The sequence below is a fragment of the Tenacibaculum sp. 190524A05c genome (assembly GCF_964036595.1).
Lineage (GTDB): Bacteria > Bacteroidota > Bacteroidia > Flavobacteriales > Flavobacteriaceae > Polaribacter > Polaribacter platacis.
The window spans coordinates 1742501-1857843 of sequence record NZ_OZ038523.1; the positions used below are offsets into that span (position 1 = coordinate 1742501).

120 protein-coding genes and 3 tRNA genes (2 of these 123 running past the window's edge) are annotated in these 115343 nt (G+C 31.3%); 75 read left to right on the top strand and 48 right to left on the bottom strand.

Annotated elements, in window-relative coordinates:
- From thrS to ABNT61_RS07505, 5 genes are all read left to right on the top strand, one after another.
- A protein-coding gene (thrS, locus tag ABNT61_RS07485; protein ID WP_348745446.1) for a threonine--tRNA ligase crosses the window boundary here: on the top strand, positions 1 to 1598 show its 3' portion. It extends 355 nt beyond the left edge of the window; only the last 1598 of its 1953 coding nucleotides appear in the window; its start codon lies beyond the left edge, outside the window; its stop codon occupies positions 1596 to 1598.
- Between the two features lie 92 nt (positions 1599 to 1690).
- Positions 1691 to 2188, top strand: a complete 498-nt coding sequence (gene infC / locus ABNT61_RS07490; protein ID WP_412766941.1) for a translation initiation factor IF-3 — start codon at positions 1691 to 1693, stop codon at positions 2186 to 2188.
- Between the two features lie 55 nt (positions 2189 to 2243).
- Positions 2244 to 2441: a 50S ribosomal protein L35 gene (gene rpmI, locus ABNT61_RS07495; protein WP_348712397.1), complete on the top strand. Its 198-nt coding sequence runs from the start codon at positions 2244 to 2246 to the stop codon at positions 2439 to 2441.
- Between the two features lie 92 nt (positions 2442 to 2533).
- Positions 2534 to 2878 carry a 50S ribosomal protein L20 gene (rplT, locus tag ABNT61_RS07500; RefSeq protein ID WP_075341032.1) on the top strand — a complete coding sequence of 115 codons (345 nt, stop codon included), beginning with the start codon at positions 2534 to 2536 and terminating at the stop codon, positions 2876 to 2878.
- Between the two features lie 83 nt (positions 2879 to 2961).
- Positions 2962 to 3561 carry a hypothetical protein gene (locus ABNT61_RS07505; RefSeq protein ID WP_348745447.1) on the top strand — a complete coding sequence of 200 codons (600 nt, stop codon included), beginning with the start codon at positions 2962 to 2964 and terminating at the stop codon, positions 3559 to 3561.
- Between the two features lie 58 nt (positions 3562 to 3619).
- Here ABNT61_RS07505 and ABNT61_RS07510 read toward each other — a convergent pair whose 3' ends face one another.
- Entirely contained in the window at positions 3620 to 4051 is a 432-nt protein-coding gene (locus ABNT61_RS07510; RefSeq protein ID WP_348745448.1) for an SRPBCC domain-containing protein, read from the bottom strand.
- 154 nt (positions 4052 to 4205) lie between these two features.
- Between ABNT61_RS07510 and secDF the strand changes: the two genes are divergently transcribed.
- The 3 genes from secDF to obgE all read left to right on the top strand — a co-directional run bounded on the left by secDF (position 4206) and on the right by obgE (position 9447).
- Complete coding sequence (gene secDF / locus ABNT61_RS07515) at positions 4206 to 7193, top strand: protein translocase subunit SecDF (protein WP_348745449.1); 2988 nt, start codon at positions 4206 to 4208, stop codon at positions 7191 to 7193.
- A 95-nt stretch (positions 7194 to 7288) separates the two neighbouring features.
- Positions 7289 to 8410, top strand: a complete 1122-nt coding sequence (locus ABNT61_RS07520) for an adenylate kinase (RefSeq protein ID WP_348745450.1) — start codon at positions 7289 to 7291, stop codon at positions 8408 to 8410.
- Positions 8411 to 8454: 44 nt separating this feature from the next.
- Positions 8455 to 9447: a GTPase ObgE gene (obgE, locus tag ABNT61_RS07525; protein WP_348712402.1), complete on the top strand. Its 993-nt coding sequence runs from the start codon at positions 8455 to 8457 to the stop codon at positions 9445 to 9447.
- Here the strand turns inward: obgE and ABNT61_RS07530 are convergent.
- Genes ABNT61_RS07530 through surE form a run of 5 tightly spaced genes read right to left on the bottom strand, consistent with a single transcriptional unit; the run spans position 9437 to position 12599 of the window.
- Entirely contained in the window at positions 9437 to 9910 is a 474-nt protein-coding gene (locus ABNT61_RS07530; protein ID WP_348745451.1) for a C40 family peptidase, read from the bottom strand. The genes obgE and ABNT61_RS07530 overlap by 11 nt on opposite strands.
- Complete coding sequence (locus ABNT61_RS07535; RefSeq protein WP_348745452.1) at positions 9903 to 10433, bottom strand: C40 family peptidase; 531 nt, start codon at positions 10431 to 10433, stop codon at positions 9903 to 9905. The genes ABNT61_RS07530 and ABNT61_RS07535 overlap by 8 nt, the downstream gene beginning before the upstream one ends.
- A gap of 3 nt (positions 10434 to 10436) precedes the next feature.
- Positions 10437 to 11549: a lipid-A-disaccharide synthase gene (gene lpxB, locus ABNT61_RS07540; protein ID WP_348745453.1), complete on the bottom strand. Its 1113-nt coding sequence runs from the start codon at positions 11547 to 11549 to the stop codon at positions 10437 to 10439.
- Positions 11550 to 11553: 4 nt separating this feature from the next.
- Positions 11554 to 11841 (bottom strand): hypothetical protein, encoded by a 288-nt coding sequence (locus tag ABNT61_RS07545; protein ID WP_348745454.1) that lies wholly within the window; start codon positions 11839 to 11841, stop codon positions 11554 to 11556.
- Complete coding sequence (gene surE / locus ABNT61_RS07550) at positions 11829 to 12599, bottom strand: 5'/3'-nucleotidase SurE (protein ID WP_348712407.1); 771 nt, start codon at positions 12597 to 12599, stop codon at positions 11829 to 11831. Before surE ends, ABNT61_RS07545 begins: the two co-directional genes overlap by 13 nt.
- Positions 12600 to 12719: 120 nt before the next feature.
- On the opposite strand from surE, the gene ABNT61_RS07555 reads away from it, so the two are divergent.
- Together ABNT61_RS07555 and ABNT61_RS07560 are read left to right on the top strand one after the other, a co-directional pair.
- Positions 12720 to 13241 carry a hypothetical protein gene (locus tag ABNT61_RS07555; protein ID WP_348745455.1) on the top strand — a complete coding sequence of 174 codons (522 nt, stop codon included), beginning with the start codon at positions 12720 to 12722 and terminating at the stop codon, positions 13239 to 13241.
- 75 nt (positions 13242 to 13316) lie between these two features.
- Positions 13317 to 15434: a carboxy terminal-processing peptidase gene (locus ABNT61_RS07560; RefSeq protein ID WP_348745456.1), complete on the top strand. Its 2118-nt coding sequence runs from the start codon at positions 13317 to 13319 to the stop codon at positions 15432 to 15434.
- Between the two features lie 71 nt (positions 15435 to 15505).
- Here the strand turns inward: ABNT61_RS07560 and ABNT61_RS07565 are convergent, their stop codons facing one another.
- On the bottom strand, positions 15506 to 16303 hold the full coding sequence (locus ABNT61_RS07565) for a DUF2797 domain-containing protein (protein ID WP_348723468.1): 798 nt from the start codon (positions 16301 to 16303) through the stop codon (positions 15506 to 15508).
- A gap of 55 nt (positions 16304 to 16358) precedes the next feature.
- Between ABNT61_RS07565 and ABNT61_RS07570 the strand changes: the two genes are divergently transcribed.
- The 3 genes from ABNT61_RS07570 to ABNT61_RS07580 all read left to right on the top strand — a co-directional run bounded on the left by ABNT61_RS07570 (position 16359) and on the right by ABNT61_RS07580 (position 19039).
- On the top strand, positions 16359 to 17870 hold the full coding sequence (locus tag ABNT61_RS07570; protein WP_348712411.1) for a GH3 auxin-responsive promoter family protein: 1512 nt from the start codon (positions 16359 to 16361) through the stop codon (positions 17868 to 17870).
- Between the two features lie 4 nt (positions 17871 to 17874).
- On the top strand, positions 17875 to 18435 hold the full coding sequence (locus tag ABNT61_RS07575) for a Crp/Fnr family transcriptional regulator (protein WP_348745457.1): 561 nt from the start codon (positions 17875 to 17877) through the stop codon (positions 18433 to 18435).
- 67 nt (positions 18436 to 18502) lie between these two features.
- Positions 18503 to 19039, top strand: a complete 537-nt coding sequence (locus tag ABNT61_RS07580; protein WP_348745458.1) for a hypothetical protein — start codon at positions 18503 to 18505, stop codon at positions 19037 to 19039.
- Here ABNT61_RS07580 and ABNT61_RS07585 read toward each other — a convergent pair.
- From ABNT61_RS07585 to ABNT61_RS07610, 6 genes are all read right to left on the bottom strand, one after another.
- Positions 19014 to 19487 (bottom strand): hypothetical protein, encoded by a 474-nt coding sequence (locus tag ABNT61_RS07585; RefSeq protein ID WP_348745459.1) that lies wholly within the window; start codon positions 19485 to 19487, stop codon positions 19014 to 19016. The genes ABNT61_RS07580 and ABNT61_RS07585 overlap by 26 nt on opposite strands.
- Before the next feature lie 39 nt (positions 19488 to 19526).
- Positions 19527 to 20777: a tetratricopeptide repeat protein gene (locus ABNT61_RS07590; RefSeq protein WP_348745460.1), complete on the bottom strand. Its 1251-nt coding sequence runs from the start codon at positions 20775 to 20777 to the stop codon at positions 19527 to 19529.
- 2 nt (positions 20778 to 20779) lie between these two features.
- Positions 20780 to 21667, bottom strand: a complete 888-nt coding sequence (locus ABNT61_RS07595; protein ID WP_348745461.1) for a hypothetical protein — start codon at positions 21665 to 21667, stop codon at positions 20780 to 20782.
- A gap of 103 nt (positions 21668 to 21770) precedes the next feature.
- Entirely contained in the window at positions 21771 to 23273 is a 1503-nt protein-coding gene (locus ABNT61_RS07600; protein WP_348745462.1) for a M56 family metallopeptidase, read from the bottom strand.
- A 5-nt stretch (positions 23274 to 23278) separates the two neighbouring features.
- Entirely contained in the window at positions 23279 to 23647 is a 369-nt protein-coding gene (locus tag ABNT61_RS07605; RefSeq protein WP_348712417.1) for a BlaI/MecI/CopY family transcriptional regulator, read from the bottom strand.
- On the bottom strand, positions 23640 to 24119 hold the full coding sequence (locus ABNT61_RS07610; protein ID WP_348745463.1) for a hypothetical protein: 480 nt from the start codon (positions 24117 to 24119) through the stop codon (positions 23640 to 23642). Before ABNT61_RS07610 ends, ABNT61_RS07605 begins: the two co-directional genes overlap by 8 nt.
- A gap of 144 nt (positions 24120 to 24263) precedes the next feature.
- Between ABNT61_RS07610 and ABNT61_RS07615 the strand changes: the two genes are divergently transcribed.
- The 3 genes from ABNT61_RS07615 to ABNT61_RS07625 all read left to right on the top strand — a co-directional run bounded on the left by ABNT61_RS07615 (position 24264) and on the right by ABNT61_RS07625 (position 28005).
- Positions 24264 to 24764: a DUF456 domain-containing protein gene (locus ABNT61_RS07615; protein ID WP_348712419.1), complete on the top strand. Its 501-nt coding sequence runs from the start codon at positions 24264 to 24266 to the stop codon at positions 24762 to 24764.
- Positions 24765 to 25025: 261 nt separating this feature from the next.
- Entirely contained in the window at positions 25026 to 26720 is a 1695-nt protein-coding gene (gene lysS / locus ABNT61_RS07620; RefSeq protein WP_348742532.1) for a lysine--tRNA ligase, read from the top strand.
- Positions 26721 to 26919: 199 nt separating this feature from the next.
- The gene (locus ABNT61_RS07625) at positions 26920 to 28005 is read left to right on the top strand and encodes an energy transducer TonB (RefSeq protein WP_348745464.1); all 1086 of its coding nucleotides are present in this window, start codon (positions 26920 to 26922) and stop codon (positions 28003 to 28005) included.
- Positions 28006 to 28088: 83 nt separating this feature from the next.
- Here the strand turns inward: ABNT61_RS07625 and ABNT61_RS07630 are convergent, their stop codons facing one another.
- The gene (locus ABNT61_RS07630) at positions 28089 to 29807 is read right to left on the bottom strand and encodes a polysaccharide lyase family 7 protein (protein WP_348745465.1); all 1719 of its coding nucleotides are present in this window, start codon (positions 29805 to 29807) and stop codon (positions 28089 to 28091) included.
- 226 nt (positions 29808 to 30033) lie between these two features.
- Between ABNT61_RS07630 and ABNT61_RS07635 the strand changes: the two genes are divergently transcribed.
- Positions 30034 to 32055 (top strand): ComEC/Rec2 family competence protein, encoded by a 2022-nt coding sequence (locus tag ABNT61_RS07635; protein WP_348745466.1) that lies wholly within the window; start codon positions 30034 to 30036, stop codon positions 32053 to 32055.
- A 5-nt stretch (positions 32056 to 32060) separates the two neighbouring features.
- On the opposite strand, the gene ABNT61_RS07640 is transcribed toward ABNT61_RS07635, so the two are convergent.
- The 4 genes from ABNT61_RS07640 to ABNT61_RS07655 form a co-directional block, all read right to left on the bottom strand.
- Complete coding sequence (locus ABNT61_RS07640; protein WP_348723483.1) at positions 32061 to 32576, bottom strand: thioredoxin family protein; 516 nt, start codon at positions 32574 to 32576, stop codon at positions 32061 to 32063.
- A gap of 93 nt (positions 32577 to 32669) precedes the next feature.
- A complete protein-coding gene (locus ABNT61_RS07645) occupies positions 32670 to 34244 on the bottom strand; it encodes a peptide MFS transporter (RefSeq protein ID WP_348745467.1) in 1575 nt (524 codons plus the stop codon).
- A 43-nt stretch (positions 34245 to 34287) separates the two neighbouring features.
- The gene (locus ABNT61_RS07650; RefSeq protein WP_348742526.1) at positions 34288 to 35649 is read right to left on the bottom strand and encodes a peptide MFS transporter; all 1362 of its coding nucleotides are present in this window, start codon (positions 35647 to 35649) and stop codon (positions 34288 to 34290) included.
- A gap of 22 nt (positions 35650 to 35671) precedes the next feature.
- On the bottom strand, positions 35672 to 37849 hold the full coding sequence (locus ABNT61_RS07655) for a S9 family peptidase (RefSeq protein ID WP_348745468.1): 2178 nt from the start codon (positions 37847 to 37849) through the stop codon (positions 35672 to 35674).
- Between the two features lie 149 nt (positions 37850 to 37998).
- Between ABNT61_RS07655 and ABNT61_RS07660 the strand changes: the two genes are divergently transcribed.
- Positions 37999 to 39732, top strand: coding sequence for a hydroxymethylglutaryl-CoA reductase, degradative (locus ABNT61_RS07660; RefSeq protein ID WP_348745469.1), 1734 nt, complete (start codon positions 37999 to 38001; stop codon positions 39730 to 39732).
- A gap of 140 nt (positions 39733 to 39872) precedes the next feature.
- Here the strand turns inward: ABNT61_RS07660 and ABNT61_RS07665 are convergent, their stop codons facing one another.
- Positions 39873 to 40055, bottom strand: a complete 183-nt coding sequence (locus tag ABNT61_RS07665) for a hypothetical protein (protein WP_348745470.1) — start codon at positions 40053 to 40055, stop codon at positions 39873 to 39875.
- 268 nt (positions 40056 to 40323) lie between these two features.
- On the opposite strand from ABNT61_RS07665, the gene ABNT61_RS07670 reads away from it, so the two are divergent.
- Genes ABNT61_RS07670 through ABNT61_RS07680 form a run of 3 tightly spaced genes read left to right on the top strand, consistent with a single transcriptional unit; the run spans position 40324 to position 43132 of the window.
- Positions 40324 to 41253: a GYDIA family GHMP kinase gene (locus tag ABNT61_RS07670; RefSeq protein WP_348745471.1), complete on the top strand. Its 930-nt coding sequence runs from the start codon at positions 40324 to 40326 to the stop codon at positions 41251 to 41253.
- Positions 41250 to 42461: an NAD(P)/FAD-dependent oxidoreductase gene (locus ABNT61_RS07675; RefSeq protein ID WP_348745472.1), complete on the top strand. Its 1212-nt coding sequence runs from the start codon at positions 41250 to 41252 to the stop codon at positions 42459 to 42461. Before ABNT61_RS07670 ends, ABNT61_RS07675 begins: the two co-directional genes overlap by 4 nt.
- 14 nt (positions 42462 to 42475) lie before the next feature.
- Entirely contained in the window at positions 42476 to 43132 is a 657-nt protein-coding gene (locus ABNT61_RS07680) for a hypothetical protein (protein ID WP_348745473.1), read from the top strand.
- Positions 43133 to 43157: 25 nt separating this feature from the next.
- Here the strand turns inward: ABNT61_RS07680 and ABNT61_RS07685 are convergent, their stop codons facing one another.
- Both ABNT61_RS07685 and ABNT61_RS07690 read right to left on the bottom strand, forming a co-directional pair.
- Positions 43158 to 43451, bottom strand: a complete 294-nt coding sequence (locus ABNT61_RS07685) for a hypothetical protein (RefSeq protein ID WP_348745474.1) — start codon at positions 43449 to 43451, stop codon at positions 43158 to 43160.
- Positions 43452 to 43469: 18 nt separating this feature from the next.
- Positions 43470 to 44087 carry a hypothetical protein gene (locus tag ABNT61_RS07690; RefSeq protein ID WP_348745475.1) on the bottom strand — a complete coding sequence of 206 codons (618 nt, stop codon included), beginning with the start codon at positions 44085 to 44087 and terminating at the stop codon, positions 43470 to 43472.
- A 133-nt stretch (positions 44088 to 44220) separates the two neighbouring features.
- On the opposite strand from ABNT61_RS07690, the gene ABNT61_RS07695 reads away from it, so the two are divergent.
- On the top strand, positions 44221 to 44988 hold the full coding sequence (locus tag ABNT61_RS07695) for a sterol desaturase family protein (protein WP_348745476.1): 768 nt from the start codon (positions 44221 to 44223) through the stop codon (positions 44986 to 44988).
- 1 nt (position 44989) lies between these two features.
- Here the strand turns inward: ABNT61_RS07695 and ABNT61_RS07700 are convergent, their stop codons facing one another.
- The 3 genes from ABNT61_RS07700 to ABNT61_RS07710 all read right to left on the bottom strand — a co-directional run bounded on the left by ABNT61_RS07700 (position 44990) and on the right by ABNT61_RS07710 (position 46708).
- Complete coding sequence (locus ABNT61_RS07700) at positions 44990 to 45226, bottom strand: hypothetical protein (protein WP_348745477.1); 237 nt, start codon at positions 45224 to 45226, stop codon at positions 44990 to 44992.
- A 48-nt stretch (positions 45227 to 45274) separates the two neighbouring features.
- Positions 45275 to 46225 (bottom strand): serine hydrolase domain-containing protein, encoded by a 951-nt coding sequence (locus tag ABNT61_RS07705; protein WP_348745478.1) that lies wholly within the window; start codon positions 46223 to 46225, stop codon positions 45275 to 45277.
- A 108-nt stretch (positions 46226 to 46333) separates the two neighbouring features.
- Positions 46334 to 46708: a MotA/TolQ/ExbB proton channel family protein gene (locus ABNT61_RS07710; RefSeq protein ID WP_348745479.1), complete on the bottom strand. Its 375-nt coding sequence runs from the start codon at positions 46706 to 46708 to the stop codon at positions 46334 to 46336.
- Between the two features lie 199 nt (positions 46709 to 46907).
- On the opposite strand from ABNT61_RS07710, the gene ABNT61_RS07715 reads away from it, so the two are divergent.
- From ABNT61_RS07715 to rodA, 13 genes are all read left to right on the top strand, one after another.
- Positions 46908 to 47969, top strand: a complete 1062-nt coding sequence (locus tag ABNT61_RS07715) for a sensor histidine kinase (RefSeq protein WP_348745480.1) — start codon at positions 46908 to 46910, stop codon at positions 47967 to 47969.
- Positions 47962 to 48669 carry a LytTR family DNA-binding domain-containing protein gene (locus ABNT61_RS07720; RefSeq protein WP_348745481.1) on the top strand — a complete coding sequence of 236 codons (708 nt, stop codon included), beginning with the start codon at positions 47962 to 47964 and terminating at the stop codon, positions 48667 to 48669. The genes ABNT61_RS07715 and ABNT61_RS07720 overlap by 8 nt, the downstream gene beginning before the upstream one ends.
- 33 nt (positions 48670 to 48702) lie before the next feature.
- A complete protein-coding gene (locus ABNT61_RS07725; protein WP_348745482.1) occupies positions 48703 to 49782 on the top strand; it encodes a diphosphomevalonate decarboxylase in 1080 nt (359 codons plus the stop codon).
- A 21-nt stretch (positions 49783 to 49803) separates the two neighbouring features.
- A complete protein-coding gene (locus ABNT61_RS07730) occupies positions 49804 to 50301 on the top strand; it encodes a hypothetical protein (RefSeq protein WP_348712438.1) in 498 nt (165 codons plus the stop codon).
- A gap of 47 nt (positions 50302 to 50348) precedes the next feature.
- The gene (locus ABNT61_RS07735) at positions 50349 to 51275 is read left to right on the top strand and encodes a mevalonate kinase (RefSeq protein ID WP_348712439.1); all 927 of its coding nucleotides are present in this window, start codon (positions 50349 to 50351) and stop codon (positions 51273 to 51275) included.
- Between the two features lie 3 nt (positions 51276 to 51278).
- Complete coding sequence (locus ABNT61_RS07740) at positions 51279 to 52199, top strand: geranylgeranylglycerol-phosphate geranylgeranyltransferase (protein WP_348723508.1); 921 nt, start codon at positions 51279 to 51281, stop codon at positions 52197 to 52199.
- Between the two features lie 87 nt (positions 52200 to 52286).
- A complete protein-coding gene (locus ABNT61_RS07745; RefSeq protein ID WP_348745483.1) occupies positions 52287 to 53117 on the top strand; it encodes a pseudouridine synthase in 831 nt (276 codons plus the stop codon).
- A 2-nt stretch (positions 53118 to 53119) separates the two neighbouring features.
- On the top strand, positions 53120 to 53572 hold the full coding sequence (locus ABNT61_RS07750) for a GAF domain-containing protein (protein WP_348723512.1): 453 nt from the start codon (positions 53120 to 53122) through the stop codon (positions 53570 to 53572).
- Positions 53573 to 53921: 349 nt separating this feature from the next.
- The gene (gene purH / locus ABNT61_RS07755) at positions 53922 to 55448 is read left to right on the top strand and encodes a bifunctional phosphoribosylaminoimidazolecarboxamide formyltransferase/IMP cyclohydrolase (RefSeq protein WP_348745484.1); all 1527 of its coding nucleotides are present in this window, start codon (positions 53922 to 53924) and stop codon (positions 55446 to 55448) included.
- Between the two features lie 79 nt (positions 55449 to 55527).
- On the top strand, positions 55528 to 56556 hold the full coding sequence (locus tag ABNT61_RS07760; protein WP_348712445.1) for a rod shape-determining protein: 1029 nt from the start codon (positions 55528 to 55530) through the stop codon (positions 56554 to 56556).
- A 13-nt stretch (positions 56557 to 56569) separates the two neighbouring features.
- Positions 56570 to 57412: a rod shape-determining protein MreC gene (gene mreC / locus ABNT61_RS07765; RefSeq protein WP_348745485.1), complete on the top strand. Its 843-nt coding sequence runs from the start codon at positions 56570 to 56572 to the stop codon at positions 57410 to 57412.
- Between the two features lie 501 nt (positions 57413 to 57913).
- On the top strand, positions 57914 to 59794 hold the full coding sequence (mrdA, locus tag ABNT61_RS07770; RefSeq protein WP_348745486.1) for a penicillin-binding protein 2: 1881 nt from the start codon (positions 57914 to 57916) through the stop codon (positions 59792 to 59794).
- Positions 59775 to 61052: a rod shape-determining protein RodA gene (gene rodA, locus ABNT61_RS07775; protein ID WP_348745487.1), complete on the top strand. Its 1278-nt coding sequence runs from the start codon at positions 59775 to 59777 to the stop codon at positions 61050 to 61052. The genes mrdA and rodA overlap by 20 nt, the downstream gene beginning before the upstream one ends.
- A 118-nt stretch (positions 61053 to 61170) precedes the next feature.
- Here rodA and rpsT read toward each other — a convergent pair whose 3' ends face one another.
- The 4 genes from rpsT to proS form a co-directional block, all read right to left on the bottom strand.
- Positions 61171 to 61422, bottom strand: coding sequence for a 30S ribosomal protein S20 (gene rpsT, locus ABNT61_RS07780; RefSeq protein ID WP_348712449.1), 252 nt, complete (start codon positions 61420 to 61422; stop codon positions 61171 to 61173).
- Between the two features lie 33 nt (positions 61423 to 61455).
- A tRNA-Glu gene (locus tag ABNT61_RS07785) sits at positions 61456 to 61527 on the bottom strand.
- A gap of 114 nt (positions 61528 to 61641) precedes the next feature.
- A tRNA-Glu gene (locus ABNT61_RS07790) sits at positions 61642 to 61713 on the bottom strand.
- A gap of 73 nt (positions 61714 to 61786) precedes the next feature.
- Positions 61787 to 63265 (bottom strand): proline--tRNA ligase, encoded by a 1479-nt coding sequence (proS, locus tag ABNT61_RS07795; protein WP_348745488.1) that lies wholly within the window; start codon positions 63263 to 63265, stop codon positions 61787 to 61789.
- 147 nt (positions 63266 to 63412) lie between these two features.
- Between proS and ABNT61_RS07800 the strand changes: the two genes are divergently transcribed.
- The 5 genes from ABNT61_RS07800 to ABNT61_RS07820 all read left to right on the top strand — a co-directional run bounded on the left by ABNT61_RS07800 (position 63413) and on the right by ABNT61_RS07820 (position 68369).
- Entirely contained in the window at positions 63413 to 64531 is a 1119-nt protein-coding gene (locus ABNT61_RS07800) for a hypothetical protein (protein WP_348745489.1), read from the top strand.
- 43 nt (positions 64532 to 64574) lie between these two features.
- Positions 64575 to 65936 carry an OmpP1/FadL family transporter gene (locus ABNT61_RS07805; RefSeq protein WP_348742505.1) on the top strand — a complete coding sequence of 454 codons (1362 nt, stop codon included), beginning with the start codon at positions 64575 to 64577 and terminating at the stop codon, positions 65934 to 65936.
- A 118-nt stretch (positions 65937 to 66054) separates the two neighbouring features.
- Positions 66055 to 66951 (top strand): NifU family protein, encoded by an 897-nt coding sequence (locus tag ABNT61_RS07810; RefSeq protein ID WP_348745490.1) that lies wholly within the window; start codon positions 66055 to 66057, stop codon positions 66949 to 66951.
- A complete protein-coding gene (gene ubiE / locus ABNT61_RS07815; RefSeq protein ID WP_348745491.1) occupies positions 66944 to 67672 on the top strand; it encodes a bifunctional demethylmenaquinone methyltransferase/2-methoxy-6-polyprenyl-1,4-benzoquinol methylase UbiE in 729 nt (242 codons plus the stop codon). The genes ABNT61_RS07810 and ubiE overlap by 8 nt, the downstream gene beginning before the upstream one ends.
- A gap of 1 nt (position 67673) precedes the next feature.
- Positions 67674 to 68369 (top strand): porin family protein, encoded by a 696-nt coding sequence (locus tag ABNT61_RS07820; RefSeq protein ID WP_348745492.1) that lies wholly within the window; start codon positions 67674 to 67676, stop codon positions 68367 to 68369.
- A gap of 356 nt (positions 68370 to 68725) precedes the next feature.
- On the opposite strand, the gene ABNT61_RS07825 is transcribed toward ABNT61_RS07820, so the two are convergent.
- Genes ABNT61_RS07825 through ABNT61_RS07835 form a run of 3 tightly spaced genes read right to left on the bottom strand, consistent with a single transcriptional unit; the run spans position 68726 to position 70367 of the window.
- Positions 68726 to 69532 (bottom strand): mechanosensitive ion channel family protein, encoded by an 807-nt coding sequence (locus tag ABNT61_RS07825; RefSeq protein WP_348745493.1) that lies wholly within the window; start codon positions 69530 to 69532, stop codon positions 68726 to 68728.
- 28 nt (positions 69533 to 69560) lie between these two features.
- Positions 69561 to 69749, bottom strand: coding sequence for a hypothetical protein (locus ABNT61_RS07830; protein ID WP_348745494.1), 189 nt, complete (start codon positions 69747 to 69749; stop codon positions 69561 to 69563).
- Between the two features lie 45 nt (positions 69750 to 69794).
- On the bottom strand, positions 69795 to 70367 hold the full coding sequence (locus ABNT61_RS07835) for a sigma-70 family RNA polymerase sigma factor (RefSeq protein ID WP_348712458.1): 573 nt from the start codon (positions 70365 to 70367) through the stop codon (positions 69795 to 69797).
- Between the two features lie 212 nt (positions 70368 to 70579).
- Between ABNT61_RS07835 and ABNT61_RS07840 the strand changes: the two genes are divergently transcribed.
- Positions 70580 to 71443 (top strand): RNA polymerase sigma factor RpoD/SigA, encoded by an 864-nt coding sequence (locus ABNT61_RS07840; protein ID WP_075341103.1) that lies wholly within the window; start codon positions 70580 to 70582, stop codon positions 71441 to 71443.
- Positions 71444 to 71537: 94 nt separating this feature from the next.
- Entirely contained in the window at positions 71538 to 72197 is a 660-nt protein-coding gene (gene rpe / locus ABNT61_RS07845) for a ribulose-phosphate 3-epimerase (protein ID WP_348745675.1), read from the top strand.
- Here rpe and ABNT61_RS07850 read toward each other — a convergent pair.
- From ABNT61_RS07850 to mraZ, 17 genes are all read right to left on the bottom strand, one after another.
- Entirely contained in the window at positions 72157 to 72978 is an 822-nt protein-coding gene (locus tag ABNT61_RS07850) for a zinc-dependent peptidase (RefSeq protein WP_348745495.1), read from the bottom strand. The two genes, rpe and ABNT61_RS07850, sit on opposite strands and share 41 nt — an antisense overlap.
- A 21-nt stretch (positions 72979 to 72999) precedes the next feature.
- Positions 73000 to 75489, bottom strand: a complete 2490-nt coding sequence (locus tag ABNT61_RS07855) for an O-antigen ligase family protein (RefSeq protein ID WP_348745496.1) — start codon at positions 75487 to 75489, stop codon at positions 73000 to 73002.
- 13 nt (positions 75490 to 75502) lie between these two features.
- Positions 75503 to 75576, bottom strand: a tRNA-Arg gene (locus ABNT61_RS07860).
- 13 nt (positions 75577 to 75589) lie between these two features.
- Entirely contained in the window at positions 75590 to 76036 is a 447-nt protein-coding gene (locus ABNT61_RS07865; RefSeq protein WP_348745497.1) for a GatB/YqeY domain-containing protein, read from the bottom strand.
- Positions 76037 to 76117: 81 nt separating this feature from the next.
- Positions 76118 to 78025 carry a cell division protein FtsZ gene (gene ftsZ / locus ABNT61_RS07870; protein WP_348745498.1) on the bottom strand — a complete coding sequence of 636 codons (1908 nt, stop codon included), beginning with the start codon at positions 78023 to 78025 and terminating at the stop codon, positions 76118 to 76120.
- Positions 78026 to 78070: 45 nt separating this feature from the next.
- Positions 78071 to 79417, bottom strand: coding sequence for a cell division protein FtsA (gene ftsA / locus ABNT61_RS07875; RefSeq protein ID WP_348712464.1), 1347 nt, complete (start codon positions 79415 to 79417; stop codon positions 78071 to 78073).
- Entirely contained in the window at positions 79404 to 80147 is a 744-nt protein-coding gene (locus ABNT61_RS07880; protein ID WP_348745499.1) for a cell division protein FtsQ, read from the bottom strand. Before ABNT61_RS07880 ends, ftsA begins: the two co-directional genes overlap by 14 nt.
- Positions 80148 to 80156: 9 nt before the next feature.
- Entirely contained in the window at positions 80157 to 81494 is a 1338-nt protein-coding gene (gene murC, locus ABNT61_RS07885; RefSeq protein ID WP_348745500.1) for a UDP-N-acetylmuramate--L-alanine ligase, read from the bottom strand.
- Entirely contained in the window at positions 81485 to 82585 is a 1101-nt protein-coding gene (gene murG, locus ABNT61_RS07890; RefSeq protein ID WP_348745501.1) for an undecaprenyldiphospho-muramoylpentapeptide beta-N-acetylglucosaminyltransferase, read from the bottom strand. The genes murC and murG overlap by 10 nt, the downstream gene beginning before the upstream one ends.
- A 10-nt stretch (positions 82586 to 82595) precedes the next feature.
- Complete coding sequence (locus ABNT61_RS07895) at positions 82596 to 83783, bottom strand: FtsW/RodA/SpoVE family cell cycle protein (protein WP_348712467.1); 1188 nt, start codon at positions 83781 to 83783, stop codon at positions 82596 to 82598.
- A 6-nt stretch (positions 83784 to 83789) separates the two neighbouring features.
- Entirely contained in the window at positions 83790 to 85124 is a 1335-nt protein-coding gene (gene murD, locus ABNT61_RS07900) for a UDP-N-acetylmuramoyl-L-alanine--D-glutamate ligase (RefSeq protein ID WP_348745502.1), read from the bottom strand.
- The gene (mraY, locus tag ABNT61_RS07905; RefSeq protein ID WP_348742494.1) at positions 85124 to 86350 is read right to left on the bottom strand and encodes a phospho-N-acetylmuramoyl-pentapeptide-transferase; all 1227 of its coding nucleotides are present in this window, start codon (positions 86348 to 86350) and stop codon (positions 85124 to 85126) included. Before mraY ends, murD begins: the two co-directional genes overlap by 1 nt.
- Positions 86351 to 86365: 15 nt before the next feature.
- Positions 86366 to 87817, bottom strand: coding sequence for a UDP-N-acetylmuramoyl-L-alanyl-D-glutamate--2,6-diaminopimelate ligase (locus ABNT61_RS07910; protein ID WP_348745503.1), 1452 nt, complete (start codon positions 87815 to 87817; stop codon positions 86366 to 86368).
- Positions 87818 to 89779, bottom strand: a complete 1962-nt coding sequence (locus ABNT61_RS07915) for a penicillin-binding protein (protein WP_348745676.1) — start codon at positions 89777 to 89779, stop codon at positions 87818 to 87820.
- Between the two features lie 58 nt (positions 89780 to 89837).
- Positions 89838 to 90164, bottom strand: coding sequence for an FtsL-like putative cell division protein (locus ABNT61_RS07920; protein ID WP_348742492.1), 327 nt, complete (start codon positions 90162 to 90164; stop codon positions 89838 to 89840).
- Between the two features lies 1 nt (position 90165).
- Positions 90166 to 91065, bottom strand: a complete 900-nt coding sequence (gene rsmH / locus ABNT61_RS07925; RefSeq protein ID WP_348745504.1) for a 16S rRNA (cytosine(1402)-N(4))-methyltransferase RsmH — start codon at positions 91063 to 91065, stop codon at positions 90166 to 90168.
- Positions 91058 to 91519, bottom strand: a complete 462-nt coding sequence (gene mraZ, locus ABNT61_RS07930; protein WP_348712929.1) for a division/cell wall cluster transcriptional repressor MraZ — start codon at positions 91517 to 91519, stop codon at positions 91058 to 91060. Before mraZ ends, rsmH begins: the two co-directional genes overlap by 8 nt.
- 196 nt (positions 91520 to 91715) lie before the next feature.
- Between mraZ and ABNT61_RS07935 the strand changes: the two genes are divergently transcribed.
- The 33 genes from ABNT61_RS07935 to ABNT61_RS08095 all read left to right on the top strand — a co-directional run.
- Positions 91716 to 92480, top strand: a complete 765-nt coding sequence (locus ABNT61_RS07935) for an alpha/beta hydrolase (protein ID WP_348723560.1) — start codon at positions 91716 to 91718, stop codon at positions 92478 to 92480.
- Positions 92481 to 92508: 28 nt separating this feature from the next.
- A complete protein-coding gene (gene yihA / locus ABNT61_RS07940) occupies positions 92509 to 93120 on the top strand; it encodes a ribosome biogenesis GTP-binding protein YihA/YsxC (RefSeq protein WP_348745505.1) in 612 nt (203 codons plus the stop codon).
- Between the two features lie 6 nt (positions 93121 to 93126).
- Positions 93127 to 93816 carry an RluA family pseudouridine synthase gene (locus tag ABNT61_RS07945; RefSeq protein ID WP_348745506.1) on the top strand — a complete coding sequence of 230 codons (690 nt, stop codon included), beginning with the start codon at positions 93127 to 93129 and terminating at the stop codon, positions 93814 to 93816.
- Between the two features lie 33 nt (positions 93817 to 93849).
- A complete protein-coding gene (locus ABNT61_RS07950) occupies positions 93850 to 94878 on the top strand; it encodes an alkane 1-monooxygenase (protein WP_348745507.1) in 1029 nt (342 codons plus the stop codon).
- A 3-nt stretch (positions 94879 to 94881) separates the two neighbouring features.
- Complete coding sequence (locus tag ABNT61_RS07955) at positions 94882 to 96255, top strand: aldehyde dehydrogenase (protein WP_348745508.1); 1374 nt, start codon at positions 94882 to 94884, stop codon at positions 96253 to 96255.
- Positions 96256 to 96257: 2 nt separating this feature from the next.
- The gene (locus ABNT61_RS07960; RefSeq protein ID WP_348745509.1) at positions 96258 to 96989 is read left to right on the top strand and encodes a nitroreductase family protein; all 732 of its coding nucleotides are present in this window, start codon (positions 96258 to 96260) and stop codon (positions 96987 to 96989) included.
- A gap of 71 nt (positions 96990 to 97060) precedes the next feature.
- Positions 97061 to 97447 carry a hypothetical protein gene (locus ABNT61_RS07965; RefSeq protein WP_348745510.1) on the top strand — a complete coding sequence of 129 codons (387 nt, stop codon included), beginning with the start codon at positions 97061 to 97063 and terminating at the stop codon, positions 97445 to 97447.
- A gap of 218 nt (positions 97448 to 97665) precedes the next feature.
- A complete protein-coding gene (locus ABNT61_RS07970) occupies positions 97666 to 98778 on the top strand; it encodes a DUF6985 domain-containing protein (protein ID WP_348745511.1) in 1113 nt (370 codons plus the stop codon).
- A 129-nt stretch (positions 98779 to 98907) separates the two neighbouring features.
- The gene (locus ABNT61_RS07975; RefSeq protein WP_348745512.1) at positions 98908 to 99468 is read left to right on the top strand and encodes a Crp/Fnr family transcriptional regulator; all 561 of its coding nucleotides are present in this window, start codon (positions 98908 to 98910) and stop codon (positions 99466 to 99468) included.
- A 71-nt stretch (positions 99469 to 99539) separates the two neighbouring features.
- Entirely contained in the window at positions 99540 to 99992 is a 453-nt protein-coding gene (locus ABNT61_RS07980) for a nuclear transport factor 2 family protein (protein ID WP_348745513.1), read from the top strand.
- A gap of 164 nt (positions 99993 to 100156) precedes the next feature.
- Positions 100157 to 100717 (top strand): hypothetical protein, encoded by a 561-nt coding sequence (locus tag ABNT61_RS07985; RefSeq protein ID WP_348745514.1) that lies wholly within the window; start codon positions 100157 to 100159, stop codon positions 100715 to 100717.
- Positions 100718 to 101175: 458 nt separating this feature from the next.
- The gene (locus ABNT61_RS07990; RefSeq protein WP_348745515.1) at positions 101176 to 101439 is read left to right on the top strand and encodes a hypothetical protein; all 264 of its coding nucleotides are present in this window, start codon (positions 101176 to 101178) and stop codon (positions 101437 to 101439) included.
- A 25-nt stretch (positions 101440 to 101464) separates the two neighbouring features.
- On the top strand, positions 101465 to 101776 hold the full coding sequence (locus tag ABNT61_RS07995) for a hypothetical protein (RefSeq protein WP_348745516.1): 312 nt from the start codon (positions 101465 to 101467) through the stop codon (positions 101774 to 101776).
- A gap of 146 nt (positions 101777 to 101922) precedes the next feature.
- Entirely contained in the window at positions 101923 to 102303 is a 381-nt protein-coding gene (locus tag ABNT61_RS08000; RefSeq protein ID WP_348745517.1) for a hypothetical protein, read from the top strand.
- 138 nt (positions 102304 to 102441) lie between these two features.
- A complete protein-coding gene (locus ABNT61_RS08005) occupies positions 102442 to 103770 on the top strand; it encodes a hypothetical protein (RefSeq protein ID WP_348745518.1) in 1329 nt (442 codons plus the stop codon).
- Positions 103771 to 103978: 208 nt separating this feature from the next.
- Entirely contained in the window at positions 103979 to 104881 is a 903-nt protein-coding gene (locus ABNT61_RS08010; RefSeq protein WP_348745519.1) for a hypothetical protein, read from the top strand.
- Positions 104882 to 105016: 135 nt separating this feature from the next.
- Positions 105017 to 105484: a GNAT family N-acetyltransferase gene (locus tag ABNT61_RS08015; RefSeq protein ID WP_348745520.1), complete on the top strand. Its 468-nt coding sequence runs from the start codon at positions 105017 to 105019 to the stop codon at positions 105482 to 105484.
- Between the two features lie 148 nt (positions 105485 to 105632).
- Positions 105633 to 105974 carry a hypothetical protein gene (locus tag ABNT61_RS08020; protein ID WP_348745521.1) on the top strand — a complete coding sequence of 114 codons (342 nt, stop codon included), beginning with the start codon at positions 105633 to 105635 and terminating at the stop codon, positions 105972 to 105974.
- A gap of 4 nt (positions 105975 to 105978) precedes the next feature.
- Positions 105979 to 106392 carry a hypothetical protein gene (locus tag ABNT61_RS08025; RefSeq protein ID WP_348745522.1) on the top strand — a complete coding sequence of 138 codons (414 nt, stop codon included), beginning with the start codon at positions 105979 to 105981 and terminating at the stop codon, positions 106390 to 106392.
- A 112-nt stretch (positions 106393 to 106504) separates the two neighbouring features.
- Positions 106505 to 106885, top strand: coding sequence for a hypothetical protein (locus tag ABNT61_RS08030; protein ID WP_348745523.1), 381 nt, complete (start codon positions 106505 to 106507; stop codon positions 106883 to 106885).
- A 110-nt stretch (positions 106886 to 106995) separates the two neighbouring features.
- Complete coding sequence (locus tag ABNT61_RS08035; RefSeq protein WP_348745524.1) at positions 106996 to 107565, top strand: hypothetical protein; 570 nt, start codon at positions 106996 to 106998, stop codon at positions 107563 to 107565.
- A 39-nt stretch (positions 107566 to 107604) separates the two neighbouring features.
- The gene (locus ABNT61_RS08040; protein WP_348745525.1) at positions 107605 to 108375 is read left to right on the top strand and encodes a hypothetical protein; all 771 of its coding nucleotides are present in this window, start codon (positions 107605 to 107607) and stop codon (positions 108373 to 108375) included.
- Between the two features lie 109 nt (positions 108376 to 108484).
- Complete coding sequence (locus ABNT61_RS08045; protein WP_348745526.1) at positions 108485 to 109117, top strand: hypothetical protein; 633 nt, start codon at positions 108485 to 108487, stop codon at positions 109115 to 109117.
- 28 nt (positions 109118 to 109145) lie between these two features.
- Positions 109146 to 109661: a hypothetical protein gene (locus ABNT61_RS08050; protein WP_348745527.1), complete on the top strand. Its 516-nt coding sequence runs from the start codon at positions 109146 to 109148 to the stop codon at positions 109659 to 109661.
- Positions 109662 to 109671: 10 nt separating this feature from the next.
- Positions 109672 to 110235, top strand: coding sequence for a Crp/Fnr family transcriptional regulator (locus ABNT61_RS08055; protein WP_348745528.1), 564 nt, complete (start codon positions 109672 to 109674; stop codon positions 110233 to 110235).
- Positions 110236 to 110300: 65 nt separating this feature from the next.
- A complete protein-coding gene (locus tag ABNT61_RS08060) occupies positions 110301 to 110681 on the top strand; it encodes a hypothetical protein (RefSeq protein ID WP_348745529.1) in 381 nt (126 codons plus the stop codon).
- A gap of 128 nt (positions 110682 to 110809) precedes the next feature.
- Positions 110810 to 111547, top strand: a complete 738-nt coding sequence (locus ABNT61_RS08065; protein WP_348745530.1) for a DUF6733 family protein — start codon at positions 110810 to 110812, stop codon at positions 111545 to 111547.
- A gap of 225 nt (positions 111548 to 111772) precedes the next feature.
- Entirely contained in the window at positions 111773 to 112279 is a 507-nt protein-coding gene (locus ABNT61_RS08070; RefSeq protein WP_348745531.1) for a hypothetical protein, read from the top strand.
- A gap of 323 nt (positions 112280 to 112602) precedes the next feature.
- The gene (locus tag ABNT61_RS08075) at positions 112603 to 113166 is read left to right on the top strand and encodes a Crp/Fnr family transcriptional regulator (protein ID WP_348745532.1); all 564 of its coding nucleotides are present in this window, start codon (positions 112603 to 112605) and stop codon (positions 113164 to 113166) included.
- 121 nt (positions 113167 to 113287) lie between these two features.
- Positions 113288 to 113686: a DoxX family protein gene (locus ABNT61_RS08080; RefSeq protein WP_348745533.1), complete on the top strand. Its 399-nt coding sequence runs from the start codon at positions 113288 to 113290 to the stop codon at positions 113684 to 113686.
- Between the two features lie 13 nt (positions 113687 to 113699).
- Positions 113700 to 114563 carry a hypothetical protein gene (locus ABNT61_RS08085; RefSeq protein ID WP_348745534.1) on the top strand — a complete coding sequence of 288 codons (864 nt, stop codon included), beginning with the start codon at positions 113700 to 113702 and terminating at the stop codon, positions 114561 to 114563.
- Between the two features lie 92 nt (positions 114564 to 114655).
- On the top strand, positions 114656 to 114856 hold the full coding sequence (locus ABNT61_RS08090) for a 4-oxalocrotonate tautomerase family protein (protein WP_348712496.1): 201 nt from the start codon (positions 114656 to 114658) through the stop codon (positions 114854 to 114856).
- Positions 114856 to 115343 carry the 5' portion of an SDR family NAD(P)-dependent oxidoreductase gene (locus tag ABNT61_RS08095; RefSeq protein ID WP_348745535.1) on the top strand. It continues 256 nt past the right edge of the window, so the window shows 488 of its 744 coding nt (coding positions 1–488); the start codon lies at positions 114856 to 114858; its stop codon lies beyond the right edge, outside the window. The genes ABNT61_RS08090 and ABNT61_RS08095 overlap by 1 nt, the downstream gene beginning before the upstream one ends.

Below are 115343 nucleotides of genomic sequence, written 5' to 3' on the forward strand. Positions count from 1 at the left end.
CTAAAATTGAAAAGCAATTTTTAGAAAGAGCAAGAGAAAAAGCAGAATTCAAAATGCGATCTGTAACAAAAGATGAAGCATTAACATATTATAAAGATCAAGACAATATATATAAGGTAGAACTTATAGAAGGACTTGAAGATGGAGATATCACATTTTGTGACCACAGTAACTTCACAGATCTTTGTCGTGGAGGACATATTCCAAACACTGGAATTATCAAGGCTATTAAAATAATGAATGTAGCTGGTGCGTATTGGAGAGGAGATGAAAAGAACAATCAGCTTACACGTATATATGGTATCTCTTTCCCTAAGCAAAAAATGCTAACAGAATATTTAGATCTTTTAGAAGAAGCTAAAAAAAGAGATCATAGAAAATTAGGAAGAGAACTTGAGTTATTTACATTTTCCCAAACTGTAGGTCAAGGCCTTCCTTTATGGTTACCAAAAGGAGCTGCTTTAAGAGGTAGATTAGAAGACTTTTTGAAAGCTGCTCAAAAGAAAGCAGGATATGAAATGGTAATGACACCTCATATTGGACAGAAAGAACTTTATGTTACTTCAGGACATTATGCTAAATATGGTGAAGACAGTTTCCAACCAATCACTACACCAAAAGATGATGAAGAGTTTTTACTAAAACCTATGAACTGTCCTCATCACTGTGAAGTTTATAATTTCAAACCATATTCATATAAAGACTTGCCAAAACGTTTTGCTGAATTTGGTACTGTATATAGATACGAACAAAGTGGAGAACTTCATGGATTAACAAGAGTAAGAGGTTTCACTCAGGATGATGCGCATATTTTTTGTACTCCTGATCAATTAGATTCTGAATTTAAAAATGTAATCGATCTAGTATTATATGTATTCACATCATTAGGTTTTGAAAATTTCACAGCACAGGTATCTGTTCGAGATCCAGAAACTCCTGAAAAATATATTGGTAATACCGATAATTGGGAAAAAGCAGAACAGGCAATTATAAATGCTGCAAAGGATAAAGGGCTTAACTATGTAATTGAACCAGGTGAAGCTGCTTTCTACGGACCAAAGTTAGACTTTATGGTGAAAGATGCTTTAGGTAGAAGTTGGCAATTAGGCACAATTCAGGTTGATTATAATTTACCTGAAAGATTTGACCTAACATATAAAGGTAGTGACAACCAACTTCACAGACCTATTATGATTCACCGTGCTCCTTTTGGATCAATGGAAAGATTTATAGCAATTCTATTAGAGCACACTGGAGGTAATTTCCCTCTATGGTTAACACCAGAACAAGTTATTGTACTGCCAATCAGCGAGAAATACGAAAAATATACCGAAAAAGTTTTACATTTGTTAGAAAATTCCGAAATTCGCGCCCTCGTAGACAATAGAAATGAAAAAACTGGTCGTAAGATTAGAGATGCTGAAGTAAGCAAAATCCCTTTCATGATTATTGTTGGAGAGAAAGAAGAGCAAGATGGCACAGTATCTGTAAGAAAGCATGGTGAAGGTGACATTGGAACTTTTACCATTGAGGAATTTGTTGTGTTAATTCAGAAAGAAATTCAAAAAACGTTAGTAACGTTTAACACAAATAATTAAATTAGATAATAATTTTAAATTAATAAGCCATAGCAATAAGAAGAAAAGGCGGTAGAAGACCCGCAAGAATTATTAAAGAAGATCAACATAGAATTAATGATAAGATTAGATATGTTGATGAAGTTCGTCTGGTAGGCGACAACGTAGAAGTAGGTGTTTATCCACTAGCGAAAGCTAAAGAAATAGCTCGTGAGTTAGAGTTAGACTTAGTTGAAATTTCACCAAAAGCTGTTCCCCCAGTCTGTAAAGTAATAGACTACAAGAAATTCTTATACGAACAGAAGAAACGTGAAAAAGCACTAAAAGCTAAAGCTACAAAAGTAGTGGTTAAAGAAATTCGTTTTGGTCCTCAAACTGATGATCATGATTATGAATTTAAAAAGAAGCACGCTATTAAGTTTTTACAAGATGGAGCTAAATTAAAAGCATACGTGTTTTTTAAAGGACGCTCGATTGTATTTAAAGAACAAGGTCAGATTTTATTATTGAAGCTAGCTCAAGAATTAGAAGACTATGGTAAAGTAGAGCAAATGCCGAAATTAGAAGGTAAAAGAATGATTATGTTCATAGCACCTAAAAAGGTAAAATAAATAGATAGTTTCTATCTAAGACAATAATATAAGCAAGATAAAACGACAGCAAAAGATGCCTAAAATGAAAACTAAATCTAGTGCCAAGAAACGTTTTAAGTTGACTGGTTCTGGAAAGATCAAAAGAAAGCACGCGTTTAAGAGTCATATCTTAACTAAGAAGTCTAAGAAACGTAAGCTTGCATTAACACACTCTACGTTAGTACACAAATCTGACGAGGGTAACATTAAGCAACAATTATTATTAAAATAATTGTTAGCTAGGTAGTAAATTAATTATTAACCATGGAGTTGGGCTCATCAAGTGCTATTTAATTAGCCGCCTACTACAAAAAACAAAGAATTATGCCAAGATCAGTAAATTCAGTAGCTTCAAGAAATAGAAGAAAGAAAATCTTGAAGCAAGCAAAAGGTTACTTTGGACGTAGAAAAAACGTTTATACAGTAGCAAAGAACGCGGTTGAAAAAGGGTTACAATACGCTTACCGTGATCGTAAAAACAAAAAGAGAAACTTCCGTTCTTTATGGATCCAACGTATTAACGCTGGAGCTCGTCAGTACGGAATGTCTTATTCACAGTTTATGGGTAAAGTAAAAGCTAATGATATCGAGTTAAACCGTAAGGTTTTAGCTGATTTAGCTATGAACAATCCAGAAGCTTTTAAGGCAATTGTAGATAAAGTAAAATAAGTTTAATAATCTTGCTTATACTAAAAACCCAAACTTTTCCGTTTGGGTTTTTTTAAATTAATTCGAAATCTTATAACTAATCAATGAAAATCGTTAACCTAATCATAGTAACTTTATTTTGTTCAAGTGTTTTTGCTCAAACACAATTAACCAAGAAACAGCAGCTAGATGCTTTGCCTAATACTGTAGAAAATCAGTTTATCAAAGCCTATGGAAAAGCTAGTAATTGGAGAGAGTACAAAATGATTACTAGACCAGATTTTCAAACTCTTCAAAAAAACATTCTTGACAGTGTAATTTCTTTGAAGAAAAATATTACTACAAAACAACTAAAGATAAACGAACAAGAAAAAAGTATTCTTGCCCTAAATGAGAAAATAGAAACTTTGAGTAATAATTTAAATTCTTCTATTGATAAAGAAAATAAAATCAACTTTATCGGTATTGGAATGACTAAAAACTCATACAATTTATTATTGTGGTCAATTATAACAGTGTTAGCTATTACTACTGTATTTTTCATCTTACGTTTTAAAAACAGTAATAGTTTAACTAAAGCCGCTAAGACTAATTTGGCAGAAATTGAAGAGGAATTTGAATTACATCGAAAAAAATCATTAGAAAAAGAACAAAAACTAAGAAGACAATTACAAGACGAAATCAACAAACAACGAGGAGTGTAACATCTTGTATCAATATATTTGTAAACCGAGTACAGCTTATGTATTCGGTTTTTTTATTTTAATTAATAGCTTGAGAGTATTCTTTTAATCTTCTGATAAAATATGTCCAACCAGCCTTGCAACTTTCATAGGTAAATTCAGGAATCTCAGACGGGAAATTACTAATACCTTCTGCTATAATTCTCAACTCTGTATTACCTTCAAATGTTTTATCTAACACAAAGCTCACACTAGAATCTTTTTCACTATATTCTGGATATCTCCATTTATAAGTTATCAACCTTCCTTTAATCACTTCCACAATTTCCCAAGAATGCAAAAAAGATCTTGAATCTGAAACAACAGTAAATTCAGTTTTAAAACCAACCTCTGGTTTAAAATCTGGGATATTATCAAAAAACCAACGTTTCATATGGCCTAATTCAGTAATTAACTTCCATATCACATCGGTAGACTTATTCATCTGTTCTTTCACAATAACTTTATCCATAATTTAAAGGTAACTCAAAAAAACAAATCGAACTTTACGCTTTATTAAAAAAGTTCGCTAATATAATGGTATAAAAGCAACAAAAAATTGGGTTTTCCTAATTGTTATACTATATTTGCACGTTTTTAAAAAGAAGTCATTTAAATTATTGAAGATGCAAAACAAAGGTCTAATTAGATTATTTGCAATCCTTTTCGGATTAGTAAGTTTATACCAATTATCATTTACTTTTTTTGCTAACAAAGTAGAGAAAGCAGCTAATGCTTATGCTACTAGTAAAGTTAGCGATCAGAATGATGGTAGAGAACTTGCAAGATTTGAAAAGAAATACCGTGATAGTGTTGCAAATAAAGAAGTAATTGCAGGATTCACCTATGACGAAATCAGAGACAAAGAAATGAATCTTGGTCTTGATTTAAAAGGTGGTATCAATGCAATTTTACAAGTATCTGTAAAGGATATTTTACAAGGTTTATCAAATGAATCTCAGAATCCTGTTTTTACACAAGCGTTAAAAAATGCGGATGAAACTCAAAAAAACAGTCAAGACAATTATCTTGATATTTTCTACGACGAGTTCGAAAAAGCAAGTAACGGTTCTGTAAAACTAAGTGATCCAACTATATTCGGAAATAAATTACTTCGTGATAAAATTGACTTCAACAAAACTAACGAAGAAGTAAAACCAATTTTACAAGAAGAAATCAACACTTCTATTAATACTGCTTTTGAAGTATTACGTAGTCGTATTGATAAATTCGGGGTTGTTCAACCAAACATTCAAAGAATTGGAACTTCTGGAAGAATTCAAGTTGAATTACCAGGAGCAAAAGATATTGACAGAGTTAGTAAATTATTAGAAAGTACTGCTAAATTACAATTCTGGGAAGTATATTCTAATGCAGAAGTTCAAAACTTTTTCTTTGCTGCAAATGCAAAGGCTGCTGAACTTTTAAAAGAAAATACTGAAACTACTCAAGCAAAAGATACTACAAAAACTTCTGATAGTATTGAAGATTTAATCGCAGAAACAAGCGATTCTACAGAAGTTGCGAATCAAAAAAGCTTATTTACTTATTTATTCCCTAACGTAGCTCAAAACCAAAATCAGGTTAGCTCGTTAATCGCTCAAGCTAAAGTAATTGATACAGCTAAAGTAAATAGCTTATTAAAGAATAAAGAAATTAGAGCATTATTACCAGACAACTTACGTTATGCTAAATTCTTATGGGATTATAAAGCTCAACCAAGTGCTGATAAAACAACTGAAGTTATCGGTTTATATGCTGTAAAAGGTAACAGAAATGATGAAGCTCCAATTGAAGGAGACGTTATTGCTGATGCTAAACAAGATTACGATCAATTAAGTAAGCCAGTAGTTTCTATGTTAATGAATGGTGTAGGAACTAAGAAATGGGCTAAAATGACAGGTGAAAACGTAGGTAAATTCGTTGCTGTTGTATTAGATGATTATGTATACACTGCACCTGTTGTAAATGGAGCTATTACTGGAGGAAGTACTCAGATCTCTGGTGGTTCTATGACAGTAGAGGAAGCTCAAGATATTTCTACAGTATTAAAGGCTGGTAAATTACCTGCTCCTGCTAGAATTATTGAAGCAGAAGTTGTTGGGCCGTCTTTAGGTAAAGAAGCAATTACTGCAAGTATGTGGTCTTTCGCTTTAGCTATCTTATTAGTATTAGCTTGGATGGTTGTATACTATGGAAAAGCTGGTCTATATGCGAACATCGCATTAGTAGTTAACATCTTATTTATATTTGGAATTTTAGCTTCATTCAATTCTGTATTAACATTACCAGGTATTGCGGGTATCATTTTAACAATTGGTATGTCTGTGGATGCGAACGTAATTATTTTCGAAAGAATTAAAGAAGCCTTAAACTCAGGAAAAGGTTTATTAACTGCTGTTGAGGAAGGATTTAGTATTAAAGGAGCTTTATCAGCAATTATTGATGCAAACATTACTACCTTATTAACAGGTATCATTTTATATGTTTTTGGAACTGGACCAATTAAAGGTTTCGCTTTAACATTAATGATTGGTATTGCTACGTCTTTATTTACTGCAATTTTCATTACTCGTTTATTAGTTGATAGCGCAGTTGCTAAAGGAACAGATTTAACATTCAATACGAATATTTCTAAGAACTGGTTCAAAAACATCAATATTGAATTCTTACGAAAGCGTAAGTTAGCTTACGTTATTTCTGGAGGAATAATATTAGCTGGTTTAGTTTCTATCTTCACAGTAGGATTAAAACAAGGTGTTGATTTCAAAGGAGGTCGTTCTTATGTTGTACGTTTTAACCAACCAATGAAAGCTAACGAAGTTGCTTCTTCTTTAAAAGATGCATTCGGAACTGCTCCTGAGGTTAAAACTTATGGTTCAACTAACCAATTAAAGATTACAACTGTTTTCAAAATTGAGGACAAGAGTAAAGAAGTAGATGAATTAGTTCAAACTACTTTATATAATGGTTTAAAACCTTACTTAGGAGAATTAAGTTACGAGAACTTTAAGCCTGGTTTTGAAAAGTTAGGTAATCCACAAGGAATTATGAGCTACATGAAAGTAGATCCAACAATTGCCGATGATATTAAGCAAGCAGCTATTTGGGCAGTATTAGGATCATTAATTGTAGTATTCTTATATATCTTATTACGATTCAGAAAAGTATCTTTCTCTATTGGTGCAGTTGCCGCTGTATTCCATGATGTATTAATCGTATTAGGTATCTTCTCTATTTTATATAAGTTTATGCCATTTGATATGGAAATCGGACAATCATTTATCGCAGCAATTCTTACCGTAGTTGGATACTCGTTGAATGATACCGTGGTTATCTTTGATAGAATTAGAGAATACGCAGCAGGAAGTAAAACATTTACTGCTAGCTTAGTTGATAAAGCATTAAGTAGTACATTAGGTAGAACAATCAATACATCATTAACAACTATGTTAGTAATGTTAGCTATTTTCTTCTTCGGAGGAGATAGTATTAAAGGGTTTATGTTTGCTCTTATTATTGGTGTTCTTGTAGGTACGTACTCTTCTTTATTCGTTGCAACTCCAATTATGTTTGATGCAACTAAAAACAAAGAAAAAGAGACTAAAAAATAACTCGATATTCTAAAAATAAATTAACCGTTTTGTACCCACTGATTTATCAGTAGATCAAGACGGTTTTTTTATTTAATCCTTATATTTACAAGTATATGAGAATTAAAAAACTTCACGATTTATATTTCAAGCAACTTCTTGGTCAAGAAGAGATAACTTCAATAGTTAAATCGCTTGCTAAGCAAGTAAAAAAGGACTTACCACAAGGTGAGGTTCCTTTATTTGTAGGAATTTTAAACGGATGTTTTATGTTCGCCGCAGACTTTATTCGTGAGTATAAAGGTGACTGTGAAATTTCATTTGTAAAACTTGCATCATACGAAGGTGAATCTTCAACGGGAGATGTTAAACGTTTAATAGGAATAAATGAAGATTTAACAGGAAGAACAGTAATAATTCTTGAGGATATTATTGATACTGGAACAACGCTACATGAGATTTATGAAATCTTTAGAAGTACAAGTATCAAAGAACTGAAAATAGTAAGTCTTTTCTTTAAACCCGATGTATATAGAAAAGAATTACACATCAATTACATAGGAAAAAGCATTGAAGATAAATTTATAGTTGGGTATGGTCTAGACTACGATGGTTTAGGAAGAAACTTACCTGCTATATATCAATTAACAACAACACAACCCAAAATGAAAAACATAGTTTTATTCGGACCTCCAGGTGCCGGAAAAGGAACGCAGGCTGAATTATTAAAAGAAAAGTATCAATTAGTACATATTTCTACAGGTGATGTTTTTAGATTTAATATCAAAAACGAAACTGAATTAGGTGTATTAGCTAAGAAATTTATCGATGCTGGTGATCTAGTTCCTGATGAAGTAACTATTAACATGCTTAAAGCTGAAGTTAATAAGAATGAGGATGCCAATGGTTTTATTTTCGATGGTTTTCCAAGAACAGAATCTCAAGCAAAAGCTCTAGATGAATTCCTAGCAGAAAAAAATGAGAGAATTAACGGAATGGTTGCTTTAGAAGTACCAGAAGATTTATTAGTTGCTAGAATCTTAGAGAGAGGTAAAACTAGTGGAAGATCTGATGATACGGATGAATCTAAAATTCGTAATCGATTTAACGAATACAATACTAAAACTGCTGTCTTAAAAGATTTTTATGAAGCTCAAGGTAACTTCTATGGAGTTGATGGAGTTGGAAGTATTGATGAAATAACTCAACGTTTGTCTGAAGTGTTTGACAAACTATAAAAAAACTTATTCCCGCTTCAGGCGGGAATACTAATTTTAAGAAAATGACGGAAGGAAATTTTGTTGACTATATAAAAATATATGCTTCATCTGGTAAAGGAGGACGTGGTTCTGCGCATTTACATAGAGAAAAATATATTGCAAAAGGTGGACCTGATGGTGGTGATGGTGGTCGCGGTGGACACGTAATTTTTCGTGGTGACAAAAATATGTGGACGTTATTTCACTTAAAATTCAAACGCCACTTTAGAGCTGATCATGGTGGTGATGGAGGATCTAGCCGTAGTACTGGAAAAGATGGAGCAGATGTTATTATTCCAGTTCCATTAGGTACCATTATTAGAGATGCGGATACTGATGAAATCCTTTTTGAAATTACAGAAGAAGGGAAAGAAGTAATCGTATTAGAAGGTGGTAAAGGTGGTAGAGGAAACTGGCACTTTAAATCTCCAACCAATCAAACTCCAAGATACGCACAACCTGGAATTGAAGGTAAAGAAGCTTGGTACAGAGTTGAATTAAAAGTTTTAGCAGATGTTGGTTTAGTTGGATTTCCTAATGCAGGAAAATCTACTTTATTATCTGTGTTAACAGCGGCTAAACCTAAAATTGCAGATTACGCTTTTACAACACTTAAGCCTAATTTAGGTATTGTGGAATATAGAAACCATCAAAGTTTTGTGATGGCAGATATTCCTGGAATAATTGAAGGTGCTGCCGAAGGTAAAGGTTTAGGTCACTATTTTCTTCGTCATATTGAGCGTAACTCTCTCCTACTCTTTTTAATTCCTGCAGATAGCGATGATATCAAAAAAGAGTATGACATTTTAGTGAATGAATTACGCCAACATAATCCTGAGTTATTAGATAAACAACGCTTGCTTGCTATTTCTAAATCTGATATGTTAGATGATGAATTAAAGCAGGAAATTGCAAATGATTTACCTGAAGGCGTGGAAGCTCTTTTCATTTCATCTGTTGCACAAATGGGATTAACGGAGCTAAAAGATAAACTTTGGAAATATCTTAACGAGTAATCACTCGTTTTGCTATCACAAAACTATTTTTCCAATAATTCTCTTCCATTGAAGAATAAATAACTCCTTTGGAAGTCGTAGAATGTATAAAAAGGATTTCTGGTTTCACAGCAGTAACAAGGCCTACGTGATTTATTTTTCCTTTAAGCCTATCAATATTAAAGAACAGTAAATCACCTTTTTCTACTTTGCTTAGCGTAATTTTATCACCAATAGCACTCATTCCTTGTGAAGATCTAGGAAGTGAAATATCAATACTCTTAAAACAAACAGTAACAAGTCCAGAACAATCCATTCCTTTTTTAGTTGTTCCACCTGCTTTGTAGGTTACACCGTTGAAACTATCTGCTAACTTCAATACTTTTTCTATTGATTCTTGTTTGGAACTTTCATCCTTTGAATTAAAACACCTATAAATAACAACTAAACAGACTACAATTAAAAGAAGTACTCTTCTATTCATCTCTTAGAACTCGTTTAGCTGTTAAAAAAGCCTTTCTCCAGTACGATTGATTCAACGAACTTACAATTACTCCTTTCGAACTTGTAGAGTGTATAAAACGGATATCATTATTTGTAACTGAAGTTACAAGACCAACATGATTGACTCTATTTTTCCTCTTAGCAGTAATAAAAAAGAGTAAATCTCCACGTTTTACTTCCCTTAGTGGTATTTTATAACCTTCTCCATACATGGCTAAGGAAGTTCTTGGCAAATCTATATTTCTTACTTTGAATGAAGTATGAATTAATCCCGAACAATCCATACCTTTTCTTGTAGTTCCACCATACTTATATGGCACACCTTTATAAGTAACAGCTGTCCAAACAACTTTATCCGCTAAGGAAACATCCTTTGTAGTAGATGGTCTTTTTTTCTTCTTATAGGTAGTTCTCCTTTTTTTACTCGTAGATACATTTCTCGATGATCCACATGAGACCATGAAACTTGACAATACAATTAAAACGAGTATTTTTTTTATCATAAACTATCCTTTCAATTCTTCTATAATTAACGAAGCCGTTTTTGCTGAAGCTCCTTTACCTCCTAATTTTTGTTCTAAATCAAAATAATCAGAAAATAATTGTTCTCTTTTCTCTCCTTTTACAATTGATTGCAATTCTTGTTCCAATCTCTTTTCAGTAAAATCATTTTGAATCAATTCAGTAACAACCTCCTTATCCATAATGAGATTTACTAAAGAAATATATTCCAGCGTAATAATGCGTTTTGCAATCTGATAAGACAACCAACTTCCTTTATAACAAACAACCTGTGGAACTTTGAATAAGGCTGTTTCTAACGTTGCTGTTCCTGACGTTACCAGGGCAGTATTGGCAATACTTAATAAATCATAAGTTTTATTATTAATGAATTTCACATTTTTATTTTTTATGAATTCATCGTAAAAACTCTCAGTTTGACTTGGTGCACCAGCAATTACAAATTGGTAATCAGGAAATTTATCTACCATTAGCAACATCGTGGATAACATTTTTGTGATCTCTTGTTTTCTACTTCCTGGTAATAATGCAATGATTTCTTTTTCTCCTAAATCATGCTCTTTTCTAAAACTCTTCTCATCTATTTGAGTGCGATCTGCAATTCCATCTATTAAAGGATGGCCAACAAACTCAACTTGATAATTATACTTGTTGTAAAACTCTTTCTCAAATGGGAGAATTACAAACATTTTATCTACATCTCTCTTTATCGCCTCTACTCTACCGGCTCTGCTTGCCCAAACTTGTGGTGATATATAATAATTAGTTCTAAAGCCTTTTTCTTTCGCCCATTTCGCGATTCTTAAATTGAAACCTGAATTGTCAATAAAAATTATGACATCAGGATTAAAAGAAGCAATATCATTCTTACAGAATTTTATAAATCCAAAGATTTTACGAAGATTCATAATTACCTCAACAAATCCCATAAAAGCTCTTTCCTTATAATGACTTACCAAAGTTCCACCCGCTTCTTTCATGAGATCTCCACCCCAAAAACGAATATCAGCATCAGAGTCTTGCTTGATAATTTCCTTCATCAAGTTAGATCCGTGTAAATCTCCAGAAGCCTCTCCTGCCACGATATAGTACTTCATACTACTAGAAAAATTTAAGAATAAAAGTTAAAATTGCTGTGAATAAAGTTGCAATTAAAACTCCTTTTGCTCTATGATCTTGTTTCTTTTTTAAGAAAATAAAAAAAACAAATAAATTCGGTAATGCTGCTAATGCTATTACTGGACCTAAAACATCATTTTGCTGAATCATTTCTATGGTCTCATAGAAACCAAATCTAGACACATATTGTAGATATATAAACAATCCACAAAACGTCGCAAAAAGCGATACTAAAATTCCAATAGCAACTTCTTTTCTTATAGATCCCATGAATGTAAATTTTTGATTGCATGATGTGCAGTCATATCAAACTGTACTGGAACTACAGAAATATATCCATTTTCTAAAGCCCAAATATCCGTGTCTTGTCCTTTGTCATTATTAATAAACTCGCCAGACAACCAGTAATATTCTTTACCCATAGGGCTTTTTCTTTTATCAAAATCTTCCTTCCAATATCCATTGGCTTGTCTACAAACTTTAATTCCTTGAATCTCGTCTTTTTTCAACTTCGGAATATTAACGTTTAAAACTACACCATCTGGTAATCCATTTAGTAGAACATTAAGTGCAATCTTCTTAATAAATTCTTTAGACGATCTAAAATCAGCATGGAAACTAAAATCTAACAAAGAAAAACCAATCGCTGGAATTCCTTCAATTCCTGCTTCAACAGCCGCACTCATTGTTCCTGAATAAATCACATTAATCGATGAATTTGATCCATGATTAATTCCAGAAACACATAAATCAGGTTTTCTATTTAAAATTTCATTTTTTGCCATTTTAACACAATCTGCTGGTGTACCAGAACAACTGTATTCAATTTGCGGACCTTCATCTATCGAAATCGGATTACAATGCAAAACATTATTCACTGTTATGGCATGTCCCATTCCACTTTGTGGACTATCAGGAGCAACAACAATTACCTCTCCAATTTCATTCATTATTTCTATAAGCATTCTTAGTCCCGGAGCCGTAATTCCGTCATCATTAGTTACTAAGATCAAAGGTTTATCTTGCATATGTTTTTGTTTTCTTTTAAACAAATATACATTAAAATTCTAGGTAGATTTTTAACATTTTGTAAAGATAATCCCGCCGAATTAATCAGTAAACTTGTAGTAAACTAATCAGTTACAATTATGGTAAGAGTTATTACAGTATTGGTCATGTTAGTTCTTTCTTATTTTTTCGGCAAGTTAGACGCACAAAATAGCAACACTACTCCTTGTTCTTCTCCAGAATACCAACAATTCAATTTTTGGGTTGGAAATTGGAACGTCTACGACACAAAAGATCAATTGATCGGTAAGAATAAAATTGTTCATATGCCAAATGCTTGCACTATCCAAGAAAACTGGACTTCTCAAAACGGAAAATCTTTAGGTACGAGTTATAGTTATTATAACACTTCAGATAAAAAATGGCATCAATTATGGATAGACAATAAAGGATTTGTTTTGGAAACTGAAGGAAACTTTCAAGAAAATAAAATGATTCTAACAAGTAAACTCATAGAATCACCAAAAGGCAAATATTACAACAGAATTACATGGGTTAATAACTCAGACGGAACAGTAACACAAATTTGGGATTATTTGAATACAGATGGTAAAATAATCCAACAAGCTTTTAAAGGCATTTACAAAAAAAACAACAGCTAGTAAAATTGGCATTATTTTAGTAGCTTAGCAATTAACAACACATAGATTCATTTTAAAGAAAGCAGATTTATGAAGATGAAATTAATAATCCCATTATTATCACTTTTCCTAGTTAGTACTTCACTACAAGCAAACACTAATAATGAAATCCCTAAAGATCCTGAAAAAGATAAAGTAATTTTATATGTACTTAAAAATATACTTACAAGAGGACACTTTGTACAGAAAGATTTAAACGATGATTTCTCTGAACATGTTTATAACGAATTTATAAATAGTTTAGATCCTAGTAAACGATACTTTACTCAAGAAGACTTAAAAGAGTTTTCTCAATATAAATTTGAAATTGATGATCAACTAAGAAATTCAAATTTAGATTTCTATAAACTTGTTTATGGTCGATTTCTAGAAAAAGTAAAAGCTGCGAAACTTACCTATGCAGCTTTATTACAACAGCCTTTCAACTACAATAAAAAAGAAAATATTGATATTGATTATGAAAAGGTTCCTTTCGCTAAAAATGAAAATGAATTAGTTGATCACTGGAGAAAGCAATTAAAACTTCAAGTAGTTAGCTTAATTCAAGAAGCGGAGCAACAACAAGTTGAAAAGCTTAAAAAAGATCCTAAATCAGGTAAAAAATCTTTCGCTGACATGGAAGCTGATTCTCGTCAGAAGGTTTTAAAAAACATGAAAGATTTATACATTAGAATTGATGAATTACAAAATGCTGACTGGTATTCTACTTTTTTAAATAGTGTAGTTAGCGGATTCGATCCTCATACAAGTTACATGTCACCAAGAATTAAATCACGATTTGATCAAGATATGTCTGGAAAGTTAGAAGGAATCGGAGCTCGTCTTCAAAAGGATGGAATCTACACTAAAATTGTAGAATTAATTTCTGGTGGACCGGCCTGGAAACAAGGTGATTTAGAACCTGGAGATATAATTTTAAAAGTAGCTCAGGCTGATGGTGAACCTCTGGATATTGTGGGAATGCGTTTAGATGATGCAATTACTTTTATCAAAGGTAAAAAAGGAACAGAAGTTCGTTTAACAGTAAAGAAGAAAATGGACGGATCAACGAAAGTAATTCCTATCATTAGAGATATTGTTGAGTTGCAAGAAACTTTTGTAAAATCGAGTGTAGTTGAAAAAAATGGTAGAAAATACGGAGTTATAAACTTACCTAAATTCTATATTGATTTTGATGATGCTAAGCAACGTAATGCTGCTGGAGACATGAAGTTGGAGATTGAGCGTTTAAAGAAAGAAGGTGTTGAAGGACTAATAGTTGATTTAAGAGATAATGGTGGTGGTTCTTTAAAGACTGTTATAGAAATTGGTGGTTTATTTATTAATGAAGGACCAATTGTTCAGGTGAAATATAGAGGTGAGCCTGCAATTATTAAAAATGATACAGACTCTAAAATTCATTGGAATGGTCCATTAGTTGTAATGGTAAATGAAATGTCGGCATCTGCTTCTGAAATTTTCGCAGCAGCAATGCAAGATTATGGACGCGGAGTTGTTATGGGTGGAAAACAAACTTATGGAAAAGGAACTGTTCAAAATGTGTTGCCTTTAAACTATTATGTTAGTAAATATCCAGATGACTTAGGAGCATTAAAAATGACGATTCAAAAATTTTATAGAATCAATGGTGGATCTACTCAAATCGAAGGAGTGTATTCAGATATCGCAATGCCAGATCGATATAGTTATATGGAATTTGGTGAGCGTGATTTAGATGGAGCTTTACCTTGGGATAGTGTTAAAAAAGCTTCTTACAGAAAAACAGATTCATATACTAACTTTAATGAAGTTGTTAGTAATAGCAAACAAAGAATTAATAGCGATCCTAAATTTTTATCGATTAACGAATATGCTAAGTGGTTAAAGAAAAATCAGGATGACAATACGTATTCTTTAAACTATAAAACGTACAAAAAAGACGTTGAGGATAGATTAGAAGAAAGCAAGAAATTTAAAGACATTTTTAAGTACGAATCTAACTTGACGTTTAATTCTCCGCAATATGAATTACCTTATTTTAAAACAGATACTGTGTTAAAAGATAAGCGTAAGACTTGGCACAAAAGTTTACAAAAAGACATTTATTTAAATGAAGCTTTAAATGTTCTTAGCGAACTAAAAATGACTAAAAACTTAGAACTAGTTAAGAAATAATAAGCTGGTAAGAAGATAAAAAAAAAGGGATGTTTAAAACATCCCTTTTTTATTTCTATGAACTACATTTTTTAGCTTTTAACTTTAATATTCACCACCAATCCTTCATTAGCACGAACATTAAAAACTGTATTATCTTCAAAAATAAAATACTGACCTTTTATTCCTACTAGCTTTCCAGTATAACTTCCCTCCTTTTTAATGTTTAAGCTCTTTGGCTTCTCCGGATACTGTTCTACCGGGAATTTAATTTCAGTCTCTTTGTTATTCTCTATAAAGTACTCCTTTGCTTCCTCAGGAATAAACGATTTTAATCGTTCTTGCCATTTCGTAAGATCTTCATCTTCGATATCATTTTTAAGCATCTTACGCCAATTTGTTTTATCAGCAACGTGCTCCTTTAAGGCAACTTCCGTTATTCCAGCTAAATATCTATTCGGAACCTCAACTATTTCAATTGCTTCATGCGCTCCTTGATCAATCCAACGCGTAGGAACTTGAGTTTTACGAGTTACTCCAACTTTTACATTACTAGAATTGGCTAAGTACACAATATGTGGTTGCAATTGCACTTTTTTCTCATACTCCAAATCACGATCCTCTTCACCCAAATGAGCTTTACTTAATTCTGGTCTCATAATCCAATCTCCAGCGGAAGGAGTCTCAAAAAAGCATGATCTACAAAATCCTTGACGGTAAATTTCCTTTTCCAATCCACAACTTAAACATTCATACGTAACAAAACTCATTTCGATAGTTTTATTAAGCAACTGATTTACATTGATGAAATCAGTTTTCATGTCTAAATAATATTGAACAGTATCTAAAAGTTCAGTATTCATTTTTTTTAAAACGCCTGTGTATTGCATGTTGTAAAATTTACTATTTTTAGCCAAGAACAAACTTACAAATTAGCTATTAAAAATGCCGTTTCAGTTTATAAATTCTATCATTTCTTGGTTCTTAAAGAAAAGAAAGCATCAAATAGAGCTATTTTTAAAGTATCCTATTGATGTTCAAGAAGAATTACTATTGAATTTAGTGGTTGCTGCAGATCACACAGAATTCGGTAAACAGCATAAGTTTTCTAAAATTAAAAACTATAATGATTTTAGAGCTAACGTTCCTATTCAAAAATATGAAACTATTGAACCTTTAATTGAACGCTGCAGAAAAGGTGAACAAAATTTATTTTGGCCTACAAAGATTAAATGGTTTGCAAAATCAAGCGGAACTACAAATGCTAAGAGTAAGTTTATTCCTGTAAGTGATGAAGCCTTAGAAGATTGTCATTTTAAAGCAGGTAAAGACATGCTTTGCCTGTATATTAATAATAATCAAGACGCACAGTTATTCACTGGAAAAAGTCTTCGATTAGGTGGAAGTTCTGCTATTTATGAAGATAATGAAACGTATTTCGGAGATCTTTCTGCGATTATCATAGAGAATATGCCGTTTTGGGCTGATTATAGTTCTGCTCCTAGACAAGAAGTTGCTTTAATGAGCGAGTGGGAAACCAAAATGGAAGCGATTATAGATGCCACTATACATGAAAACATAACTAGTTTAGTTGGTGTTCCTTCATGGATGTTAGTTTTATTGAATAAAGTTTTAGAAAAAACAGGTAAGAATAATATTCTTGAAGTTTGGCCGAATTTAGAGGTTTACTTTCATGGAGGTGTAAACTTCAGTCCATACAGAGAACAGTATGAAAAATTAATTCCACGAAAGGATTTTAAATATTACGAAACGTATAATGCATCTGAAGGATTCTTTGCAATTCAAGATCGAAATGATTCTAACGAATTACTCTTAATGTTGGATTATGGAATTTTCTATGAATTTATTCCAATGAGCGAATACGAAGGCGAGAATTCTAAAGCAATTCCTCTTTCTGAAGTAAAAACGGATGTGAATTATGCGGTTGTAATTTCTACAAATGGCGGATTATGGAGATACTTAATTGGTGATACTATTAAATTCACCTCAACCGATCCTTATCGCGTAAAAATTACAGGTAGAACAAAACATCACATTAATGTTTTTGGAGAGGAATTAATTATTGAAAATGCAGAAGAAGCATTAAAATCTGCTTGTGAAAAAACAGATTCTACCATAAAAGAATATACCGTTGCTCCTATTTTTATGAATGGTAAAGACAAAGGTGCACATGAGTGGATTATTGAGTTTGATAATCAACCTCAAGATTTACATTTCTTTACTGAAATTTTAGATAATGCATTAAAGAATTGCAACTCTGATTATGAAGCGAAACGCTATAATAATATGACTTTAAATATGCCGAAAGTTCAACAAGCAAGAGAAGGATTGTTTTATGATTGGTTAAAGCAGAAAGGTAAATTAGGAGGACAACATAAAGTTCCTAGGCTTTCAAACAAGCGAGAATTTATTGAGGAATTACATCAACTAGCATAATTACATGGATTCTTTTTTCTTAAATAATGCCCATCTTTTACTCGAGAATGACGAAATTGCTAGTGCTTTACAAAAAATAGCTATTCCAAAATCATTTAAAAAAGGAGAATTACTGCACACCTCTAATTCTATTTGCAAGCATTTCTTTTTATTATTTACAGGAGTTGCACGAGTATTTTATTTTAGAGACGGAAGAGATGTTACCGTTCATATTGCGCAAGAACAAGAAAGTATTACTGCAATAGATAGTTTTATTCAAAGAATAAAAAGTAAATATAGCATTGAAGCTCTTGAGGATATTGAATGTCTTGCTATATCTAGAACTGACATTGAACGGCTTTCAGAAAAAAGCCATCAGTTCGAACATTTTGGCAGATTATTCTTAGAGAAAATTTATATCGATTTGGCCGAACGCGTTGATAGTTTATTATTACATACTTCTCAAGAACGATACGAAGAACTACTAGAACGAAAACCTGACTTATTTAATCGAATTCCTGCAAAACACCTAGCTTCCTTTCTAGGTATGACTCCAGAAACCTTTAGTAGAATTAGAAGTAAATAAATTTATTGATAATTGTCAATCTCTAATAATATTACCTGAAATACCTTTACTTAAAATTAAGTTTACTATGGTTATTTCACAAAAGTTAGATCAATTTTATACACAAAACAACCTCGATAAAAATGGTGGAGAAGACAACAATTATTTTATGATGAAGTTTCGTTTTTTCTCTTTAAAACTTCCAAATTCAGAATTCAGAAAAAAGGTTGTTTATATACACGATATAGAACATGTTTTATTCGATTGTGATGTTTCTTGGAAAGGTGAGGCTTATATTGCAGGTTGGGAAATTGCAACTGGAATGTGGAAACATTTCCCTATTGGGATAATGAGTTTATGGGCAATGGGATTTGGTTTATTCACCCATCCTAAAGACGTTTTAAATGGATATAAAAAGGGTTTGAATTATACGGGTTTGATAGATCGTAAAATCCCGAAAAATGAAATAATGAATTTAACCTTGGAAGAAGTAGATCATTTATTACTAAAAAATGAAACTCAAACCTTTAATTCATTAACCTTCGGAGTTTGGAGTTTAGTATCAATTATCATTATGACTTTCCCTTTATTGCTTTTGGCTATTCTTGGGTTTGTATTTCTATAGGTAATTGATATTCTGTTGTAACGGGAATTCCTCTTTTAGTTGCAGGAAATAAATCTGGAATGTCTCTAACAATTTGATTTAACAATGATTTTAACTCTGGAAATCTTTGTTGAATATCATCTGAAGCTTTAATTTGTTTCAGAGTCATTTTACCTTCATCACTAATGCGTAAAACAAGAACAATAGTTTCTTTGATGTCTTCATCACTAGATAATTCATTTTGATGCAGTCCATCGGTAAAATGCTGCCTAATAGTAGTTCGAAAACATTCTGTTTTCTCGTCATCAAGAAGTTGTTCACACTCTTTAAATCCTGGTGAAACATCTACCGTTGTAAAATCTACAACGGTATCAAGTTTTGGTTTTGAGTTTTTTCCATCATCAGAAAAGTAACTACACGAGAGGCAGCAACTTATAATTAAAATGAATAAAAATACTCTATAGACCAACTTTCTTAGATTTATAAAGTGAAAATATAAAAAATAGATTTATTCTAATATTTCTCCTTTTAAGAAATGCTGTTTTTTAATCTCTTTTATTCTACTTTTAACAAACTCATCGGTTTCTGTGCTTCTTCCTTCAAATCTTTCCAGATATTTCTGATATAACTTATAGCCTATTTTTTTATCCTTGTAATAGTCGTCAGAAGTTTTTGCTAATAAATATGAAGCTTTAATATTTTTGTGATTCTCTGCAACTGCAAGTTTAAATTCATCTATTGCTCTTTTAGGTAATTTCATTTCCATATATACTTTTGCTAATCCTAAATGAGCTTCATCTCTGGATTCCTTTCCTACAAAAGTTGCCATGCCATAACTAAACATTGCTTCTTTAATTTCGTTTCGCTCCAAATGAATTTTCCCTTTGTACACATAGGCCATGAAATCTTGAGCATTTATTTTTGTTGCTTTATTAAAATGCTCTAATGCTTTAGGGTAATTTCTAAGTTTATAATAACTCTTCCCTAGCATTTTATGAGTATAATGTTCTCCTGGTGACAAACTATCAATATGATTCAAATAAACTATACTTTCATTATACCCTTTTTTTATGTACAGACTATTGATTTTAAGTTTATTCAAATCCAAATGATTCGGGTTTAACTCTAACCCTTTCTCTATAAAAATTGCTGACGAATCTTTGTCTTTGAGTTTAGTAAAACCTTTAGCTAACTTTTCAATAGCATTAAAGTGTTGGTTATCTATCCTATAAGCATCTAAAAAGTTATCTATTTTCTTAAACTTTTCACCCAACAACGCATTTGCTATTCCAAGTTGATAGTGATAGTTGGCGTTTTTAGAATCTTCGGCTATTAATTCTTTGAGTAGTTTTTTTGACATTTTAGGTTGTTTCAACTGCAAATACAACTTACTTAAATCATATTTTGCCAATAGGTTTTTTGAATCTGCATTTACTATTTCTTGATAAACCTTCAGTGCTTCTCTAAACTTCTTAGCTTTCTTAAGAGATTTTGCCAGTTTAAATTTAGTACGATAATCGTCTCTAAAACTTATAGCCTTTCTATAATAATGTACAGATTTACTATGATTATCTAATGCATCATAAATTGTCGCAATCTTGTAATTAGATTTAAAGGACGACTCTATTTTATTAAGCTCCTGCAATGCTATTTGATACCTACCTGTTTCTATAAGGTTATCAATAGCTTTAAACTCTTGTTGTGCTTTTACACAAAAAGATAAAAGTGTAAAAACCAAAAGTGTAATTTTTCTTTTCATAATTAATTCTCTTCTTTTTGTAACCAAGCAATTATATTTAGTAATAGTTTATAATTTTCTTTCGCATCTTCAGAATTCATTCCTACTTTAAACCTATTTCTTCCAGCCAACTGAGCGGTAAACATAGCAGCCTCACCAAAAACCGCAATTTTACCTTTCTTATAATTGAGAACTGCTCCTTGTGATAGATTTTTTGCTGGGAATCGTTTCGTTTTTTCAGAAAAACGCCACATCGTATCTGGTAAATACACCGTAAGTTTTTCTGTAGTTTTTAAGATTGAAGTTGCTTTATCTGGAATTTCAAAAGCTTGTCCTGTAAATGTTCTAATCTTTGAAATTTTACTTTTAGAAACAACTTCATGTTCTCCCAAAGTTTTATCGGCTAAAGTAAAATCAAAAATTCCTCTTCTATTTTCATCAAACAAAAAACTATCATAAAATTTGAAACCAAAAGCCTTTCCTAAATCTTTACTCGCACCAGCAAAAGGCATATGATCTGCAATTATAAATAAGGCTCCTCCTTTAGCAACCCATTCTTTTACAATTTTAATTTCTTCTTTTGTAAAAGCACTTTCTGTAGGTGTAATGAATGGTGATCTAGCATTAGAAGATAATGCATTTGAGATCACTAATATTTTAACATTGCGTAAATTCTTTTCTGTAAATTTATTTTCGAACCCTTTTAAAGAATAACCAGCAGTCCTTAGAACATTCGCGAATGGTTTAAACCTATTATCAATTCTATGAAAATTATTATGTGCATGATCTACATATATTATCCCTGAATACTTTTGAATAATATTCGGTTTGTAAATCGTATCTGGAACCTGTTGCGCTAGCATTTGAGTAAAAGTGTAAAATATCAACAGAATACAAATTAACTTTTTCATGGTATCTAAACTTTACTTCATGATTGCCGTAAAAGCTGAAGTACAAACTCCAGCTTAAACAAAACATCATAGTAATATTTATAAAAATTCTCTTTTTCGTTTATTATTTAATTTCAAATGTAATAGGTAACGTATATCCTACCTTAACAACTTTCCCATCTTTTTCTCCAGGTATCATTAAAGGAAGCTTCTCAATCATTTTCCTAGTATATTCTTTTAATTCAGGATGAGGAGCTCTAACTTTAACATCAATAACTTTCCCTTCTTCATTTATTTTAAACTGAGCAAAAATTCTTTTCTTCCCAGGTTCCAATCCTAAGCTACTCGCATACTTAACATCAAAGTTATTCTGAACAAAGTTGGCCATGTTCTTATTGAATTTTTCTTTACTAGTTCCCTGATTAACAAATGCAGGAACTTTATCCACCATTGAGAAAGGTACATTTTCAAAATCACCGGAATATTTAACTTTAGATTTCCCAACCTGTACGGATACAACAATTAGTTTTCTATTATTAAGTCCTTCGAATATCTTAAAACTTATATACGATATACTTTCTTTAAATTCTTTTTGGAATTCAATAAATTCTTTTTTCTCTTCAGCCGTTAATTCACCAATGCTATACTCTTTTGTCTTTGGAAGTTCATTTCCAATGTAAATATCAAAATAAGTTTCTTTCTCTGAAATATGAGGTTCCTTATTCAGGTCAGAAAATACTTTTTGGGTTCCTTTAACTGGACTCGTAGTTGGCTCCTCATTATCAGTACATGCAGTATAAAACAACATACTTAGTAATACTGGCACTAACAATAAATATTTTAATTGTTTAACTCTTTTTGATCTCTCTTTTGTCATCATAATGATTCTCTTTTTTATTAGCGAACTTTTATAAAACTGGTTTACAAATGATATTTTCTCAACTTGAAATACTTGCTCAAGTAAACTGTTGATATAATTTTTTGTTTCTACGGTTTTGCTAGCAATTTCGTCAGATAAATACTCATGAACAGATGAAATTCTTTTTTGGAATATCCAAAGTATAGGATTAAACCACATACTAATTTTCAAAAGTTCGAAGAACAATAAATCTAACGTGTGTTTTTGTTTTGCATGCACTAATTCATGCTGAATAATTTTTTTACGACGTTCTTGAGGAATTAATTCCCCGATGAATATGTAATTAAAAAATGAAAATGCCTTAGTCGAATTAGATAAGAAAATCAATTTATACCCATCTTTCTTCTGGATTTTATTTGAATATAAAAGTTGTATAATCTTGAATAACTTCAGCACAAAGAACATTGAAAACACGACTACACCAACCCAAAACAAAACATCTAAATAATTAATAGATTGATACCATTGCTGCTGTTCTATTACAGACTGAGGAGACAAAACAACTTCAGGCAATAAAATCGTGTATTCTTGAGGGACACTTTTTTGGATTGAACGTAGTTTAATCAGTGGTAAAACAAAAGAAATAAGTACTGAAAAAATGAGGTAAAATCTGTTTTTAGTAAAAAAGGTTTCTTTACTTAAAAATAAATCATAAACAGCTAAAAACAAAGTTTGAAACAGTATGACTTGAATTATATAAGATAGCATAACGTTTATTTTTTATTACTTTTTTCAACTTCTTTTAAAATTGTTTCCAATTCTTTGATATCAAGTTTGTTTTCCTTCATAAAAAATGAAACCATACTTTTAAACGATCCTCCAAAGTATCCGTTCATAAGTTTATGTAAACTTTGGTTACTGTAATCTGTTTTTTGAATCAAAGGAAAATACACATAACCTCTTCCTTTAGGTTGATGTCCAACAAACTCTTTCGTTTCCAATATTCGAATAATAGTAGACACTGTATTATAAGCTGGTTTAGGATCTGGTAATTCTGCAATAACTTCCTTTACTGAAGCTTCTCCCAAATCCCATAACACTTGCATTATTTGCTCCTCTGCTTTTGTTAACTGTTTACTCATAATTTTGATATTTTACTTTGCCACATTGTGCAAATTGTTCTTCTCTTTTAAGGTCGATTGACAGCTCTTTTAAATTGTCCGTTAATAATTGGACATAAAGATCTTTAGTTTCTTTATTAATATTTTCATTTCTAATATTCACAAAAAAGTGATTCACTTCTCCATTGGCATTGAAATATATTTTATTTACCACTGTAATTGTAGAATCAGGAACATTCCATGAAAATCGATTATCCTTTAATATTGCATTCACTTTACCATGAAAATTTTTCCATGAATTAATTATTGTAGGATACTCCTCTTTATTGGAAACATTAGGATTCAATAAATTTTTATGTGTTTCATCTAATAGTAGATTTTTAAAATCATTAAAAGCTATTTTGTCATGAAATCCTACTACACTACCCTTTTCATTATTTGTACATGAAAGTATACATAGAAATACAGGAATTAAAAGAACATACTTTTTCATATAATAAAGGATTTACATTTTTCTGCTTCACAAATATAACTAAAAAATTAGTTTAAACTAATTTTTTAGTTAATAAAAGATGATTCCTTACTGTAACATATACTTGTAGCGCTCGTCATATCTATACAAATTGTGATGTTTTCTATGGATATTTTATTGACTTTACTTGGACTTTTATTTGTTTGTTTGGGAATAATTGGATCTTTTCTACCTGTTTTACCCGGACCAATAACAAGTTGGATAGGATTATTATTATTACATCTCACAAAAGCTATACCTCAAAACTGGACCTTTTTAGGAATAACACTATTCATTGCTATTCTCATCTTTATCCTTGATTATTTTATTCCTGCAATGGGAGCAAAAAAATTCGGGGGTTCAAAATATGGAGCATATGGAACAACCATAGGACTAATTATTGGTTTACTCTCCCCTATTCCTTTCGGAATATTAATTGGAGCCTTCTCAGGAGCCTTTGTTGGTGAGTTATTATATGATGGAAAAGACACAAATCGCGCGTTAAAAGCATCTACTGGAGCTTTTCTTGGATTCTTAGCTTCTACCACAATAAAATTCTCTATTGCAAGTATTTATTTTGTTTTATTTTTGGTGAAAGTTTGGGAATATAGAATTGAATTATTCTAGATGAAATAGGTATAAAATAAAAAAGCAACCCATTTCAGGGAAGCTTTCCATTGGTTAACAAAACCTAGGCGATTCCTCGCCTCACAACACAACTAAATGCTGTTTTTAAAATTAAACAGCCTGCAAATATATAAACTTTTTAATTACCTTCAAAAAAAAAGTTTATTTTTTTTAAATCATCAGAAATAAAGAAGATTGGTTTATTCTTCAATTGATTGTATCTTTGCGCCTTTAATTTAAATCACTTAAACAATAATAGTAATGCAATTATCAGAACAAGAAATTGTACGTAGAGAAAAGCTTGCGAAATTACGTGAGCTTGGAATCAATCCTTATCCAGCAAATTTATATCCGTTAGATTCGAACTCGAAACAGATTAAGGAAAAATTTGAAGAGGGAAAAAAGGTGATTATTGCAGGACGTTTAATGTCGAGACGTATACAAGGTAAAGCCTCTTTCGCTGAGCTACAAGACAGCGAAGGAAGAATTCAGGTATACTTTAATCGTGATGAAATTTGTACAGGAGAAGACAAAACTCTTTACAATGAAGTGTATAAGAAATTATTAGACATTGGAGATTTTGTAGGAATTGAAGGTGAACTTTTTAAAACACAAGTAGGAGAATCAACTGTAATGGTTAAGAATTTTACTTTATTAAGTAAATCTTTAAAACCTCTTCCATTACCTAAGGTTGACGCCGAAGGAAATACTTATGATGGATTTACAGATCCTGAAATGCGTTACAGACAACGTTATGCAGATTTAGCGGTAAATCCACATGTAAAAGAAGTTTTCGTTAAGAGAACAAAGTTATTTAACGCAATGCGTCAGTTTTTTAATGATGCAGGATATTTTGAAGTAGAAACTCCAATTTTACAACCTATTCCAGGTGGAGCGGCAGCAAGACCATTTATCACACACCATAACTCTTTAGATATTCCATTATATATGAGAATTGCTAATGAGCTTTATTTGAAAAGATTAATCGTTGGTGGTTTTGATGGTGTTTATGAATTCTCTAAAAACTTCCGTAACGAAGGAATGGACAGAACTCATAATCCGGAATTTACAGCAATGGAAATTTACGTTGCTTATAAAGATTACAACTGGATGATGGAGTTCACAGAAAAGTTATTAGAGCATTGTGCTATTGCTGTAAACGGAACTACAAAAGCTACATTTGGTGAACACGAAGTAGATTTTAAAGCTCCTTACGCTAGAGTTACCATGGCAGATTCTATTAAGCATTTTACTGGTTTCGATATCAACGGTAAATCTGAAGAAGAATTATTCGAAGCTGCCAAAGGTATGGGAATAGAAGTTGATAAAACTATGGGAAAAGGAAAGTTAATTGATGAGATTTTCGGAGAGAAATGTGAAGGAAATTATATTCAACCAACTTTTATTACAGATTACCCAAAGGAAATGTCTCCATTATGTAAAGAACATAGAGACAACCCAGAATTAACAGAGCGTTTTGAATTAATGGTTTGTGGAAAAGAAATTGCAAATGCATATTCTGAATTAAACGACCCTATTGATCAGCGTGAAAGATTTGAAGCTCAGTTAAAATTAGCTGATCGTGGAGATGACGAAGCAATGTTTATCGATCAAGACTTTTTACGTGCGTTAGAATATGGAATGCCTCCTACTTCTGGGTTAGGAATTGGAATGGATCGTTTAATCATGTATTTAACTAACAATCCTTCTATTCAAGAAGTTTTATTCTTCCCACAAATGAAGCCTGAACGTAAAGCTCCTTCTGTGGAATTAAATGATGATGAAAAAGCGGTATTGGCTTTACTAGAGAAAGCAGAAAAATTAGAATTAAGTGAATTAAAATCACAGTCTGGTTTAAGCAATAAGAAATGGGATAAAACAATTAAAGGATTAACTAAAAATAATCTAGCAAAAGTTTCTAAAACTGATGACGGTTTATTTGTTGAGATCGTATAAATCAGCTTTATTTAGCATAAAATAAGAAAACAACCATGCCATTAGGTCTGGTTGTTTTTTTGTGATTAGAATTTAATATTAAGGTTATATTATGTTCAATAATCGGTTCTTTAAGTAATCATTAATTCTAAAAACTTAACATTAGGCAATCAAAAAATAGTTTACATTTGCCGCCCCAACCCCCTAATACAATATAGTTTTGAAAACTAAATTTATAATCCCTATCGCATTAATTGCATTGTCTTTTGGTGCACATGCTCAACAAGCAGAAACCTGTGAAACTCCAACTAACGAACCTGTTCTTGATTTAAACAGCATTACAAAATGTACTGTTGAAAAAGATGATAAAAAGAATACTAAAAAGGTTTCTTTTGAAGTATCTACAAGAAAACGAGTAAAGAGAAAAAGAAATATGGCAACAAATGCCGTTTCGAGTGGATATCAACAAACCGTTTCTGAAGTAAAGAAAAAGACCAACTTTATTACCGACTTATCTTTAAAAGAGGATAGCAAAAATGGAATTATCTCTTTTCATGAAGTAGATCAAATCCCTTTATTTGATAAGTGTGAAGATACTCCGTTTTTAAACCAAGAACAGTGTTTTAGAAAACAAATGTCTCATCACATTCAAGTTCACTTTAATTATCCTAAAAAAGCCTACAAAAAAGGAGTACAAGGTAGAGTTATGGTCAACTTTGTTATTAACAAGGAAGGAAATGCCGTAATTAACAATATTCTTTATCCGTATCAAGGAGAATTATTAAAAGCAGAAGTTGAACGTATTATTAGAAAATTACCAAAGTTTATTCCAGGAAAACATCTTGGAAAACCTATGAACGTTCAATATACACAACAGATTAAATTTAAAATCCCAGGTGTTAAAAGAACTAATATCAGACCGAAGAAAGTTAATGAAATTGATAAGGACAAATACTACACCTTTGAAGAATTAAAAAACGTTCCTCAATTTGAAGAATGTGCTAAGAATGGAGATAGTAGCTCCGACTGTTTTATTGGTGAATTACAGAAACACGTTCAAGATAATTTCGCTTATCCAATAGACGCAATTAATGCAGATATAGAAGGAATCGTAAATATTAGCTTTATCATAAGTAACAAAGGAAGGATTGTAAACATCAGAACTAAAGGTCCAGACAATGCTAGAATTTTAGAAGTTGCTGCAGAGCAATTAATTAAAAAGCTTCCGAAATTCAAACCTGCGACGAAAGATGACATTCCTGTTCATACAAAATATCAATTCCCAATTAGTTTCAAGTTAAACTAGATACTTTGATGACCCTTACAAGTGTAAATTAAAAGAAGAACTATTGATTTCTCAATACGTTCTTCTTTTTATTTACAAAAATATTAATGGAATACTTTTAATTCTTTAATCCCAACTAAACCAAAATCATTTGATCCAGTTGCTTTCTTCCCTTTTACAGATTGCAGATAACATCCTGCTTTAAAATAATTTTCTTTTGCTGGTGCAGCCTTAGAAGTATAAATTGTTTTCACTCTATTTCCACTAGCGTTCAATTCATATAATTTTACAATGCTATTTTGGTATGTAAGTTCATAATACAACTCTTCTCCTAAAGTTATGGTTCCAACTGTTTTTCCTCCACCTTCTAACACTTCAGTTACATAACCATTAATTCTCAATTTAATATCTCCTGAGCTTTGATAAGGATCTCCTTGACATTGTACTCTAATAACATCATCAAACGTATCTGTTTTATCATGAATTTGTCCGAAACATACTTTACCTGATTGTGGTAAATGATCGACTCTCACTTTCCAAATCATTCGATGTTCTTTACTTGTGGTTCCATCCCAATAGATATTATCGTTTCCATTAGCAGTTAACTCTCTTAATTCTGAGCGTGGATTTCCTGAACCACTGGAAGTTGGATTACCTGTATATGCCTTAAAGAAAGTCCAAGTTCCATCCGTATAAAACCAATTAGGATTACTGAAAGATTGGAGATTAGGGGTTTTATCTACATAAGTTAATCCATTATTACTTGCTCCTAGATTGAAGTTTCCTGAATATCCATTTAATTTCCAATTTACTAATCCTCCCAAAACTCCTGCAGGTGTTCCACTATTTCCTGGATTTGGATTTGAAATTGCTTCTTTAACTTCTAACCAATTGATATTCCAACCTCCGTCAGTTGCTAATAATTTTAAGGTTTGTCTTCCTTGATTTAATCGAATTGTTTTTTTTGTAGTAATCCAATTTTGCCATCCAAAAGTAGGTTCTTTACTAATACTACTTAAAGTATTTCCGTTACTTAAAACATCAAAACGAATAGTTTTATTTAAAGAAGCTACTCTAAATTCGAAATTATAATCTTTAGTTTCTGGAACATCAATTTCGTATTCTAAATAATCACCAGCATCAATATATCCTACGTTAATTCCTCCTCCCGTATCTGAAGTATTCTCAGTTCTTGTTCCTTGTTGATTTGTATAATTTTCTGCTTCGATTTTTGCAGGTACAGCTACTACATTTCCTGAAGGTGGTGGTACTTGCTCAGTAGTTATGATTTGAACTTCAGTTATACTATTCCAATCATTAGAGCTATTTCCAAAACCTCTAATGCGTACATACCTTCCTTCCGTATCTGGAAGTTCATATTTCTCAAGATTTACAGTACTTCCTGATGAACCCGTAGTTTTTCGATTCAATACAGTTTGAAAAGATGAAGTTGAATTTCCAATTGCTACTTGAAAATAAGAAACACGTTCATTTCCTTTGAACCAAGCAATTTTAATTTCATCAACCTTTCTAGTTTCACCTAAGTCGTAAGTGATATACTTACCTGTTCTTCCTTTGGAAGACCATCTGGTGTTTAAATCTCCGTCTAAAGTATTTATGGGTTTATTCCCATCATCTCCGTTGGCCGTAACGCTAATTTCATTAGCATGTAACACTCTTTGTGATATCACAAAATTAATTTCTTGTTCAGGGGTAACATCCTCTAAATTTTCTAACTCTTTAGAGCATGACACATTTAAAATTAAGTTGATAACGACAAAGAAATGAAAAAATGAAATCGACTTAATACATCTGTTTTTCATGATTAGTTTTTGTTAAGTTAATATTAGGTTTATTTGGTAAACCAATTTGGTTATCCAAACTGGTTTACCAATTTACAAAATTTTAAGATAAAAATTACAAAAGCTTTAAAAAATTGCATCAAGAAATAAAAACATGACAATTCAGTAGTAGATTAAAGAAAGAAAACATCAATAAATAGTTAAGAACAACTACTTCTTTGCTACTTTATTTTACCTGGTAAAAGCTATGAAGGAATTAAGGTATTTACCCTTACATATTCTTGTATGTGTAATAATAGGGATTTTTGCACAGCATTATTTTATCATTTGGAAGTTTGGATTTTATAAACTTTACTCTTTATTATCCATACTACTTATTTGTCTATTTATTTTTCACAGATTAAAAAGAAAATGGATTTTCATTTTGATCTCCAGTTTTACCTATACACTGGTTGGTATATCATCATTATATATTTCAAACAAAAACAACTATACTACCTCTTTTACTAATTATATAGAACCCAATTCAAAACTAATTTTAGAACTAAAAGAGGAATTAAAAGCTAATTCCTATAACTACCGTTTCATAGGTTCTGTTATATCTATTGATAATCAAAAAACACTAGGAAAAGTCCTCATAAATATCTCTAAAGATTCATCTCATCAAAATTTAGGTGTTGGTAATAGACTTTATACAATAAGTGAGCTTATTGAAATACAACCTCCTAAAAATCCGTATGATTTTAATTATAAGAGATACATGAGCCTGAAGGGAATAGAATATCAATTATTTCTTAATACTAAAACATATAGAGTAATTAAAACCGAAACTCACTCTTTGCTCGCTACAATAGCAAAACTCAAAAAAGACATTCAGCTTTCACTGCAACCTTATTTTTCGCATAATGTATTCGGTATTATTAACTCTCTTCTTTTAGGTGAACGAAAAGTTGTTTCCAAAAAATTATTAACCGACTACTCGCATGCCGGAGCCATTCATATTTTAGCGATTTCTGGTTTGCACGTGGGTATTCTTGTTCTATTACTAAACTACTTATCTTATCCATTACTCTTTATAAAGCATGGAAAATCATTACGATTTATTCTTCTAATCCTAACGCTATGGTTATTTGCTATTCTTACAGGATTATCAGCTTCTGTTGTGCGAGCAACCACAATGTTTTCTTTTATAGTTTTAGGTAAATATCTAAACCAAAAACAACCCATAGAAAATGCATTAATTTCCTCAATGCTCTTACTTTTACTTTGTAAGCCTACCTTTTTATTTGATGTGGGATTTCAATTAAGTTATATTGCTGTTTTGAGTATTGTAAAACTTCAACCTCTACTTTATACTATTTATACTCCAAAATATAGCATTGTCGATAAAATCTGGCAACTCACTACAGTTTCCATAACAGCTCAAATTGGAGTTCTTCCTCTAAGCTTATATTATTTTCACCAATTCCCTAGCTTATTCCTACTTTCTAATTTAATCATAGTTCCATGCTTAGGAATGATATTACTCTTTGGAATTCTTATCGTTATTCTTGCCTTGCTAAAATCTTTACCTCAATTCTTAATTTATTTCTACGAGAATATAATTCACCTTATGAATTCAGTAGTTAGTTGGATATCATCTCAAGAAAACTTTATCCTAAAAGAAATCAGCATTTCTTTTCCTGAAGTTATTTTGTATTATCTCATTATAATATTCCTCTTTCAATTTATTCGAAATAAATCAGTTAAAACTTTACTCTTCCCACTCTCTTTCATTATTTGTATTCAAACATTATACATAGTTGATAAAAACAGATACAACTCCAAAAGAGAGTTTATTATATTTCATAAGAATAACGAATCCATTATTGGTAACAGAACAAGGAATACTTTAGAAGTGTATCATACAAAAACTCATAGTGAAATTATGAAGGTCACAAGTTTAGTTAACTACACTTTAAATGAAAACATTGATTCTTCAAATGTCAACTCTTCGAAAAATATAATTGAAATAAAAGATAAGTTAGTTCTAGTAATTGATAGTTTAGGAATACATCCAAAAGCATTTCCCAAAAACTCAATTATCCTTCTTCAGTACTCTCCTAAACTTAATTTAAATCGATTGATTCAGACCTTACAGCCTCAAAAGATCATAGCAGATGGCTCAAACTATAAAAGTTATATTGAACAATGGAAACATACCTGTAAAAAACGAAAAACGCCATTTCACTCAACTAAGCAAAATGGCGCGTATATTATAAGGTATTAAAAATACTACAGAGCACTTTTAAAATTCTTCTCAAAATCTTTCCAAGGTGTATTCTTATAAGCTTCTCCGCTAAAATAAGCTAAGATCTTCTCGAATTTCTCCTTTGCTTGATACCCAGGAACAGATTGAATTAATTGCTCCTCTTGATTAAAGAAAGCAGTAGACGGATAACTCATTTTACCATTTAGAATAGCAGCAGCTAACTCGTGATACTTACTTCTTCCGTTTTGAACAAACTTAAACGTTCTTCCTTTAAAAGTAATATCTTTTTTCCCTTCACCGTCCATTTTTACAGCGTAATAATTATCGTTAATAAACTTAACTATTACCTCATTCTTATACGTCGTAGCATCCATACGTTTACACCATCCACACCAATCTGTATATAGATCAACCATAATAGGTTTAGGGTTCTTTTTATTTAATTCTAATGCCTCTTCAAATGACACCCAATTAACTTCCTGTGCATTTGCTGTAAACGCCGAAATAACAAAAACAGCTACTAAAAAAATATTTCTCATAATTTGTATGTCTCAATAAGTATTCCAAATTTACAAAAAAACCTGTCAAATTTGACTTTGACAGGTTGTAATATATTCTTAAAGTAAAAGTTACTACTTTACTCCGTGCATTAATTTCTTCATTAATGGACTCATTCCTGCGATAATTAATCCAGCAACAATTGGAATTGCCGTAAAAATTAAGAAGAATCCAGAAATCGAATATGCTTTTTCGATTTCTTCAATATAACTACCAACTGTTCCTGCTAATTTATTACCCATTGCAATAAATAAATAGTAAACTCCGAACATTAATCCAATCCATTTTGCTGGAACTAACTTACTGATATATGATAAACTCACTGGTGAAATACATAATTCTCCCATAGTATGGAACAAATAAGCTGCGATTAACCAGAACATGCTTACCTTAACTATTGGTTCACCAGCAACAATTCCTTGAGAACCCATTGCTAGGAATCCAAATCCTAAACCAAGTAAAAGTAATCCTAAACCATATTTCATAGTTCCTGAAAGATTATACTTGCTCTCCCACCATTTTGAAAAGAATGGTGCTAGTGTAATAATAAATAGCGAATTTAAAATTCCGAACCATGTTGCAGGTACTTCTACACTCTCTTTTGAAAAATCAACACTAACTTTCCACCCTACAATACCCCAGATGACAATAAAACTTATTGAAAGGATAATATTACCAATTGCAAATTTTGCAAACGTCTTTTTAAATAAAAGATATAATACATATGTAATAATTCCTAACGGTAAAATAGTAAGAAGTGCATCTACATATTTAAAAACAGTACCGTAAATTCCTGATAAGTTTCTTTGTGTATATTCTTCTGCAAAAATCGTCATGGAACCTCCAGCTTGCTCAAAAGCAGCCCAAAAGAATACCGTAAAAATACAGAATACACCAACAGCAATTAACCTATCAATTACCACTTTTTGAGAAACCTCTTCTTCTTGTGGTTTCTCCACAAAATCTTGATCACCATCTTTACCAATTGCCTCTAAATTTAACTCCTTAAGTTTACTTGGAGGTAATCCTATATCACCAAAAATATTTTGAGTAAAATAAAACTGTAACATTCCAATAAACATGAAAATTCCAGCTAAACCAAATCCCCAAGACCAAGAATAATTTTCTCCAATGTATCCACATAGCATAATTCCTAAGAATGCTCCTGCATTTACCCCCATATAGAAAATAGAATAGGCTCCATCCTTTTTCTCTTCATGGTTTTTATACATGTAAGAAATAATTGATGTCATGTTCGGCTTAAATAATCCGTTACCTAACATTAAACATCCAATCCCAATATAAAAAAATAAAGGTGTTTCTACAGCCATCGCAGCATGACCTAAAGTCATAATTAAAGCTCCAATAATAACGGCCCATCGGTAACCTAATAATTTATCAGCGATTAAACCACCAAATACAGGTGTTAAGTATACACCCATGGTGTACGTTCCATAAAGTGAAAGCGCATCTGCCTTTGCCCATCCGAATCCTCCGTCTGTTACAGAACTAATTAAAAATAAAACAAAAAGCGCACGCATTCCGTAATACGAAAAACGTTCCCACATTTCTGTAAAGAAAAGTACAAATAATCCTGCTGGATGCCCTAATACTGTATCTTTAAATAGATTATCGATATCTTTATTCATATATTATAGTTATTTGTTGATTATATGTTATTAGTAATTATTACTAAGCTTCTTCATTTTTTAAATCTCTTTCATTATCCTCTGCTCCATGAGTTAAAGCTTCTAATTTCTTTCTGAATAATAAAACCAATAAGCCAAAAACAACACAAAAGATTGCAATTCCGGTAAAAATTGTAAACTCTCCAAACTTCGATGCAGATTCACCTAACAATCCTGCTAGTTTATTTCCAAAACCAGTCATAGCAAAATAAACTCCCATCATTATAGAAGCATATTTTACAGGCGCTAGTTTTGTGATATATGATAATGCCACTGGAGAAATACATAACTCTCCTACAGTATGGAATAAGTAAGCTAATACTAACCAGAACATTGCTGATGATCCTGAACTATCATACTCACCTGCAGCTGCAGACATAAAGAAAAATCCAGATCCCATAATTACAAGACCGATTATCATTTTAAACAATGAAGTTGAGACTTGACCTTTTATTTTTCTATTGGCCCAATATGCTGCAACAGCAGTACCTAAGAAAATAATAAACATTGCATTTAAAGACTGGAACCAAGATGCTGGCACTTCCCATCCCATTAACATTCTATTTGTTTTCTCCTTCGCATAAATATTCATTAAACCTCCTGCTTGTTCAAAAGCTCCCCAGAATATAATTACTAATAAGAATGAAATTAATAAAACTACAATTCTATCTTTTTCAATTTTTGTCAATGGCTTCTTCATTAATTCTTTGTCTTCTTCATTCTCTGAAGTTCCTAAGAAATCACCAACTCCTTTTAAATGCTTTTGACCAGCAACATATTGAATTAACCCTAAAGCCATTCCAATACCAGCTAATCCAAATCCATAATGCCATCCGTATGTTTCACCAACATAACCAACAATTAATGCTGATAAAAAAGCTCCTACATTGATACCGATGTAGAAAATTGTAAACCCTTTATCACGTCGAATATCTCCTTGCTTATACAATCCTCCAACCATAGTTGAAATATTTGGTTTTAACATTCCAACTCCGGCAATAATTAAACCTAAACCTGAATAAAACGCCCACATTTGCTCAATTGCTAAAACACTATGACCCGCAACAAGAAGAATCCCTCCATATAATACAGACTTCTTCTGACCTAAAATTTTATCAGCAATCCAACCTCCAGGAATTGAAGCAACATAAACTAACATGGTATACCACCCATATAATGCTAATGCTTCTTGATTAGTCCATCCTAAACCTGCATTATCTCCAGTAGTTTTTGCTACTAAATACAATACTAATATTGCTCTCATTCCATAATACGAAAAACGCTCCCACATTTCCGTAAAAAACAAGACAAACAAACCGACTGGATGCCCTAAAATTTCCTTTTGTTTAGTTACTGAATCTCTCATTAATTGTAAGTTTTAGTTTTTACTAGTTTTTCAGATTGTTAAGTACAAAGTTGGTTAGCTTTGTAAATAAATGCAATCTTGTATTTTTTCCTTTATAAATTCCATGAGCTCTGTCTGGATAGATAAATAAGTCGAATTGTTTGTTATTCTCTACTAAAGCGTTTACCATTCTCATTGTATTTTGAACATGAACATTATCATCTCCAGAACCGTGAACTAATAAATACTTTCCTTTTAATTTATCTGCATGAGTAATTGGTGAATTTTCATCATATCCAGATGCATTTTCTTGAGGCGTCGTCATATAACGCTCAGTATACACAGTATCATAAAATCTCCAAGAAGTAACTGGAGCTACAGCAATTGCCATAGAGAAGACGTCGTTTCCTTTTAAGATACAATTCGTACTCATAAATCCTCCGTAAGACCATCCCCAAATTCCAATTTTATTAGCATCGATATATGGTTCAGTTGAGAAAAACTTAGCAGCTGCTATTTGATCTTCTACTTCATATTTACCTAATTCTTTCTGAGTAACCTTCTTAAAATCTCTTCCTTTTAATCCAGTTCCTCTTCCGTCAACACACGCAATAACTATACCTTTTTGTGCTAACATTTGATGCCAATAATCATTACTAGAGTTCCAACGGTTCGAAACTTGTTGAGATCCAGGACCAGAGTATTGGAACATTAATAATGGATATTTTTTATTTGGATCAAAATCTGCTGGTTTAATTACCCACATATTTAAATCATTTCCATTAATCTTATAGGTAAAGAATTCCTTCTTACTCATTTTATAAGATCTCATTTTTACCTGAAGCTCTAAATTATCCTTTAAGGTTTTAATCTTCTTTCCCTCTCCATCATATAATGTATATGTTGGAACTTGAGTTGCAGAAGAATGTGTATTGATAAAATACTTCATGTTTTTGCTGAATGAAGCATTGCTTTGTCCAGTTTTCGGAGTTAACAATTTCTTACCTGTACCATCAATTCCTACACTATAAACTCCTCTATTGATAGATCCGTTTTCTACTGACTGATAGAATACTTTCTTTGAAGTTGTATCAAATCCGTAATAGTTAGTTACTTCCCAGTTTCCTTTCGTAACTTGATTCTTTAAAGTACCCGTTTTATCATAGTGATAAATATGATTATATCCATCTTTCTCACTAGTCCAAATAAAACTATTATCATCTAAGAACGTTAAGTTATCTTGAACATCTACATATGCCGAATCTTTTTCATTTAATATAACTTTCGCTGCATTTGTTTTTGCATCGTAGAAATATAAGTTTAAATCATTCTGATGACGATTTAATGTAGTTACAGATAAAACTGTAGGTTCTTTCGTCCATTGAATTCTTGGAATGTATTCGTAGTCTGAAAGTTCAATTTTCTTTACACTCTTATCACTAACTGTAAATAGGTTTAAAGTTACCTTAGCATTCTTCTCTCCAGCTTTTGGATATTTAAATGTATTCATCGAAGGATATAATTCTCCTCCCGTTACATTCATAGAAAACTGAGCAACTTCACTTTCATCAAAACGTAAAAAAGCAACATAATTACTATCAGCACTCCAATCGAAGGCTTTTACAAAAGCGAATTCCTCTTCATAAACCCAATCTGTAGTACCATTAATAATGGAATTGAACTTTCCGTCATTGGTTACTTTAATCTCTCTATTCTCTTCTAAGTTTCTTACATAAAGATTGTTCTCTTTAGCATAAGCTACTTTTTTACTATCAGGTGAAAAAGTAGGTTCTTGAATTTCTTTTCCTAAAAGTGTTAATTCTTTTGTCTTCACATCATACACATAATATGTACCTTTTTGTGAATGACGATATACTTGTTTAAAATCAGTTCCTAATAACAATTTCGTTTCATCGTTATTAAAAGAATAAGAAGTAAAATAAGATAGATCATATAAATCTTTGCTATCTACTATTGTCTCAACTTTTTGTTGAGTCGCATAACTGAACTTTTCAACAGCTGTACTTCTAGTTTCTCTATTAAAATTTAAAACTGAATAAAAATCTCCATTCATGGAGTTTAATGCATTCATTCGATCGGCTCTAAAAGCACCAGACCAAATTTCTTCTAAAGTTATTTCCTTGTTTCCTTGTGAAGTAATTGTAATACTGTTTCCTATGAACAATACTACTAAGATTGCTAATAAGCGTGATTTTCCCATCAAAAAAAAGATTTATTTGATAATTTGATAAAACGACTGCCAAGTTTACGAAAAAATAATAAACTTTACAGCAATTTAACAGAAAACTACAATAACTAAACCTCTTTTAGTTGAAAGATTTATCTTTGTTGTTCTTTAAAACAAGATGAATGTCGAAGATAATTTCTGGTTTTTCAAAACTAAGTAAAGAAGAGAAAATTGATTGGTTAGCTGAGAACTATTTTAATAGCCAACCTGAAATCATTCAAACCATAAAACAATATTGGAATGTTGATGAAAAATTACAACAACTTCATGATGATTTCATAGAAAACACTATTTCAAACTTTTACATGCCTTACGGTATTGCTCCTAACTTTGTTATTAACGGAAGGGAATATGTTGTTCCTATGGTTGTTGAAGAAAGTTCTGTAGTAGCCGCAGCTTCTAAAGTTGCAAAATACTGGAGTACCAGAGGTGGTTTTAAAACTAGAGTAATATCGACTACAAAAATAGGACAAGTTCATTTTATTTATGCTGGAGATAAATCTGATTTAGAGAAATACTTTCAAGCTAATAAAACAGAATTATATGCCGCTACAGCTTCTATCACCAAAAATATGGAGAAACGTGGTGGTGGAATATTAGATATTGAATTGGTAGATAAAACTGATAAATTATCTGATTACTATCAGCTTCATGTAACTTTCGAAACGAAAGATAGCATGGGAGCTAATTTCATTAATTCTTGTTTAGAAGCAATTGCAAAAAGATTTCAAAATGAAGAAATCGAAGTGATTATGAGTATTCTTTCCAACTATGTTCCAGAATGCATAGTTCAGGCAGAAGTTAGTTGTCCTATAGAAGATTTGGGCGGAGAAAACCCTGAAAAGTTTGCTTATAAATTTGAACAAGCTGTTAAAATTGCTGAAATAGAACCTTATAGAGCAGTTACTCATAATAAAGGTATTATGAATGGAATTGACGCTGTTGTTTTGGCTACTGGAAATGATTTTAGAGCAATCGAATCTGGAGCTCATGCATATGCAGCTCGAAATGGAGAATACTCTAGTTTGACGCATTGTGAAGTGAAGGATGGTATTTTTAGGTTCTGGATTGAAATTCCATTAGCATTAGGAACAGTTGGTGGTTTAACTGCTTTACATCCGATGGCCAAGCTATCATTAGATATGATGCAAAAGCCTTCTGCGAGAACTTTAATGCAAATTATTGCTGCTGCTGGATTGGCACAAAACTTTGCGGCGTTAAGAGCTTTAACTACAAAAGGGATTCAGCACGGACATATGAAAATGCATTTGATGAATATCTTAAATCAACATAATGCTACTGCTACTGAGAAAGATCAGGTGGTTACTTATTTTGAAAACAGAACCGTTTCACATAGTGCTGTTGTTGAAAAACTAAATGCATTAAGAAAACCTAGTATACATTGGGTGGATTTTTCAAATGAAGATGAAGTGAGATCTCAACTACAAAAGTTAAATAGTGACTCTAAACCTTCATTCGGAAATATGAATGCACAACAAATGATAGAACATTTAAGTGCAGTAACTCAAATACCTAATGGAAATTGGAATGTAGATATTTTTGTGGAAGATGAAAAAGCTGCTCGAAGAAAGCCGTTTTTGAATACTGATAATGAAATTCAAGTTGGATTTAAAGCTTCATTCTTATCTGAAAATCCTGTTCCTTTAAAATTCAATTCCATTGATGAAGCAATTGATGATTTAATCTCTCAAGTAAACCTATTTTTTGAGGTTTTTGAAAAGGATAAATCTAGAAAAGTAACACATCCTTTCTTTGGAGAATTAGATTTTGAATACTGGAAGAAGTTTCAAGTAAAGCATTTTACGCATCACTTTAAACAATTTAACTTAATTTAAACCTGCTCTCTTTTTTTCCTTTTATCACAGATTATCTTCAACGTTTGAAGTTTACGTTATAAAAAACCTCTGATGATTATTCAGAGGTTATAATATAATTCAAAGAAAATATAAAAATTACTTTCTAAATTTTCATTGATCTATTGGTGTTCGCAAGCATCCGGTTGGACGCAACAAATATTTTCTGGTTCTTTTGCACAGTCTAAATTTAAATCAGACTGTGGTGTTCCTCCTCCTATAATTATAAAACCTCCACTAATTTTCTTTTGCTGGTTTTTAGACATTTCTGTTACGTTTTCTAAATTCAAAATGTTTGTTAACATAATTCTTTGTTTTTAATTAATAAATATGAATTTGAACACATTATTTACTAGTATTCATACTTATGTTCCTTTACATCCAAAAATGTTAATACCTAAAAAGTATAAGTTGAGTCCAAGAATAATTCAGCCACTCTTTTAAACCTTTCAACTTTATTTACTAATGATTAGTAGAGTATTGACTTAAGTTATCAATAAGAAATAAATCATTAGACGAAATAACTATTTTAATTTTTTAATTTTGCCAACCTAAGCCAGCAGATAATTCATTTTGAAAAAACATTATAGCAACGGAAAATTATTACTTACAGGAGAATATGTTGTTTTAGATGGAGCAACTTCATTAGCGGTTCCCACAAAATATGGACAAGATTTAGTTATAGAATCTATTAAAGAACCTATTTTAGTTTGGGGAAGTTTTACCAACGAAGGTGTTTGTTGGTTTGAAGCTCAGTTTAGCTTACCAAAATTAAGATTAACCTCAGCTACATTCAATTCCGACAAAGAAGGAAGTTCTGAAACTGTAGCCGAAACACTACAAAACATACTTCAAGAAGCAAGAAAATTAAATCCTGATTTCTTACAAACAGAAAAAGGTTTTATTGTAAAAACTAACTTAACCTTTCCACAGAATTGGGGATTAGGAAGTTCATCAACATTAATAAACAACATTGCTTCTTGGGCAAACGTAAATGCTTTTGACTTACTATGGAATGCATTTTCTGGAAGTGGATATGATATTGCCTGTGCTCAAAACGACTCAGCTATTTTTTATGAATTACAGAATAAAAAACCAAGTATTACTGAAGTCAACTTCTCTCCTACTTTTACAGATGATTTGTTTTTTGTGTATTTGAATCAGAAACAAAATAGTAGAGAAGGAATTAAAAGATACCGAGAGAAAAAACAACATATTGATAAAGAAATTCAATTGATTTCTGAAATCTCTAAGAATATGAGTACTGTGAATAATTTATCAGATTTTGAACAGCTCATCTTGGAACATGAAAATATAATTTCTTCAATTGTTGAATTACCAAAAGTAAGAGACAGATTATTTTCTGATTATTCTGGAGAGATTAAAAGTTTAGGTGCTTGGGGTGGCGATTTTGTGCTTGCTACAGGAAATAATGAATCGGTAGATTATTTTAATACAAAAGGATATTCAACTGTAATTCCTTACAAAGAGATGGTTTTATGAGCAAAGTGATTATTATTGGTGGTGGTGCAGCTGGATTTTTCACTGCTATAAATGCAAAAGAGTTAAATCCGAATTTGGATATTACCATTCTTGAAAAAGGAAAAGATGTATTACAAAAAGTAAAAATATCTGGTGGTGGAAGATGTAATGTAACTCATGCTTGTTTTGAACCTAAAGAACTCACGAAGTTTTATCCTAGAGGACAAAAAGAATTATTAGGTCCATTTCACCAGTTTATGACAAGTGATACTTTTGAATGGTTCGAAAACAAAGGTGTTCCTTTAAAAATTGAAGGAGATAATAGAGTTTTCCCTGAAGCAAATACTTCACAAGCTATTATTGATTGTTTTCAAAAAGAGATTAATAGACTAAACATTAAAGTTCTTACTAGTAAAGGTGTTACAACTTTTTATCAGGAAGAAGATAAATGGGTAATAAAAACTAAAGAAGAAGAATTCATCGCCGATAAATTAGTAATCGCCGCAGGTAGTAGTAAAAAGATCTGGGACATTTCAAAAGAATTAAATCACTCAATTATCCCTACTGTTCCTTCACTGTTTACCTTTAATATAAAAGATGATCGTATTACAGATTTAGGTGGAGTTTCTGTGCCAAATGCAACGGTAAAAATAAACGGAACGAAACTAGAAAATTACGGTCCACTTTTGATTACGCACTGGGGAATGAGTGGCCCTGCCGTTCTTAAACTTTCTGCATTTGGAGCGAGAATCTTAGCTGATAAAAATTACAAATACACCGTAACTGTAAATTGGCTTTCGAAATCTGAAGACGAAATTTTAGAAGAACTTACTGAACTTAAAAAAGTAAATGCTCGAAAACAAATAGGTTTAAAATCTCCTTTTCAGGAAATACCAAGACGTTTATGGGAAAGATTAATTGTAGCTAGTAAAATTAGACTACAACAAAACTGGGCAGATCTAAATAAAAATCAAATCACTGCACTTGCGCAACAAATTACAAAGGCAACTTTTAATGCAGATGGAAAATCTACTTTTAAAGAAGAATTTGTAACCGCTGGTGGAATTGATTTGAAGGAAATAAACTTTAAACGTTTTGAAAGTAAACTCCACAAGAACTTATTCTTTGTAGGAGAAATTTTAAATATTGATGCAGTAACCGGAGGATTCAACTTTCAAAACGCATGGACTGGTGGCTGGATTTGTGCCAATGCACTAGCCGAAGATTAAAGAACTATATCATAATGGCATTACAAACATTTAAATTACTCTTCTCTTTTATCACTGTATTTTTATTTACTAACTTTTGTTCGGCACAAAAAAAGAAACAACACACAACTGAAGTCAGTACAATTCAACAGAAACAGGAAATGACCTTTAGTGATTTTCTAACACGATTATACGAAACAATTCCTCATATAGGTGAATACACGAACTCATCAGAAGAATATTTTAGACAATTATTATTCCAAGTTGAATTACATAGTAATCATAAAGTTACAGGAGCTTTACTTATAAAAATATTTAAGAATTCATTCTTTTCAGAATCAGTTCCGTTTAATGAGAAATGGAACGATTTAAAAGAACCCAATTTTCCTGACTCTCAAAAAATGTCGAACCACATTCAATTAGAGCATTTAAAAAATACAATAAGGTTTTTTATTGCTGACCTAAGAAGAATGGGACACAAAACTTTAAAAAACCCTTACCGAGGATATGGTGTAACATCTCCTTCTGGAGCAACTTGGTACAGTTTTAATATAGGAAGCATTGTAAGTCAGTTCATAAGTTTCATAAACGATTCCTCAGCAAATACCGCTAACACTGAAGAAAGTAAGGTTGTCGTCTTTTATTGGACTGATATTTCAGAAATCTTATTAATAGGTAAAGGCTATGAATAAACACATCTAAGCAAATGTTATAATACTATTCTTCTTCGTCAGATTCATAACAATTAAATACCATTGTATAACCGTATTCTTTTGCCTCGTCGTAAAATTCACGGTTTTCTTTGTCTAATTCTTTTTCATCTTCAATTTCAAAGAACTCATCATCAACATTATTAACTTTCCATCCTTCTTCTTCTGTATAATACGTAGCTAATTGAATCGCTCCTTCAGCGTCTAGATAATCAATATAAACACTTACAAAAGCACCAACTACTTTTTCATAATACTCTGAACCTTTTTTAGGTTCTGCTTGTAAATTAATTAAAAACATGTTTGTTTGGTTTTAAAATTAGTAACTCATTATTGTTCCATAGTACAATAATTGAAAGGTCTTGACATCTAACAACAAATAGTTCATCGACATCATAATACCGTAGTTTGATTTATCGTAAAATAGTTGTTCAAAATATGAGATTTGATTACCATCATGATCATAATACTCGCCATTTGTTTTAAAATGATCTTGAGAAAAATTCTCTAATTGTGATAATCGATGCACATTTACTTGAACAGAAATATTGTACAAACTATCAATTTTAATTTTTAAGCGCTTTCCTTTTTTCGTTAAGCTTCCGTTATGTTTAAATAAAATTTTCTTGTAGAAATCCTCATCAAGTAAATCGTATAAAACTCTTTCAGAATTTACTTCTTTCTGTGTTTTAATAATGAACTTAGATAAGTTATTCGCTAGTCGATTTAATTCTCCTAATCGAACTCTTGTTTTTTGAAACATCAACGGTTTTTCATCTGCTTGTTTTTCGAAGAAAGCTGTTCTACCTTCAATAACATCCTCAGAAACTTGAATTGACCTTACTAATGATTTATGTGCACCGTAAGTAGAAAAATCATGCTGAGCATAATTAGTTAGGCAACTAAAGATAAGAAACAATGTTAATTTATAGAACATACACTACGATATAAAGTACAAAATACAATAATTTAATTTTAAAACTAATCTTCTACAAAGATGTAGAACATACATTAACTATCTTCCTAACGTAGAATTTTGAAAAAAATTTAATTAACCTTACTTTTAATACATGATTAAAAGTGATAATTTTTTAGACTACTGGTTAAATGGAGGCTTTGTTATTCTTAGTAGATATTTACTAACTGCAAGTATTGCTTTTTTATTGTTTTACATTCTTTTTAAAAAACAATTTTGGTTTCGAAAAATACAGAAGAAACTTCCTAAACTTAAAGATTACCAAAGAGATATAGGATATTCATTGATTTCTATTTCAATCTTTGCTACAGTATCTTTAATTATCTTTTTTTACTTAATATCTTATACTAACATTTATTTTGATTTCAACAAATACAGTATTGGTTACTACGTGTTCAGCTGGATTTGGATGTTATTTATACACGATACTTATTTTTATTGGATGCACCGAATGATGCATCACCCAAAACTGTATAGAAAAGTGCATTTAATTCATCATAAATCAACAAACCCATCACCTTGGACAGCGTATGCTTTTCATCCACTAGAAGGATTTCTTGAAGCTTTAATTGCTCCTATTATAGCCTTCTCCTTACCAGTGCATATTTCAGCTTTTGGATTCTTCTTTCTATTTCAAATCATTTATAATGTCTACGGACATTTAGGATTTGAACTGTACCCAAAAGGATTTCACAAAACTATTGTAGGTAAATGGATAAACACATCGGTATCCCATAATTTACATCATAAGAGATTCAATGGAAATTACGGATTATACTTTCTTTTTTGGGATAGAATAATGGGAACAATCAGAGAAGATTACGATACTACCTTTGAAAAAACTACGGCTTCAGAAAATTAATTTAGTCAGCCAACTCACCACGATGTGGTTTTAAAGCATCTCTAAAAATTTTCATATTAGATTCATCTACAGTAATGAAAGCAATGGTATACATTTCATTTAATTGATTATGATCAACCTCATGATAACTTAAATTCTCTAGTTGAGAAAATTCTTTTAAGTGAATGCAATGGTGTTTTGCAGTTTCTAGTGCATCAGGACCTTTAAAGTCCCAGATTAATTTAATCCTTCTTTCCATAACACAAAAATACCCAATTCATTTTTGAATTGAGTATTTTTCTAACATCTACTTAAAGGTATAACGATACGCATTTAAGACTCGTTTCATTTTCTTTACCATAGAACCTTTCCCACAATTAAAGGTTAACGCTATTGATAACTTTTCCTCAGGAAAATAGGCAGCCATAGATCTAAAACCATCAATTCTGCCGGTATGCCCATATATATCTGATCCTTTCATAGTACTAACAGCTATTCCCATTCCTAAATCGTCTCCAACTGGAGTTGTCATTGTTTTTAATGTTTGGTCTGAAAGAAATTCTCCACTAAACAAATCATTGTAGAATATATTAACCTCTCTTGCGGTAGAAATAATTCCTCCCGCTCCCATAGTTCCAGTTAAATTCGTTTGATAGGTTATTGGAGACCAATCTCCGTTTTCAGGAAAATAATCCATCGCTTCATTATTAGCAAGATTTAGTGTATCATTAAATGAAGTTCTTTTTAAATTAAGCCTTTTGAAAATTCGGCGTTCTAAAATTTCTTCAAAGGATTTGTCTTCAATTTTCTCTGCTATGTAGGACAATAAAACATAATTGGTATTTGAATACTCAGTCATTTTGTTCGGTTTAAAAACTGGCTTAAATTTCTTTATCCTAGCAATCATTTCTTTTCTACTTCTAGGCTCAGCAATCCAAACTTCAAATGAAGGATCATTTGTTACATTATGTAAACCAGATCTATGAAGCAACAAATCTTTAATTGTTATTTCCTTTGCATTTACAATTCCAGGGAAAAACTCACCTAACTTTCTATTGAATGATATTTTTCCTTCATCTATTAATTGAAGAATAATTGTAGCTGTATACGTTTTTGAGATCGAACCAATCCAATATCGAGTATTCTCGTTTGCCCTTTCCTTACTTTCCATTTTCTTATAACCGAAAGAGGAATTATAAATCTCTGCTCCTTGTTTAAAGATGGAGATTGTTCCCATGGCTTCCTTATTGGTTTCCATTTCTAACAGAAGTTCATCTAATGTTTGCTTTTTTGAGCAACTTGCAAAAAAACTAAATAAAACAAATAGAAATAGAAACCTTAGAATTCTACTAAGGTTCATATGTAATTATTTATTTCTATTCTTTATAGCTAAAGCTATCAAAATAAATCTCCCCACTAAAAACACAAACATTCCAAATGTTGGGGACAGTAATCCAATTTTCAGTCCACCAGCCAAAACAGAAGTACTAACGCTAGTAGCTATAGCTATCATATCGAATGCCTCAATTAATCCAATCATCATTCCGAAAAACCCCCATACTAAGGCAAATAAACTTAAATGGCTTAAAATTTCACTAAGTTTACCTTTCTCATCTTTCCCCATAAACATAAGCACCCCAATTCCAATACAAACAAAAAACAAAATCAAAATAGGATACATAAAAACTGGACCACCCTCTTGCATTCTTTTTGAAACTTCACCGATAATTAAAAAATTCATAGTTATAATTTTTAAAGTTAATATGACCCAAAAGTATCCTAAGAGCGAACTCTATTTTACTTAATTCGATGCTCTACAAATCTATCATTAATTTCTACCGATTTTTAACTGTTTTTTGACAAACTGTCGAAAACCATTCTATTTTTGCATTCTATCGCAACAATTTTATTTTTAATTTTAAAAAGATGATATTGCAGAGATGAATAAAACTCAAAGGTTTTTAGTAAAACTTGTTTTTAAAATTATAGCTCACTCATCATTTTGGATTGGAGTATATTTTTTCTTTACTTTTTATTTAGGATATGGTAGTAGTAATACCGATTACATAAATCATTTTGCGAAATTTCTTTTACCCGTAACAATAGGATTAGGCTACTTTTTTTTATACTTTTTATTACCTAAATATCTTTATTCAAAAAAATACTTACTTTTTTTACTTTATTCGACATATACATTTATCATTTCATTCTTCTTTATCATTTTATCCATTTTATATGGAATGGTATTTTCACATCAATTTACAAACGATGAGCCATCACCTCTTACTAAAACTGTACCATATATAGTATTTGGTATTTATTTTATCATTGTAATAATAATAGCAATTGGACTCATAATTAATAATTATAAATCCACACTAAAAAGTGAAGATTTAAAGAATAAATTTTTAGCAACCCAACTACAACTTAAAGAACAGGAGTTAAAGTATTTAAAAATGCAAATACACCCTCATTTCTTGTTTAATACGCTAAACACGCTTTATGGATTTGCTTTAAAAAAATCAGATAAAACTCCAGAAGTTATATTGAAATTATCAGGTTTACTCGACTATATTTTATACCAAGTAAATAAACCAAATGTACTTTTAGAAGATGAAATACAACACATTAAAAATTATATTTCCTTAGAGAAAATTCGGTTTCAAGATAACTTGATGATTGATTTCAATTACGACAATAATCGCAAAGATATTTTGATTCCTCCAATGCTACTCTTACCTTTTGTGGAAAATGCCTTTAAACATGGAATTCAAATAAACGGTATTCTATCCATACAATTAAATATTGTTTTAGATACTGAAAACTTAATTTTTGAGTGTCAAAATTCAATGAAATCAAATCAAGTAAAAAATGGTGGGATTGGACTAACCAACATAAAAGAAAGATTACAAATGCTTTTTAATAACAACTATAAACTTTTAATTTCTGAAGATCAAAATCAGTTTAAAGTCTATCTAAAAATTCCTATTAAAAATGAGTAATAAATTTAAATGTGTTGTAGTAGACGATGAACCAATTGCTAGAGAAATTATTGAAAGTTTTATTCATAAAACACCTAATTTGGAATTAATAGGTAGTTTTCAAAATGCCGTTGAAACCCTTAATTTTTCAGACAAAGACAATGTTGATGTTTACTTTTTAGATATAAATATGCCCGAAATCAACGGATTGAGTTTAGCTAAAATCATCAATAAAAAAGCACATATCATTTTTACCACTGCTTACCGAGATTACGCAATTGACGGTTTTGATTTGAATGTCATCGATTATTTACTGAAACCAATTGCTTTTGACCGGTTTTTACAAGCCATAGAAAAAATCCCGTCACCGAATAAAATCAAAACTGCTGTATCGAACTCTGACTTACATAATGATTTTATATTCGTTCGTTCTGAAAGGAAAATGATTAAAGTTTTTTATCACGATATAACATACGTAGAAAGCTTAAGTGATTATTTAAAAATCCATTTATCCGATCAAGTTTTAATTACAAGAGAAACAATTACCAATATTTCAAATAAATTACCTGAGAAATTATTTCTAAGAATTCATAGATCATATATCATTTCAATTCAAAAAATTCACTCTTACACTAATGAATTTATTGAAGTTTCTAACAAAGCATTGCCTATTAGCAGAAGCTTCAAAGAAAGTGTACTTCAAAAATTAGCTGAAATGTAAGCTAAGCTATATCTTTACAAAAAATTTGAAATTTTGAATACTACGGACTTTACTTTTAAAGGAAACACAAAAAACATAGAAAAAGCAACTTACACTTGGCAAACTCCAAGTAATATCGCATTAGTAAAATACTGGGGAAAAAGTGAACCTCAATTACCTAAGAATGCTTCTATTAGTTTTACTTTAAATAATTGTCATACTACTACAAAAATCGAGTTTACTAAAATCAAAAAAAGTAACAATCCTCAATTCGAACTGTATTTTGAAGGTAAAAAGAAGGATGATTTTAAACCTAAAATTTCTAAATTTTTTGATCGAATTAAAGAATATTGTTCTTACATATTCGAATATAAAATGGTTATAAGCTCAGAGAATTCTTTTCCACACAGTAGTGGAATTGCATCTTCTGCTAGTGGAATGAGCGCTATTGCAATGTGCTTACTAAACTTAGAAAAAGAACTTAACCCAGATATGTCCGATGATTATTTCAATCAAAAAGCGTCATTCTTGGCTAGGCTTGGTTCTGGAAGCGCAAGCAGAAGTATTGAAGGTCCTCTTGTAGTTTGGGGAGAACACCCAGAAATCGAAGGTAGCTCTGATTTATTCGGAGTAAGATTCCCTTATCATGTGCATAAAGTTTTTCAAAATTATCAAGACACTATTTTGTTAGTAGATAAAGGAGAGAAACAAGTTTCGAGTACAGTTGGACACAATTTAATGCATAATCATCCGTATGCAGAAAATCGTTTTAAACAAGCAAACGACAACCTAAGTAAGCTTTCCAAAATTTTACAAGCTGGAGACATTAAGGAGTTTATAAATTTAGTTGAAAGTGAAGCATTAACTCTACATGCGATGATGCTTACAAGTAATCCTTATTTCATTTTAATGAAACCCAACACTTTAAACATTATTAATGAAATATGGAAATATCGCGAGGAAACAAACAGCAATGTATGTTTTACTCTTGATGCTGGAGCTAATGTACACATGTTATATCCTGAAAACGAGAAAGATAAAATTAAAAACCTAATAGACAGCAAGTTAAAAGGTTTTTGCCAAAAAAATCATTATATTTGTGATAGTACCGGTTTAGGTGCAAAAAATATATAATCTTTATAACTCCCCTTACATATGAAAAAAGTTACTCAATTTTTAACCTTTTTCTTCATAGGGTTTATTGTTTTATCTAGTTATGGCCAAAAAACAGTTTGGTTTGATGAAAATTGGCAAGAAACTTCTGAAGATAAAAGTGTTTACTACAGACCACAGCCAAAAAAAGTAAAAAGCGGATATTGGATTGTTGACTACTATAAAAATGGTCAAATTCAAATGGAAGGTTTCAGTTCGGTAAACGAACCTAACAAAGAACAATTCGACGGACTAGTTACCTACTATCATCAAAATGGCAAGCCTTTTCATAAAGCCAATTATAAAAACGGAAAACTTCAAGGTGTTCGAAAAGTGTTTTATGAGTCTGGTGAGCTAAAAGAACAAGGTCGTTACAAGAATGGAAAACGACAAGGAATTTGGAAAACTTTCTACAAAAACGGAAAAATCAAAATAAAAGGAAAATACAAAGACAACGAAAAGGTTGGTGTTTGGAAAACCTTTTATAAAAATGAATATTAAGTATATATAAAAATATACTTATCTTTGTATGTAAAACTTAGAAATAGATGAAAGGACCTCTTTTTTATGCCAAAATCTTACTTTTTGGTGAATACGGAATCATAAAAGATTCTAAAGGTTTAGCAATTCCTTTTAATTCATATAAAGGAGCTTTAAAAATGGCTCAGAATTTAACTGGAGAAGCAAAAAAATCTAATCAAAATCTGAATTCATTTTATGAATACTTGAAAGGACTAGATATTAATTTAGTTTCTTTTAATTTAGATAACTTGAAAGAAGACATTTCTTCAGGAATGTATTTTGATTCATCTATTCCTCAAGGATACGGAATTGGTAGTTCTGGTGCTTTAGTCGCTTCTATTTACGACAAATATGCAAACGATAAAATCACAGTTTTAGAGAATTTAACTAGAGATAAACTGATCAAATTGAAAGAAATTTTTTCAATGATGGAATCTTTTTTCCACGGAAAAAGTTCAGGATTAGATCCTTTAAATTCTTATCTAAGTTTACCTATCCTTATCAATTCAAAAGAAAACATCGAAGCAACTGGAATTCCTTCTCAAAAAGAAGGTAAAGGAGCTGTTTTCTTATTAGACTCTGAACAAGTTGGAGAAACTGAACCAATGGTTAACATTTTCATGAATAAAATGAAAAATGAAGGTTTCCGTAAAATGCTTAACGAAGAGTTTGTCACTTACACAGATGCTTGTATTGAAGATTTCCTTAAAGGAAATGTTTCTTCACTTTTCGGAAATGTAAAGAAACTATCTAAAGTTGTTTTAGCTAATTTCAAACCTATGATTCCGAATGCTTTTCACAAAGTTTGGGAAAAAGGAATCCAAACTAACGACTACTATTTAAAACTTTGCGGTTCTGGTGGTGGTGGATATATTTTAGGATTCACTGAAGATTTTGAAAAAGCCAAGCAAAGTTTAAAAAACTACAAATTAGAAATTGTATATAGATTTTAATCTATGCCTACATCCTCAAACAGTAATAGATTAGGACTAAAATTCTTAAGTCTTTTTTCTGTTGTACGAGGTTACAACATATTGGTTTTAATTGCCGCTCAATACCTAGCTGCAATATTTATATTCTCCGAACACAAAACGGTATTTCCTGTTTTGTTAGATTGGCATTTACTGTATTTAGTATTAGCCACTGTATCTGTGGTTGCCGCTGGATATATCATCAACAACTTTTATGATGTTAAAGCAGACAGAATCAATCGTCCATTAAAATCTGGACTTGACGCACAAATCAAACAGGAAACAAAACTATCTCTTTACTTTTTATTGAATTTCATCGGTTTTGCCTTTGGATGGTTAGTTTCATGGAGAGCTGCTTTGTTCTTTGCCATGTACATATTCGGTATATGGTTTTATTCACATAAATTAAAGAAGTATCCACTTGTTGGATTAATATCCGCAACGGTCCTTACCATTCTACCTTTCTTTGTGGTATTTGTTCACTTTAAAAATTTCTCTAACGTAATTTTTATACATGCTATTTTCCTATTCCTTGTAATTATGGTAAGAGAATTAATAAAGGATTTAGAAAATATAAAAGGTGCATTAGTCAATAACTATAAAACGTTTCCTGTTTCCTACGGAGAACAAAAAACTAAACAGTTTATTGCTTTTCTAATTTCTTTAGCCTTTGCTCCTACTATTCTTTTATTTAGTTATCCAGGAATCTCATATATGAAATATTACTTCTATTTCGCCTGTGCGATTCTAGTATTTATTGCATTTTATATTTTTAAAGCTAGTAATAAGAAGCAATATCAACTACTACATAACATATTAAAAATCTTATTATTAGTTGGAGTTTTTAGTTTATTATTAATTGACAAATCATTACTTTTAGATAAAGTAATTGACAAACTGAGTTGATCAATAATTTTAGTGAATTTTTCACAACTTTGGTAACTGAAAACCAAATATTTGAATTACATTTGCGCCCTCAAAAATTTCATTATAATGAATAAAAATAACTCGTCGAGAGGACGACAAGCTGGAAGAAACAGCAATCCTCGCAATAAAAAACAGTTCAATACAAGAAATAAGAAATCTTCAAACACTTCAAATAAAAGTAGCGAAGACAAAGGAATTCGTTTAAACAAGTACATTTCAAATTCAGGAATTTGCTCAAGAAGAGAAGCTGATACGTATATCGAACACGGAAGTATTACGGTAAATGGTCAATTAATGACTGAAATGGGTTATAAAGTACAACCTGGTGATGAAGTTCGTTTTGATGGAACCTTAATCTCTATGGAACAGAAAAGATATATTCTTTTGAATAAACCAAAGAACTATATCACTACTATGGAAGATGATCGAGGAAGAAAGACTGTAATGGAACTAGTGGGTAATGCGACAAAGGAACGTATATATCCTGTAGGTAGATTAGATAGGAACACAACTGGTTTGTTATTATTTACAAACGATGGTGAATTAGCTAAAAAACTTACGCATCCAAAACATAATGTGAGAAAATTATATCACGCATCATTAGATAAAAAACTTGCCTTATCAGACCTAGAAAAACTAAGAGGTGATGTTGTAATTGAAGGGAAAAGGGTTTTTATCGATGCCGTTTCTTATGTTGAAGGTGAAAAGAAAACAGAAGTAGGAATTGAAATTCACTCTGGAAGAAATAGAATTGTAAGAAAGATTTTTGACCATGTTGGTTACCACGTTACAAAACTTGATAGAGTAATTTTTGCCGGTTTAACAAAAAAGAATTTACCTAGAGGAAGATATAGAGAGTTAACACAACAAGAAATTAATAATCTAAAAATGCTTTAAAATTGGTTATAGAAAACTTAAAATCTAAAATTGACAGCATAGTTGCTTCACAAAGCACTAAAGAAGAAAAATTACAAGAAATCTGTGATTACCTTAAAGGTGAGATTTCTTATTACGATTGGGTAGGTTTTTATTTCAGAAACGGAGATAAAGAAGAACTAAAATTAGCTCAATACGCAGGTGAAGAAACAGAACATACAATTATACCTTTCGGAAAAGGAATTTGTGGTCAAGTTGCCGTAAGTAATGAAAATTTTGTAGTACAAGATGTATCAGAACAAGACAATTACATTTCTTGCGGATGGAAAGTGAAATCAGAAATCGTAATTCCTATTTTCATTGATGGAGAAAACATTGGACAAATCGATATTGATTCACATACAATAAACCCTTTTTCAAAAGAAGACGAAGAACTTTTAGAATACATATGTAAAGAAATCACCGTTTTTTTGTAAAAAAAAATGTAAATGCTTGGAAATTAAGTTTTTTTCCATATTTTCGTAAAAGTTATTAACAATTTTACTAATCATTAATTCCCCTAAAGATGAGTAAACACATCCCTAATTATGAAAGTCTGGGTACGAAAACGCAGGCGGACAAATTGACTTTACTGGAAAAATTAGCTCTTTGGGTTCGTGATTTCCTTGAAAATGCAGAATAGAAAGTCAATAAAAAAACAACTAATCGGAAAAACTTAAAGTTATCAACAAGTTTTTCCGATTTTTTTATGACTAAACCTCACGAAAATCGTCGAACACATTTATACTTTTAGTATTTTTGCACGCTCAATAACAACACAACACAATGAGCAACACTAAAAAAATTCAATCTGCACTTATTTCAGTTTTTCACAAAGATGGTTTAGAGCCAATTGTAAGAAAATTGAACGATTTAAATGTTACAATTTACTCAACTGGAGGTACAGAAAAATTCATCAAAGACTTAGGTATTGATGTAGTTCCTGTAGAATCTGTAACAGATTATCCTTCTATTTTAGGTGGAAGAGTAAAAACGTTACACCCAAAAGTTTTTGGAGGAATTTTAAATCGCCAAGAAAACGAAAGTGATGTTGCTCAATTAGAAGAGTATAAAATTCCACAAATTGATTTAGTAATTGTTGATTTATATCCTTTTGAAAAAACTGTGGCTTCAGGAGCTCCAGAACAAGACATTATTGAAAAAATTGATATCGGTGGAATCTCTTTAATTAGAGCAGCAGCTAAGAATTTTAAAGACACTTGCATTGTTTCTTCAATGGAGCAATATGACGAGTTTCTATCAATGATTTCTGAAAACAACGGAGAAACTTCAATTTCTGAGAGAAAAAAACTTGCTGCAAAAGCATTTAATATTTCTTCTCACTATGATACTGCGATTTTCAACTACTTTAATGAAGAAGAAGTTGTTTATAAAGCAAGTGAAACAACTTCAAAAACACTTAGATATGGAGAAAATCCACATCAGAAAGGATATTTCTTTGGAGATTTAGACGCAATGTTTGATAAACTTCATGGTAAGGAGTTAAGCTACAACAACCTATTAGATGTTGATGCTGCTGTAAACTTGATAAATGAATTTCAAGGGGAAGATCCAACTTTCGCTATTTTAAAACACAACAATGCTTGTGGTTTTGCTCAAAGAGATACAGTTTATAACGCATATGTTGATGCTTTAGCTGGAGACCCGGTATCTGCATTTGGAGGAATTTTAATAACGAATACAACTATCGACAAGGCGACAGCAGAGGAAATTCACAAATTATTCTGTGAAGTTGTTATTGCGCCAGCTTTTAATGATGATGCTTTAGAAGTTTTAAAAGGAAAAAAGAATAGAATTTTACTAGTACAAAAAGAAGTGAGTTTGCCAGTGCAAACTGTGAGAACTGCTTTAAATGGAGTATTAGTTCAAGATAAAGATAATAAGACTGATGTAGAAGCTGATTTATCTTATCCAACAACGGAAAAGCCAAGCAAAGAACAAATCGAAGATTTACTTTTTGCTTCTAAAATATGTAAACACACAAAGTCAAACACAATTGTTTTAGCGAAAAACAAGCAATTATGTGCAAGCGGAACAGGACAAACAAGTCGTGTAGATGCCTTGAGACAAGCTATTGAAAAAGCTAAAAACTTTAATTTTGATTTAGATGGAGCGGTTATGGCTAGTGATGCTTTCTTCCCTTTCCCTGACTGTGTTGAAATTGCTGATAACGCTGGAATTAAGAGTGTTATCCAGCCAGGAGGTTCAATAAAAGACGAGTTAAGTATTGATTACTGTAACAACAATAACATATCAATGGTATTCACAGGAACAAGACACTTTAAACATTAAAGTTTAAGGTGTTTTTTCTTGGATTTTTTTTGTTAGATTTGTGAGAATACATAAGTCAATCACATTTTAAATATTTTTTATGGGTTTTTTTGATTTCTTGACGGAGGAAATCGCAATCGATTTAGGAACTGCGAACACATTGATTATACATGACGGTAAAGTTGTAATCGATAGCCCTTCCATAGTAGCCAGAGATAGAATGTCTGGTAAAATTATTGCTACCGGAAAGGAAGCTCGTAAAATGCAAGGTAAAACTCATGAAAATATCAAAACAATTAGACCATTAAAAGATGGTGTAATTGCAGACTTCCAAGCTTCGGAAGAAATGATAAAGGAATTTGTAAAGAAAATTCCTTCTATCAGAAAAAAACTTTTCCCACCTTCTTTAAGAATGGTAATTTGTATTCCTTCAGGGATTACAGAAGTTGAAAAAAGAGCGGTTATCGATTCTGCTCGTCACATGAATGCAAAAGATATTTTCCTTATTTATGAACCAATGGCAGCTGCAATTGGAGTTGGTGTTGACATTATGGAACCAAAAGGAAATATGATTATCGATATAGGTGGAGGAACAACAGAAATCGCAGTGATTGCTTTAGCTGGTATTGTTTGTGATCAATCTGTAAAAGTTGCTGGAGATCTATTTACAAGTGACATCATGTATTACATGAGAACTCAACACAACTTATACGTAGGTGAGACAACAGCAGAAAAAATGAAAATTCAAATTGGTGCAGCTACAGAAGACTTAGAAGATGCACCAGATGATATGATGGTTCAAGGTAGAGACTTATTAAGTGGTAAACCTAAACAAGTTCAAGTTTCTTATAGAGAAATTGCTAAAGCTTTAGACAAATCTATCTTAAGAATTGAAGATGCTGTTATGGAAACTTTATCGAAAACCCCACCAGAACTAGCGGCCGATATTTACAATACTGGAATTTATTTAGCCGGAGGTGGATCAATGCTTAGAGGTTTAGATAAAAGACTTTCTAGAAAAACAGACTTACCAGTTTACGTAGCAGAAGATCCATTAAGAGCTGTTGTACGAGGAACTGGAATAGCCTTAAAAAACCTTGACAAATTCAAGAGCGTTTTAGTAAGTTAATTGATTACATAGTATGCAACAGCTAATTTATTTTATTCAGAAATATAAATATGTTCTGTACTTCTTGCTGCTGCAATTCATTTCGCTATTTCTCATAATTAATAATCATAGTTACCATAGAAGCAAATTCATTAGTTCTGCTAATAATATTACTGGTGGTATTTACGAAAAAAGAAAATCTGTTTCGGACTATCTAGATTTAAACATCCAGAACAAATCTTTAGCGGAAGAAAACGTTAAACTGAAAAACGAAATAGCTATTTTAAGATCACGACTCGATTCAACGAAGCAATATACTATCATCGACACTTCTTTGTACCATCAACAATATAAATACATAGATGGTATTATTACTAAGAATGAATATCACAAGTCATACAACTATCTTACAATAAATCGCGGAAAAAAAGATGGTGTATCTTCAGAGATGGCCGTTGTTAATCATACTGGAATTGTAGGTGTAACAGACGCCGTAAGTAATTCTTACGCTAGAGTGAGATCTATATTAAATAGAAGTAATGAAATTAATGTTCGTTTAAAAAAGAGTAATGCCAGTGGTAATTACTATTATGGTTCTTTAAGTTGGGACACAAAGAGTTATCAAATCGTTCAATTAAGTGATATTCCAAGGCAAGCTACAATCAGCATTGGAGACACTATTGTTACTAGTGGTCGTTCTGCTATTTTCCCGGAAGGCATTTTAGTTGGAACGGTAAACAATGTTGATTTTAGAGAATCATCAAATAGCATAGCAATTAAACTGTTCAATGATATGAGCAGCTTACGAAATGTTTATATAATTAATAACTTCGATAAAAAGGAAATAAGAGATTTAGAGCAAGGAATCAATGAGTAGAAGGTCATATTATTTAGTGTTTGTATTTATTAGCTTAATACTTCTTCAAGTATTGGTACTAAACAATGTACTATTATTCGACAGAGTGAATCCTTACATTTATATAGCCTTTATCTTTATATATCCATTTAGAAAAAATAGATTCCCTATATTAAGTTTAGCTTTTTTATTAGGTCTTTTTATTGATTTATTTTCAGATTCCGGAGGAGCACATGCATTCGCAACTACTTTTATTGCATATGTAAGACCATATTTCTTTAAAACTATATTCCAAAAAACTGAACTGGATTATGAGTTTTTTACACTAAAACAAGAATCATTTGGTAAGGTTTTCAACTTTATTGTCATTTTAACTTTCTTGCATCATTTTTTATTATTTACTTTACTTAACTTTAGTTTCTCAAACTTTTTTTATGTATTAACTAATACACTTCTATCAGGAATATTTTCGTTACTTATATATTTCCTAGGTAGTTTTATATTAAGAAGCAAACAGTAAACGTGAAAAGAAGCTCTTTATTAATAATTCTTATTTTACTATTTGGTATAGTATACATTGGTCGACTATTTCAATTACAGGTTATTGAAGGCGGAACATCTAGTGCCATTAATACAGCAACAGTAAAAATTGAGTATGATTATCCACAACGAGGATACATTTATGATCGAAACGGACAATTACTAGTTGCCAATCAACTAAGCTATGATGTAATGGTTATTCCAAAGGAAGTGAAATCTATAGACACACTTCATTTATGTTCATTACTCAAAATAACCAAAGACGACTTCAAAAAAAGATTTCGTAAAGCTGAAAAATATGCAAGATGGCTGCCATCCGTTTTCCTAAAACAAGTTGCAAAAGAAGACTTTGCCTATCTTCAAGAAAAGCTTCATAAATTTGAAGGGTTTTACGTTCAACGACGTATCATTCGAGATTATCCCATAAAATCTGCAGCAAACATTTTAGGTTTCTTAGGGGAAGTAAACGAACTGCAAGCTAAGAAAAGTGACTACTACGAGAATGGAGAACTTATTGGAAAATGGGGAGTTGAAAAATACTACGAAGATCTATTAAGAGGTGTTAAAGGAAAAAAATATTTTAATAGAGATAATCTAAACAGAATAACTGGTTCTTTTAAAAATGGAGAATATGATACCTTAGCCTTAGCTGGAAAGGATTTAACACTTACTATTGATAGTGAGCTTCAACAATACGGTGAACTATTAATGTCAGGTAAACGAGGAGGAATTGTAGTATTAGAACCATCTTCAGGTGAAATCCTAGCCTTGGTTACAGCTCCATCTTATGATCCAAATATGATGGTAGGAAGAAAAAGATCATCATTTTCTCAAAAATTATTTTCAGACACCATTAACAACCCAACCTTCGATCGAGGACTGCAAGGAGTGTATTCTCCAGGTTCACCTTTTAAAGTATTGAATGGTCTTATAGGATTACAAGAAAATGTAATTAATGAAAATACTGCAGTTTACTGCTACGGAGGATATCGTTATGGGAAAAGGAAACACGAATTCATGAGATGTCACTGTGGTATTTACGGCAGACCTATTCGCTTAAAGAAAGCAATAGCAAAATCTTGTAATAGCTACTTTGCCGAAGTTTATAGAAAAATAATCAACAAAGAAGGAAATACTAAAACTGGGTTTGATAATTGGAGTAATCAAGTAAAGAGTTTTGGACTTGGCAATTATTTAGGGTACGATTTACCTGTAGGAAATAAAGGAAATGTTCCAGATGCCAACTTTTATGATAAACGATATTCTTTCGGCTGGCGAGCAGTTACTAATATTTCGAATGCAATTGGTCAAGGTGAAATTGAAACAACTCCTATTCAATTAGCAAATGCTACCGCTGCTATTGCTAATAGAGGTTTTTATTTTACTCCTCATATCGTAAAACGAGTTAATAACGAATTAATAGATAATTCTAAATTCGTCTCTAAAAAACTAACTTCAATAAATGCGAATCATTTCCCGCCTGTCATAGATGCAATGCATGAAGTTTTCAAAACAGGAACAGGTAGATTTAGTCAGGTAAAAGGTATTGATATTTGCGGTAAGACAGGAACTGTGGAAAATTTCACAAGAATTAATGGAGAAAAAGTACAGTTACCTGACCACTCAATTCTAGTTGCATTTGCTCCAAAGGAGAATCCAAAAATTGCCATGGCAGTTTTTGTTGAAAACGGAGGTTTTGGTTCAACGATTGCCGCTCCGATTACTAGTCTTATGATTGAAAAGTATTTGACTGGAGATGTAAAAAGAAAACACATTGAAGAACGAATGATTAATCTAAGTTTAAAAGAAACTTATGATAAACAACTCATAAAAAGAGACTCACTTGAGACAATTAAAGAATAACATATTTGCTAATTTAGATTGGATCACCATTTTAATTTATGTTTTACTCGTGGTGTTCGGTTGGATGAATATTTTCGCTGCTTCCTCTACAGATACAGAACGAGAATTATTAGATTTTTCAACGAGATATGGAAAACAAATGATTTTCATTTGTCTTGCCATACCTTTAACCGTATTTGTTCTTTTCTTAAACTCAAAGTTTTATGAACAATTTTCCAGTTTACTGTATTTGTTCTCACTGGTTCTTCTTGCTGGAGTATTAGTCTTTGGTAAAAAAATTAACGGGGCAACTTCTTGGTATAACTTCGGAGGAATTGGTCTTCAACCTTCAGAATTCTCAAAAGCGTTTACCGCCCTAGCTTTAGCCAAATTAATGAGTGACAGACAGTATAACTTAAAACTTATCAAAAATCAAATTAAAGCCTTTTTTATAATATTCCTTCCAGCTTTTCTAATTGCTTTACAACCAGACATGGGATCTGTTTTGATATATTTCTCTTTCTTTTTTGTTTTAAATAGAGAGGGACTAACTCTTAGGTATTTTATTCTTGGTGTTACAACGATCATACTATTTCTACTTACAATTTATTTCGGAACTAAAATCATATTAATCGCAACTATAACCGTTCTTACGTTATCAATTATATATATAGCATATAAAAACAAGCAATTCTTGAGGTTCAATTGGCCGATAGTAGTAATAGGTTATATCATAACATCCTTATTTATTGCTGGAGTTGGATACACTTATACTAACATATTAGAACAACATCAAAAAGACAGATTTGATATCTTATTAGGCAAAATTAAAGATGATAGTGGAATTGGATACAATACATACCAAGCAAAGCTTACCATTAAATCTGGAGGATTCCTAGGAAAAGGTTTTTTACAAGGAGATAGAACTCAAGGTAACTTTGTTCCAGAACAGGACACGGATTATATTTTTAGTACAGTTGGAGAGGAATGGGGCTTTCTAGGAAGTACGTTTGTCATTATACTCTTCATGTTACTCTTATTTAGAATTATCTTCTTAGCAGAACAGCAAACTAACAAATTTTCTAGAATTTATGGATATGGAGTGGCCTCCATCATTTTCTTCCATGTTATTGTTAACATAGGAATGGTTATAGGTATTTTACCAACTATTGGTATACCTCTACCCTTTTTTAGTTATGGAGGATCGTCGTTATGGGGATTTACTTTACTAATCTTCATTTTTATTAGATTAGATGCCCATAAGAAATATGACTACTAATCAATTATGCTACTTCAATTCAACTAGTACAAAATTAAAAAATGAGGTAACAAAAAAAGCACTCCGATAAAATCGAAGTGCTAATATTAACTAACCTTAAAACTCTTTTTGTGCTGTCTTATAAAGCAGCTACGTGCTTAGCTAATTTAGATTTTAAATTAGCAGCTTTATTCTTATGAATAATGTTGTTCTTTGCTAATTTATCTAACATTGAAACAACTTTAGGTAACATTCCAACAGCTTCATTCTTATCTGAAGTCGCTCTTAACTTTCTTACAGCATTACGTGTAGTTTTATGCTGATATTTATTTCTTAAGCGCTTCGCTTCGTTACTTCTAATTCTTTTAATTGCTGACTTATGATTTGCCATTTTCTAAATTCTTAAATGTTTATAAAAACTTTGTACTCCGTACGGGATTCGAACCCGTGTTACCAGGATGAAAACCTGGCGTCCTAACCCCTAGACGAACGGAGCAGTACAACTTTTTCAAGATTGCGGGTGCAAATATAAAATTAATTTTTTGTATTCGCAATATTTTATCTTCTAAAAATCAGATAAAAAAAGCTTCGAAATAAATTCGAAGCTTTGTACTCCGTACGGGATTCGAACCCGTGTTACCAGGATGAAAACCTGGCGTCCTAACCCCTAGACGAACGGAGCAAAACAATCTTTTCAGTTTGCGGGTGCAAATATATAATGCTTTTTAAAAACCGCAAAACTTTTTTTGTTTTTTTTAATAAGCTTTTGCAAAAAGAACTCTTTTACTAGATTTTTCACCAGTAAATACGCATACTCCATCCTCTTCAACAGCATCGTTTGGAATACATCTAATAGTTGCTTTTGTTAATTCTTTTATTTTATCTTCTGTTTCAATTGTTCCATCCCAATGTGCCGAAACAAATCCTCCTTTATTCTCAATAGCTTCTTTAAACTCTTCAAATGTATTTACCTCTGTAATATGTTCATTTCTAAAATTAACAGCCTTAGAATACAAATTATCTTGTATATCGTTTAATAATTGAGCTATGTATTCAACAACATTATCTTGAGAGACTGTTTCTTTCTCAAAAGTATCTCTTCTCGCAACCTCTACAGTACCATTTTCTAAATCTCTTTTACCAATAGCTACTCTTACTGGAACACCTTTTAATTCATACTCTGCAAACTTTGCTCCAGGTCGCATTGTATCTCTATCATCAAACTTTACTGATATTCCTTTAGCTTTAAGAGCTTTAATAACTCCTTCTAACTTTTCAAATATTGCATTCAATTGCTCTTCTCCTTTATAAATTGGAACAATAACAACCTGAATCGGTGCTAATTTTGGAGGTAAAACCAATCCTGCATCATCAGAATGCGTCATAATCAACCCACCTATTAATCGTGTAGACACCCCCCAAGAAGTTGCCCATACATGTTCTTGTTTTCCTTCTTTAGAAGTATATTTTACATCAAAAGCTTTTGCAAAATTCTGTCCTAAAAAGTGAGAAGTTCCTGCTTGTAATGCTTTCCCATCTTGCATTAAAGCTTCGATGGTATAGGTATCATCCGCACCTGCAAAACGCTCGCTTTCTGATTTTGCTCCACGAACCACTGGCATTGCCATAAACTCCTCAGCAAATGTTGCGTATACTTCTTGCATTTGTTTAGCTTCTTGAACAGCTTCTTCTTTTGTTGCATGAGCAGTATGACCTTCTTGCCATAAAAACTCAGCGGTTCTTAAAAACAAACGAGTTCTCATCTCCCATCTTACAACATTAGCCCATTGATTTATTAATAACGGTAAATCTCTATGTGATTGAATCCATCCTCGATAAGTATTCCAAATTATTGCTTCCGAAGTAGGTCTTACAACTAATTCTTCTTCCAATTTCGCATTAGGATCAACTCTTAACTTCCCTTCTTTTTCAGGATCATTTTGAAGACGATAATGTGTAACTACCGCACACTCTTTAGCAAAGCCTTCTGCATTTTTCTCTTCTGCTTCGAATAAACTTTTAGGAACAAAAAGTGGAAAATATGCGTTTTGATGTCCAGTTTCCTTGAACATTCTATCTAATTCTGCTTGCATTTTTTCCCAAATTGCAAAACCATATGGCTTTATCACCATACAACCTCTTACCGCTGAAGTCTCAGCTAAATCAGCCTTTACAACTAATTCATTATACCATTTTGAATAATCTTCAGACCTTTTTGTTAAATGTTTACTCATGATTGAAAGTTTGGCACAAAAATTGCAGTTTTTTATGCGTAAATTATGTGTGCAAAACTACAATAAAGTTGCGTATTTTTACAATAGTTTATTTTTTTTGCACAAGTTAACTTACTTAGTGTATTAACAAATTAAAAGAGATCGGATATGAAACCACATTACACCAAAACCAAACTTCCACTTTATTTCTTATCATTACTTGTGGTAACTACTTTAGTTTCATGCTCAACTACACAAACAGTTGCTGGTAGTGATGATGGTATTTATGCAGATGATTCAGAACAACCTCAAAGAAGAGTTGTAGTTCAAGATACTGATAGAGAATACAAAGATTATAATGAAAACTATTTCACGAAAGAACTCGAACGTCTAGATGTATTAAACGGAACAGATATCATTACAGATATCGAAAGCTATCAATCGGAGGATTATGATTTTGAGGAAACTGAAGAAGAAGATCCTGAAACACAAATTAATTATAATAGTGAAAATGCTCCATGGGGTTACGATTCAGACTCTGATGTAGTTATTAATATAAATACTGTTCCTCGTTATCGTTTGGGATGGAACTTCAACACTTATTGGGGAGATCCTTATTGGGACGGACCATTAGGTTGGAACAATTGGGGATACAACCCATGGTGGAACCCATATAACAATGTTGCCTGGGGTTGGGGATGGAACAACTGGGGCTGGGGATGGAATAATGGATTTTATTGCCCACCAGGATATTACGGCTTAGGATACAGAAATGGATTTTACAGAAATCGTTTAGGATTTTATAATAATAGATATTATAGAAATGGTATTTACGGAAGAAATACATTAGCTTCAAATAGAAGAGCATATAGCAGAAATACAAATCGTGCAATCAGCAGAAGATCTTCTAATGTATACAGAAGAAACAATCGTCAAGTTTCAAGAACGAGAACAAATGGTCGTAGGATTTCAAGAAATGGTCGATATAGCAGAATACGAAACTCTAATAGTTCAAGAGTAGGCAGAAGAGATGGTGTAACAAGAGGTAAACCAACCAATAACGCAAGGATTAGAAAGTACAAATCTTCTAGAACAAGAAGCAGCGGAAACTCTTCAAGAAGAAACTATTCTAATAATAGAAGTAATTCAAGAAGTAGAAATTATTCTGGAAGTAGAAGCAGTAGAAGTTCTTCAAGAGGTTATTCTTCAGGAAGTAGAAGCTCAAGAAGTTTTTCATCAGGGAGAAGTTCTTCAAGAAGCTCTAGAAGCTCAGGAAGAAGAAGATAATAACTGATTTTACTTAGTTCACAAAAGAAATTTAGCATTAAACATGAAACGAATTTTATTACTCGTAGCTTTGGCTACTACGATACTTACGTCCTATTCTCAAGCATTAGATTATAATGACTTAGGACTATTATTTTCAAAGGATAACACAAACGGAACTGCAAGATTCAATGCAATGTCAGGAGCATTTGGAGCTTTAGGAAGTGATCTTTCATCAACAGACATTAACCCTGCAGGAGCAGCAGTAGCAAGAGATAGTAAATTCTCTGTTACTCTTTCGAATAGAAATGCAAATTTGGATGTTAATTATTATGGTAACACGAATAATTTGCAAGATGAATATTTTAATATTTCTCAAGCAGGTGGAATATTTGTATTTGACATTGATAATTCAAATTCAAGCTGGAACAGATTTGCTTTTACATTTAACTATAAAATGAAAGCAGATTTTGACAACCTGTATTCAGGAAGAGGAAATAGTAATTTTCTTTTTTATGATCAACATATAGGAGACACTAATTCTCCTGTCAATATTTTCGATGGATCTATAGAGCAATCTTTCTCTAATGAAACCAGAGGTTTAAACAGTGTATTTAATATTGGTATTTCTGCTGTACATGATAACAAGTTATTTGTAGGAGCATCACTTAAATTTCACAACTTAGAATTCAGAGAAAGATCTTTCTTAACAGAAATGAACGATGATGTAAATGGAAATATTTTAGAAGTTGAAGATTTTAGAGAGCGTTTTATTGAAGGAAATGGTTTTTCATTTAATCTTGGTTTCATATACAAACTGAATAAATTTATTCGTCTTGGAGCTTCTTATGAATCACCAACTTGGTATCAAGAAGTTATTGAAGAAAGAGCTGGATCATTAACTATGTTTGATGTAAATAATTTAGGAATTACCGGTGTAGAAGATCGTTTCTTCGAAGGACCATACTCATTAAGATTTACAACTCCGAGTAGGCTAACAGCCAGTGGAGCTTTAGTATTTGGAAAACAAGGATTAATAAGTGTTGATTACACATACAAAGATTTTCAAAATTTCAAATACAGAGAAGTAGATCAAGAATTACAGGATGCAAATCAATTCTTTAGAACTGATTTTAGAGCTACTCAAAAATTAAGTGTTGGTACGGAGTGGAGATTTGATAGAGTGAGTTTAAGAGGTGGTTATTCTTATGAATTAGATCCAAATTTAGTTGTAGGAGGAAATACTAATAAAGATAACATTAGAGCTTTCTCGGCAGGTTTAGGTTATAATTTTGGAAATACTAAAATCGATTTATCATACCAACAATCTGAAAACAGACAATTTTACTCATTATATAATACAGGAGACATAAATATTGATAATAACATTTCAGTAGTTGCTGCAACTGTTACATTCAGTTTATAAGAATTAATTGGGGATTTTTTATATAAAGCCTCTTAGGTGTAAAGATAACTTACAATACCTAAGAGGTCTTTTTTATTTAATCACTTTTTTACTGTAATTTTGTACCTCATTTTTATTTATGGAAAATATTAAAATTCAGATACAAGAAACTAACAATAATTCAATTATAAAATTTGTTAGTAATACGATATTAATTAATGGAGGTAGCTTTGAATTCAATAATATTGATGAAGCTAAATCTTCTCCTCTAGCACAACAACTATTTTATTTACCATTCGTAAAAAAAGTTTTTGTAACTGCAAACTTTATTGCAATTCAAAGATTTGATATTGTAGAATGGTCAGATGTTCAAGAGGAAGTCAAAGAACAGATTGAAGCTTATGTTAATAGTGGAAATTCTGTTATAACAGAACAAGAAGCTAAAAAAGACGCTATAGAAGTTTACGCCGAAGTTACACCGAACCCAGCTGTGATGAAGTTTGGTACAAATAAAGCGTTAACACAAACCGATGTTGAACTAAAAAATATTGAAGAAGCCAGTAAATCTTCTCCATTAGCTCAAGCTTTGTTTAGTTTCCCTTTTGTTAAGGAAGTATTTATTTCAGAAAACTACATTTCTGTATCAAAATACGACGTGGTAGAGTGGAATGAAGTGTATCAAGAAATCAGAACTTTTATTAGACAGTATTTACAAGATGGAAAAACAATTATTTCTAATCTACCTGTTGAAGAAAAGAAAACTGAAGTAAAAACAGTTAAAACTGAAAATCTAGATGAAACTTCAACTAAGATTATTGAAATTTTAGATGAATATATAAAACCAGCTGTAGCTTCTGATGGTGGAAATATTGCTTTTCATGATTACAATTCAGAAACTAAGAAAGTTAGTGTAATTTTACAAGGCGCTTGTAGTGGATGTCCTTCTTCAACAATTACATTGAAGAATGGAATAGAAACCATGTTAAAAGAAATGTTACCTAACCAAATTAACGAAGTAATCGCTATAAATGGATAAGCAAATTAAACCTTACAAAGATTCTGAGCTAGGAAAAAAAGAGCAAGTTGCGCATATGTTTGACAACATATCCAAAAATTACGACGGTTTAAATCGAGTTATCTCTTTGGGTATTGATGTAAGCTGGAGAAAAAAGGTGGTAAAACTTGTTTCTGAAAACAATCCTAAACAAATTCTTGATATTGCTACAGGAACTGGAGATCTTGCTTTAATGATGGCCGAATTAAATCCTGACAAAATAGTTGGATTAGACATTTCTCCTGGAATGCTTGAGGTTGGAAAACAAAAGATAAACAAAGCAAAGCTATCAGATAAAATAGAAATGGTAGTTGGGGATAGTGAGAATATTCCTTTTGAAGACAACACATTCGATGCTATAACAGTTTCATTTGGAGTTAGGAATTTCGAAAATCTAGATAAAGGGTTACAGGAAATTCATCGTGTTTTAAAACCTGGAGGGAAATTTGTTGTTTTAGAAACTTCAAATCCTACTAAATTCCCTTTTAAGCAGGGTTATAAATTATACACAAATATTTTCCTTCCAATAGTTGGAAAATTATTCTCAAAAGATAAAGTTGCTTATTCATATCTATCTAAAAGTGCAAATTCTTTTCCATTTGGTGAAGCTTTCAACAATATTTTAACCAAAAATGGGTTTAAGAATGCAGATAGTTTACCAGTTACTTTCGGAGTAGCTTCAATTTATACATCAACAAAATAATATGCAAAAGACGTTTTTTATTTCTGTTTGTTTACTGTTTATGTCGTGGAGTATTCTTGCTCAACGCGAAAGAGTTGAAAACTTACCTAGTTTCGATAAACGTAGAATTCACTACGGTTTTTATTTAGGATTAAATACAAATGGTTTTAAGGTAGAATACAAACCAAGTGTTTTTCCAAATGCAGAAATAGAAGTTGAATCTGAAGTAGGATTCAATGTTGGTTTAATTGCGGATTTAAAACTTCATAATAATATTAATCTTCGTTTTGAACCAGGATTAATTTCAAACACAAAGGTTTTACGTTTTAAACATGTTACGACAGGTCAAGACGTGCGAGAAGTAGGGAACACATATTTACACTTACCTTTTATTTTTAAATTCAGTACAAATCGTTTAAATAACGTTAGGCCATATGTATTAGGAGGAGCGTCATTTGATTATAATTTCTCAAGTAACGAAAGTAATCAAAATGATAATTTTGGCGGACAGTTTAGACAAAATGCAAGTAATCTAATGTATGAAGTTGGAGTAGGTATAGATTTATATCTACCATACTTTAAATTCTCTCCTTCAATTAGAGGAATCTTTTCAATTACAAATGAGGTAAAATACGATGAAAGAACTCCAAGTCAATGGACAGACCCTATTGCTTTTATGGGGACAAGAGGAATCTTTCTACACCTATCATTTGAATAAAGAAACATCACAAATTTATTGTATATAAAGAATAGAGCCGCTTAAATAAGCGGCTCTCGTTATTAACATGTATGGTATAAATGACGTCCCCCCAGATACCAATTAACCATATATATACTTTAAGACACATGTTTTTTAAATAAGTCACAAGAAATTATATTTTTTTTAGAATGCACAAAAAAAAGAGCTAGTTAAACTAGCCCTTTTATGAGTTGCCCACTACGCAACCCTGTAGATAGAAGTCCCCCGAAATCTACCAAATAAATTATTATCGCAAATACTTAATATTTAAAGTATTTTAATTGAATGCATTATAATGTAAACTTTACAAATATATATATTTTTTATTAGTAAAATTACTTTTTAATAATAATTATATTATCTACCACTTCTTTGATTGGTAAAATCACTTCTCCATCCGAAGTTTTAATCGTAAAACAGATATTATCAATCGCTAAAACCTGACCTTCAACATCGCCAATTTTAACCTTTGCACCAATAGCTATATTTCTCCTTGAGTAGTAACCAAAAAGTAAACGAGCTACTGCATCTCTAGCCCCTAAACCAAACGCTATGGTAAAAGCAGCTAAAATAGAACCTATTATTAAAGTTAAATTACTTTTAATTAATGACGTATCTATTTCTGCAGCATCTAGAGCGGTTATGGAAAGAAAAACCACAATTAAATAAAATGCAATATTTCCTACAACATTACCACCACTAATTTCAAGAGACTTGAACATTCCTTGAATTGCCTTTTTTACCATAGTACCCAAATAAGCACCACCAGCGAATATACATAGTGCTTTAATCAAACTTGGTAAATAAGCAAAGAAACTCCTCAATCCATCTGAAACGAATGTTAGCCCAAATATACTTGAACCAGCCATTACGAAAATTAGAATCAATAACCACTTTAATACACCTAATATCACATTGGTTAAAACAATATTAATTGTTGTATCACCAAAAATTTTAGTCTCACTTAATTTCTCTGACCATTGATCTATTTTAGTTTTAGCCAAGACCTTTTTAACTATTTTTAATAAGATTTTGGTGAATAACCATGCAAAAATTAAAAACCCTAAAAACTTAAAAACTGAAGGAATTACATTCTTTATTTCAGTTAATATCTCTTCGAAAGGTTGCATTAATTCATTCATATTATATAGCTGTTTAGTTAGTATTATTTTATTCTTCGTCTTCCGTAATATCTAATTTATCTTCTTTCTTTTTAGCTTCAACTTCATCAGCACCACCACCTGTTAACAAGTCACCTATCGCACTAGGGTACTTAACCACGAATAAATCCGCCATATCTATAGACAGCTTTATCATAGCCACATCATTCAGTACTTTTTTCTTAAGTACCTCAGGCAACTCTTGATTGGTCAATATTTTCTTAAACGGGTTATCCATTAATTATTATAAATCGTTATAAGCCTTTACAACTTTTTCCTTAGCTCTTTTTACACGCATTTTCACTGCGCTTTCTCCAATATCTAAAACCTCACAAATTTCTTTTATACTCATATCATCTTGATATTTCATTAAAAGAATCATCTTATCCGAAGGATCTATGATTTGCATGGCTTTAGCCAACTTCTCAGATTTTAATTCAAATAAAGATGCATCATCTATTTCTTCAGTTTCTGCGTCTTCATCTTTAATTACATCTGTAACAACTGTCACTTTCTCATTCTTCTTTGCACTATTTCTTTGTACATAATTAACACAAAAATTATAGGTAAAAGAATATAACCAAGTAGAGAATTTTGAGCGTCCTTTGAAACTTCTAAGTTTAACAAATAATCGAACAAAGACATCGTGAGTTAAATCCTGCGCCTCTTCTTTACTTTTAGAAAAGCCATAGCATTTATTATATACTACACCAGCATACCTATCGTACAAAATAGCGAACAAATGAGTATCATTCTTCTCGACTATTTTACGAACGAGTTCTTCGTCAGTTATGTGATCAACTTTATTGGTATTCAAAAGTGCTCTTTCTTATTGCTAAGTTTAGTTATATTGTATTGAGACACAAAATCTAAGCTTAGGTCACAATTCTATTTGGTGATTTCGATAAAATTAACATATTTTAACACATCGAAAAGTTTTTTTCAAAAAAAATAAAATGTTTTGTAACATTTATGTGTAATCTAACGTATAAGTGATTGTAAAGTATCTATTAAATTAATTAAAAGCGTATGAGACAACTTAAAATTACGAAACAGGTAACCAACAGAGAAACTGCCTCACTTGATAAATATTTACAGGAGATTGGAAAAGTAGACTTAATTACTGCTGATGAAGAAGTAGAGTTAGCGCAGCGAATAAAAGCGGGTGACCAAAGAGCTTTAGAAAAATTAACTAAAGCAAACTTACGTTTCGTAGTATCGGTTGCTAAACAATATCAAAACCAAGGATTAACATTACCGGATTTAATTAACGAAGGTAACCTTGGATTAATTAAAGCTGCTAAACGTTTCGATGAAACTCGTGGTTTTAAATTCATTTCTTATGCTGTATGGTGGATTCGTCAATCGATTTTACAAGCTTTAGCAGAGCAATCACGTATCGTTCGTTTACCTCTTAATAAAATTGGATCTATTAATAAGATCAACAAGATGTATGCTTTCTTAGAGCAAGAAAACGAAAGACCTCCAAGTGCTGAAGAGATTGCTAAGAAATTAGACATGACAGTGAGCGACGTAAAAGAATCTATGAAAAATTCAGGACGTCACGTATCTATGGACGCTCCTTTAATAGAAGGAGAAGATTCTAACTTATATGATGTATTAAATTCAGGAGAATCTCCAAATCCAGATAAAACTTTATTACACGAATCTTTGAGAATCGAAATTAATAGAGCTCTTGAAACGTTAACTCCTCGTGAAGCTGATGTTGTAAGATTATACTTTGGATTAGGGGAACACCAACCAATGACTTTAGAAGAAATTGGAGAAACTTTCGACTTAACAAGAGAAAGAGTTCGTCAGATTAAAGAAAAGGCAATTCGTAGATTAAAACACACATCTAGAAGTAAGATTTTAATGACTTACTTAGGATAGTAAGGATTTAAATAACAATATTAAAACTCTCAATATTTCTATTGAGAGTTTTCTTTTTTATATTGTATTTTTGCCGCTCAAACACAACACACACATAATGAGTAAACTTATTGCACCTTCAGTTTTAGCGGCTGATTTTGGAAATCTACAGCGTGATGTAGATATGGTAAATTCTAGTAAAGCTGACTGGTTTCATATTGACATAATGGATGGAGTATTTGTTCCAAATATTTCATTTGGAATGCCAGTTCTAAAAGCTATTTCTTCACACGCAACGAAAACTATTGATGTACATTTAATGATTGTTGACCCTGACAGATACATCAATACATTTGCTGACCTAGGAGCTGATATTTTAACTGTACACTACGAGGCTTGTACACACTTACACAGAACAATTCAAGCTATTAAAGCAAGCGGTATGAAAGCAGGTGTTGCTTTAAATCCACATACTCCAATTAATGTTTTAGAAGATATTATTATTGATTTAGACTTGGTTTGTATTATGAGTGTAAACCCTGGCTTTGGTGGACAATCTTTTATCGAAAATACTTACAAGAAAGTAAAACAGTTAAAAGAATTAATTACAACAGCTGGTTCTAATACCTTAATAGAAATTGATGGTGGAGTAACAAATAAAAACGCAAAACAATTAACTGAAGCTGGAGCTGATGTTCTAGTTGCAGGAAGTTACGTATTTAAAAGTGATAATCCTACTGAGACAATTGCTGGTTTAAAATCGCTTTGTAATTAAGCATTTTCTCAATTTTATGGTATAATACTGGAAAGTTATTTTTCAAATCTTTAGGAGTTTCAAAAAAATGTTCCATGATAACAGATAGAAACTCTAAAGCATTAGTATTAGCATAATCTCTAAAGTAATTTGACTGTAAAATTGCAGTGGAATTTGCAGGGTTTTTCATGAACTTAATTATTTCTAGAAAGACCCTGTAAAATATTTTTGCACTCTTATCTTTTGATTTTTTACCGTGAAAAGTCAAGGCATGTGTAAACTCGTGAATCCCCAAGTTCAAATTATCATTCGTTATAACTTCTCCCTTCAAAAAATCTTCCCACGAAAATATAATTAACTTTAAAGCTGGATTGAATTCACCTTTATGATACTGTTTCGTAATCACAGAATAATACGCAGACGGATATATAATTATTTTATTGAATGTAGATGAGGAATATCTTCTCATACCAAAAGTAAGTTTAACATACGAAGCCGCAATTAAAACTTTAGCTTCCGGAGTTAATTTAAATCCATCTCTTTCTATAAACTCATACGACCGAATAAACTTTGCCAACCGATGTTCAAAATAAGATTGATATTTTGGATCTAGTTTTCTGTAAAAGGCCACATGCTCCAAAAACTCCTTCTTATATCTTGGCAATTTTTTCTTGATAAAATACAAGTGCACAAAGATTGGTCTATTGAAAACATACACATATATTGATTCGATAATATTTGCAAAAATCGTAAGACCACTCAGTCCATAAGTAATAGACTTTATATAAAAGTAAGATTTCATAACATCTACCTATTCCCTACTTTAATAATTTAAAATTCTTTTGTCAAGTTTTTTTGCCATAGCAAAACCTTTGTCATAACTTGCTCTAAAGTCAATTCCTGCCAATTTATTCTTTTTCAATCGTAAGTAACACAATCCTCTATTGTATTCTGGTTTTCCATTTGTAATCTTCCCGGAACTAATTACTTTATTTAACTTCTCAATTGCGTCGTTATATCGTTTCATCTTAATATCAGTTAATGCTGAACTTAACCTAATTTCTTCGTTAGTAGGAGCTATTTCTAATCCTCTTATGAATTCCCTTTGGGCCTCTTTATACCTTTTTTGACTGAATAACTCACTCGCTCCATTAAGAATCTTTTGTAATTCTATTCTTTTCAGTTTTAAACTATCACTATTTGAAACTACTTCTGATGATTTATTATTCTTTACAATTCTTAACTCTTGTATTTTTTTATTATTTGGCAATACAAGTTTTGCCGAATCGATTAACCCACTAGCTCTTTTTACATCTTTATGATACTTCAAATAAAAGTTAATCTTATCAATCCATACTGCTTCATTCCTAGGAAGAAAACTCTGATGCCTCGATATTAAATCTAAAAGACTAATGGTATCTTTTATGTCTATATAATGTTTTTTTAAAACGCGATATTGATTGATTAAACCAGGTCTTTTGTAAAAAGCCTTTTTTGCATAATAAATGCAGCTATCTTGATTTTTAAGCACTTTATTTGACCTAAAAATCATAGACTTAAAAGCGTAATGTTCTAGAGAATAAGGAGACTCCTTAATTGCTAAATTCAAATGATTCATAGATTCAGAATACTTCCCTTCACTGTAAGCCAAAACAGCCTTAGCATAATCAATTGGCTGTCCCATAAAATTTAGCTTAGGGAATGAAGGATATAAATCATTCATTTGATTATAACCAACTTTATATTTTTCTTTTAAGATATTTTTCCCTCGTATATTATTTCTAACTATCATTTGATACTTCGCCGAAGTAAACATTTGATAATTAAGATATATTAATATTAAAACCAAAAACGCGAAACCAAACTTCAAATATTCATTTAGTTTGATTTTTCCATCTCTTTTAATTACAGCTAAAGCAATAGTCATAATTAAAACACCTAATACTTGAATTGGCGTTCTTTCAGAAGGAAAATTTATCAAAGAATCTAAAGTGTAGGTTAAAAAACCTACTAAAACTACTAACGCTATGAATCTAATATTTCTATCTTCGTTACTAAAGATTGATGTTTTTATGAGTATATAGTATACCAAACAGAAAAGCCCTATAAAAATAATAAAGCCAACAATTCCCATTTCAGATAAAACTTGTAGGAAATCGTTATGAGCTCTTCTTGGATAAAAATGATTTTGGTTTTTTTTACTTAAGACCAACTCCTCTTTTTCTATCATCTTCCAATTTCCTAATCCTACTCCTAATAGCGGGCTCGATTTAAACCCATCGATTGCAGAAATCCAAAATTCCATTCTTCCACCATCACTAGCTAAAGATAATGCTCTTCCATCATTAGTTGAAACATTATTTGCTTTATATAAATCCTTTTTCAATCTGGTAAATATCAAATCATTAAAAGAATTCAATTTATTCCTATCGATTTTATTTACTGATAAAGAACTAATGAAAGCAATACCACATACTAATAGTAAAGGAATCAAGAAGTTTTTAGTTAGAATTATAAAATTCTTTTCTTTATTAATATAAAAACATCCAAATATTAATGATGAAAATATAATAGGCAAACTATATATAGCTGTTCTAGAACCTATCAGTAAAACTGAAAAAACAGTTAAGAAAACAACTAAAAAACATAATACTTGTACCACCTTTTTTTTGGACACAAATAGAATGTAGAAAGTAAATGCCATTTTTATAATTAAACTAGCAGCTAATATATTTCTATTTCCATATGTAGGATTTAATCCATAGAACAGGGACTCACTTCTTGGTTGATTGCTATTAATTACAACAAAGTGATGTAATACTTGAAGTGTTTCAATTGCAAGAAAAATAAGTAACACATAAGCCATAAAAGGAAAAAGTTCAACCAACTTATCCTTGAGTATAATGTACAAATTAAATAATGCTATCAACGTATTTAAAAGAATACATAAGAATACAATACTTTCCGAAACAGATATAGATTTTACAATAGATAGGCATGAAATAAATAAAAAGAGTAGAGCACCTAAAAAGGTAAATTTGGCTATTTTGTGATGAAAATCAACTTCTATGAAATTCTTATAATAATAAATGTAAGCCAATGTAATTGCATTGACGATAGATATATAATACCACTGCGTAATTGCTACATCAAAAGCATTCATATGTGGAAGAAACCCTACACCAAGATATAGAAGTAAAATTATCTTATCTAACAATAAAAACCTCTCTTTACTTCTTCCTCTTTTAATATTTGGTTTTGGAGTTTTAGAAACAGGTTTCTTCGAATTTTTATGATATGCCTTTTTTTTCATATTCTTTCATTTGTGACCAAGAGAGGATTCGAACCCCCAACCCTCAGAGCCGAAATCTGATATTCTATCCAGTTGAACTACTTGGCCTATAGTTAAAGTATTAAGCTAGTTTTTGCTTTACTATTGATGATATTGTTTTCCCATCAGCCTGTCCAGCTAGTTTCTTTGATACAATACCCATTACCTTACCCATATCTTTCATTCCTTCAGCATTTACTTGAGCAATTACTTCAATAACTACTTTCGCGATTTCATCTTCACTTAAAGCCTCCGGTAAAAATTGTTCTAATACTTTTGCCTCTGCTAGCTCAGGATCTGCCAAGTCTTGCCTGTTTTGCTCAATGTATACTTGAGCACTATCTTTTCTTTGCTTTACTTGTTTCTGAATTATTTTTAATTCCTGATCAGCTGTTAATTCTCCTGCTCCAGCCTCTGTTTTAGCTAGTAAAAAAGCAGATTTCAAAGCTCTTAATGCAGTTAAAGCAACTGTATCTTTAGCTTTCATAGCTTCTTTCATTTTCTCTGTAACTTCTTTTTGTACACTCATTTCTTAATTCTTTGTGTTTCAAATATACATATAAAAAAATCCTGATTTCTCAGGATTTATATTTTTTCGTTTTGCTATTATCTAATCTACATTATCATGTAAAAAAGAATTGTTAGAACGCAGTGGAAACTCATCTGAACTTGTATCTAAAGGAGTTTTTGTCTCACTAAGTTTCGTATTTGTATCTAAATCAACACCTAAACGTTTATAAGCTGGTTGACGTTCAATATCATCAATATTCTTATTTACTTGATCCGAGAATTTATAATTAAATCCTTTCATTTTTTCTCTTCTCTCTTTAGCTCTTTTCTGTAATTCAGTAATTGTAAGGCTTAAAGGAGACGCTTCATCAGATGATTGATTATCCTCGTTAGCATCAACTGTAGATTTTGTTCTCACCTCAAATTGTAATGCTTCCTCCTCCTCTTTAGTTTCTACAGCTGGCACTGAACTTTTTCCAATTGTAGGTTGAATATCAAAATCATCTAATACATATCTCTTCTCATAAACTGGTTTCACTTCTTCCGCTACAACATTAATATTCTTAATAGCTTCTGTAGTTTCAATCAACTCATCATTTTTTATTGTTTGTTCTGGCTTAATTTCCTCATATGAATTTAAAGGTAAATCAAACAATAAATTCTGCTGAATAACAGGAGTTTCTTCAACTTCTTCCTGAACAACTTTCCTTTTTGTTACGTTAGTAATAACAAACTCAGTTGCTGGTATAGCATTATAGTTTTCAAACTTAACCTCTTCGAATTCAACTTCAATATTTTTAATTGCCTCTGTAGTTTTGATTAACTCATTTTTTGGCAACACAACTTCTTTCTCCTCTTCTAGATCTAAAACATGTACTACTTTTTCCTCTGGTTTGTTTATAGAAATTGGCTCATCTAACGTTGGAGATTTCACCACTGTTTTCTTATCAAACTCGTACGTTGCTTTCTGTTCATCTTCTAATGTATGAACAATCTTTTTTGTTTCAACATTATTAATAGTTTGCTGCTGATCTTGAGCAAAACCAGTTGCTACAACAGTAACAGAAATACCTTCTTCTAAAGCTTCATCTTCACCAATACCCATGATGATATTTGCATCGTAACCAGCCTCAGTTTGGATATAGTCATTAATATCTCCAATCTCGTCTAATGTAACTTCATTAGAACCAGAAACAATTAACAATAATACATTCTTAGCTCCTGTAATTTTATTATCATTTAATAAAGGAGAGTCTAACGCCTTAATAATTGCATTTTTAGCACGGTTATCACCAGATTCTCTAGCAGAACCCATAATTGCTGTTCCACTGTTTGCTAATACCGTTTTCGCATCATGTAAATCGATATTTTGCTTGTAGTGATGCGTAATTACTTCTGCAATACCTTTAGCCGCAGTTGCTAAAACTTCATCCGCTTTTGAAAATCCAGATTTAAAACCAAGATTCCCATAAACTTCACGCAGTTTATTATTATTGATAACAATTAAGGAATCGACATTTTTGCGCAGTTCATCTATTCCTTTTTGTGCTTGTTTTGAACGCATTCTTCCTTCGAATTGAAATGGCATCGTAACAATTCCTACTGTTAGAATGTCCATATCTTTCGCAATCTTAGCAATAATTGGAGCAGCACCTGTTCCTGTACCACCTCCCATTCCAGCGGTGATAAATACCATTTTTGTTTGTGTATTTAACATTTGCTGAATTTCCTGAATACTTTCCGCAGCTGCTTGCGCTCCCACTTCAGGATTTGCACCTGCACCTAAACCTGAAGTTAGATGTGCTCCTAATTGAATTTTATTAGGAATTGGGCTGTTTTCTAAAGCTTGTGCGTCTGTATTACATATAACAAAATCAACTCCGTGAATTTGTTTGTTATACATGTAGTTTACTGCATTACTACCACCACCTCCAACACCAATCACTTTAATTGTGTTTGATTGCGTTTTTGGCATGTCAAATGAAATGTTATCAAATTCTGCGCTCATAATAACTCTTCTTTTTGTTTAAATTCTTTATCTCTTATTTATTTTTTACTCTGCGTTATCTAGGAATTCCTTAAATCGTTCTGTAAATTTTTCTAAGAACGACTTCCCTCTCTTAATTGTTTGTTGTTTTTGTTGATCTTGAATTTGTTCAGCAGATTCTTCAACGTTTTCTTGATCAACAACTACTTCTTGTTCTTGTACAACTACTGGTTCAACTTCTTCAATGACAGATTCTTTTTCTAAACCTTCCATAAGAAGTCCTACAGCAGTAGCATAAGATGGACTAGACAATACATCTTCACTATCACCAGCAAGGTGTTCGTTTGGATATCCTATACGAGTATCCATTCCTGTAATATATTCTACTAACTGACGTAAATGTTTCAACTGAGATCCCCCTCCTGTTAAAACAATTCCAGCAATTAGCTTTCCTTTTTGTGTTTCGTGTCCGTAATTTTTGATTTCTAAATACACATGCTCTATTATTTCTTGTACTCGAGCATGAATTATTTTAGAAAGGTTTTTTAACGTAATTTCTTTCGGCTCTCTTCCTCTTAAACCTGGAATAGAAACAATTTCAGTTTCTTTATTCTCTCCTGGCCAAGCAGATCCGAACTTTATTTTTAAAAGTTCAGCTTGCTTTTCAATAATTGAACAACCTTCTTTAATATCTTCTGTAATTACGTTTCCTCCAAAAGGAATAACAGCTGTATGTCTAATTATTCCATCTTTGAAAATCGCTAAATCAGTTGTTCCACCACCTATATCAATTAAAGCAACTCCTGCTTCCTTTTCTTCTTGACTTAAAACTGCTGAAGAAGATGCTAAAGGCTCTAATGTAATATCTGCTAAGTTTAAACCAGCACTTTTCACACATCGACCAATATTTCGAATAGACGAAACTTGTCCTACAACAACATGAAAATTAGCTTCAAGTCTTCCTCCATACATTCCGATTGGCTCTTTAATATCAGGTTGACTATCTACTTTAAACTCTTGTGGCAATACATGGATAATTTCTTCTCCAGGTAACATTACCAGCTTATGTACTTGATTTACTAAATTCTCGATATCCGTCTCTTCAATAACTTCATCTGCATTTGCTCGAGTAATGTAATCACTGTGATGTAAACTTCTGATGTGTTGACCAGCAATACCTACAACAACTTCACTAATTTTTTGTCCAGAAACACTTTCTGCTTCATCAACAGCTTGCTGAATCGATTGAATTGTTTGAGTAATATTATTAACAACACCACGTTTTACACCCAAGCTTTTTGCTTTCCCAATACCAAGTACTTCAATTTTACCATACTCATTCTTGCGACCAATCATGGCAACAATCTTGGTAGTACCAATATCTAAACCAACTGCAATTTTATTGTTTTCCATCTTGATTTCGTTTTGTGCACACCACTTGGTTGTGGTATTTAATGTTTATTACTTTATAATTCTCTATCGACTTATCTTTTAATGATTTATTGTAAAAAGCTTTTAACTTCTTAAACTTTAAATTCACATTCTCATATTCACCAAAGTGAATTTTATAATTACCGCTACGAACAGTTAACACATATTCGTTTGAGTTCAATCTTTCTATTCCTATAATTTCCTTTTTCAGAAAATCATCTTCAGAAATAAACAAGATCAACTCAGTTATTTCTTCAATTTTAGAGGATATATTTTTTCCCTTTACCAATGGAACACGGGCAGAGAAATTCTTTGACAATGGAATAACAAGTCCTTTATCATCAATATAATACACCTCATCTTCAGAAATAATTCTGGCGATAGGCTCTTTCTGTGAAATGTGAGTTTTTATTAATCCCCCTGGTGTTACAAATACCTTAGCTTTATCCACATAAGGATTATCTAACACCTTTTCCTCTAGATGATGTAAATCTATGATTCTTTTTGGTTGGTTTTTAACTGTTACCTCACTTTGTATTAACAATTTATTAACCGTTTCGTGAGTTAAAAATGAGTTTTCACCTTCCGCAAATTGAACCTCTATAGAATGTACTTTTCTATCTAAATTTCTCTTTTTTGTAAAGCCGTATAATACTGACAAAACAAGCAGCAAAGAAACAAATATTGGATAAATAATTACCTTTCTATTCATACTTTTTTTTTAACGATTTAACAGTATTTCTTTTACTTCTTTCACTAATAGGCCAATATCTCCAGCCCCTAACATTAAAACAATGTTTGCATCTGACTTTTCAACATGATTTTTCATTTCTTCCTTAGACAACAAACACTTATTTCCGTTATTTATTTTACTCAACAACCATTCCGATGTTACTCCTTCTATCGGTAATTCTCTTGCAGGGTAAATATCTAATAAGATCAACTCATCAAACTTTGATAATTCTTGAGCAAAATCTTCGACAAAATCTTTAGTTCTTGAAAATAAATGTGGTTGAAACACAGCAAGAACTTTTTGATTTGGATACATTTCTCTAACTGCAGACTCAACAACTTTTATTTCTGTAGGATGATGTGCATAATCATCAATTAAAACAACATCGTCATTCTTAATCTTGTAGGAAAATCGTCTTTGAACTCCATTAAAAGTTTTTAATTGCCTTTTGATGTCAATCAACGAAACGCCATATAAATTTGCCATTGACAACGCCGCCAAAGCATTCATTATATTGTGCCTACCCGGCAATCCGAATTCGATATCTTTAATTTCATCATTAGGAGTTTTAACATCAAAAAGATATGTCCCATTTCCTACTCTTAAATTAAAAGCTGTATAATCTGCTTCTTCATATATTGCATAAGTTAAACCTTCAAGATCTAATCCTTTTGCTACAATTAACTTATCGGTTACTTTATCAGAAAACTCCTTAAAAGATTCCAATAATGAATCATGCTCTCCGTATATATCCAAATGATCTGCATCCATTGACGTGACACAAGCAATATTTGGTGATAGTTGTAGAAATGAACGATCATATTCATCAGCTTCAACTACCGAAACCTTATCTTCTCCTAATATTAAATTCGAGTTATAATTTTCTGCAATCCCACCTAAAAACGCAGTAGCATTTGACGGCTGCATGATGTGACCTAAAATAGAAGACGTAGTTGTCTTACCATGAGTTCCAGCAACCGCTAAACAAAATGTGTTTTTCGTAATTTTCCCCAGAACTTCTGCTCTTTTTAACACGTTAAAATTATTATCTCTAAAATAATTTAACTCACTATGATGTTTAGGAATTGCAGGCGTATATACAATTAAAGTCTTTTTTTCATTCAAGACTTTTTTATCTACCATCGATATATCATCTTCATAATGAACTGCTATACCAATCTCTTCTAATTCTCTCGTAATTGGAGAAGGTGTTTTATCATACCCAGAAACATTTTTATTGTTTCTAGAAAAATAACGAGCCAAAGCACTCATTCCAATTCCACCAATTCCAATGAAATAAACGTTATGTATATTTTTTAAACCCACCAGCTAATTAATCCTTCTATTTCGTCTACTATATGACCTGTAGCATTAGGTAATGCTAACTCTTTTATATTCTCACTTAAACTCTCCTGTTTCCCTTCGTCTTTAAGTAACGTTTCAAAAACCACAGAAAAAGTATCTAATTCACTTTCTTTAAGCATTAAAGCTCCATGTTTATCAACAATTGCTTTTGCATTTTTTGTTTGATGATCTTCAGCCACATTTGGAGAAGGAATAAAAATGGTTGGCTTTCCAACAATACACAATTCCGAAACAGAACTAGCTCCCGATCTTGAAATAATGAAATCCGCCGCCGCGTAAGCTAAATCCATTCTATTTAAAAATGGATGAACCTGAACATTTGACTCTGAATTATATTCCTTATACTCTTCATAATACAGCTTACCACATTGCCAAATTATTTGTACATCTTGACCTTTTAAGAACTCCAACTCAAGTTCAATTAATTGATTAATTCTTCTTGCTCCTAGACTTCCTCCAATAACTAAAACAGTCTTCTTTTCTTTATCCAACTCGAAAAACTCAATCCCTTCTTCTCGTTTAGAATGCACCAATAATAAATCTTGTCGAACTGGATTTCCTGTTTTTACAATCTTATCTTTTGGAAAAAAACGCTCCAAATTATCGTAAGCAACACAAATTTTATTTGCCTTTTTACTTAATAACTTATTAGTGATTCCTGGAAAAGAATTTTGCTCTTGCACCACTGTTGGAATTCCACGTTTATTTGCAACCATTAAAGTTGGACCACTTGCAAACCCGCCTGTACCCACAACCACATCTGGCTTAAACTTTCTTATAATTTTTCTAGCCTTCCACAGACTACTAATTAATTTTATTGGAAATAATAGATTCTTCAAAGTTAATTTCCTTTGAATACCAGAAATCCACAATCCTTCAATTTCATATCCGGCTTGTGGGACTTTTTCCATTTCCATTTTATCTTTAGCACCTACAAATAAAATTTTAGCTTCAGGAAATCGAAGTTTAACTTCATTAGCAATAGCAATCGCAGGATAGATATGTCCTCCTGTTCCACCACCACTTATAATTATACTTAACGATTTTTCCATTACTCTTTATTTATATGGTTTCATGTAATATATCTAATGGATTGTCATCTAAAATAGACTCTTCAGTCTCGTTTTTAGATGCACTTACACTTAATATCATTCCTAACGCAAAACACGTCATCCAAATTGATGTACCTCCACTACTAATTAATGGCAGTGTTTGCCCTGTTACAGGAAATAAATTCACCGCAACAGCCATATTAATCATGGCTTGAAAAACAATTGGTAATCCTACACCAATACATAATAACGTAGCAAAAATTGTTGTTGCTTTTCTGGCTGATATTACAATTCTAAACAACAGCAAGAAATAAATAAACAACACAAATAATGCTCCTACCAACCCATATTCCTCAACAATAATTGCATAGATGAAATCAGAAGAAGACTGTGGTAAAAAGTTTTTTTGAACACTTTTACCTGGACCTTTCCCTGTGACTCCTCCTGTAGCTATTGCTATTTTAGCTTTTTCAACCTGGTAATTCTCTGCACTTTCCCCTGAGAAGAATCCTGAAATCCTTTTTTCCCAAGTATGAATTCTGTTTGGCATTAAATCTGGAAATGCTTTTGCCACTAGTATAAACAACCCTAAAGCAACAATTCCAATACCTACGACATTTGCTATATACTTTAAAGGATAACCTCCTATAAAAGTCAATAGAACAATCATAAAGAATAAGATCGCCGTTGTAGAAAAGTTTGCAGGTAGAATCAGAATTAAAATTAATCCAACTGGCAACCATAACTGCAATAAGCTTTCACGAAATACAATTTGTTTCTCTTTATTTTTAGCGAGATATCTCGCAACATAAACCAATAAAACAAGTCCCGCTAAAGTTGATGTTTGAAAACCAACTCCCACAAAAGGAATACGAATCCACCTACTTGCATTTGCTCCCCCAATTGTATTTCCTTGTGCAATGGTAACAATCAACAATAATATTACGATAGGCAACATCAACACAGAGCCTCCACTGAAATATCGATATGGAATTTTATGCACTCCGTAAAGAATACCAAATCCCATAATTAATAATGCTATATGCTTGATTAAATGCCCTGTTGTAGAACCATTTCCAACAACATACACCAAATTTGTACTTGCACTATACACAGGCATAAAAGACAAAATTGCTAACATGGCAACTAATGCCCATATAGCTCTATCTCCCTTAATATGTTTAAATAGCGTTTTCAAATTCTATTATAGTTCTCTTACTGCTTTCTTAAATTTTCTTCCTCTATCCTCGTAATCCTCGAATAAATCAAAACTTGCACAGGCTGGAGAAAGCAACACTGTATCATTCTTTTCAGCCAGTTTATGCGAAACCTTTACAGCTTCTTCTGCTCCTGCAGTTTCCACAATAACATCTACAACATTTTGAAACGTATCTATGATTTTACGATTATCTAAACCTAAACACACTATTGCTTTTACTTTTTCTCTCACTAAAGGCAATAAATCTGTATAATCATTACCTTTATCTACACCTCCAACAATCCAAACCGTTGGTCTATCCATACATTCCAATGCATAAAAAGTAGCATTAACATTAGTTGCTTTACTATCGTTCACATATGACACTCCTTCTATCTTCAATACTTTTTCTAAACGATGCTCTGCTCCTTCAAAACCAGACATACTTTCTGTTATTGATTGATTTCTTACTTGCAATAATTTTGATGCAAGCATAGAAGCCATTGCGTTTTTAGTATTGTGTTTTCCTTTAATTTTTAAATAGGATGTGTTCATTATATATTCTTCTTCGTTTAATCTGATTATTATATTATTCTCTCTTATAAATGCCCCATATTCCAACTCTTTAAGAATTGAAAATGGAACTAATTTTGATTTCACGGGATTCTCCGCTAACCAACTTGTGATTACTCTATCATCTGAATCGTAAATCAAAAAATCTTTCTCTGTTTGATTTTTAGCGATTCTAAATTTTGAAGCGATGTAATTATTAAAGTCATAGTCATATCTATCAAGATGATCCGGAGTTATATTGGTAATCATTGCGATATGAGAATTAAACTCCTCAACTCCGTCTAATTGAAAACTACTCAACTCTAGCACATAATTTTCAAAACTTTGCTCTGCCACTTGTTTTGCGAAACTATCACCGATATTACCAGCTATTCCAACATTTAAACCAGCATCTTTCAGCAGATGATGCGTTAAAAGAGTTGTTGTGGTTTTACCGTTGGATCCAGTAATTCCAATAATTCTCGCATTCGTATATCTTCCTGCAAACTCAATTTCAGAGATTACCGGAATTCCTTTTGAACGTAACTCTTGAATTAGAGCTACTTTATCAGGAATACCTGGACTTTTCATGACTATATCAGCATCAAATATCTTTTCTTTTGTATGCTGTTTCTCTTCAAAATCTATTTTATGATGTAAAAGAACTTCTTTATACTCTGTATGTATTTCACCTAAATCTGAAACAAATACTTTATAACCTTGTTTTTTTCCTAGAATAGCAGTTCCAACTCCACTCTCTCCACCTCCTAATACAACTAACTTTTCCATTATCTTAACTTCAATGTCACTATTGTAAATACAGCTAGTAAAATTCCGACAATCCAGAATCTCGTAACTATTTTACTTTCGTGATAATTCAATTTTTGATAGTGATGATGTAAAGGAGCCATTTTAAAAATCCTTCTACCTTCACCATATTTCTTTTTAGTGTATTTAAAATACCCAACTTGTAAAATCACAGATAAATTTTCAACTACGAATATTCCAGCCAATAATGGAAGTAATAATTCTTTTCTAGTGGCAATTGCAATAACTGCAATTATCCCACCAATTGTTAAACTCCCTGTATCTCCCATAAAAACTTGAGCCGGATATGTATTGTACCAAAGAAACCCTATCAACGCTCCAGCGAATGCAAGAATAAACACTGTCATTTCACCAGAATTTGGGATATACATTACATCCAAATAATTAGCAAAAACAATATTCCCTGAAACCCATGCGAACAATGCAAGTACCAAAACCATAATTGCTGAGGAACCTGCCGCTAAACCATCAATTCCATCAGTTAAGTTTGCTCCATTAGAAATACCGGTAACAATAAAGATCACGATTGGAATAAAAATTAACCAAGCATACTTTTGATACCCATCACCTAAAAAGCTAAGCGCTTTTGCATAATCCAATTCATTGTCTTTTAAGAAAGGGACTGTTGTTTTAGTAGATTTATGCGCTTCCCCAAAAACTTGTCTTTTCCCATTAGCTTGCACCACTTGCTGATCAACTGGCAGCTGTTCTTTTATTGTTACAGAAGGACTGAAATAAAGCATTGCTCCCACAATAAGTCCAAGACCAACTTGACCAATTACTTTAAAAATCCCTTTTAAACCTGCTTTATCTTTTTTAAACACTTTAATATAATCATCAGTAAAACCAATTAACCCCATCCATACTGTGGTTATCAATAAGATAATTACATAGATATTTTCAAGTTTTGCTAATAAGATTGCCGGTATTAAAGTGGCCAATATTATAATAACACCACCCATTGTTGGTGTCCCAGCCTTTTGCATTTGCCCCTCTAAACCAAGGTCACGAATAGTTTCACCAACTTGTAACCTTCTTAGATAATTGATTACACGTTTTCCGAAGATTGTTGACAACAACAATGACAAAATAAATGCTGCCGCAGAACGAAATGTAATAAACTGAAACACACTTGCTCCAGTCAAATTAAATTCACTCTCTAAATACTCAAATAAATAATACAACATCTTCTAAATTCCTTATTAGTTAAAACACATTTTAATTTCCTCTAAATCATCGAAGTGACGTCTTTCACCATTCACCTCTTGATAGTTTTCATGTCCTTTTCCAGCAATTAGTATAATATCACCTGAATCCGCCAATTTATACGCTGTTTTGATAGCTTGCTTTCTATCTAAAATTGACAAGGTTTTTTTATAATTCTCAGGAGAAACTCCTGCTTCCATTTCATCTATAATTACCTGTGGATCTTCAGTTCTTGGATTATCTGAAGTAAAAATTGTTTGATTACTTAATTGAGAAGCGATATGCGCCATTTTTGGACGCTTGGTCTTATCTCGATCCCCACCGCAACCCACAACAGTAATTACATTTTCATTCCCTGTTCTTATATTATTAATGGTCTCAAGAACATTTTTCAATGCATCAGGAGTGTGCGCGTAATCAACAATAGCCGTAATTTTCTCCGGTGACACCACATATTGAAATCTACCACTTACACTATCTAAACCACTAACACCTCTTAATACATCAAGCTTTTCTATTCCTAATAACTCCGCAACACCATAAATAGCGAGTACGTTATACGCATTAAAATCTCCAATCAACTTACTCCAAACTTCCGTACCATTAATTGTTAGCAAAGAACCAGAAAAACTCTTTTCTAAAATCTTAGCTTTAAAATCACCAAGTGTTTTTAACGCATACGTTTGCTTTTTTGCCTTGGTGTTTTGAACCATTACAGTTCCGTTTTTATCATCAATATTCGTTAATGCGAAAGCATCTTTAGAAAGCTGATCAAAAAATCGTTTTTTAACATCTCTATATTCCGCAAAAGTTGAATGGTAATCTAAATGATCATGAGACAAATTGGTAAAAACTCCACCTACAAAATCAAGACCTAAAGTTCTATTTTGGTGAATTCCGTGAGAACTCACTTCCATAAAACAATACTCGACACCTTCATCAACCATTCGAGACAAGTACTTGTTTATCGTAAGTGAATCAGGGGTAGTGTGGGTTGCTTTAAACTCACTGTTATTAATCATAATTTTAACAGTGGATAGCAACCCAACTCTTCTCCCTAAGTTCATAAACAACTGATACAATAAAGTTGTAATTGTTGTTTTACCGTTGGTACCTGTAACACCAACAAGCTTTATCTTTTTAGAAGGATTATCATAATAATTAGATGACATCATAGCTAAAGCCTCACTTGAATCAGAAACTTCAACATAAGTAACACCTTGTTTTCTTTCTTCTGGAACTTTTTCACATACAACAGCCACGGCATTATTGCTTAATGCTTTATCTATAAAGTCATGCCCATCAACCGTAACTCCTTTTAACGCAATGAAAACATCGTTTTCAGAAATTTTTCTACTATCAAAATGAATTTCATTCACTTGGATATTCGTATCTCCAAAAACTCCGTTTACAGGTACTTTATATAATATGTCTTTTAAAATCTTCAATTATGATAATTTTAAATATATAGTAGATCCTTTTTTAATTTTTTCTCCTCTCTTAATAGATTGCTCCGTAACTTTCCCCATTCCTGTAAAATTTACTTTCAACCCCATGTTTTCCAATAATGAAATCGCATCCATTCCACTCATCCCAACAACCTTCGGCATTATGGTTTTATACTTACTCAACACCGCGTAGTATTTATTGTAATCTTTATTTACTGTCTTACTCACAACAGAATCTGTAACCATCTGAACACTTGAAGGTTTTGAAGTGTATATTTTATGAGCGATTTCTTTGAATACCGGAGCAGCCACTTGTGCACCATAATAACCTTTCATTACATCAGGCTCGTGAATGACCACAATACAAGAATATTTAGGATTCTTCACAGGAAAGAAACCTGCAAACGAAGCAACGTATTTTCGATTTGAATAATATCCTCCTTCATATTTCCCATCTTTATTCTTTCTTCTCGGTATATACTTTTTAGCTGTACCTGTTTTTCCTGCCATAGAGAAATTCGGAGAATAGATTCCTTTAGCCGTTCCTCTTTTAACAGTATTTTCCATTACTTTCACAACCTTATCAATAGTTGTTTGAGAAGCGATTCTTTTAGTCAACACCTCTTTTTCAAACTTTTTTACTGTTTTACCTCCAACTTTAAGCTCTCTTACAAAGCGTGGCTTTACCAACTCTCCATTGTTTGCTACAGCATTATAAAACATTAATGTTTGTAACGGTGTTAATGAAACTCCATATCCCCATGCCATCCATTCTAAACTAATAGAACTCCAGCGATCTTCCTTAACTGAAGGAATATAAGGCTTACCTTCACCAACAATATTTACTCCAGTTTGACTATCTAACCCAAACTGTTTCATACGTTTTAAAAACTTTTCAGGATTATTATCATAATGTTTCTGAATAGCTTTTACAATTCCAACATTAGATGAAACTTCAAAAACTCTAGCTAAAGAAATTCTACCATAACCATCTTTATCACTGTCTTCAACCTTTCTATTATTGATAAATATTTTTCCTTTTTCCGTATTAATAACTGTAGATGTATCAATAACCCTATCCTCTAAACCAGCCATTAAACTTGCTAACTTAAATGTAGAACCAGGCTCATGACTTTCCCAAACTGCATAATTTCTCTTTTCATAATATTTACCCGAAGAAGTTCTTCCTAAATTTGATATTGCTTTAATCTCACCAGTTGCAGTCTCCATGACAACAGCACATCCATGATCTGCTTGATAATACTCCATTTGCTTCAACAAAGCATGATGCGTAATATCCTGAACATTTACATCAATAGTTGTTATAACATCTTTACCGTCTTCAGGTTCTTGCTCATTAACATCATTAATCGGTTTCCATTGTCCTTTAGCAATCTTCTGCTTTAATCTCCAACCATTTTTACCTAACATGAATTCAGAAAACGCTCCTTCAATACCCGCTCCTCCTCTATGATCATTATAACCAATGGTTCTTTCCGCTATCTTTCCAATCGGATGTTCTCTAACTGTTCTCTGCTCCGCAATAAAACCACCGCGATATACACCTAAATTAAATATTGGAAAACTCTTCATTTTCATATAATCGTTGTACCCAATATTTCTTGCAATTAGCAAATATCTATTCTTAACCTTTTTAGCATCTCTTAATTTCTTCTCATAATAACTCGGTGTTCTTCCCAACATCTTAGAAAGCTCCTTAGTTAATGCATTTATATTTTTTTCAAACAAATTATTATCTACAGAAATTACATCCATTCTAATTGTATAATTAGAGATCGATGTTGCCAATAAATTTCCATCTGCCGCATACACATTTCCTTTATTTGCGAAAATGGTATCATTCTTAATTGTAGATTCTTCCGCTAGTTTTTTATACTTATCTCCTTTTATATATTGAAGCTCAAAAACCTTAATCCCGACTACAACCAGAAAAAGCGACATAAAAGCCGCTACAACATATAGTTTATTTAGTATGTTCTTTTTAATGGTTGACAATACCTTATTTTTTTATTATTACTTTAATTTTTTGAGGCGGATCAGAAGCTGGACTCAATCCGCTCCCTTTAACTTTCTTTCGAATTGCACTTTCTAATTTCATTCTCATTAAAATTGTACTCGTATCAACATACTCAGCACGCAACTCTCTCTTTACTTTATTTAAGTCCGCAATCTTAACCGCTTTTTCATCTGCAGAATGCGAACTCCAAATCATTACCAACAACAACAGCACAACAAAGAATATCACTCTCCAGTTTTTCGCAGCAGATTCATCTGTAAGAAAACTCCCTCTTAAAACATCATATATACCTCCAGAGTTTTGCTTCATCTTATTTTAATGTTGCTATTCTTAATTTCGCACTTCGTGCTCGGTTATTTACTTTTATCTCATCTTGAGTTGGAACAATTAATTTCCCAACCTTTTTCATCGGCTCATTTGTATTACCATAAAAATCCTTTTCTGGCTCTCCCTGGAACTTACCAGTTCGAATAAATCGTTTAACCAACCTATCCTCTAAAGAATGATATGATATGACACTCAACCTTCCTTCTTCATTTAACAACTCAGGCATTTGCATCAAAAACTCTTTCAACACCTCTAACTCCTCGTTAACTTCAATTCGAATAGCCTGATATATTTGCGCTAAAATTTTATGTTCTTTTGCTTTTGGAAGAAATCGCTTCAAAGCCTCTTTCAACTCAAAACTTGTATCAATTTCTTTAACTCCTCTTGAACTCACTATTTGCCTTGCAATTGCTCGAGCATTCCTTAGTTCTCCATACAAATACAAAACATCAGCTAACTTCTCTTCCTCGTACTCATTCACTACAACTTTCGCAGATAAACCAGAAGCTTGATTCATCCTCATATCTAACTCACCATCAAACCTTGTAGAAAAACCTCTTGTAGCTTCATCAAATTGATAAGAAGAAACACCTAAATCCGCAAGAACACCATCTACTTTTTTCACACCGTGAAAACGCAAAAACCGAGTGATATACCTAAAATTCTCACCAATCAGAACAAACCGATCATCTTCAATAGTGTTTTGTAACGCATCAGCATCCTGATCGAAAGCAAACAACTTACCGTTCTCCCCTAATCTTTTTAATATTTCTTTGGAATGACCTCCTCCTCCAAATGTTACATCAACATAAACACCATCCGCTTTTATATTGAGCGCATCTACACTCTCTTCAAGTAAAACAGACTTATGATAATCACTCATCAATTTCAATATTTCCCATTACTTCCTCAGCCAAATCCGCAAAATCTGAAGCTGTATCTTCAATTACACTTTCGTACTTATCCTTATCCCAAATCTCAATAATATTCACCGCACTAGACAACACTACTTGTTTCTCAATACCAGCAAAAACACATAAGTCTTTTGGAATTAAAATTCTTCCTGCCGAATCCATTTCAACCACCTTAACACCAGCAGTAAATCTTCTTATGAAATCATTATTCTTCTTAACAAAACGATTTAGCTTATTAATTTTAGCCATCATTTGATTCCACTCTTGCATAGGATACAACTCTAAACATGGCTGAAACACCGAACGTTTAATCACAAAACCTTCTTCCAAAACAGGACTCAATTGCTTCTTCAATGCAGAAGCAACCATTAGCCTACCTTTGGCATCAGCTTTACACTCATATGTTCCAATAATGTTTACCACCCTAAGACAAGTATTATTCAAAAATATAAAATATTTACCACAATTTACCACTTTTTACCACATTGTTGATAAGTTTCCGTGTTTTAAGGAAAATACTGTGCTTCTGAGTGTTAATTCAGCTTAAAAAGCATATTTGAAAAGAAATTGATAGGTATAAAAAAAAGAATTACTTTTGCTCTGAGCCAAATCTTAGCTAATGACAGATTTTTTAAAGAGAGAAGATAAGTATACCTATGCTGAAGCTGGAGAAGGAAAAGCTATTATTGTACTTCATGGATTAATGGGTGCTTTGAGTAATTTTGACTCTACGTTCAAGCATTTTTCTGAGAATGGATATAAAGTTTTAATTCCTGAATTACCGCTTTATACCCTACCAATACTTAAAACCAACGTTAAAAATCTTGCGAAGTTTTTACATGATTTTATCGAGTATAAAAACTTAAAAGATGTTGTTCTTTTAGGGAATTCTCTAGGAGGTCATATTGCGTTATACTACATCAAACACTACCCTCAAGATGTTTCTGCTCTTGTATTAACTGGAAGTTCTGGTTTATACGAAAACTCAATGGGAAATAACTACCCAAGAAGAGGAGACAAAGGATTTGTTCGCACAAAAACTCAAGAAGTTTTTTATGACAAATCTATTGCCACAGAAGAATTAGTAGATCAGGTTTACGATGTTATTAATGATAGAAATACTTTAGTAAAAACATTAGCAATTGCTAAAAGTGCAGTTCGTCATAACATGGCTAACGATTTACCAAACATGAGTCAACCGACTTGTATTGTTTGGGGAAAGAATGACACTGTTACTCCTCCTGAAGTAGCTGAAGATTTCCATAGATTACTTCCTGATAGCGACTTGTTCTGGATAGATAAATGTGGTCATGCTGCGATGATGGAACACCCTGTTGAATTCAACGAAATTTTAGAGAGCTGGTTTAAACAGCGAAATATATAGCCAACAACTTAGAGGAAATAGTTAAAACATGAAGATTAAATCTGCTGAATTTGTGATGAGCAATAGTAACGTGACTAATGCTCCTAAAGATCATATTCCTGAATATGCATTCATTGGTAGATCCAATGTTGGAAAATCTTCATTGATTAACATGCTGATGGAACGTAAGAAATTGGCAAAAACATCTGGAACTCCTGGGAAAACTCAGTTAATCAATCACTTTAAAGTAAATGATGAATGGTTTTTAGTTGATTTACCAGGATATGGATATGCAAAAGTTTCTAAAAAGAAAAGAACTATTTTTCAATATTTTATTGAGAATTACTTCAAAGAAAGAGAACAATTAGTTTGTGCTTTTGTTTTGGTGGATTCACGTCATGATCCGCAAAAAATCGATTTAGAATTCATGCGCTTTTTAGGTGAAAATCAAATTCCGTTTGCTATTATTTTCACAAAGGCTGATAAACTACCTAGTTCTAAACTAAACAAACAATTACTTTCATACAAAAGAAAACTTCTAGATCACTGGGAGAGTTTGCCTGTTAACTTTTTAACTTCTTCTACTTCCAAATTAGGAAGAGATGAAGTTTTAAACTTTATTGACAGTGTAAATAAGGATGTTGCTGATGATTTTAAATAAATCGATATGCATTCTAATAAAAACAACTTATTAGTTCTTCACGAAGACAATCACATTATCATTATTAATAAAAGAGCTGGAGACATTGTTCAAGGTGATAAAACTGGTGATAAACCTTTAAGTGATGTTGTTAAAGAATATATCAAGGAGAAATATAACAAGCCAGGAAATGTGTTTTTAGGAACAGTTCATCGTTTAGACAGACCCACTTCTGGAATTGTAATTTTCGCACGTACTTCTAAAGCTTTAGAACGCTTGAATAAAATGTTACGTGACAAAGAAATTAAAAAAACATATTTTGCTGTTGTAAAAGGTCATTTAACTAAAAAAGCAAACACCTTAACCAACTTCTTAAAAAAGAATCCTAAAAACAATAAATCCTCTGCTTTTCTGAAAGAAATCCCAGGTAGCAAAAAAGCAATTTTACACTACATAGTTGTTAAAGAATTGGATAATTATAGCTTGCTAGAAATAGATCTAGAAACTGGAAGACATCATCAAATTAGATGTCAACTTTCAAATATTGGACATCCAATAAAAGGCGATTTAAAATACGGTTTCGCACGAAGTAATAAGAATGGAAGCATCCATTTACATGCTAGAAAAATAGCCTTCATTCACCCTGTGAGTAAAGACCAAATTACAATCACTGCTCCATTACCAATGAACGATCCGATTTGGGATGCTTGTAACTAAATTCGTATATTTAGTTTTTTTAGACCCTTTTCAATGAAAGCATTAAAATATTTACTCGTTTTCAGCATCCCTTTAACTGTATATGTTTCATTCACCTCAACCGGTTGGATAACATTTCTTCCACTTATTTATGTTTTCGGAATTGTTCCTTTATCTGATATGTTTTTAAAGGTAAATGCAGAAAACTTCGATAAAGAACAAGAGGTAATTGAAAAAAACAATAAACTATACACCTACATCTTATACTTAACACTACCTGTACAAGTTGGGTTTCTTATTTGGTTTTTATTTGTAATTAATGAAACTACAGCTCCTTTAGATTTAATTGGTAGAATTTCGGCAATGGGAATTATGTGTGGTGTTATAGGAATTAATGTTGGTCATGAATTAGGTCATCGTAACAATAGATTCGAAGAATTATTAGGAGAAATTTTATTAGCTACTTCTTTAGAAACGCATTTTTTACCGTATCATAATGCTGGTCATCATTTTAATGTTGCGACCCCGGAAGACGCAGCAACGGCAAGAAAAAATGAACCTTTATATACTTTTTGGATTCGATCTCAATTTATGAGTTATCTCCAAGCTTGGAAGTTAGAGAACAAAAGATTAGTTACTTCTGATCGTTCTTGGTCCCATCACCAAAACAGAATGTTGATCTACACTATTTGTCATGCTATTCTTATCGGAAGTATATTCTACTTTTTCGGATTAACTACAACACTCTATTTCTTAATAGCTGCAATTTTTGGAATTCTATTATTAGAAACCGTAAACTACATAGAACACTACGGGTTATTAAGAACTAAAAATAAATTTGGCAGATACGAAAGAGTAAAACATATACACTCATGGAATTCCAATCATGTTATTGGAAAACTAGTGTTATTTAACTTATCACGACATTCAGACCATCATTACAATGGCAGTAAACATTACCAAATATTAAAATCTTTACCTGAAAGCCCGCAAATGCCAACGGGTTACCCAGGAATGATGTTACTCTCTCTCATTCCTCCTATTTGGTTTAGAATAATGAATAAAAAACTTCAAGAAATTTAATACATGAGCATTCCTCAACTTATTGAGCAACAAAAACAGTTTTTTGCAACCCAGCAAACAAAAAGTGTTGCTTTTAGAAAAAAGAGTTTACAAAAATTACTTAAAGAGATCATCCGAAGAGAAAACGATATTTTAAAAGCATTGCATAATGATTTTAAAAAGTCGGAATATGAAGGTGTAATGACAGAAACGAGTATTGTTATTGCAGAAGTAAAAATGATGATTAAAAAAGTAGCGTATTGGTCTAGACCGAAACGTGTTCAACCAGCACTACTGAATTTTCCATCATCAGCAAAAATTCATACTGAACCTTATGGAACAACCTTAATTATTGCCCCTTGGAATTATCCGTATCAATTGGCTTTTTCTCCATTGGCCGGAGCAATAGCAGCAGGAAATACTGTTGTTTTAAAACCTTCTGAATTAACACCTCATACGAGTGCTATTTGTAAAGAAATAGTTGAAGCAGTTTTTGACCCAGGACATGTTACTGTTGTTGAAGGAGGAGTATCAGAAGCACAAGAATTGTTGGCTCAACGTTGGGATTATATTTTCTTCACAGGAAGTGTTCCTGTTGGACGAATCGTAGCAAAAGCGGCTGCTGAATATATCACACCTGTTACTTTAGAACTGGGAGGAAAAAGCCCGTGTATTGTAGATGATACTGCCAATTTAAAATTAGCCGCTAAACGAATTGTTTGGGGGAAATTTTTAAACGGTGGACAAACTTGTATCGCTCCAGATTACTTGCTTATCCATAAAAAGAGCAAAGACAACTTTGTAGCGGCATTTAAAGAAGAAATCACTAAGGCTTATGGAGAAAACCCACAAGCTTCAGAAGATTTCCCGAGAATTGTAAATCAGAGAAATTTTGATCGATTAGCTAAAATGTTAGAAAACGAATCTGTTTTAGCTGGAGGAACAACAAATCGAGATGAAAATTATATTGCTCCGACATTATTAGATGAAACTAGTCTTGATAGCGAAGCCATGAAAGGAGAAATCTTTGGTCCGATATTACCTTTGTTAACCTATGAAACACAAGAAGACTTAGCTACTGTAATTTCTAAATATGATAAACCTTTAGCCTTTTACGTGTTTTCAAATAAGAAGTCGTTTGCAAAAGAACTTATTAAGAAATATTCATTCGGAGGCGGAACTATAAACGATACGACAGTTCATTTCGCGAATCATAAATTACCTTTTGGAGGTGTTGGTGAAAGTGGAATTGGTGGGTATCATGGTAAACATACTTTCGATACTTTTTCTCATAAAAAAGGAGTGGTAACTCGAGGAAACTGGTTAGATGTACCGACTCGATATGCTCCTTACAAAGGAAAACTAAAACAATTAAAAACCTTAATGAAACTAGGATAATCATGAGTGAAAAGACCGTTTCTGAAGCCATAAACTATAGAAGATCTGTTAGAGTTTACGATAATGAAAAACCAATAGATTCCTCAGTTGTAAAAAAATGCATTCAACAAGCAGTATTAGCACCCAACAGTAGTAACATGCAGTTGTGGGAGTTTTACCACATTACTTCCAAAGATGTCATAGAAGAAATTGTTCCGTTATGTTTTGGACAAAATGCAGCGAAAACTGCACAACAGTTAGTTGTAGTAACGGTTCGCAAAGATTTATGGCCTAAACGCGCAAAAGCCAATTTAGATTATCTAAACAAAGTATTTCCTCCAAAACCAAAAGCAGAACAAACTAGCCGAGAGAAATTTGCCAAAAACTATTACCAGAAACTTATACCAACGGTTTATAGAGATTTCTTCGGATTATTTGGATTATTGAAATACGTAATTATGCTAGTAATGGGTTTATTCAAACCTATATATAGAGAAGTTCGTGGTAAAGACATGCGTGTTGTTGCACATAAAAGTGCTGCTTTGGCCGCACAAACTTTTATGCTAAGTATGGCTGCCAAAGGATACGACACATGCCCGATGGAAGGTTCTGATACTTGGCGCGTAAAAAAAGTTATTGGATTGCCTTTTGGTGCCGAAATTAACATGATTATTTCCTGTGGAATTCGAAAAGAAGAAGGAGTCTACGGACAACGTTTTAGAGTTCCTTTTGAAGAAGTGTATAAAACGATATAAAACTCCTAATATCCTGGATTACTTTCGAGATAACCAGAATTATAGTAATGATATAAGTAGTTGTAAATAACATGAAAAAAAGAAATCTATTCGGAATTATAACTCTTCTTCTTGTTTTATATAGTTGTTCAAATTCAAAACTTAATAAAACAGATTTAACTTGTGGTTATGAAAATCAAAAAATCACTATCCAAATTGAAAACGGAAAAGAATTTTTAATTTATAATCAACCAACTAAAACTAATTTTATAACAACAAATATTGACCCGATAAATCTCAGGATTGCAGGAGCTGGGATTAGGGTTCTTGGAACGAATAAAGATAAAACGGGAATGCGAACAGAAATTAAAGTTCTCGAGGACTATATAGACAATGATACTTTGAATATTAAAGTTTGGTACACTAAAGACAACCAAAAAACGTGTGATTTTAAAATACCTATTAAAAAAGTTGAATAAAATAGTATTTACAACAATGGCTATAATTAATACGGGTTTTGGTGTTTAATCCAAAGTTTAGTCTATTTTTATAAAGTCCGCCCAATCTTTTAATTTGGCTTTTAAAATGAAAAAATTAAAACAAAATAAAAAGTTTTAACTAAGTGCTTAATCGGAAGTTAATCGCAGATTTATTTCCTCACTAATCATAGCCGAAGCGGTTAGTCATAATTTAAAAAATGAGATTATTTAATAAGAAATATAAATGGGATGGTTATTGGGAAACCTGCTACTTTTTGAAAGAATTTGATTCAAATGAAGAAATTAATATCCAATTTGAAGATGAGTTATCTGAAATTCCAAAACCCAAAGATTCTCAATTAAATTCTGTAACTTTTATAATTAATAATCAAGCGAAAATTTTAAACAGTCTCTATGAAAGTTTTTTGTCTGAATATGATAAATGGAAAGAGATTTATGAAGAACATTTACCAGAAATGAAGTCTATAAATGATGTTAAAAAACATATAGAAATTTCGTCTATTTATATTGACTTACCAGAAAAAGAAAGTATTTCTTATATTGGCTATAGAGGTGATTGTTCTTGGGATGAAGAACATGGTATAGGATTTTATACTCACAAACTTAAAGTCTTGGAAGTAGGAGAGTCTTCTATTGGTTTTAGTGGCACATGGAATGCTTACAGAGATTTAGGGATTGAAAAGCAAATTGAATCTGAAATAGCAGAGAATAATAAAAATCCTAAGCTTCCGAAAAGATATATTCCACACCCTACTTACGGACTAAAACCTTCACAAGAAGATGCTAATAAAGGATACTACTACCATTTAATTGAAAGAGGATTTAATCAAGAGTTTATAAACCACTTTAATCAAGGTGATATAAATACAGAAACAAGAACAGGTTACGTAGATATGTCTTTTCTAGAAAGAGCGTGTCAGTCAGACAATAATGAAATAGTCGAATTTCTTTTATCTAAAAAACCAGTTGAAACTAAAGGATGCTTAAAACAAGCTAGTTATAATTTAAATTTATCAATGATAAAATCGCTTGTCAATCATGGAATAAACATAAATGAGCAAGATGACTGGTTTAAAGATTATCCTATTCAAAATATTGTTTCTTCAATTGGTACTTTAGTTAGAAATAAAGAATCTAAAGAAAAGTATCTCAAAGCTATTGATGTTTTAAAGTGGGTATTAAATAATGGTGCAAATTCAGAATTTGTATTAAATCCAATAAATGAATACGATAAATTAGAATATAGTTTTGAAGATAAAAAGGTAAGAGACGAAATTAAAGAAATATTAAAAAACTATGGCTATAAGTAATTGCTTGTTCTAACCTACTCCTGAAAACCCTCGCGGATTTTAAGTTTTGTGTGTACTTGCAAAGCTAAGTGCTAAACCACGCAACTAATCATAGCCGAACCGTTGACAATAATTTAAAAAACAAGAAGATTGAGAAAATTTCTGTCAGATATATATAAAGTAAATGATAAAATTCTTGATGAATATATTTCACACTGGTCTGAATACCAAATACCAAAAAAAACTATAATTACCCAACCTGAAAAAACTGAAAACTATATCTATTTTGTGAAGGAGGGAATTCAAAAATCTTACTATTTAAATGAAGGAAAACAACATATAATGTTTTTTGCCTACAACCCATCATTTAGCGGGGTTATGGAATCCTTTCTAACACAAACCCCTTCAAAATACTACCTTGAAACAATTACTGACAGTAAGTTTTTAAGATTATCTTACAGTAAACATATACAACTAATTAAAGAATACAGAGAACTTGAAACGCTATTTAGAAAAATTACAGAACAGTTTTTATTAGGTATTATCGAAAGACATCATCAACTAATGGCTTTTAACACCAAAACCCGTTTCAAAAATTTTGCAAAGAGAAGTCCGCATTTAATAAATATAATTCCTCAAAAAGATATAGCTTCCTATCTACGAATTGATGCTACCAATTTTAGTAAACTAATTAATACAATCGAAATCTAAAAATCTTGGTTTTTACCAAGATTTAAAACACTTCCATTTCTGAACTTTGTCTCATTAATAATTAAAAAAACATGAGATTAATCAAACACGCATTTATAATAGGAATAACAATATTCTCTATAAATGCTTATGCCCAACAAAAGGAAACAAATACTATGACAAATCAAGAAATTGTAACAAAGTTTTTAAATGGATTTAATAACCCTGAATTGATTCAAGAATCAATAGCATTGTTAGCAGATGACTATAAATTTAAAAATCCAATGGTTGAATTGAATTCTAAAATAGAATTTATTGCATTAGCCAAACAAATAGGTGCTGTAATCACCGGAATAGAAATAATCAATATCGCTGAAAATGGGAATTGGATAGCTGTCCATTATGATTTTAAATCCTCTGTCGTAGGTCTGGAATCAAACACAGCCACTGAATGGTTTAAGATTGAAAATGGAATGATAAAAGAATCAAATTTAATATACGACACTTCGGAATGGAGAAAATTTTATGCACAGATGAAAGAATAAAACTATTGCCAACAATGTATAAAAGTAATAACGGTTTGGATGAAAACTCGAATCATTTTTTCTAATAATTAGGTATCTTGTCTTCCGAAAGGTAAGTACATTTATTCGCCACTGCTCTTATACTAAACTGTTAGCAACAACAAAAATGCTATGAAAAATTCTTTATGAAAAACATTATTAATCATAAACCATTTATATTAATTGGATGTATAATTTGGATAACTTCTTTTTTTAGAGAATTAACTAGACTTCAACCTTATTCTACAATTGGAATAATAATTTCACCAATGATTTTATTATTTGGAGTAATTATTTGGTTTAAATATTACAAAAAGACTAGAGGATATTTCCCAAAGTTTCTTGAAACGTATTCTTTACTGACTAAAAGAGCAAGAAAAAATCCATTTGTCATATCTGAATTTACATTTAAACACATACTTGAATTTTGGACTTTTTTAATAATTTTCTGGATGGGATTATGCCTAATAATAATTCTAACATTTGGACAATCTGATGCTTTTAAAACCACCAAACAATATTGTAGAAATAATACTGAAATAACCCAAAAAACTGGTAAAATAAAATATTTCGGATTATTAATGAGTGGTAATATTACTACAAGAGGAAAAAATGGAGAATCAAATATCACATTCACTATTGTTGGAGAAAATGGAATTTTTAAAACTAATGCAGAATTAATAAGGGATAATGATAGATGGGAATAACTAATTTAACAATAATAAAATAAAAAATTCTACCGCCCACATCGTGTATAATTAATTACGGCTGTCCGGAAGCTTCGGGACCTCACCAGAAAATTCAATCTTATTAATTATCTTTCCGAAACATTGGAAAAGAACTCGCGTCCTTTTTCCGCAAAAAATCATACGCAAATACATTACAATTGATTTAAAAAAATATGACAAAAAAACAGAATGCAGAATTTGAAATTTATGGCTCTAATTTCAACTTTTATTGGCCTAGAATAATTATAACTCCATTTTTTATCTTTTGGGTTGTATTACTTTTAAGATATTTTAATTTTTGGAGTAATAGCATAAGATTAATCTCATACATGATTGACCTTTTTTTAATCCCTATACTTTTAAGCATACCCTTTTATTATAAATTTTATAAAACAGCTCAAAAAAAACGACCTATTGTTAGTCTTTATGAAGACTATATGACTTTTAAATTAGATGCACCAATGCCTAAGTTTGCAAAACTTTTTAATGAATTATTCATTAAGCCCAAATTTAAAAGAGTAAAATATCAAGAAATAGATAAAATATACAAGTACAAAGGAATTTATGGAAGCGGATATTATGTAGAGGGAGAGAATAAAAAATTTGACTTTAGAACCTCTATTCATACGATAAATAATAATATAGAAATGGATATGCTACAAAAAAGGTTAGTCAAAAAGGGAGTAAAAATAGAATTCTAAACCATTTTTAGAATTTCAAATAGACTTGTTTAATAAATTCAAAATAACTAAAGATTTAACATCCCAAAAAAACATTATTACTAATCAAGAATATATTCAATTCAGCGAATCGTTTAATAAAAATGAATTTGCTTATTTAGATTGGTTAGATAAAAAAAATTGTAAACAAGGTTTTTCGTCCATTTCTAAACCTTTATTTAATGAGAACTATAATCTTGCTATAATTCGTTTTGAAAAAATTTGCGGCCCATTATGCGGAGGCGGATTATTAGCATTGTACGAGATAACAAATGGTAAATGGAAACAAAAGAAAATATTAGACAGTTGGATAGATTAAAAAACTTATTAAACTATGTATAGTTCATTGCTTATGAATTTACTAATTGGATATTCAATCTTATTAATTATCTTTCCGTAATATCTGAAAAGAACTCACGTGCTTTTCCAACAAAATAATCATACGCAAATACATTGGTAATAATTATGAAAAAAATCTTCTATCTGATTTTAATATTAATGAGTTTCCAAAGTTGCAAGGGGCAATTAAAATGTTCTGATTTAAAAAACGGAATATTTGAATTAAAGTCCGAGACTGGAACAACAATAATCGAAAGAAAAGGAAACATACAGATTGAAAAGAATAAGGGATTGAATTATTACTCTGATGTGGAATGGATATCAAACTGTAAGTATGAATTAAAAAATCATCGAAATCATAAAGGAGAACTTGAAAAAGAAGAATTGAACAAGATTTATACAGTTGAAATAATTGAAATAATGAAAGATTATGTGAGAATTAAGACAAGTGCTAATTATTCTGATAAAAGTCTTGAACGAACATTGAAAATAATTGAAATAAAATAACTCTTACCAACACAGTGTATAAAAATTGCTGTTTTAGATAAGCCAATATTAGTTTCTTGTCTACTAGCTTGAGATTTTTCTTCTAAAATCTTCATGCACAAACACGCGACTTTCATACATCAAACGTTAGCGACTATTATGAAAAAATCTATTCTTTTTTTAATCATACTAATAATAATATTGCAAGTTGCACATGCCCAAGAAATAATTGAGTTTACTGATAATATTACAGTTGAAACATTAGAACAAAATAACAAACAGCGAACACGAAACGGAAATTGGAAGGTCACTTATCCTGGTGTAAACAGGTACGAATTAGGAAAATATGTTAATAATAATCGAGAAGGAAAATGGATTAGCTACTATTCGAATAATAAAATCTGGAAAATAGACACTTATAAAAATGGTGATTTTCAAGGTGAATTCAAACAATACAACGAAAAAGGCTATTTAGTCATAAAAGGGCAATATTTTAAAGGCAGAAAAGCTGGAGAATGGCAGTACTACTTTAAAGTAGGAACACTGTCGGATATTGGAAAATACGTTGACGGAAAAAAACAGGGGAAATGGGTGTCATATTTTCCAAACAATCAATCTTTAAGCAAAGAACCACGTAAAATAATTTATTTTAAAAATGGAAAAAAAGATGGAGAATACATATCATTTTATGCCAATGGTAGCGTACAAGAAAAAAAGAAATACACAAATGATTACCCAGTAGGAGCATCATATTTATTTCATAAAAATGGAAAAAAATCGAAAACTATATTTTATGATGAGAAAGGAAAACAGATTGCTTCTAAAAACTTTTATGAATCCGGAGTATTGAAAGAAAAAAGAATATTTGACAGTATACAAAGGGTTATATCCATTGAAACTTTCTATGCAACCAAAGGCTTGGAAAGAATTAAAAAGATAAGCTATGAAGAGAATAATAAAATATCAAAAGTATTAGAATATCACAAAAATGGCGAGTTAAAGACAAAAGGGACTCAAATAAATGATAAACAAGAGGGCTTATGGGAATCTTATCATAAAAATAAAGAGTTAAAAAGTAAAATCTCTTACGTTGCTGGGAAGATTGATGGAGATTATAAAACATTTTATAGCAATGGTCAAATCGAATATAACGGTACTTTTGCACGTGGACGAAAAATGGGTAAATGGACACTATACGGAGGAAGAGATTATACCATAATTGAAACTGGGCATTACAACGAAAAAGGTAAAATAGGCCAATGGAAGTATTTTGCTAAGAAAAAACATCTATTTAAAATCGAAAATTATAAAAATGGCAATCTTGATGGAGAATATATTGAATACGATAGCTATAATAAAGGCGTTATAAGAGCAAAAGGAAAATATGTTAAGAATAAAAAAGATGGTCCTTGGATTTTTTATGATGATACAGGAAAAATAATTGAAAGAAAAAGATATTCTATGGGGTCATTTATCAGCGATAAATAAGATTTTCTAACAAGATCTTTTTAAACATAACTAATAAATGCTTAACCGAAAGGTTTGTGTATATTTAGAAAGTCCGCCAAATTTTTAATTTGGCTTTTTAAAAGAGAGAAATTAAAAACAAAATATAAAAATTCGGCACTGTGTTAATCCGAAAAGTTAGTGTCTTTTTACACGCTGCGTTCCATACACAAGTCCGTTAGCACCAATAATGAAAAACCAAGTGAAGAAAATTAGAATATTGATTTTACTAATCGTAATTACGACATTAAGTTCTTGCCAATTTAATCAGTCGGTAAACAAAGATTTGACAACTGGAGCTTATTCAAGAGGTGACGGAATTGGAATTGACGATGTAATAATTGAGATTAATGGAACAGCTGACAATAGAAATGAATTTGTCTTTGGAGAAAAAGTAAATCTTGTATTTAACAACGTTTCTGGACTAACGAATTCAAACGGAAAAACATTTCCTGAACTTTCAATGCATATTGTAAAAAATGAGAAAGACACTATTCTTTCAAATCCAAACTTACTTGAAAGTATAAATAATGGAACTGACCTTTCACCACTTCAATTGCACGCGAACTTCAGAGCTGCTTTTCCAAACAAGAACAATGAAAAATACAAGGTGTTTGTTGAAATTTCAGATAAAAAAGGCGATGGAAAATTTAATTACGAATTACCTTTTACAGTAAAAGAAAACGACTTATTGGACATAAAAAGTAACGGAATTGAATACTCAACTATCTATTTATGGAATGAAACTCTAAAACAACCTGTTTTTGACAGTAATGTAAGTTCTGAACATCTTTTTATCTTGATACTTAATGATATTGAAGGATTGGAATTAACCGATGAAAAGGTCTTTCCTATTTTTTCGCTCGACTTAACCGATAATAATGGGAACAAAATACTTTCCAATCCAAATCTTTTAAGTGCTTATGAAAATGTCGGAGTAAATCCGAAAGATTTAAAAAGTCAAGTAACCGCTAAACTTACATTTACGAAAACGAAAGGAACAATAAATAATCCTTGTAAATTGACTGCAAAATTGAAAGACAAAAATTCAGAAAAAGAAGTTAATATTTCAACTGAATTGTATATAAATTAAAGTTACTAACAATAACTATAAGTAATTGCTAGTTTTAGCCTCCTTACAAAAATCTTTGAGGACTTTCTATCTGTGATTTATTTGATAACTTTAGTCTTTAAACGCGCAAAAGAATGATAAACAAATAAACGAAAAGTGGAATTTATTGAGAAGATAGAACTTTCGAAAAATGATAAAAAAGAGATTCTTAATCTTTGGAATACTGAATATCCAGAAAAATTGAATTATCAAACACTTTCTGAATTTGAAAAGTATCTCGAAGATTTAACTGAACAATCACATATTTTAATGAAAAGCCAAAATCAAAGTATTAAAGGATGGTATTTTGACTTTATACGTGATAAAGAAAAGTGGTTTGCTTTAATTTTAGATTCAAAGTTTCACGGAAAAGGATTCGGATCAAAAATTCTCAATCTTGCTAAAGAAAAAGAATCAGAATTAAATGGTTGGGTAATTGACCATAATAGAGATAAAAAGAAAAATGGGGAAGCTTACATTTCACCTTTAAATTTTTATCTTAAAAATGGATTTGAAAAACTGAAAGAGAACAGATTAGAAATAGGAAAAATATCAGCCGTACAAATAAAATGGCGTAAAAACTGAAAACAAGAATTTGAAAAACAATAGCTATTTAATTACAAAAACGAAAGTAAAACATATAAATAGTAAGCGGTAATAAACTTAAAAGCATGTAACCAAAACCCACTACTATTCTTATACATTTCTAATATCTGCAAGCTACTAACTCAAAATGAATTCTGAATTAAAAAAATATTTATTAGAACAATGTCGAGATTGGATGCTTGATGAAGAAAAGGTAATTTTGAGAAGATTAGGCTTGACTGAATCTGGAGAAATCACAACAAAAAAAATTGCTCTAGCTCAACATGAAATGGATTTGCTATACAGGTTTCAAGATAATAATGTGAATGAGATAGTTTCTTTAGGAAAGACTCAAGCAGAAGAAATTATCGCAAAGCGCATTTTAAAAGACAATCCAAATATTATTAATAATTGTTCAAAATGCGGAAAACTAGCAAGAACGCCAAGAGCAAGACAATGTAGGCATTGCGGAAATAAATGGTTTGAATAATTTTATGGCAAAGGAACCTAGAGGTAGATTATATCAAGAATCAGAGTTTGTCTTTGATGAATTTAATGGATTAAAAGTTGAACGAATAATCGTATGTCAAAATGCAGATTCTGAACCTATATTAGTATATATTAAAGTTGAAAACAGAAACTGGCATCAGTATTTTCTTGATGCTGGAATTGGGTTTTGGGAAAACTGGGACAATTTAATAGATATTGATGATGATGATGAATTCAAACACATTGATTCGACGGACAAACTTAAACTGAGAGGAAAGCGAATATCGAAAATCTATTGCACTAAAGACTACAGAAATAGCAGAATAGTTATTGAGTTTTTGGATAAAGAAAAATTAATTTTAAAATGTATAAATCCTGAAATTTTGGACTCGGAATGTGAGTTAATAAAGGTAAAATAAAACCAGCAGGTATCATAATATATAAAACATAACTAATAATTCTTAAACCGAAAGGATTATGTATTTTGTATACCAAGCTTCATACACAAATACGTTAGTAAAGAAAAAACAAATGAAAAAAATACTTGTTAAGAAAAACGAAGAAGAGGAACTTCCAATTCCACATATTTGGAGACCTATTTTCAAAGAAATTGTAAAAGCTTTTGTGAAAGGAGATTATAATTTAATTTCAGAAATAAAAAACGTGAATCCGATTTCTAATGAAACTGCTAAACAAATCAGAGATTATATTGAAGATTATGGAGAAGAATTAGTTGAACTTCCCAATGAAACCTGGAACTCATCGGTTTATATTTGTTATGGCGATTATTGGAATGTCCTTATAGACCTTTATACAAAAGAAGAAGGATTGAGCGATTTAGTTCTGAATGCTGAAGTAAGCAAAAACAATAATAATTATTTAGTTGACATTCAATTAGTTTATGTACCTTAAACTACGATTATCAACAAAGTACAACCACAATTATAAAAACTCACTATACCTCTGAAATAACTCAAATTATAATTGATTTAGGGAAAATTAAAATATAAGCACAACTACCTTTGAATATAAAAAACCTTAAAGACGAAATATTTAAAAAATATGATGACTTAGTTTTAATTGAAGATAAAACTAAAAAGAATGAGTTACGCCTTGAAATAAAATTAATGTTAAATAAGTTAGATCAAAAAGATTCGAATTGTTATCATCTTCTTGGACTTCTAGATTATGAATCTGATGACTGGAAAAAACATATAGACAAATCAATCCAAAATTTTGAAAAAGCAATTGAGTTGGATAAAAATAACTTTTTAGCTCAACTGTTCTTAGCACATTGTTATCATGATCTTAATCAATTAGAATCAGCCTTATTAAACTATAATAAAGTTAACCAGGAAAAGCTAAAAGAGTTTCAAGTATGGAGATATACTAAATTAATAGAACAAATCGGTTATTGCGAATACAAACTCGGCAATAAAAAAAGTGCAGAAACACATTTCGAGGAAGTACTAAAATGGTATAAAAAATTACCTGAAATTGACAGAGTTGTTCCTTCCGAAATTATAGAATGTTTACCACAAGATCATTGGATTGTAATAGAAATCAAAAAAATTGAAACCTATCTGAAATAGATGTACAATGTAATAAAGAATATAATTAATTTTAACACTATGAAAAACAAGACATTATTCTATTCTTTAATCTTTATCTTTTTGTTTTCTTGTAAACCTGAACAAGTTGAAATAAATGAACTCAACAACATGCTAAATGAAAATTTAAAGTTCAATGAAAGAGTTTTAAATATATTCAGAGGTCAATATTATCAACTAGCTTCAGAAAAACCTGCAAGAAAAATCAAAAATCTAGATGAATTAGACGTAAAGTTTGACTCGCTAATTTCACTAATTGATAACGCGATAATCACCAATACCAAAAATAATTATGAAAAAATCATCCTTCTCTCAAATGAAGTTTTAACTAAAACTCACAAAATAGCTAATTACAAAACCAACACTTTATCCTTCAAGCTTGATGAAACTAAAGATGGACTTCATAAATTGAAACTGTTAAAAGGTAAACTTGTACTTGCAATGGCCAATACATTTGAATATGCCTGCAACATACCTTGTGATCTTAGCATAATCAGAAAAGTAGAAATAGACAGTATTATTTCAAAACATACTAACCAAGGAACCAATCTTACATTGACTTCAAAATATGGGCAAAGCATTAAAGAAAACAGAAGAATAATAATTAATAAAATTGAACATAACGGGAAAGAGAAAAAGTTAGACTATACATTGAACAAAAACTACTCTATGGTAGATATTGAGTTTAATTCCTTGGAAAAAGGAACGTATGTAATAGACGGAATATTCAGAGTTTATACTAAAGATGTAAATATTGACATTCCTTTTAATAAAAAAGCAATTGTTGAATAGTATTATTTTCCATTGTTATTGAAAGCTATTCTCTTCTTTTAATTCTTACGACCATATCGCTTTCATTTGATAATATTTGTTTTATCTTACTTAAGTAAAAAATAAAAATATGAACAATATAAAGACTGATCGAAGAAATATTAACCAAGTAAAACAAATAAATTTAATAGTATTATTAACACTTCTAATACTAGTATTGATGGTAGTATCTCTATTTATATTTAACTCCAAAATTAATTCCGTTTCTGAGCAACTAGAAACAATAAAAAAAGAACAAAAACTTAGTAATACTCCTATCGTTTCAATTGAAGGAAGTTTTATAACTCGAAATCAAGAATTTGGAATAATACTAAGAAATAAAGGACAAGGAAGTGGCTTTATTAAAAGTATAAATGCAAAATTTAAAGATAAGTGGTACAAAAATCTTTGTGATGAAAATAACATTGTAAAATTATTAAAAGCAATGGGTGTTGATGGACTCTGGGCAGAATATTATTGTTATAAAACTGGTGAAATTTATAACGATCAAATATCAATGGTTGCAGGTGAAAAAAAGTTTTTGATTAGAGCTGTAAAGGGATTGTATAGCGATGAAAATTACCTTAGAAACTGTAAAAAACTTGGCTTATCTATAAACAAACTACTATTAGAAATTGAATATTGCTCAAAAGATGGTGAATGTAAATGGGTAAGACGAGACTTTAGTAAGGAAGACATATTTTTAGACTCTCTTCCTGATTAAATTACTACCTTTTAACTCAATCTACAAAATGAAATATTCAATACTTTTCCAATTTCTTGTAATTTTTTCTCTAATTGGTTGTAAACAAATTCAACCATGTGATGCTGTTGTGTATTGGAAACATGAAGGACTTATTAAAATTTATAATAAACCTAACGGAAAAGAATTAACATCACTCCAGAATGATCTACAAAATGAAAACTTTCTAAACTTAAAGATTAAAGAAGTTACTAGCGATTTTTTCTTAGTTGAAATAAGTTTAGAAATAAATGGCATAAAGCAAGTTGGATGGATTAAAAAGAACAGCTACATCGGAGCTTTCATGAAAGGTGAAAAAGAATATATGGATTTGACTCTTTACAATTCACCTAAAGATGAATTATCCGAAATAAAAAAAATAAAAAACTGGAAAGCTGGATTTGTTACCATTGAAGGTTTTCAATCGAAATGGACAAAGGTTTCCATAAGCTATAAAGGAAAAAGAGTATCTGGATGGATTCAATCAAATAAACTTTGTCCTAATAATTATTCTACTTGCAGTTAATTGAAAATTAATGGAAAAACTAAAGAACTGTATTTTAAGCCAAGTTGCTATTGAGAAAAAATCAATGGAGGCTATTCTTTCCGCATTCGAACTAGTTGAATTAAAGAAAGGAGAGTTCTTTCTAAAATCAGGTAAAATTTGTCGTAAAATGGCATTTATAGATACCGGATATCTAAGAATGTATGACATCGTAGATGGAAAAGAAATAACGTTATGGATAGGTAGCGATTCAAGATTCATTACATCTCTTTCTAGTTTTATTTTTCAAACCAGTAATCATTGGAACATACAAGCTATTACAGATTGTAAACTGTATGTTATTAATCGAGAGAATCATTTTAAGCTTAATAAAACAGAACCTAAATGGTTAGAATTCGATAATATGTTATTAGCAAACTCTTTTGCGCTATTAGAAAAAAGTATGTTTTCTCAATTGCATACTACAGCAAAACAACGCTATGACAATTTACTTAAAGAAGAACCTCAACTTTTTAAATATGTTCCACTTCAATATATTGCTTCAATGTTAGGAATTACACCTGAATCTTTAAGTAGATTGAGAAAAATCAATTAATTACCATTTGTCAAGAGAGATCTTGTTTCATTTATTCAATTTTGTTGTAATAAAACTTTACAACAATGAATAACCTACAGAAAGCATTAAGAAACAATGCAATATTTTCAAGTATCTCAGGAGTATTAATGATTCTACTAAATCGTCAACTCTCATCATTATTTGGAACATCAAACAACACTATTTTTTGGAGTATTGGTTTAGTATTACTCTACTTCGCTATAACCATTGGGTTCGAAATTAAAAAACAAAGAAGAACTCCCATAATATGGATTATTATTCAGGATTATGTCTGGGTCCTAGGCAGCATTATAATCTTAATTACAAAACCTTTTCAAATTACATCAACTGGAAATCTAATAATAGGAATAATTGCACTAATAGTTCTATTCATGGGAATCCATCAAACCATTGAATTAAAAAAGTTTAAAAATAAAACAGAATAAGCAAAATACGTTTAAATACGTATTTAAATCAAATAAAACTAAGTATTAATACTTAACTTAAAATAAAGAAATCATTACATTTGACTGTGAGAAAATATCATTTCATTAATAAATAAAACGAAATAAAAATGAAAAAAATCTTTACTACAGTTATTTTAATAGCAATGTTAAACGTAAGCTTTGCTCAAGAAGACAAAGAAAATTCAGAAGACAAATTAAGCTTTACACTTAGTTTAAACCAAGACGCGTTTTTTGGATTTAACCCAATGATGACTGCATCTTATGAATTATCTGAAAAAGGTTCAATTACCGCATATGGTATTCAATGGGGAGCCGGAACCGGAAGTGCTTGGGGACAGTGGACAGAAATTGGTTTAGGATACAATTTTAATGTTGGTGATTTTGATATTAATCCGCAACTAGGTTTTACCATGGGTAGTTTATTATCTAGTGGAGCTAATCAAGAAGGAATTATTGGTGATGGTATTGTACCTAACTTAACTGTTAATTATGGATCAGAAAAATTTGAAGGACAATTTTATTTTGGTTATTACCTAGCGTTAAGAGATAATACTGCTGCCGGTCAAGCTACTAACAATTATGTACACTATTGGGCAAATTTAGGACATAAAGTATCCTCTATTTTTTCTTTTGGAGCACACTTTGAACAATTGTACTTATCTGGCGGAAGTATAAATGGCGGCGGAGACCTTGACAGAGCTGATGGTTATTTTTGGGTTGGTCCTTACGTACAAATTCAAAAAAAAGGTATTGGTTTTAGATTTTCAGGTGGATGGAACGCAGAAGATAGTAATGCCTTTTCACAAAATGATTTTTATAAGTTGACCTTTTTTGTTTCTCTATAATTACATCAAGAAATTTCACAAAAAAGAGTTGTCTTAATTATATAAGAAGCTGTCTCAAAAGGAAAGTTAATATCTTTTGAGTCAGCTTTTCTATTTTATTAAATTAGCTATATTGAAAAAGAATACTGAATAAAAGATTAATTCAAGAAATTAAACTTTTAACTAACTTTACATCAGAAAAAGAACTGCAAAAATCTTAATTAACTAATCACTTTTATTTCAAAAATGAAAAACTTCATAGTTATACTTCTAACAATAACTTCCAACTACCTATTTTCTCAAAATGGATTCCCAGATTGGGATAAAAGCTACACATACGAAAAAGCTGAAAATATAATTCAAAATGAAATTGATTATGCTAAGAAAGTAGACCAAGATAAAACTGAAGGTAGTTATTACGTTGCAATGAGTAAATTTAGATTTATTGCAACGTTTACTGGAAAAGAAAGACCTATTAATTCCGAAGTTTTAAATTCTATGAAGAGAGTTTTTAAAATTAAAACTGGAAGCAATAAAATTTTAAATGATTTAGTTTCTAAAGAATTTGAATTTAATATTGGAAAAACAAGAATATGGATGCCAATTCAGAATCAAATAATGACGGCATTTAGAAACGAAGTGAAAAAAGATAAAAAAGTTCTGCTTTACACTTTATTCACAAACGAACATCAATTCAAAGGAGGAATTATTAATACATTCTTAATTTCGGAATTCACAACAGATTGGGATTAGTTTTTTGAAAGCCTTTATATACAACAACTAAAAACTTCATATTTCTCATACATTAAACATAATTATAAAACCATCAAAATGAGTAAAGAACAAACTAAAAAAACAACTAAAAATGTATTCATTCTAACTATTGTCGGAGTCGTTCTATACAAAGTAGTTGTAGATTTAATCTGGCCATTAATTGCTGGTTAATAATAAACTTTTCAATCTAAATTTTAGAATAAGCTTTGTAGAAAGAAACAAAACATCCTTCAAACTCCATAAGTTTTTAATTAACTTTACTAGATAATTTACTTCATGTAATATCCATTAGCCAAATAAAAATGAAACATCCTTTAAGACAACACATTGAAGAAATCATCTCGTTAACCGATGAGGAATTCGATTTTGTTTTAAGTCATTTTGAAACTGTAAAAAAACGAAAGCATCAATATTTAGTTCAGGAAGGAGATATCGTCAAAAAAGAATTTTGGATCACTCAAGGATGTGTCAAAAGTTATTTTTTAGATGAAAACGGAAAAGAACACATACTTCGTTTTGCTATGGAACATTGGTGGATTACAGATTATGAATCCTTCGTAAAACAAATTCCTTCGACTATTTATATCGATTGTTTAGAAGATTGTGAATTCCTGTATATCTCTTATGAAAATAGAGAAAAGCTTACTAGTGAAATGCACAAAATGGAACGTTTTTGGGCAAAGAAAAGTAAGTTTGGACGAATTGCACTTCAGAAAAGAATTCTCTCTCTACTGAAAAACTCCGCTAAAGAACGATATGATCTTCTTTTAGAACAACATCCACAATTATTTCAAAGAGTTCCTAAAAAATTGATAGCTTCTTATCTTGGTGTTTCAAGAGAAACATTGAGTCGATTGAACTCTTAACTCACGTTTAATTTTACTTCGTATTTTTTTCAAAGTGATATACGTCACAATAAAGTCGTGATGTAAGTCCTTCCCCACCCCTTCAATTCATCTCAACTTTGTAGCATAAAATTATAAAGAGATGAAAACAATTAAACAAAACACTGATTTAGGAATTCTAATATTTCGAATTCTTGTAGCTGGATTACTGATTCTACATGGTATTGGAAACCTGACAAATGGATATGTATTCATTAAAAGTATGATGTCTAAATCTGGTTTACCTGAATTTATGGCCTACGGAGCATTTATGGGAGAAATCATTGCTCCAATTTTTATTCTCCTAGGATATCGTGTTCGTATTTCTTCGCTATTTGTAGCATTAACAATGTTCATTGCGATTTTAACCACACATGCTGGGGAAATATTTAGTTTAAATCAATTCGGCGGTTGGGCAATTGAGTTACAAGCTTTCTACTTATTTGGAGCTATTGCTATTTTTTATACCGATAGTGGTAGATATACCATATTGAACAAATAGACATACTTAAAAGATGTCTTCTCTAAAAATTAAATCTATTTATCAAAACCTGATTATCCTGACATTAATAATTCATTTTCTCGGATTGCAGGCACAAATAGAAAACTTACAAATTAGCAAGGAGGTTACAGTAGATAAACTTTATGCTGGCCTCCTTTCTAATACCAATCTTAACTATACATCCAAAAATGAAAGTTCTTCCTCTTCATTTCAATTCGGAGCAAGAGTCAAACTAAAATTAATTCCGCAATTAATTACCATAAGGTCTTTTGGAGTATTCAAATCTTTAGAAGGACAACAACCAAAGGTTTTTAAAAACTTTGAAGCCATAATTACTCCAAACAAAAGTATTGCTATTCATTTTGGTGTTATGGCAACTCCAACAACTGAACTTCGGCCACATCCCACAACATCACAAAGTCAAATAGAAACAAATGCCGAGAAAACTATTCTAGGTGGAAAGCCAGGTATAAAATTCAATTATCTACTCGGCGAAAATTATACTTTAAGTTATGGCATCCATAATCACAATAATCATATTGGACAACATTTTAAATTAAAGTATAAACATCTAGTTGTATCCTCTTTTTTTGAACGAAACAAAATATTTCTTGTAGGTAAATGGAATTTCAAAAAAGGAAATATTCTAATCACTCACTCTAGGAATAATCTTGCATTTTCAACACTAATACCAATAACATCAAAGTATTCTTTTTACTTAGATTCTGAATACAATACCTACCAAGACAAACAAAAGCATTTAGAATTTGGTGTAAGAAGACTATTTCCTCAACATAATAGAATCAAAGGGTTTTTATCGATTCGCTATAACACGCTTCTAAACAACGTTCAAGCAAGTCTATTTATTCACATATAATGTGACATACATCACACTAAAGTAGTGACTTACCTCCTTTAAAAAAATTGAGTCTCAACTGAACTTTGTAGTAATAATTTAAAATATAAAACATGCCTTATATCAACATTAAAGTTACCGACGAACAGGTAACTAAAGAACAGAAACATCAGCTCATAGTTGGAGCTACTCAATTAGTAGTTGATGTCTTAAACAAAAATCCAAAAACTACTCATGTGGTTATTGATGAAATCCCTATTGAAAACTGGGGAGTTAACGCAACACAGTATTCAAACTCAAACAAATTTAAGTAATGAAAGATACAACTGTAATTATAACCGGAGCCTCAACAGGAATAGGAAAAGCAATTGCTGCTTACTTTATTAATAATGGAAGTAACGTAGTTATGAATTCTTCTAATGAAGATAATCTTAAACGTGCTTTTGAAGAATTAGGTTCACCAACAAACGCTATTTATTTCGCTGGTGATATTAGTAAACAGGAAACTGGAAAAACGCTTGTTCGTTTAGCAAAGGAAACATTCAGTTCTGTGGATATACTAATTAATAATGCTGGTGTTTTTGCACCAAAGCCTTTTTTGGATGTCGCAGAAGAAGATCTAGATTATTATTGGAACATCAATCTTAAAGGAACATATTTTACTTCTCAAGCTGCAATCGGCGAAATGTTGAAACAAAACAAAGGATCAATTATAAATATTGGAACGGTACTAGTTGATCATGCAATTGGTGGTTTTCCTGCAACAGCTCCAATTACAAGTAAAGGTGCAATTCATTCTTT

Excerpts from the sequence above, each read along its gene's own strand:
- rpmI (WP_348712397.1), top strand. The coding sequence starts at position 2,244 with ATGCCTAAAATGAAAACTAAATCTAGTGCCAAGAAACGTTTTAAGTTG.
- rplT (WP_075341032.1), top strand. The coding sequence starts at position 2,534 with ATGCCAAGATCAGTAAATTCAGTAGCTTCAAGAAATAGAAGAAAGAAA.
- ABNT61_RS07505 (WP_348745447.1), top strand. The coding sequence starts at position 2,962 with ATGAAAATCGTTAACCTAATCATAGTAACTTTATTTTGTTCAAGTGTT.
- ABNT61_RS07510 (WP_348745448.1), bottom strand. The coding sequence starts at position 4,051 with ATGGATAAAGTTATTGTGAAAGAACAGATGAATAAGTCTACCGATGTG.
- secDF (WP_348745449.1), top strand. The coding sequence starts at position 4,206 with ATGCAAAACAAAGGTCTAATTAGATTATTTGCAATCCTTTTCGGATTA.
- ABNT61_RS07520 (WP_348745450.1), top strand. The coding sequence starts at position 7,289 with ATGAGAATTAAAAAACTTCACGATTTATATTTCAAGCAACTTCTTGGT.
- obgE (WP_348712402.1), top strand. The coding sequence starts at position 8,455 with ATGACGGAAGGAAATTTTGTTGACTATATAAAAATATATGCTTCATCT.
- ABNT61_RS07530 (WP_348745451.1), bottom strand. The coding sequence starts at position 9,910 with ATGAATAGAAGAGTACTTCTTTTAATTGTAGTCTGTTTAGTTGTTATT.
- ABNT61_RS07535 (WP_348745452.1), bottom strand. The coding sequence starts at position 10,433 with ATGATAAAAAAAATACTCGTTTTAATTGTATTGTCAAGTTTCATGGTC.
- lpxB (WP_348745453.1), bottom strand. The coding sequence starts at position 11,549 with ATGAAGTACTATATCGTGGCAGGAGAGGCTTCTGGAGATTTACACGGA.
- ABNT61_RS07545 (WP_348745454.1), bottom strand. The coding sequence starts at position 11,841 with ATGGGATCTATAAGAAAAGAAGTTGCTATTGGAATTTTAGTATCGCTT.
- surE (WP_348712407.1), bottom strand. The coding sequence starts at position 12,599 with ATGCAAGATAAACCTTTGATCTTAGTAACTAATGATGACGGAATTACG.
- ABNT61_RS07555 (WP_348745455.1), top strand. The coding sequence starts at position 12,720 with ATGGTAAGAGTTATTACAGTATTGGTCATGTTAGTTCTTTCTTATTTT.
- ABNT61_RS07560 (WP_348745456.1), top strand. The coding sequence starts at position 13,317 with ATGAAATTAATAATCCCATTATTATCACTTTTCCTAGTTAGTACTTCA.
- ABNT61_RS07565 (WP_348723468.1), bottom strand. The coding sequence starts at position 16,303 with ATGCAATACACAGGCGTTTTAAAAAAAATGAATACTGAACTTTTAGAT.
- ABNT61_RS07570 (WP_348712411.1), top strand. The coding sequence starts at position 16,359 with ATGCCGTTTCAGTTTATAAATTCTATCATTTCTTGGTTCTTAAAGAAA.
- ABNT61_RS07575 (WP_348745457.1), top strand. The coding sequence starts at position 17,875 with ATGGATTCTTTTTTCTTAAATAATGCCCATCTTTTACTCGAGAATGAC.
- ABNT61_RS07580 (WP_348745458.1), top strand. The coding sequence starts at position 18,503 with ATGGTTATTTCACAAAAGTTAGATCAATTTTATACACAAAACAACCTC.
- ABNT61_RS07590 (WP_348745460.1), bottom strand. The coding sequence starts at position 20,777 with ATGAAAAGAAAAATTACACTTTTGGTTTTTACACTTTTATCTTTTTGT.
- ABNT61_RS07595 (WP_348745461.1), bottom strand. The coding sequence starts at position 21,667 with ATGAAAAAGTTAATTTGTATTCTGTTGATATTTTACACTTTTACTCAA.
- ABNT61_RS07600 (WP_348745462.1), bottom strand. The coding sequence starts at position 23,273 with ATGCTATCTTATATAATTCAAGTCATACTGTTTCAAACTTTGTTTTTA.
- ABNT61_RS07605 (WP_348712417.1), bottom strand. The coding sequence starts at position 23,647 with ATGAGTAAACAGTTAACAAAAGCAGAGGAGCAAATAATGCAAGTGTTA.
- ABNT61_RS07610 (WP_348745463.1), bottom strand. The coding sequence starts at position 24,119 with ATGAAAAAGTATGTTCTTTTAATTCCTGTATTTCTATGTATACTTTCA.
- ABNT61_RS07615 (WP_348712419.1), top strand. The coding sequence starts at position 24,264 with ATGGATATTTTATTGACTTTACTTGGACTTTTATTTGTTTGTTTGGGA.
- lysS (WP_348742532.1), top strand. The coding sequence starts at position 25,026 with ATGCAATTATCAGAACAAGAAATTGTACGTAGAGAAAAGCTTGCGAAA.
- ABNT61_RS07630 (WP_348745465.1), bottom strand. The coding sequence starts at position 29,807 with ATGAAAAACAGATGTATTAAGTCGATTTCATTTTTTCATTTCTTTGTC.
- ABNT61_RS07635 (WP_348745466.1), top strand. The coding sequence starts at position 30,034 with ATGAAGGAATTAAGGTATTTACCCTTACATATTCTTGTATGTGTAATA.
- ABNT61_RS07640 (WP_348723483.1), bottom strand. The coding sequence starts at position 32,576 with ATGAGAAATATTTTTTTAGTAGCTGTTTTTGTTATTTCGGCGTTTACA.
- ABNT61_RS07645 (WP_348745467.1), bottom strand. The coding sequence starts at position 34,244 with ATGAATAAAGATATCGATAATCTATTTAAAGATACAGTATTAGGGCAT.
- ABNT61_RS07650 (WP_348742526.1), bottom strand. The coding sequence starts at position 35,649 with ATGAGAGATTCAGTAACTAAACAAAAGGAAATTTTAGGGCATCCAGTC.
- ABNT61_RS07655 (WP_348745468.1), bottom strand. The coding sequence starts at position 37,849 with ATGGGAAAATCACGCTTATTAGCAATCTTAGTAGTATTGTTCATAGGA.
- ABNT61_RS07660 (WP_348745469.1), top strand. The coding sequence starts at position 37,999 with ATGTCGAAGATAATTTCTGGTTTTTCAAAACTAAGTAAAGAAGAGAAA.
- ABNT61_RS07665 (WP_348745470.1), bottom strand. The coding sequence starts at position 40,055 with ATGTTAACAAACATTTTGAATTTAGAAAACGTAACAGAAATGTCTAAA.
- ABNT61_RS07675 (WP_348745472.1), top strand. The coding sequence starts at position 41,250 with ATGAGCAAAGTGATTATTATTGGTGGTGGTGCAGCTGGATTTTTCACT.
- ABNT61_RS07680 (WP_348745473.1), top strand. The coding sequence starts at position 42,476 with ATGGCATTACAAACATTTAAATTACTCTTCTCTTTTATCACTGTATTT.
- ABNT61_RS07685 (WP_348745474.1), bottom strand. The coding sequence starts at position 43,451 with ATGTTTTTAATTAATTTACAAGCAGAACCTAAAAAAGGTTCAGAGTAT.
- ABNT61_RS07690 (WP_348745475.1), bottom strand. The coding sequence starts at position 44,087 with ATGTTCTATAAATTAACATTGTTTCTTATCTTTAGTTGCCTAACTAAT.
- ABNT61_RS07695 (WP_348745476.1), top strand. The coding sequence starts at position 44,221 with ATGATTAAAAGTGATAATTTTTTAGACTACTGGTTAAATGGAGGCTTT.
- ABNT61_RS07700 (WP_348745477.1), bottom strand. The coding sequence starts at position 45,226 with ATGGAAAGAAGGATTAAATTAATCTGGGACTTTAAAGGTCCTGATGCA.
- ABNT61_RS07705 (WP_348745478.1), bottom strand. The coding sequence starts at position 46,225 with ATGGAAACCAATAAGGAAGCCATGGGAACAATCTCCATCTTTAAACAA.
- ABNT61_RS07710 (WP_348745479.1), bottom strand. The coding sequence starts at position 46,708 with ATGAATTTTTTAATTATCGGTGAAGTTTCAAAAAGAATGCAAGAGGGT.
- ABNT61_RS07715 (WP_348745480.1), top strand. The coding sequence starts at position 46,908 with ATGAATAAAACTCAAAGGTTTTTAGTAAAACTTGTTTTTAAAATTATA.
- ABNT61_RS07720 (WP_348745481.1), top strand. The coding sequence starts at position 47,962 with ATGAGTAATAAATTTAAATGTGTTGTAGTAGACGATGAACCAATTGCT.
- ABNT61_RS07730 (WP_348712438.1), top strand. The coding sequence starts at position 49,804 with ATGAAAAAAGTTACTCAATTTTTAACCTTTTTCTTCATAGGGTTTATT.
- ABNT61_RS07735 (WP_348712439.1), top strand. The coding sequence starts at position 50,349 with ATGAAAGGACCTCTTTTTTATGCCAAAATCTTACTTTTTGGTGAATAC.
- ABNT61_RS07740 (WP_348723508.1), top strand. The coding sequence starts at position 51,279 with ATGCCTACATCCTCAAACAGTAATAGATTAGGACTAAAATTCTTAAGT.
- ABNT61_RS07745 (WP_348745483.1), top strand. The coding sequence starts at position 52,287 with ATGAATAAAAATAACTCGTCGAGAGGACGACAAGCTGGAAGAAACAGC.
- purH (WP_348745484.1), top strand. The coding sequence starts at position 53,922 with ATGAGCAACACTAAAAAAATTCAATCTGCACTTATTTCAGTTTTTCAC.
- ABNT61_RS07760 (WP_348712445.1), top strand. The coding sequence starts at position 55,528 with ATGGGTTTTTTTGATTTCTTGACGGAGGAAATCGCAATCGATTTAGGA.
- mreC (WP_348745485.1), top strand. The coding sequence starts at position 56,570 with ATGCAACAGCTAATTTATTTTATTCAGAAATATAAATATGTTCTGTAC.
- rpsT (WP_348712449.1), bottom strand. The coding sequence starts at position 61,422 with ATGGCAAATCATAAGTCAGCAATTAAAAGAATTAGAAGTAACGAAGCG.
- proS (WP_348745488.1), bottom strand. The coding sequence starts at position 63,265 with ATGAGTAAACATTTAACAAAAAGGTCTGAAGATTATTCAAAATGGTAT.
- ABNT61_RS07800 (WP_348745489.1), top strand. The coding sequence starts at position 63,413 with ATGAAACCACATTACACCAAAACCAAACTTCCACTTTATTTCTTATCA.
- ABNT61_RS07805 (WP_348742505.1), top strand. The coding sequence starts at position 64,575 with ATGAAACGAATTTTATTACTCGTAGCTTTGGCTACTACGATACTTACG.
- ABNT61_RS07810 (WP_348745490.1), top strand. The coding sequence starts at position 66,055 with ATGGAAAATATTAAAATTCAGATACAAGAAACTAACAATAATTCAATT.
- ubiE (WP_348745491.1), top strand. The coding sequence starts at position 66,944 with ATGGATAAGCAAATTAAACCTTACAAAGATTCTGAGCTAGGAAAAAAA.
- ABNT61_RS07820 (WP_348745492.1), top strand. The coding sequence starts at position 67,674 with ATGCAAAAGACGTTTTTTATTTCTGTTTGTTTACTGTTTATGTCGTGG.
- ABNT61_RS07825 (WP_348745493.1), bottom strand. The coding sequence starts at position 69,532 with ATGAATGAATTAATGCAACCTTTCGAAGAGATATTAACTGAAATAAAG.
- ABNT61_RS07840 (WP_075341103.1), top strand. The coding sequence starts at position 70,580 with ATGAGACAACTTAAAATTACGAAACAGGTAACCAACAGAGAAACTGCC.
- ABNT61_RS07850 (WP_348745495.1), bottom strand. The coding sequence starts at position 72,978 with ATGAAATCTTACTTTTATATAAAGTCTATTACTTATGGACTGAGTGGT.
- ABNT61_RS07855 (WP_348745496.1), bottom strand. The coding sequence starts at position 75,489 with ATGAAAAAAAAGGCATATCATAAAAATTCGAAGAAACCTGTTTCTAAA.
- ABNT61_RS07865 (WP_348745497.1), bottom strand. The coding sequence starts at position 76,036 with ATGAGTGTACAAAAAGAAGTTACAGAGAAAATGAAAGAAGCTATGAAA.
- ftsZ (WP_348745498.1), bottom strand. The coding sequence starts at position 78,025 with ATGAGCGCAGAATTTGATAACATTTCATTTGACATGCCAAAAACGCAA.
- ftsA (WP_348712464.1), bottom strand. The coding sequence starts at position 79,417 with ATGGAAAACAATAAAATTGCAGTTGGTTTAGATATTGGTACTACCAAG.
- ABNT61_RS07880 (WP_348745499.1), bottom strand. The coding sequence starts at position 80,147 with ATGAATAGAAAGGTAATTATTTATCCAATATTTGTTTCTTTGCTGCTT.
- murG (WP_348745501.1), bottom strand. The coding sequence starts at position 82,585 with ATGGAAAAATCGTTAAGTATAATTATAAGTGGTGGTGGAACAGGAGGA.
- murD (WP_348745502.1), bottom strand. The coding sequence starts at position 85,124 with ATGGAAAAGTTAGTTGTATTAGGAGGTGGAGAGAGTGGAGTTGGAACT.
- mraY (WP_348742494.1), bottom strand. The coding sequence starts at position 86,350 with ATGTTGTATTATTTATTTGAGTATTTAGAGAGTGAATTTAATTTGACT.
- ABNT61_RS07915 (WP_348745676.1), bottom strand. The coding sequence starts at position 89,779 with ATGTCGCTTTTTCTGGTTGTAGTCGGGATTAAGGTTTTTGAGCTTCAA.
- ABNT61_RS07920 (WP_348742492.1), bottom strand. The coding sequence starts at position 90,164 with ATGAAGCAAAACTCTGGAGGTATATATGATGTTTTAAGAGGGAGTTTT.
- rsmH (WP_348745504.1), bottom strand. The coding sequence starts at position 91,065 with ATGAGTGATTATCATAAGTCTGTTTTACTTGAAGAGAGTGTAGATGCG.
- ABNT61_RS07935 (WP_348723560.1), top strand. The coding sequence starts at position 91,716 with ATGACAGATTTTTTAAAGAGAGAAGATAAGTATACCTATGCTGAAGCT.
- yihA (WP_348745505.1), top strand. The coding sequence starts at position 92,509 with ATGAAGATTAAATCTGCTGAATTTGTGATGAGCAATAGTAACGTGACT.
- ABNT61_RS07945 (WP_348745506.1), top strand. The coding sequence starts at position 93,127 with ATGCATTCTAATAAAAACAACTTATTAGTTCTTCACGAAGACAATCAC.
- ABNT61_RS07950 (WP_348745507.1), top strand. The coding sequence starts at position 93,850 with ATGAAAGCATTAAAATATTTACTCGTTTTCAGCATCCCTTTAACTGTA.
- ABNT61_RS07955 (WP_348745508.1), top strand. The coding sequence starts at position 94,882 with ATGAGCATTCCTCAACTTATTGAGCAACAAAAACAGTTTTTTGCAACC.
- ABNT61_RS07960 (WP_348745509.1), top strand. The coding sequence starts at position 96,258 with ATGAGTGAAAAGACCGTTTCTGAAGCCATAAACTATAGAAGATCTGTT.
- ABNT61_RS07965 (WP_348745510.1), top strand. The coding sequence starts at position 97,061 with ATGAAAAAAAGAAATCTATTCGGAATTATAACTCTTCTTCTTGTTTTA.
- ABNT61_RS07970 (WP_348745511.1), top strand. The coding sequence starts at position 97,666 with ATGAGATTATTTAATAAGAAATATAAATGGGATGGTTATTGGGAAACC.
- ABNT61_RS07980 (WP_348745513.1), top strand. The coding sequence starts at position 99,540 with ATGAGATTAATCAAACACGCATTTATAATAGGAATAACAATATTCTCT.
- ABNT61_RS07985 (WP_348745514.1), top strand. The coding sequence starts at position 100,157 with ATGAAAAACATTATTAATCATAAACCATTTATATTAATTGGATGTATA.
- ABNT61_RS07990 (WP_348745515.1), top strand. The coding sequence starts at position 101,176 with ATGACTTTTAAATTAGATGCACCAATGCCTAAGTTTGCAAAACTTTTT.
- ABNT61_RS08000 (WP_348745517.1), top strand. The coding sequence starts at position 101,923 with ATGAAAAAAATCTTCTATCTGATTTTAATATTAATGAGTTTCCAAAGT.
- ABNT61_RS08005 (WP_348745518.1), top strand. The coding sequence starts at position 102,442 with ATGAAAAAATCTATTCTTTTTTTAATCATACTAATAATAATATTGCAA.
- ABNT61_RS08010 (WP_348745519.1), top strand. The coding sequence starts at position 103,979 with ATGAAAAACCAAGTGAAGAAAATTAGAATATTGATTTTACTAATCGTA.
- ABNT61_RS08020 (WP_348745521.1), top strand. The coding sequence starts at position 105,633 with ATGAATTCTGAATTAAAAAAATATTTATTAGAACAATGTCGAGATTGG.
- ABNT61_RS08025 (WP_348745522.1), top strand. The coding sequence starts at position 105,979 with ATGGCAAAGGAACCTAGAGGTAGATTATATCAAGAATCAGAGTTTGTC.
- ABNT61_RS08030 (WP_348745523.1), top strand. The coding sequence starts at position 106,505 with ATGAAAAAAATACTTGTTAAGAAAAACGAAGAAGAGGAACTTCCAATT.
- ABNT61_RS08040 (WP_348745525.1), top strand. The coding sequence starts at position 107,605 with ATGAAAAACAAGACATTATTCTATTCTTTAATCTTTATCTTTTTGTTT.
- ABNT61_RS08045 (WP_348745526.1), top strand. The coding sequence starts at position 108,485 with ATGAACAATATAAAGACTGATCGAAGAAATATTAACCAAGTAAAACAA.
- ABNT61_RS08050 (WP_348745527.1), top strand. The coding sequence starts at position 109,146 with ATGAAATATTCAATACTTTTCCAATTTCTTGTAATTTTTTCTCTAATT.
- ABNT61_RS08055 (WP_348745528.1), top strand. The coding sequence starts at position 109,672 with ATGGAAAAACTAAAGAACTGTATTTTAAGCCAAGTTGCTATTGAGAAA.
- ABNT61_RS08060 (WP_348745529.1), top strand. The coding sequence starts at position 110,301 with ATGAATAACCTACAGAAAGCATTAAGAAACAATGCAATATTTTCAAGT.
- ABNT61_RS08065 (WP_348745530.1), top strand. The coding sequence starts at position 110,810 with ATGAAAAAAATCTTTACTACAGTTATTTTAATAGCAATGTTAAACGTA.
- ABNT61_RS08070 (WP_348745531.1), top strand. The coding sequence starts at position 111,773 with ATGAAAAACTTCATAGTTATACTTCTAACAATAACTTCCAACTACCTA.
- ABNT61_RS08075 (WP_348745532.1), top strand. The coding sequence starts at position 112,603 with ATGAAACATCCTTTAAGACAACACATTGAAGAAATCATCTCGTTAACC.
- ABNT61_RS08080 (WP_348745533.1), top strand. The coding sequence starts at position 113,288 with ATGAAAACAATTAAACAAAACACTGATTTAGGAATTCTAATATTTCGA.
- ABNT61_RS08085 (WP_348745534.1), top strand. The coding sequence starts at position 113,700 with ATGTCTTCTCTAAAAATTAAATCTATTTATCAAAACCTGATTATCCTG.
- ABNT61_RS08090 (WP_348712496.1), top strand. The coding sequence starts at position 114,656 with ATGCCTTATATCAACATTAAAGTTACCGACGAACAGGTAACTAAAGAA.